Annotated in this window: 98 protein-coding genes and 3 pseudogenes; 53 read left to right on the top strand and 48 right to left on the bottom strand. The window is 72.7% G+C overall.

Annotated features, from left to right (window positions below; translation table 11 throughout):
* The 5 genes and pseudogenes from ACFYUS_RS14725 to ACFYUS_RS14705 all read left to right on the top strand — a co-directional run.
* A pseudogene (locus ACFYUS_RS14725) lies at positions 1-615 on the top strand (flavoprotein); the annotation flags it as partial.
* Between the two features lie 109 nt (positions 616-724).
* Positions 725-1,636, top strand: a complete 912-nt coding sequence (locus tag ACFYUS_RS14720; protein ID WP_388850560.1) for a potassium channel family protein — start codon at positions 725-727, stop codon at positions 1,634-1,636.
* A gap of 28 nt (positions 1,637-1,664) precedes the next feature.
* Complete coding sequence (locus tag ACFYUS_RS14715; RefSeq protein ID WP_388850557.1) at positions 1,665-2,231, top strand: YciI family protein; 567 nt, start codon at positions 1,665-1,667, stop codon at positions 2,229-2,231.
* 121 nt (positions 2,232-2,352) lie between these two features.
* On the top strand, positions 2,353-2,634 hold the full coding sequence (locus ACFYUS_RS14710) for a pyrimidine/purine nucleoside phosphorylase (RefSeq protein ID WP_388850554.1): 282 nt from the start codon (positions 2,353-2,355) through the stop codon (positions 2,632-2,634).
* Between the two features lie 125 nt (positions 2,635-2,759).
* Positions 2,760-3,692: an ADP-ribosylglycohydrolase family protein gene (locus tag ACFYUS_RS14705; RefSeq protein ID WP_388850551.1), complete on the top strand. Its 933-nt coding sequence runs from the start codon at positions 2,760-2,762 to the stop codon at positions 3,690-3,692.
* On the opposite strand, the gene ACFYUS_RS14700 is transcribed toward ACFYUS_RS14705, so the two are convergent.
* On the bottom strand, positions 3,668-4,303 hold the full coding sequence (locus ACFYUS_RS14700) for a TetR/AcrR family transcriptional regulator (protein WP_388850548.1): 636 nt from the start codon (positions 4,301-4,303) through the stop codon (positions 3,668-3,670). The genes ACFYUS_RS14705 and ACFYUS_RS14700 overlap by 25 nt on opposite strands.
* A 102-nt stretch (positions 4,304-4,405) precedes the next feature.
* Here ACFYUS_RS14700 and ACFYUS_RS14695 point away from each other — a divergent pair, with 102 nt between their 5' ends.
* From ACFYUS_RS14695 to ACFYUS_RS14685, 3 genes and pseudogenes are all read left to right on the top strand, one after another.
* Positions 4,406-5,272: an alpha/beta hydrolase fold domain-containing protein gene (locus ACFYUS_RS14695; protein WP_388850545.1), complete on the top strand. Its 867-nt coding sequence runs from the start codon at positions 4,406-4,408 to the stop codon at positions 5,270-5,272.
* Positions 5,269-6,894 (top strand): annotated as a pseudogene (mca, locus tag ACFYUS_RS14690) (mycothiol conjugate amidase Mca). Before ACFYUS_RS14695 ends, mca begins: the two are co-directional and overlap by 4 nt.
* Positions 6,895-6,951: 57 nt before the next feature.
* Positions 6,952-7,296 (top strand): FAD-dependent monooxygenase, encoded by a 345-nt coding sequence (locus ACFYUS_RS14685; RefSeq protein WP_388850542.1) that lies wholly within the window; start codon positions 6,952-6,954, stop codon positions 7,294-7,296.
* A gap of 515 nt (positions 7,297-7,811) precedes the next feature.
* Here the strand turns inward: ACFYUS_RS14685 and ACFYUS_RS14680 are convergent.
* From ACFYUS_RS14680 to ACFYUS_RS14665, 4 genes are all read right to left on the bottom strand, one after another.
* The gene (locus ACFYUS_RS14680) at positions 7,812-8,609 is read right to left on the bottom strand and encodes a hypothetical protein (protein ID WP_388850539.1); all 798 of its coding nucleotides are present in this window, start codon (positions 8,607-8,609) and stop codon (positions 7,812-7,814) included.
* The gene (locus ACFYUS_RS14675; protein WP_388850536.1) at positions 8,606-11,233 is read right to left on the bottom strand and encodes a hypothetical protein; all 2,628 of its coding nucleotides are present in this window, start codon (positions 11,231-11,233) and stop codon (positions 8,606-8,608) included. Before ACFYUS_RS14675 ends, ACFYUS_RS14680 begins: the two co-directional genes overlap by 4 nt.
* A 109-nt stretch (positions 11,234-11,342) precedes the next feature.
* Positions 11,343-12,077 carry a Crp/Fnr family transcriptional regulator gene (locus ACFYUS_RS14670; protein WP_388850533.1) on the bottom strand — a complete coding sequence of 245 codons (735 nt, stop codon included), beginning with the start codon at positions 12,075-12,077 and terminating at the stop codon, positions 11,343-11,345.
* The gene (locus ACFYUS_RS14665; RefSeq protein WP_388850530.1) at positions 12,074-12,568 is read right to left on the bottom strand and encodes a Pycsar system effector family protein; all 495 of its coding nucleotides are present in this window, start codon (positions 12,566-12,568) and stop codon (positions 12,074-12,076) included. Before ACFYUS_RS14665 ends, ACFYUS_RS14670 begins: the two co-directional genes overlap by 4 nt.
* Before the next feature lie 118 nt (positions 12,569-12,686).
* Between ACFYUS_RS14665 and ACFYUS_RS14660 the strand changes: the two genes are divergently transcribed.
* Positions 12,687-12,839: a hypothetical protein gene (locus tag ACFYUS_RS14660; RefSeq protein ID WP_388850527.1), complete on the top strand. Its 153-nt coding sequence runs from the start codon at positions 12,687-12,689 to the stop codon at positions 12,837-12,839.
* Between the two features lie 117 nt (positions 12,840-12,956).
* Here the strand turns inward: ACFYUS_RS14660 and ACFYUS_RS14655 are convergent, their stop codons facing one another.
* Positions 12,957-13,223: a hypothetical protein gene (locus ACFYUS_RS14655; RefSeq protein WP_388850524.1), complete on the bottom strand. Its 267-nt coding sequence runs from the start codon at positions 13,221-13,223 to the stop codon at positions 12,957-12,959.
* 667 nt (positions 13,224-13,890) lie between these two features.
* On the opposite strand from ACFYUS_RS14655, the gene ACFYUS_RS14650 reads away from it, so the two are divergent.
* Positions 13,891-14,220 (top strand): hypothetical protein, encoded by a 330-nt coding sequence (locus ACFYUS_RS14650; RefSeq protein ID WP_388850521.1) that lies wholly within the window; start codon positions 13,891-13,893, stop codon positions 14,218-14,220.
* 57 nt (positions 14,221-14,277) lie between these two features.
* Here the strand turns inward: ACFYUS_RS14650 and ACFYUS_RS14645 are convergent.
* From ACFYUS_RS14645 to ACFYUS_RS14635, 3 genes are all read right to left on the bottom strand, one after another.
* Positions 14,278-15,095 (bottom strand): IS5 family transposase gene (locus ACFYUS_RS14645; protein ID WP_388850518.1). Its coding sequence is split into 2 segments (ribosomal slippage): positions 14,278-14,753 and positions 14,753-15,095, totalling 819 coding nucleotides; the frame shifts between segments, so codons are not numbered across the junction.
* Between the two features lie 63 nt (positions 15,096-15,158).
* Positions 15,159-16,337, bottom strand: coding sequence for an acyl-CoA dehydrogenase family protein (locus ACFYUS_RS14640; RefSeq protein WP_388850515.1), 1,179 nt, complete (start codon positions 16,335-16,337; stop codon positions 15,159-15,161).
* A gap of 180 nt (positions 16,338-16,517) precedes the next feature.
* Complete coding sequence (locus ACFYUS_RS14635; protein ID WP_388850512.1) at positions 16,518-16,718, bottom strand: hypothetical protein; 201 nt, start codon at positions 16,716-16,718, stop codon at positions 16,518-16,520.
* Between the two features lie 165 nt (positions 16,719-16,883).
* Between ACFYUS_RS14635 and ACFYUS_RS14630 the strand changes: the two genes are divergently transcribed.
* Entirely contained in the window at positions 16,884-17,750 is an 867-nt protein-coding gene (locus ACFYUS_RS14630) for a siderophore-interacting protein (protein ID WP_388850509.1), read from the top strand.
* Here the strand turns inward: ACFYUS_RS14630 and ACFYUS_RS14625 are convergent.
* Positions 17,747-21,154 (bottom strand): ATP-binding protein, encoded by a 3,408-nt coding sequence (locus ACFYUS_RS14625; protein WP_388850506.1) that lies wholly within the window; start codon positions 21,152-21,154, stop codon positions 17,747-17,749. The genes ACFYUS_RS14630 and ACFYUS_RS14625 overlap by 4 nt on opposite strands.
* 127 nt (positions 21,155-21,281) lie before the next feature.
* Here ACFYUS_RS14625 and ACFYUS_RS14620 point away from each other — a divergent pair, with 127 nt between their 5' ends.
* Positions 21,282-23,357 carry a SpoIIE family protein phosphatase gene (locus ACFYUS_RS14620; RefSeq protein WP_388850503.1) on the top strand — a complete coding sequence of 692 codons (2,076 nt, stop codon included), beginning with the start codon at positions 21,282-21,284 and terminating at the stop codon, positions 23,355-23,357.
* A gap of 81 nt (positions 23,358-23,438) precedes the next feature.
* On the opposite strand, the gene ACFYUS_RS14615 is transcribed toward ACFYUS_RS14620, so the two are convergent.
* Both ACFYUS_RS14615 and ACFYUS_RS14610 read right to left on the bottom strand, forming a co-directional pair.
* Positions 23,439-24,836: an NADP-dependent succinic semialdehyde dehydrogenase gene (locus tag ACFYUS_RS14615; RefSeq protein ID WP_388850501.1), complete on the bottom strand. Its 1,398-nt coding sequence runs from the start codon at positions 24,834-24,836 to the stop codon at positions 23,439-23,441.
* Between the two features lie 99 nt (positions 24,837-24,935).
* Complete coding sequence (locus tag ACFYUS_RS14610; RefSeq protein WP_388850498.1) at positions 24,936-25,595, bottom strand: ThuA domain-containing protein; 660 nt, start codon at positions 25,593-25,595, stop codon at positions 24,936-24,938.
* A 232-nt stretch (positions 25,596-25,827) separates the two neighbouring features.
* Between ACFYUS_RS14610 and ACFYUS_RS14605 the strand changes: the two genes are divergently transcribed.
* Positions 25,828-26,649 (top strand): DUF3626 domain-containing protein, encoded by an 822-nt coding sequence (locus ACFYUS_RS14605; RefSeq protein ID WP_388850495.1) that lies wholly within the window; start codon positions 25,828-25,830, stop codon positions 26,647-26,649.
* On the opposite strand, the gene ACFYUS_RS14600 is transcribed toward ACFYUS_RS14605, so the two are convergent.
* Together ACFYUS_RS14600 and ACFYUS_RS14595 are read right to left on the bottom strand one after the other, a co-directional pair.
* Positions 26,646-27,002, bottom strand: a complete 357-nt coding sequence (locus tag ACFYUS_RS14600; RefSeq protein WP_388850492.1) for a winged helix-turn-helix domain-containing protein — start codon at positions 27,000-27,002, stop codon at positions 26,646-26,648. The genes ACFYUS_RS14605 and ACFYUS_RS14600 overlap by 4 nt on opposite strands.
* The gene (locus ACFYUS_RS14595) at positions 26,999-27,745 is read right to left on the bottom strand and encodes a hypothetical protein (protein ID WP_388850489.1); all 747 of its coding nucleotides are present in this window, start codon (positions 27,743-27,745) and stop codon (positions 26,999-27,001) included. The genes ACFYUS_RS14600 and ACFYUS_RS14595 overlap by 4 nt, the downstream gene beginning before the upstream one ends.
* Before the next feature lie 134 nt (positions 27,746-27,879).
* On the opposite strand from ACFYUS_RS14595, the gene ACFYUS_RS14590 reads away from it, so the two are divergent.
* The gene (locus ACFYUS_RS14590) at positions 27,880-28,686 is read left to right on the top strand and encodes a class II aldolase/adducin family protein (protein ID WP_388850486.1); all 807 of its coding nucleotides are present in this window, start codon (positions 27,880-27,882) and stop codon (positions 28,684-28,686) included.
* Here ACFYUS_RS14590 and ACFYUS_RS14585 read toward each other — a convergent pair.
* A complete protein-coding gene (locus ACFYUS_RS14585; protein ID WP_388850483.1) occupies positions 28,650-29,312 on the bottom strand; it encodes a TetR/AcrR family transcriptional regulator in 663 nt (220 codons plus the stop codon). The genes ACFYUS_RS14590 and ACFYUS_RS14585 overlap by 37 nt on opposite strands.
* Before the next feature lie 101 nt (positions 29,313-29,413).
* Between ACFYUS_RS14585 and ACFYUS_RS14580 the strand changes: the two genes are divergently transcribed.
* From ACFYUS_RS14580 to ACFYUS_RS14570, 3 genes are read left to right on the top strand one after another with little or no spacing between them, the layout of a single operon-like run.
* Positions 29,414-32,284 carry an FHA domain-containing protein gene (locus ACFYUS_RS14580; RefSeq protein WP_388850480.1) on the top strand — a complete coding sequence of 957 codons (2,871 nt, stop codon included), beginning with the start codon at positions 29,414-29,416 and terminating at the stop codon, positions 32,282-32,284.
* A gap of 3 nt (positions 32,285-32,287) precedes the next feature.
* Positions 32,288-32,944, top strand: a complete 657-nt coding sequence (locus ACFYUS_RS14575; RefSeq protein WP_388850477.1) for a hypothetical protein — start codon at positions 32,288-32,290, stop codon at positions 32,942-32,944.
* Entirely contained in the window at positions 32,941-33,933 is a 993-nt protein-coding gene (locus ACFYUS_RS14570; RefSeq protein WP_388850475.1) for a serine/threonine-protein kinase, read from the top strand. The genes ACFYUS_RS14575 and ACFYUS_RS14570 overlap by 4 nt, the downstream gene beginning before the upstream one ends.
* 86 nt (positions 33,934-34,019) lie before the next feature.
* Here the strand turns inward: ACFYUS_RS14570 and ACFYUS_RS14565 are convergent, their stop codons facing one another.
* Positions 34,020-35,327 (bottom strand): streptophobe family protein, encoded by a 1,308-nt coding sequence (locus ACFYUS_RS14565; protein ID WP_388850472.1) that lies wholly within the window; start codon positions 35,325-35,327, stop codon positions 34,020-34,022.
* 94 nt (positions 35,328-35,421) lie between these two features.
* On the opposite strand from ACFYUS_RS14565, the gene ACFYUS_RS14560 reads away from it, so the two are divergent.
* The 3 genes from ACFYUS_RS14560 (at position 35,422) to ACFYUS_RS14550 (ending at position 39,089) form a co-directional block, all read left to right on the top strand.
* Positions 35,422-36,852, top strand: coding sequence for a DUF6777 domain-containing protein (locus ACFYUS_RS14560; protein ID WP_388850469.1), 1,431 nt, complete (start codon positions 35,422-35,424; stop codon positions 36,850-36,852).
* A 202-nt stretch (positions 36,853-37,054) separates the two neighbouring features.
* The gene (locus ACFYUS_RS14555) at positions 37,055-38,524 is read left to right on the top strand and encodes a PLP-dependent aminotransferase family protein (RefSeq protein ID WP_388850466.1); all 1,470 of its coding nucleotides are present in this window, start codon (positions 37,055-37,057) and stop codon (positions 38,522-38,524) included.
* A gap of 61 nt (positions 38,525-38,585) precedes the next feature.
* Positions 38,586-39,089 carry an FBP domain-containing protein gene (locus tag ACFYUS_RS14550; RefSeq protein ID WP_388850463.1) on the top strand — a complete coding sequence of 168 codons (504 nt, stop codon included), beginning with the start codon at positions 38,586-38,588 and terminating at the stop codon, positions 39,087-39,089.
* A gap of 15 nt (positions 39,090-39,104) precedes the next feature.
* On the opposite strand, the gene ACFYUS_RS14545 is transcribed toward ACFYUS_RS14550, so the two are convergent.
* Positions 39,105-40,286, bottom strand: coding sequence for an acyl-CoA dehydrogenase family protein (locus tag ACFYUS_RS14545; protein WP_388850461.1), 1,182 nt, complete (start codon positions 40,284-40,286; stop codon positions 39,105-39,107).
* Positions 40,287-40,512: 226 nt separating this feature from the next.
* Here ACFYUS_RS14545 and ACFYUS_RS14540 point away from each other — a divergent pair, with 226 nt between their 5' ends.
* The 3 genes from ACFYUS_RS14540 (at position 40,513) to ACFYUS_RS14530 (ending at position 43,153) form a co-directional block, all read left to right on the top strand.
* Positions 40,513-41,721, top strand: coding sequence for a CaiB/BaiF CoA transferase family protein (locus ACFYUS_RS14540; protein WP_388850458.1), 1,209 nt, complete (start codon positions 40,513-40,515; stop codon positions 41,719-41,721).
* 66 nt (positions 41,722-41,787) lie between these two features.
* Positions 41,788-42,459, top strand: coding sequence for a GntR family transcriptional regulator (locus ACFYUS_RS14535; protein WP_388850455.1), 672 nt, complete (start codon positions 41,788-41,790; stop codon positions 42,457-42,459).
* 160 nt (positions 42,460-42,619) lie between these two features.
* Positions 42,620-43,153 carry an EF-hand domain-containing protein gene (locus ACFYUS_RS14530; RefSeq protein ID WP_388850452.1) on the top strand — a complete coding sequence of 178 codons (534 nt, stop codon included), beginning with the start codon at positions 42,620-42,622 and terminating at the stop codon, positions 43,151-43,153.
* 54 nt (positions 43,154-43,207) lie between these two features.
* Here ACFYUS_RS14530 and ACFYUS_RS14525 read toward each other — a convergent pair whose 3' ends face one another.
* The 4 genes from ACFYUS_RS14525 to ACFYUS_RS14510 form a co-directional block, all read right to left on the bottom strand.
* Entirely contained in the window at positions 43,208-44,113 is a 906-nt protein-coding gene (locus ACFYUS_RS14525) for a class I SAM-dependent methyltransferase (RefSeq protein WP_388850449.1), read from the bottom strand.
* A gap of 67 nt (positions 44,114-44,180) precedes the next feature.
* Positions 44,181-45,287 carry an NAD(P)-dependent alcohol dehydrogenase gene (locus tag ACFYUS_RS14520; protein ID WP_388850446.1) on the bottom strand — a complete coding sequence of 369 codons (1,107 nt, stop codon included), beginning with the start codon at positions 45,285-45,287 and terminating at the stop codon, positions 44,181-44,183.
* Between the two features lie 2 nt (positions 45,288-45,289).
* The gene (locus ACFYUS_RS14515) at positions 45,290-46,705 is read right to left on the bottom strand and encodes an aldehyde dehydrogenase family protein (RefSeq protein ID WP_388850443.1); all 1,416 of its coding nucleotides are present in this window, start codon (positions 46,703-46,705) and stop codon (positions 45,290-45,292) included.
* Positions 46,702-47,457, bottom strand: coding sequence for a (5-formylfuran-3-yl)methyl phosphate synthase (locus ACFYUS_RS14510; RefSeq protein ID WP_388850440.1), 756 nt, complete (start codon positions 47,455-47,457; stop codon positions 46,702-46,704). Before ACFYUS_RS14510 ends, ACFYUS_RS14515 begins: the two co-directional genes overlap by 4 nt.
* 348 nt (positions 47,458-47,805) lie before the next feature.
* On the opposite strand from ACFYUS_RS14510, the gene ACFYUS_RS14505 reads away from it, so the two are divergent.
* Complete coding sequence (locus ACFYUS_RS14505; RefSeq protein ID WP_388850437.1) at positions 47,806-48,399, top strand: TetR/AcrR family transcriptional regulator; 594 nt, start codon at positions 47,806-47,808, stop codon at positions 48,397-48,399.
* Between the two features lie 121 nt (positions 48,400-48,520).
* Positions 48,521-50,593 carry a discoidin domain-containing protein gene (locus ACFYUS_RS14500; protein WP_388850434.1) on the top strand — a complete coding sequence of 691 codons (2,073 nt, stop codon included), beginning with the start codon at positions 48,521-48,523 and terminating at the stop codon, positions 50,591-50,593.
* Positions 50,594-50,662: 69 nt separating this feature from the next.
* On the opposite strand, the gene ACFYUS_RS14495 is transcribed toward ACFYUS_RS14500, so the two are convergent.
* Entirely contained in the window at positions 50,663-51,934 is a 1,272-nt protein-coding gene (locus ACFYUS_RS14495) for a YncE family protein (protein ID WP_388850431.1), read from the bottom strand.
* 153 nt (positions 51,935-52,087) lie between these two features.
* On the opposite strand from ACFYUS_RS14495, the gene ACFYUS_RS14490 reads away from it, so the two are divergent.
* On the top strand, positions 52,088-52,705 hold the full coding sequence (locus ACFYUS_RS14490; RefSeq protein ID WP_388850428.1) for a CBS domain-containing protein: 618 nt from the start codon (positions 52,088-52,090) through the stop codon (positions 52,703-52,705).
* 366 nt (positions 52,706-53,071) lie between these two features.
* Here the strand turns inward: ACFYUS_RS14490 and ACFYUS_RS14485 are convergent, their stop codons facing one another.
* From ACFYUS_RS14485 to ACFYUS_RS14475, 3 genes are all read right to left on the bottom strand, one after another.
* Positions 53,072-53,371 (bottom strand): DUF1876 domain-containing protein, encoded by a 300-nt coding sequence (locus ACFYUS_RS14485; protein WP_388850425.1) that lies wholly within the window; start codon positions 53,369-53,371, stop codon positions 53,072-53,074.
* Between the two features lie 102 nt (positions 53,372-53,473).
* The gene (locus ACFYUS_RS14480) at positions 53,474-54,304 is read right to left on the bottom strand and encodes a maleylpyruvate isomerase family mycothiol-dependent enzyme (protein WP_388850422.1); all 831 of its coding nucleotides are present in this window, start codon (positions 54,302-54,304) and stop codon (positions 53,474-53,476) included.
* Positions 54,305-54,353: 49 nt separating this feature from the next.
* Positions 54,354-54,788, bottom strand: coding sequence for a MerR family transcriptional regulator (locus ACFYUS_RS14475; protein ID WP_388850419.1), 435 nt, complete (start codon positions 54,786-54,788; stop codon positions 54,354-54,356).
* Between the two features lie 82 nt (positions 54,789-54,870).
* On the opposite strand from ACFYUS_RS14475, the gene ACFYUS_RS14470 reads away from it, so the two are divergent.
* From ACFYUS_RS14470 to ACFYUS_RS14460, 3 genes are read left to right on the top strand one after another with little or no spacing between them, the layout of a single operon-like run.
* The gene (locus ACFYUS_RS14470; RefSeq protein ID WP_388850416.1) at positions 54,871-55,647 is read left to right on the top strand and encodes a methyltransferase domain-containing protein; all 777 of its coding nucleotides are present in this window, start codon (positions 54,871-54,873) and stop codon (positions 55,645-55,647) included.
* Positions 55,648-55,692: 45 nt separating this feature from the next.
* Positions 55,693-56,634, top strand: a complete 942-nt coding sequence (locus ACFYUS_RS14465; RefSeq protein WP_388850413.1) for a LysR family transcriptional regulator — start codon at positions 55,693-55,695, stop codon at positions 56,632-56,634.
* A 38-nt stretch (positions 56,635-56,672) separates the two neighbouring features.
* Entirely contained in the window at positions 56,673-57,035 is a 363-nt protein-coding gene (locus ACFYUS_RS14460; RefSeq protein WP_388850409.1) for a DUF952 domain-containing protein, read from the top strand.
* A 7-nt stretch (positions 57,036-57,042) separates the two neighbouring features.
* Here the strand turns inward: ACFYUS_RS14460 and ACFYUS_RS14455 are convergent, their stop codons facing one another.
* Positions 57,043-57,690 (bottom strand): response regulator, encoded by a 648-nt coding sequence (locus ACFYUS_RS14455; RefSeq protein ID WP_388850406.1) that lies wholly within the window; start codon positions 57,688-57,690, stop codon positions 57,043-57,045.
* A complete protein-coding gene (locus ACFYUS_RS14450; RefSeq protein ID WP_388850403.1) occupies positions 57,675-58,865 on the bottom strand; it encodes a sensor histidine kinase in 1,191 nt (396 codons plus the stop codon). Before ACFYUS_RS14450 ends, ACFYUS_RS14455 begins: the two co-directional genes overlap by 16 nt.
* A gap of 296 nt (positions 58,866-59,161) precedes the next feature.
* Here ACFYUS_RS14450 and ACFYUS_RS14445 point away from each other — a divergent pair, with 296 nt between their 5' ends.
* The 5 genes from ACFYUS_RS14445 to ACFYUS_RS14425 all read left to right on the top strand — a co-directional run bounded on the left by ACFYUS_RS14445 (position 59,162) and on the right by ACFYUS_RS14425 (position 64,187).
* Positions 59,162-59,596: a hypothetical protein gene (locus tag ACFYUS_RS14445; RefSeq protein WP_388850400.1), complete on the top strand. Its 435-nt coding sequence runs from the start codon at positions 59,162-59,164 to the stop codon at positions 59,594-59,596.
* A 120-nt stretch (positions 59,597-59,716) separates the two neighbouring features.
* Complete coding sequence (locus ACFYUS_RS14440; protein ID WP_388850397.1) at positions 59,717-61,186, top strand: multicopper oxidase family protein; 1,470 nt, start codon at positions 59,717-59,719, stop codon at positions 61,184-61,186.
* A 123-nt stretch (positions 61,187-61,309) separates the two neighbouring features.
* Positions 61,310-62,698, top strand: a complete 1,389-nt coding sequence (locus tag ACFYUS_RS14435; protein WP_388850394.1) for an FAD-binding oxidoreductase — start codon at positions 61,310-61,312, stop codon at positions 62,696-62,698.
* Between the two features lie 264 nt (positions 62,699-62,962).
* Positions 62,963-63,490 (top strand): hypothetical protein, encoded by a 528-nt coding sequence (locus ACFYUS_RS14430; protein WP_388850391.1) that lies wholly within the window; start codon positions 62,963-62,965, stop codon positions 63,488-63,490.
* Positions 63,491-63,596: 106 nt separating this feature from the next.
* Positions 63,597-64,187, top strand: coding sequence for a dihydrofolate reductase family protein (locus tag ACFYUS_RS14425; protein WP_388850388.1), 591 nt, complete (start codon positions 63,597-63,599; stop codon positions 64,185-64,187).
* Between the two features lie 185 nt (positions 64,188-64,372).
* Here ACFYUS_RS14425 and ACFYUS_RS14420 read toward each other — a convergent pair whose 3' ends face one another.
* Together ACFYUS_RS14420 and ACFYUS_RS14415 are read right to left on the bottom strand one after the other, a co-directional pair.
* Entirely contained in the window at positions 64,373-65,464 is a 1,092-nt protein-coding gene (locus tag ACFYUS_RS14420) for a chitinase (protein ID WP_388850385.1), read from the bottom strand.
* A 73-nt stretch (positions 65,465-65,537) separates the two neighbouring features.
* Positions 65,538-66,905: a M64 family metallopeptidase gene (locus tag ACFYUS_RS14415; RefSeq protein WP_388850383.1), complete on the bottom strand. Its 1,368-nt coding sequence runs from the start codon at positions 66,903-66,905 to the stop codon at positions 65,538-65,540.
* A gap of 133 nt (positions 66,906-67,038) precedes the next feature.
* On the opposite strand from ACFYUS_RS14415, the gene ACFYUS_RS14410 reads away from it, so the two are divergent.
* Positions 67,039-68,388 (top strand): helix-turn-helix domain-containing protein, encoded by a 1,350-nt coding sequence (locus ACFYUS_RS14410; protein WP_388850380.1) that lies wholly within the window; start codon positions 67,039-67,041, stop codon positions 68,386-68,388.
* Between the two features lie 205 nt (positions 68,389-68,593).
* On the opposite strand, the gene ACFYUS_RS14405 is transcribed toward ACFYUS_RS14410, so the two are convergent.
* The 5 genes from ACFYUS_RS14405 to ACFYUS_RS14385 form a co-directional block, all read right to left on the bottom strand.
* Positions 68,594-69,382 (bottom strand): SAM-dependent methyltransferase, encoded by a 789-nt coding sequence (locus tag ACFYUS_RS14405; RefSeq protein ID WP_388850377.1) that lies wholly within the window; start codon positions 69,380-69,382, stop codon positions 68,594-68,596.
* Positions 69,383-69,496: 114 nt separating this feature from the next.
* Positions 69,497-70,306, bottom strand: coding sequence for a sulfite exporter TauE/SafE family protein (locus ACFYUS_RS14400; RefSeq protein ID WP_388850374.1), 810 nt, complete (start codon positions 70,304-70,306; stop codon positions 69,497-69,499).
* Positions 70,307-70,970: 664 nt separating this feature from the next.
* Complete coding sequence (locus tag ACFYUS_RS14395; RefSeq protein ID WP_388850372.1) at positions 70,971-72,434, bottom strand: DUF1775 domain-containing protein; 1,464 nt, start codon at positions 72,432-72,434, stop codon at positions 70,971-70,973.
* Between the two features lie 109 nt (positions 72,435-72,543).
* Positions 72,544-73,893 carry an MFS transporter gene (locus tag ACFYUS_RS14390; RefSeq protein WP_388850370.1) on the bottom strand — a complete coding sequence of 450 codons (1,350 nt, stop codon included), beginning with the start codon at positions 73,891-73,893 and terminating at the stop codon, positions 72,544-72,546.
* Positions 73,894-73,980: 87 nt separating this feature from the next.
* Positions 73,981-74,340, bottom strand: a complete 360-nt coding sequence (locus ACFYUS_RS14385; RefSeq protein ID WP_388850368.1) for an ArsR/SmtB family transcription factor — start codon at positions 74,338-74,340, stop codon at positions 73,981-73,983.
* 190 nt (positions 74,341-74,530) lie between these two features.
* Between ACFYUS_RS14385 and ACFYUS_RS14380 the strand changes: the two are divergent.
* A pseudogene (locus ACFYUS_RS14380) lies at positions 74,531-75,436 on the top strand (sporulation protein); the annotation flags it as partial.
* A 124-nt stretch (positions 75,437-75,560) separates the two neighbouring features.
* Here ACFYUS_RS14380 and ACFYUS_RS14375 read toward each other — a convergent pair.
* On the bottom strand, positions 75,561-75,869 hold the full coding sequence (locus tag ACFYUS_RS14375; protein ID WP_388850365.1) for a thioredoxin family protein: 309 nt from the start codon (positions 75,867-75,869) through the stop codon (positions 75,561-75,563).
* 163 nt (positions 75,870-76,032) lie between these two features.
* Here ACFYUS_RS14375 and ACFYUS_RS14370 point away from each other — a divergent pair, with 163 nt between their 5' ends.
* On the top strand, positions 76,033-76,488 hold the full coding sequence (locus ACFYUS_RS14370; protein WP_015036953.1) for a tellurite resistance TerB family protein: 456 nt from the start codon (positions 76,033-76,035) through the stop codon (positions 76,486-76,488).
* Positions 76,489-76,505: 17 nt separating this feature from the next.
* Here the strand turns inward: ACFYUS_RS14370 and ACFYUS_RS14365 are convergent, their stop codons facing one another.
* Together ACFYUS_RS14365 and ACFYUS_RS14360 are read right to left on the bottom strand one after the other, a co-directional pair.
* A complete protein-coding gene (locus tag ACFYUS_RS14365) occupies positions 76,506-77,435 on the bottom strand; it encodes a M56 family metallopeptidase (RefSeq protein ID WP_388850362.1) in 930 nt (309 codons plus the stop codon).
* Between the two features lie 5 nt (positions 77,436-77,440).
* The gene (locus tag ACFYUS_RS14360) at positions 77,441-77,866 is read right to left on the bottom strand and encodes a BlaI/MecI/CopY family transcriptional regulator (protein ID WP_388850358.1); all 426 of its coding nucleotides are present in this window, start codon (positions 77,864-77,866) and stop codon (positions 77,441-77,443) included.
* 152 nt (positions 77,867-78,018) lie between these two features.
* Here ACFYUS_RS14360 and ACFYUS_RS14355 point away from each other — a divergent pair, with 152 nt between their 5' ends.
* The 6 genes from ACFYUS_RS14355 to ACFYUS_RS14330 all read left to right on the top strand — a co-directional run bounded on the left by ACFYUS_RS14355 (position 78,019) and on the right by ACFYUS_RS14330 (position 82,204).
* Entirely contained in the window at positions 78,019-78,594 is a 576-nt protein-coding gene (locus ACFYUS_RS14355; RefSeq protein ID WP_388850355.1) for a TerD family protein, read from the top strand.
* A 35-nt stretch (positions 78,595-78,629) separates the two neighbouring features.
* Entirely contained in the window at positions 78,630-78,833 is a 204-nt protein-coding gene (locus tag ACFYUS_RS14350) for a twin-arginine translocase TatA/TatE family subunit (RefSeq protein ID WP_388850352.1), read from the top strand.
* A gap of 272 nt (positions 78,834-79,105) precedes the next feature.
* Positions 79,106-79,726, top strand: coding sequence for a hypothetical protein (locus ACFYUS_RS14345; protein WP_388850349.1), 621 nt, complete (start codon positions 79,106-79,108; stop codon positions 79,724-79,726).
* Positions 79,727-80,008: 282 nt separating this feature from the next.
* Complete coding sequence (locus tag ACFYUS_RS14340) at positions 80,009-80,779, top strand: methyltransferase domain-containing protein (protein WP_388850346.1); 771 nt, start codon at positions 80,009-80,011, stop codon at positions 80,777-80,779.
* A 638-nt stretch (positions 80,780-81,417) separates the two neighbouring features.
* Complete coding sequence (locus tag ACFYUS_RS14335) at positions 81,418-81,876, top strand: DUF6325 family protein (protein WP_388850343.1); 459 nt, start codon at positions 81,418-81,420, stop codon at positions 81,874-81,876.
* A gap of 31 nt (positions 81,877-81,907) precedes the next feature.
* A complete protein-coding gene (locus ACFYUS_RS14330; RefSeq protein ID WP_388850340.1) occupies positions 81,908-82,204 on the top strand; it encodes an SHOCT domain-containing protein in 297 nt (98 codons plus the stop codon).
* 123 nt (positions 82,205-82,327) lie between these two features.
* Here ACFYUS_RS14330 and ACFYUS_RS14325 read toward each other — a convergent pair whose 3' ends face one another.
* The 3 genes from ACFYUS_RS14325 to ACFYUS_RS14315 form a co-directional block, all read right to left on the bottom strand.
* Positions 82,328-83,635, bottom strand: a complete 1,308-nt coding sequence (locus ACFYUS_RS14325; protein ID WP_388850612.1) for a chloride channel protein — start codon at positions 83,633-83,635, stop codon at positions 82,328-82,330.
* 251 nt (positions 83,636-83,886) lie between these two features.
* Complete coding sequence (locus ACFYUS_RS14320) at positions 83,887-84,225, bottom strand: P-II family nitrogen regulator (protein WP_388850337.1); 339 nt, start codon at positions 84,223-84,225, stop codon at positions 83,887-83,889.
* Positions 84,222-85,544: an ammonium transporter gene (locus ACFYUS_RS14315; protein WP_388850334.1), complete on the bottom strand. Its 1,323-nt coding sequence runs from the start codon at positions 85,542-85,544 to the stop codon at positions 84,222-84,224. Before ACFYUS_RS14315 ends, ACFYUS_RS14320 begins: the two co-directional genes overlap by 4 nt.
* A gap of 384 nt (positions 85,545-85,928) precedes the next feature.
* Between ACFYUS_RS14315 and ACFYUS_RS14310 the strand changes: the two genes are divergently transcribed.
* The 4 genes from ACFYUS_RS14310 to ACFYUS_RS14295 all read left to right on the top strand — a co-directional run bounded on the left by ACFYUS_RS14310 (position 85,929) and on the right by ACFYUS_RS14295 (position 87,791).
* A complete protein-coding gene (locus ACFYUS_RS14310) occupies positions 85,929-86,165 on the top strand; it encodes a hypothetical protein (protein ID WP_388850331.1) in 237 nt (78 codons plus the stop codon).
* A 240-nt stretch (positions 86,166-86,405) separates the two neighbouring features.
* On the top strand, positions 86,406-86,561 hold the full coding sequence (locus tag ACFYUS_RS14305; protein WP_388850328.1) for a DUF6131 family protein: 156 nt from the start codon (positions 86,406-86,408) through the stop codon (positions 86,559-86,561).
* A 339-nt stretch (positions 86,562-86,900) separates the two neighbouring features.
* Positions 86,901-87,266 (top strand): STAS domain-containing protein, encoded by a 366-nt coding sequence (locus tag ACFYUS_RS14300; protein ID WP_388850326.1) that lies wholly within the window; start codon positions 86,901-86,903, stop codon positions 87,264-87,266.
* Positions 87,267-87,293: 27 nt separating this feature from the next.
* On the top strand, positions 87,294-87,791 hold the full coding sequence (locus ACFYUS_RS14295; protein ID WP_388850323.1) for an ATP-binding protein: 498 nt from the start codon (positions 87,294-87,296) through the stop codon (positions 87,789-87,791).
* Here ACFYUS_RS14295 and ACFYUS_RS14290 read toward each other — a convergent pair.
* Positions 87,733-88,674 carry a SigB/SigF/SigG family RNA polymerase sigma factor gene (locus ACFYUS_RS14290; RefSeq protein WP_388850320.1) on the bottom strand — a complete coding sequence of 314 codons (942 nt, stop codon included), beginning with the start codon at positions 88,672-88,674 and terminating at the stop codon, positions 87,733-87,735. The genes ACFYUS_RS14295 and ACFYUS_RS14290 overlap by 59 nt on opposite strands.
* A gap of 136 nt (positions 88,675-88,810) precedes the next feature.
* Here ACFYUS_RS14290 and ACFYUS_RS14285 point away from each other — a divergent pair, with 136 nt between their 5' ends.
* The gene (locus ACFYUS_RS14285; RefSeq protein ID WP_388850317.1) at positions 88,811-91,756 is read left to right on the top strand and encodes a HAMP domain-containing protein; all 2,946 of its coding nucleotides are present in this window, start codon (positions 88,811-88,813) and stop codon (positions 91,754-91,756) included.
* A gap of 40 nt (positions 91,757-91,796) precedes the next feature.
* Here the strand turns inward: ACFYUS_RS14285 and ACFYUS_RS14280 are convergent, their stop codons facing one another.
* From ACFYUS_RS14280 to ACFYUS_RS14260, 5 genes are all read right to left on the bottom strand, one after another.
* Entirely contained in the window at positions 91,797-94,118 is a 2,322-nt protein-coding gene (locus tag ACFYUS_RS14280) for a GAF domain-containing SpoIIE family protein phosphatase (RefSeq protein WP_388850314.1), read from the bottom strand.
* Positions 94,119-94,325: 207 nt separating this feature from the next.
* Positions 94,326-94,679, bottom strand: a complete 354-nt coding sequence (locus ACFYUS_RS14275) for a PRC-barrel domain-containing protein (protein ID WP_388850311.1) — start codon at positions 94,677-94,679, stop codon at positions 94,326-94,328.
* A gap of 42 nt (positions 94,680-94,721) precedes the next feature.
* Complete coding sequence (locus tag ACFYUS_RS14270) at positions 94,722-95,081, bottom strand: DUF3040 domain-containing protein (protein ID WP_388850308.1); 360 nt, start codon at positions 95,079-95,081, stop codon at positions 94,722-94,724.
* 87 nt (positions 95,082-95,168) lie between these two features.
* Positions 95,169-96,083, bottom strand: coding sequence for a non-homologous end-joining DNA ligase (gene ligD / locus ACFYUS_RS14265; RefSeq protein WP_388850305.1), 915 nt, complete (start codon positions 96,081-96,083; stop codon positions 95,169-95,171).
* 29 nt (positions 96,084-96,112) lie between these two features.
* Positions 96,113-96,943 carry a VOC family protein gene (locus ACFYUS_RS14260; RefSeq protein WP_388850302.1) on the bottom strand — a complete coding sequence of 277 codons (831 nt, stop codon included), beginning with the start codon at positions 96,941-96,943 and terminating at the stop codon, positions 96,113-96,115.
* Positions 96,944-97,099: 156 nt separating this feature from the next.
* Here ACFYUS_RS14260 and ACFYUS_RS14255 point away from each other — a divergent pair, with 156 nt between their 5' ends.
* Complete coding sequence (locus ACFYUS_RS14255) at positions 97,100-98,032, top strand: aminoglycoside phosphotransferase family protein (RefSeq protein WP_388850299.1); 933 nt, start codon at positions 97,100-97,102, stop codon at positions 98,030-98,032.
* Positions 98,033-98,117: 85 nt separating this feature from the next.
* On the opposite strand, the gene ACFYUS_RS14250 is transcribed toward ACFYUS_RS14255, so the two are convergent.
* The gene (locus ACFYUS_RS14250) at positions 98,118-98,258 is read right to left on the bottom strand and encodes a hypothetical protein (RefSeq protein ID WP_388850297.1); all 141 of its coding nucleotides are present in this window, start codon (positions 98,256-98,258) and stop codon (positions 98,118-98,120) included.
* A gap of 705 nt (positions 98,259-98,963) precedes the next feature.
* Between ACFYUS_RS14250 and dhaK the strand changes: the two genes are divergently transcribed.
* The 3 genes from dhaK (at position 98,964) to ACFYUS_RS14235 (ending at position 101,150) form a co-directional block, all read left to right on the top strand.
* Positions 98,964-99,956, top strand: a complete 993-nt coding sequence (dhaK, locus tag ACFYUS_RS14245) for a dihydroxyacetone kinase subunit DhaK (RefSeq protein WP_388850294.1) — start codon at positions 98,964-98,966, stop codon at positions 99,954-99,956.
* A 31-nt stretch (positions 99,957-99,987) separates the two neighbouring features.
* The gene (gene dhaL / locus ACFYUS_RS14240; RefSeq protein WP_388850291.1) at positions 99,988-100,608 is read left to right on the top strand and encodes a dihydroxyacetone kinase subunit DhaL; all 621 of its coding nucleotides are present in this window, start codon (positions 99,988-99,990) and stop codon (positions 100,606-100,608) included.
* Between the two features lie 158 nt (positions 100,609-100,766).
* Positions 100,767-101,150, top strand: coding sequence for a PTS-dependent dihydroxyacetone kinase phosphotransferase subunit DhaM (locus ACFYUS_RS14235; RefSeq protein ID WP_388850288.1), 384 nt, complete (start codon positions 100,767-100,769; stop codon positions 101,148-101,150).
* A 64-nt stretch (positions 101,151-101,214) separates the two neighbouring features.
* Here ACFYUS_RS14235 and ACFYUS_RS14230 read toward each other — a convergent pair whose 3' ends face one another.
* Entirely contained in the window at positions 101,215-101,532 is a 318-nt protein-coding gene (locus ACFYUS_RS14230; RefSeq protein WP_388850285.1) for a hypothetical protein, read from the bottom strand.
* A 137-nt stretch (positions 101,533-101,669) separates the two neighbouring features.
* Here ACFYUS_RS14230 and ACFYUS_RS14225 point away from each other — a divergent pair, with 137 nt between their 5' ends.
* Positions 101,670-103,685 carry an FAD-dependent oxidoreductase gene (locus tag ACFYUS_RS14225; RefSeq protein WP_388850282.1) on the top strand — a complete coding sequence of 672 codons (2,016 nt, stop codon included), beginning with the start codon at positions 101,670-101,672 and terminating at the stop codon, positions 103,683-103,685.
* Positions 103,686-103,827 lie beyond the last annotated feature (142 nt).

The raw sequence follows: 103,827 nt of genomic DNA, 5'->3' as shown, positions 1-103,827 counted from the left end.
GGCGCGCTCGGCCTCGCCGCGAAGGCCGCGGTCGACGAGGGCCACGCCGACGCCGTCACCGGCTTCCGCACCGAGGCGATCGAACGCGACGGCGACCGGCTGGTCCTGGTGGCCGAGGACGGCCGGCGCCTCGACCCGGTCGACGAGGTCGTCGTCCTGACCGGCCTCCGCCCCGACCTGACCTTCCTCGACGAACTCCGCCTGGCCCTCGACGAGCGCCTCCAGGACCCCGCCGCCCTGGCCCCGCTCATCGACCCCAACCAGCACTCCTGCGGCACGGTCCAGCCGCACGGCGTGAAGGAGCTCTCCCACCCGGAACAGGGCCTCTACCTCGTCGGCATGAAGTCCTACGGCCGCGCCCCGACCTTCCTCGCCCCCACCGGCCACGAGCAGGTCCGCTCCGTCGCCGCCGCCATCGCCGGCGACCACGAGTCCGCCGAACGCGTCGAACTCGCCCTGCCCGAGACCGGCGCCTGCGGCGGCACCGGCCTCTACGACCAGCCGGGAGCCGAGCCGGGAGCCGACACCACGGCCGACAGCGACTGCTGCGCCCCCGCCCCCACGCTCATCCAGCTCGGCACCAGGGGCGGCCCGGCTCCCTCCTGCGGCGCCTGAGCGACCGCCGTCCCCGTGCGGGGTGCCGTCCGGCCGCGCATGCTCGAAGCATGTCCTGCAAGCGTGTCGATCGGCCCCCGCCGCCGGGCGCGGGACGGGCGGTGCCGGAATGAGGTGGCTGTCCGTCCTCGCGGGAGCGGCGCTGATCCTGTTCATCCTGCGGGACGTCTTCCACACCATCTGGCACCCCACCCGGCACGGCGGGCTGAGCAGGCTGGTGATGCGGAGCATGTGGCGCCTCTCGGCCCATCACGGGGCACGGTGGCGGCCCGTGGGTCTCGCGGGGCCGGTGGGCATGATGACGGTCGTCATCGTCTGGGCGTTCGGCGTCTCCGTCGGGTGGGCGCTCATCTACTGGCCCTACATGCCGGGCGACTTCTCGTACGCCACGGGGCTCGTCCCCTCCGAGCACGCGAGCCCGGTCGACGCGCTGTACGTCTCGCTGGTCACCCTGGCCACGCTCGGTCTCGGAGACATCGCGCCGGCCTCGGGGTGGCTGCGCATGCTCGCGCCGGTCGAGGCGCTGGTGGGCTTCGCCCTGCTGTCGGCGACCGTCGCCTGGATCCTCGGCGTCTATCCCGCCCTCGCCCGCCGCAGGGCACTCGCCCTGCACCTGTCCCACCTGCACCGCAGCCGCGTCACGGCCGCCGCCCTCGACTCCGCCGGGAGCGCCGCGCTGCTCGACGGGCTCGCCTCGGCGCTCTCGACCGTGACCGTCGACTTCCTCCAGTACGCCGAGTCGTACTACTTCCACGACGGGGACGAGAGCATCGCCCTGGCCGGCCAGCTCTTTCACGCCGTCGACCTGGCGGACCGGGCGGAGCGGGCCCGGCATCCGGACCTGCGGCTCTCCGCCACGGTCCTGCGCACGGCCCTCGACGACCTGGCCGTCGTGCTCGACGAACGCTTCCTGCGCGGGGGCGGGCCTCCGGAGAAGGTGTTCAGGGCGTACGCGGCGGACCACGGACGTCCCTGGAACGGTGCGGGCGGTGGAGGCGACGGCGATATCCCCTCGACATGATCGCTCCGGGCGCCACATCCTGGGCACCATGGAATTCCTCTGCTACCACCGTGACCGAACCGGATCCATGCCCCTGCGGCAGGCCCTCCTCGAAGCCCACTGGGCGTACATGGACGGCTTCGAGAAGCAGCTGATCGCGCGCGGACCGACCTTCGACACGGTGGGCGAGGTCTGCACCGGGAGCGTGCACATCGTCGACCTCCCCGACACCGCGGCCGCCCGGGCGTTCGCCTTCGACGAGCCCAACTACCAGGCCGGGGTGTACCGGGACGTCCTGCTGCGGCGGTGGCACAACACGCTGGGCCGGACGATGTGGGAGTTCCCCGGCGGCCGCGAGGGCGGCGACCGCTACCTGGTCCTGGGTCTCGGCGAGGGCGAGCCCGTCGACCTGACCCCGCCGGCCGGCCCGGAGGACCGGGGCGACCTGATCGCCTACGGCCCCCTCCTCGCCGACGACGGCACCACCTGGGTGGGCACGGCGGCCCTGGTCCGCGCCCCGGACGCGGCGACGGCCGCGGCCGTCCTGCGGACGCCCGACCGGTACGCCGACATCGAGGTCCACGACTGGGCCTTCGGCGGCCGCCCGACGACCTGACCGTCCAGCACGTGAGACCGGCCGAGGGGGCCGCACCCACGCCGTTAAGGTGCCCCTGTCCGTGGCCGGTACTCGATGACCGGGCCACCCCTTTTCCGCCCGAATCCCCCCGAGGACGCCCATGTTTACGGTCAACGAGTACTTCGACGGCACGGTCAAGTCGATCGCGTTCACCCAGGAGGAGGGCCCGGCGACCATCGGCGTCATGGCTCCCGGGGAGTACGAGTTCGGCACGGCCGCTCCGGAGGTCATGCACGTGGTCAGCGGCGCCCTGACGGTCCTGCTGCCGGGCGCCGCCGAGTGGGAGGCCTTCGCCGCCGGGGACCGCTTCGAGGTCCCCGGCGACAGCAGGTTCCAGCTCAAGGTGGCGGTGGAGACCGCCTACCTGTGCGAGTACCGCTGATCCCTCGGAACAACACGAGTACCGCTGACTCCTTGGATGACTCCTTGGATGACTCCTTGGAACAACGCGAGTACCGCTGCTCTCTTGGTGCGACGGGGGCGCCGACTCCCTGTGATACTGCTCCGATGATCGAACTGCCCGCCGCCGCGCTGGACTCGTTGTCCGGGCTCGCCTTCGGCGACGCCTTCGGTGACCGCTGGTTCGCCATCCTGCGCCGGGAAGGACCGGCGGCCCTGGAGGCGCGGATCCCGCCTCCGGAGCCGCTGTGGCAGTGGAGCGACGACACCGCCCAGGCGGTCGTGCTCGTCCGGGAACTCGCCGAGAGCGGCGGCGCCGTCGACCAGGACCGTCTCGCCCTGCGCCTCGCCGAGGCCTACGCCGAGGACACGCACCGCGGCTACGGCGCCTCGATGCACGACGTGCTCCGCCGGATCGGCGCGGGCGAGCCCTGGCGGGACGTGGTCGCCGGACAGTTCGGCGGCCAGGGCTCCTGGGGCAACGGCGCGGCCATGCGCGTGGCCCCGCTCGGCGCCTGGCTCGCCGACGACCTCGACGCCGTGGCCGAGCGGGCCGCCGCGCAGAGCGTGGTCTCGCACCACCACCCGGAGGCGGTCGCCGGGGCGGTGGCGGTGGCCCTCGCCGCGGCCCTTGCGACGCGCAGCCGGGGCGGGGACGCCCCGGCGCGGCCGGACTTCCTCCGGGCGGTCGCCGCACGGCTCCCCGACGGCGACGTCCGGTCCGGGGTGCGGACCGCGGCCCGGATGCCGGAGCACACCTCGGTGCGGCACGCCGCGGAGGTCCTGGGCTCCGGCTATCGGATGTCCGGACCCGACACCGTCCCCTACGCCCTGTGGTGCGCGGCCGGGCACCTCGACGACCTCCACGAGGGCCTCTGGACCACCGTCGCCGGACGCGGCGACATCGACACCACGTGCGCCATCGCGGGCGGGGTGATCGCCGCCCGCACGGGCGTCACCGCCCTCCCGCCCGCCTGGCACGCGGCCCGTGAACCGCTGCCGCCGGAGCACGGGCCCTACTCCGCCGTACGCACGGCGTAATCGGCGAGGGACGGCTCCAGGAGGGCGAAGACCTCGTCGGCCGCCTTCGTCAGGGCGTCGGCGATCTCCCCGTGCGTGCGGCCCGCGAGGGTGAGGTCCACGGCGTACTGGAAGAGGGTGCGGTGGGCCGCCGCGAGCAGCGCGGCGACGGCCCGGGGGGCGAGGGCGCCGGCGGGCACTCCGGTCTCGGCGGCGAGGGCCTCGGCGAGGGCGTCCTCACGCTGCTCGTGGAGCTCGCGCAGGCGGGCGGCGAGAGTGGGGCTGCTGATGATCATCCGCGCGAACGCCGGCCCGGAGAAGCCGGCGAGGGCGCCCTCCTGGGCGACGGCCTCGAGATAGGCGCGGCGCAGCCCGGCCAACGCGGACTCGCCCTCGCGGCGGGACTCCAGCGCGGCGGCGAGGCTGTCGCGGAAGGTCTCGTGGAAGTCGAGGGCGAGGTCCTCCTTGCGCGGGAAGTAGTTGGTGACGGTCATCTTCGCCACCTGCGCGGCGACGGCGATCTCGGCGATGGTCACCGCCTCGAAGCCGCGCTCCAGGAACAGCCGCGTCGCGGTGTCGGAGATGGCCTGGCGGGTCTGCCGCTTCTTCAGTTCGCGCAGTCCGGTGCTCATGGCATCCATCTTACCTGGGTCCGACCTAAAATAATGCTTGCCAAGCTTCTATGTTCGACCTAAGTTTATGTCCATCCGATCCACGCATGGGAAGGACGCCACGTGAACCCGCGCATCACCCCGGAACAGTCCGCCGCCGTCCACGAGCACCTCGCCCGACTCGCCGACGGCGTCCCCGCACCGCCCGCCGGCACCGACCTCACGCCCGCGCTCCCCTCCACCGGCACGGCGCCCGGCCGCTGGACCAACGCCTCCGGCCGGACGCCCGCCGAGGCCGGCGTCGTCCTCTACGTCCATGGCGGCGGCTTCTCCCACAGCCACCCGGCCGCGGAGCGGGCCCTCGCCCACCACCTCTCCCTGGCCACCCGTCGCCCCGTCCTCGGCGTCGACTACCGGCTCGCTCCCGAGCACCCCTATCCGGCGGCCCTGGACGACGTCCTCGCCGCCCACCGGGCGCTGATCGACCAGGGGGTGCCCGCCCGGCGCATCGTCCACTTCGGCGAGTCGGCCGGCGGCACCCTGGTGCTCTCCGCCCTGCTCTCCCTCAGAGAGGCCGGGGAGCCGCCGCCCGGCGCGGCCGTGGTGGCCTCCCCGCTCGCGGATCTCACCCTGTCCTCCTCTTCCCTGGCCGCCGACGCGGACCGGGACACCGTCACCAGGGCGGTGCTGGAGCGGGTCTGCGCCCAGTACCTCGCCGGGGCGCGGCCCGACGCGGCCCCCCAGTCCCCCCTGCACGGCGACCTGTCCGGTCTGCCCGCCCTCCTGGTCGTCGCGGGCGGCGCGGAAGTCCTGGCCGACGACGCCCGCCGGCTCGCCGCGGCCGCCGAAGCGGCCGGGACGGTCACCGAGCTCGACCTCTACGAAGGCCTGCCGCACGTCTTCCACCTGGCGCTGCTGGCCGAACCGACCGCCATCACCGACTTCTTCCTCCGCCGGCTGACGGAGTGGACCGAGAGGAACGCGGCATGAACCTGCGCGCCACCCGAGGAGAACCGCTCCGTCTGATGAGCGTCCACGCCCACCCCGACGACGAATCCAGCAAGGGCGCGGCGACGCTCGCCAAGTACGCCGCCGAGGGCGTCGACGTCCTGGTGGTCACCTGCACCGGCGGCGAGCGCGGCACCGTCCTCAACCCCGCCCTCGACCGCCCCGAGGTCCGGGCCGACCTGGCCCGGATCCGCCGCGAGGAGATGGCCGCCGCCCGCGACATCCTCGGGGTCCGCCAGCGGTTCCTGGGCTTCGTCGACTCCGGCCTGCCCGCCGACGGCGAGCCGCTGCCCGAGGACTGCTTCGCGGCGGCGCCGCTGGAGGAGGCGACGGCAGCACTGGTGGCACTGGTCCGCGACTTCCGTCCCCATGTGCTGATCACCTACGACGAGACCGGGGGCTATCCGCATCCCGACCACATCCGCACCCATCAGATCGCCGCGGCGGCCTTCGGTGCGGCAGGGGACGCCGACCGCTTCCCCGAGGCGGGGCCGGCCTGGCAGCCCCTCAAGCTCTACTACCACGGGGCGCTGTCCCGGGCCTGGTTCCGGACCCTGCACGAGGGCATGACCGCGCGCGGGATCCCGTCCGGAATGGCGGAGGTGCTCGCCGAGTTCGGCGACGAAGGCACAGGCGCGGCGCCGGAGTTCACCACCCGGGTGCCGTGCGCGGAGTACTTCCCCACCCGCGACCGGGCACTCCTCGCCCACGCCACCCAGATCGACCCGAACGCCGGCTTCATGCTCCACGACCGCGCGGTGGAGCGGGAGTTGTGGCCCACCGAGGACTACCACCTGGCAGACTCCCGCGTCCCGGTCACCCTCCCGGAGGACGACCTGTTCGCGGGGATCCGGCCCGAGCCGCCCAAGGTGCTGGTCTCCGGAGGCGGGGTGGCCGGCTCCGCGGTGGCGTACTGGCTCAGGCGGCACGGGTACGCGCCGACGGTCGTCGAGCGCTCCCCCGCGCTGCGGCAGGGCGGCCAGGCGGTCGACTTCCGCGGCCCGGCCCTGACCGTACTCGACCGCATGGGCGTCCTCGACCGGGTCCGGGAGCGGGACACCGGCATCGGCGACTGCACCGTCGTGGACGCCACCGGCGAGCCGTACGCCGTCATTCCGTCCGCGCTGTACGCGGGCGAACTCTAAGTTCTCATCGACGAGTTGATCGAGATCCTGCACGACCGGGCCGCCGCGACGGGCGTCGAGTACCGCTTCGGCGACTCGATCACCGCGCTGGCGCCGGACGACGACGGCGTCGACGTCCGCTTCGAGCACGCCCCGCCGGAGCGCTTCGACCTGGTGATCGGCGCCGACGGGGCGCACTCGGCGGTCCGCCGCCTGGCCTTCGGCCCCGAAGCCGACTTCGCGCACTACCTGGGCTGCTACTACGCCTACTGGGAGACCGACAACCATCTGGGGCTCGACCACGAGGGGATGGCGACCGGCGACGGCGAGACGGCGGCGCTGAGCGTGTTCTCCGTCAAACACAACCAGCGCGCACGGGTGGGCCTCCTCTTCAAGGAGGACCGGCCACTGCCCGTCGACCGGCACGACCGGCAGGCCCAGGCAGCGGTCCTCAAAGCCCGCTCCGCACACCTGGACTGACATGCCCCCGCCCTGCTGGAGAAGCTGGACGGCGCCGTCGACCTCTACTTCGACGCCATGACCCAGATCCGGATGGACACCTGGTCCGCCGGCCGCGTCGCCCTCGTGGGCGACGCCGCACACTGCGCCGCCCCCACCTCCGGACGCGGCACTTCCCAAGCCCTCATCGGCGCCTACGTCCTGGCCGCCGAACTCGCCGCGTCCGACGGCGACCACTCCGCCGCCTTCGCCGCCTACGACGAGGCACTGCGCCCCTTCGTCGAACACAACCAGGCCCTCGGCGTCCAAGGCAGCCAGTACGCCTTCGCCCGCCCGACCCAGGAGATGTTCGACGCCCTGGCGGCCCAGGCCCACGACCCCGAGGCCGACCCGGGCCCGGAACCGTCCCTGCGGGACTGCTGACGGAACCGCCGACAGCGACCGGGCGCGTGTGACCGGGCTCGCTAGTTGGCACCAGGCCACGTTCATGACCTGCACTGATGCCGAGTAGCTTCAGTAGTCGGAGCCGCAGAATCAGCGAAATAGCTGGCACTTTGGTACAGCGCAGGTCATGAGACGTGTGTCGCCATAGCGGGGCCAGAAATCTTCGACGGAGACAGCCTTGATAGGAACGCGGCAGCCACATCGCCGTGTTCCTACAAGGCGAGAAGTTGTGCTGACGGCAAGCCGCACCGCTCGCGCCAGTGGTCGGGTCGCCCGGGGGTGAGACTCCCTCGGGCGACCCGACCACTACCTTTCGTCGCCGGAGTCCTCGGCGAGATGTCCGTGGTGCCGGTACACCATTTCGTCGGGGTGGCGGGTCACCCGGGCCAGCCGCCAGGACGTGTCGTAGGACATACGGCCGCTTTCTTGAGCACGAAGCCGCAGGGCCAGAAGGCTGGTTGCCGGGTCGAACAGCCAGCGCAGGGCGGATAGCCTCATCGGGCCGTGCCCGCCTCGGCGACAGGGTGCGGCTCTGCGCCATCATCGCGGACGCTCTCGGTCGAATCAGCCGCTGACGGCTCGCCCAGTGCCGGCCAGGCAAGCGCGTCGTTCCATCCCATCTGGTCCAGGACGGTGCGGACGGTGGTGGTGAAGCGGGCGTGCTGTCCTGGGTCATTGCCCAGTTTCTCCCAGACGTACAGGAGGGTGTGGGCGATGCGTTCGGCATTGGACTGGATGTCGTCGGCCGCGCCAACGAGGGGGAGGATCTTCTCCTTGAAGAGGTCCCAGTCGAGGGATCCCAGAGCGTCCAGGTGACGGTCGAGCCACCAGATGCGCGTGGCGTCCGGGCTGTTGAACACCGCTTGCCTGAACCGTTCTCGGCGTTCGTGTTCCTGCGCGAGCTGGAGTGTCACCTCGCGTATGGCGTCTTGGTATCTCTGGGCCCGGTTGGCGTCTTGCTCGGTGAGCAGCAGGGTGATGTGTGCCTTCAGCCAGAGGCCTGGTGCGTCCTTGGAGGTGTGCCAGTGCGCCGCGGCGAGTGTGAGGCTTTCTTGTGCGGTGGTGAGCTGTTCGGGCATGTGGTTCTGGGTGATGCTGCGGCCGAGTTCGTCCAGGGCGAGTCGTGCGGCGGCTCGGGCGGTGGCTGTGCCGCCAGCCTTGATGTTGGCGTGTGCCTGGTAGGTGAGGGTGCCACGGGCGCAGAAGCGGATGCCGGGCAGGCGTGTGGGCCACTGGGCCCGGATCCGACTGCGCCGGCGGTTCCACCACGGGCGGGGTCCGTCGGTCGTCAAGGGGTCGATGCCTCCTTGGAGGCCTGGTAACGGTTGGCAGCCAGCACCAGGACCTCTCGCCAGAAGGGGAGGATGGCCGCTTCTTCCGTCACCATGAGCCGGTCGAGACCGGGGCGGAGACTGGGTGGGGCGAAGATGTCGGCGAGGACGTCCACCACGGCTTCCCGGCGGTCGGGGTTCTCTTGGAATCGCTCATGCCATCGCGACAGTTGCCTGACGACCGCGTCCACGGCGTCGTCAGTGCACAGCAGTTTCTGCCATGCGTGGATAATGCGCAGCCGGGCTTCGGTGTCGCGTGTGTTGTTCAGGATCAGGTCTGTTCCCTCGTCGCTGGAGACGAGGGCGAGGAAGGATCCGAGAGTCTGGCGGCGCAGGGGCTCGTCGGCGGGCCGGCTTTCAAGGTCGGTGAGCCATTGGTCGACGGCCTTGCGCACATCGTCTGGTCGTTGCAGCGCGAGTTGCTGGAAGGCATTGACGACGGTTGCGGAGCCGAACGTCTTGTGGCCTGCAGCTTTGCCCAGCCGTGTCAGGGCGAGGGTCGGCTGATGGATTCCCCAGGTGCCTGCGCAGATCTCGATGACGAGGTCGACTTTGTCGTCCGAAGGGTTCTTGGCGTCCATCCACTGGCGCAGACGGTCCCTGACGTAGCGGCCGAACTCGGCGTCCCCGGCTGCTTTGGTAAGGGCTTCGACGGCCAGGACCCTCCGGGGGCCCTTGAGGTCGCTCGCCAGTCCGTCGAGGATGGCCCGGTCGTGGCGGTGCGCCGCCAGTTTCCACAGCGCGGTGGTGATCAACCGGGCGTCCTCTTCCGGGACGGTCCGGTCTGCGGCGATGCCGATGGCCCACCTGCGCAGGAGTTCGTGCTGGGTGGGGAACTCGTCCCAAAGGTGCCGCAGGATGGCGGCGGGCAGACCTTCTTTCTGCGTGTCGTGGAAGGCCCGATCTCCGTCGCGAGTAATCTCCGCGGCGTCCAAGCGGCTCGATGTGGTGGCGTCGGCCAGAACGTTGACAGGGTGGCGTTCGAGCCCGAGCCGGGTCAGGAGGTCATCGGCTGCCTTGATGACGGACCTGCGCTGTCCTCCGTGCAGCAGGGCGCCGGCCCAGACCGTGACCCGGGTGGACAGCAGCTGCGCGTCGCCTCCCGTCGCCCGATTCCTGCTGAGGAGTTTCTCGACTTCCCTGTGCCAGTCGCCGAACTCATCGACGATCGTCTGGATCTGCTCCGGGCCGGACGCCCGGAGCAGACGGTCGGCCAGGCGCCACGCGGCGCGCGCGGACGGGTTGGCCTTCCAGATGCCAGCGAACTCCGTCCTGTCCAACCAGGTCACACGATCGCCGTGGTAGCTCGCCCGGAATTCCGCTGTGACGAGGGCGCGCGCGTCGGGAGACTCCAGCCGGGCGGTAAAGGGCAGCGTTGGTTCGGCCCAGTGGCCGTACCAGTCGGCGGGCGTGGCCAGGATGACGAGGAAGGAGTTGTTCTTGCGCAGCTCCGCCCCGTAGCTGACCAGGTCGGTGCCCAGCCGCTCGCCAGGTTGCTCCGCAAGGTCGGAGAGATCGAGGATGCATCCCATCCCCGCCTCTTTCGGCAGCGGGCGGACCGAGGGCTTGGACCATTCCGGGTCGAGGTCGAAGAGGGCCGGCGGAGGGCTGGTCACGGTACTCAGCAGGCGTATGGCAGCCGTGCGCCGGCCGTTGCCCTGGGCTGCGCAGAGCACGATGACTCCGTATTCGTCCAGCAGTTTGGAAGCGGCCTCCCACTGGTCTGTGTTGCGCGGCGGGACGAACCGGCCATCCTGGCTCGCCTTGTAGTCGGCGTCGCTCTCGGTGATGGGGACGGGGATCGCCTGATCACCGTTCAGGTGCAGGTTGTAGGCCTGGATGCCGTGCTCACCCGTGTGACTGAAGCTGACCGTGCCCGGGGCCGTGGAAGCCAGCTGAGGGGATGCTCCGGGCGCAGGTGCCGGCTGCTCAGTGGCCGCATCCGTGGTGTCGAGGGGTTCGAAGATGTCCGGGTCCGCGAGCCGCCAGTCGAAGCCGGGAATGTGGACATAGGCCGGCTGCTGGAACTTCTTCACCTTCACCAGGTGCCGCATGAACTGGTCGGGCAGAACGTCGCCGTTGACGCAGCCGCTTTCGAAAACGTCCTCGTAGACGCGTTGCGAGATGATCACCGCGGTGTTGGTGATCTCCGGGTTCGCGCGGTTCAGCAGGGTGCGCAGTGCGTCGTCGTCCAGGAGCCGGTGGGTGTGCACCATCGGTACGCCCAGCCCTGTGTGTGGCAGGGGGCCAACGTGGATGCTGACCCTGAGCTGCAGGGGCGTACTGGCGGGGCTATCCGCGCGTCGACGCCCCAGAGCCTGCCTCAGGGCACCGGGGAAGCAGCCCACCAGCGCGGGCAACACCTCTGGGTCCATGCCGGCGACGTAGCTGTCTCCGGCATACTGGCCGAACACCCGCAGCTGCCACTGAGCGCTCACGTTGCTGGCGCTGAGCGCCTCGGACAGCAACGGCAGGATGTCGGCGTTCACTTGCTGCATGCCCTTGCTGTCCAGCGCACTGAAATTGCGGGCGTCCACCGCCAGTACGGCCCGGTAGGGCCACAACGGCTCCCAAGACGGCAACATGTGCCGCTCCTCTCGTCGGGTGTCCGCCGCGAAATCGCGGCTGACACGACCTTCGTGGAGCAGCAGGGACGAGATGGTCCAGGACTGGACGGTACGGGCGTGCGCTGAGTCACATGCCAGGTGCGTCGCCCTGGCAGCCGATGCCGCCCGGAAGCTGCTTCTCGTCCCGGGCGGCTGCCCTGAGGTGGGCGACATCGTTGATGACCAGGTTCCGGCGGCCGAGTGTGAGGACACCGGCCGCCTGCAGCCGGCTGAGAGCGTCAAGTGCTGATGAGCGGCTCATGGCCGCCATGGTGGCCAGCTCTGTGCGGACCATGCCCAACTCGACGACCAGGCCGTCCTCGCCGTGCGGGTGGCCGATTTCGTCTGCGAGGTGACTGACGACTCGAGCCATGCGCGCCACGCGTGGCAGGTGCGCGAGGTCCGCTCGCAGGCGTTCGTGGCTGTTGAGCCGCTCTACGGTCAGCTGGTACACCACCGCCTCCAGGCGATGGCGCTCTATGTAGCCGCGGAAGGCGTGGGCCGGCAGAACATAGCCTGTACACGGACGGACTGCGGTGACGGTGGCCGAGCGTGGTCGCCCGAGTAAGGCGCCCATTTCCCCGAGCACTTCGCCTGGTCCTCGCAGCGTCAGCGTCAGTTCGTCCCCGCACTCATTGATCTGCGTCACCTTCACCAGGCCGTCGACCAGTGCGATCACGGAGTCCGGCGACTCCCCTTCTCGCAGCAGCACGGATCCACGCCGGAACGTTCGCCGGCGCCCGCGTTCCACAAGGTCGCGCCATACGTCGGCGGATACCAGGGAGCAGAAGTTCATCAGCGTCCTGCCTTCCTGGTGTGTCATCCGACCACGGTCGCGAGAGCGAAGGCGGTGCAGCCCGCGACTGCCAACGCGAGCGACCACTGCACGCGGCGGTGCTTGGTCCAGGCGATCTCGCTCATCACCACCAGTTGCCGGGACAGCGGTGGCAGCGGATCTTTGTTCCGGAGGACTTCTTCGAGCTCCGCCGGATCCAAGTGCCGAACATGCCCGAAGTACAGGAAGTCGTCGTCACGTTCCGGCCCCCGCTGCTCCTTTCGGAGGTTCGGCGAGATAGCCCAGGCAGCGCAGCTGGCTCCACCCACCATGAGTAAGACGCCGCACCACAGCAACAGCCGTGATGCGCCCGAGTCGAGGTCACCCGCCGCTCGTTGGGAACTCGCAAGCAGTCCTAAGACAGCCAAGGCCGTGGATTGCATGGTCAGCGCAAACGAGGCCTTCGAATCAGCCTTGGCTGTCAAATCCGCAACAGCCGCCTGAATCCGCCACGCAGTCTCCGTCGACTCGACCGCCACCAGCCGTCCCCCTTTGTGTCAGACAGGTCATCCACCTGCCAGCCCGGGCAGAAGCATGGACAGCGCAGGTGTCCCGAAAACCTCACTTGGGACAGTTTGGCCAAGAAAGGACTCCCCGGTGCTGCAGCAGGAAGCGACCCGCCTGACGACAGGGCTCCTCCCCACGTACTGGAAACACGCCATCGACGAAAGCGTCTGGATTCCGCAAGAGCCATCGCCAGAACCGAGCGTGAACGGGCTTGTCGAGGGATTGCGGAAGCTGCCGCAGTGAAAGCACCGGTGCTGCACGAACCAGAACTGGAGTTCCGTGCCGGAAACCTCCACATCGATCCCCATACGGCATCAACATGTTCGGCCCGGCCGACGCCCACTCCCCTACCGGACCCCGTCAGATCCCCATCGACCTGTTCAGCCCCCTCCCGTGCCGTACGGCGATGAAGGACAGCAGGATCGCGATCTCGCCCGGGCCAAACAGTGTCTGCGGCCCGGCGAGCAGCAGGGACCACAACGCCAGTACGGAGTGCACAATTGGGGGTTGAGCCAGGGCGGGGTGCCGCTCGACCAGCCACAGGACTGCGACGAGTCCGTCCAGGTGCAGTACAACCGTCGTCCGTGCGTTCTCGTCGGCGTTGGCCACGTACACGACGTCGGCCACCGCCACCTGACACAGATGGGCGGCGAGGGCGCCCGGGGGATCGGGCTGGCGCAGTTCAACATCCAGGACGCCGGCGACCTCAGTATCGGCCGCCGCCCCAGCCCCGTACGGCCCAGTTACGCTGGCCCTGAGGAATTAGCAGGTCAGCGGGCGCGGGACGCCAACAAGCCAAGCGCACCGCTCAGTGCCAACTATCCCGCTTTATGCCAACTAAGACCGTGTCCTATGTGGCGCGAAGGACATGGCTCGGATACGGGAAAGGTTCTGGCCAACCTTCGATGTTCCTGAACAAGGTTGGGTTCGCATGCCTCAGAATGCGGCACGCATCACACCTGCCTCTGGGGGGAGAGCCATGACCGCCACGCCCGAACCGCCTGCTGACTCGCCAGCGCCCCAGTCTGATCCAGCCAGCGAGGTACCCCGACGTGGGCGCTTCGCAGACGCGCCCGCATGGATCTCGGCTGTCACCGCCGTGGCAGGACTGCTCCTCGGGTTCCTTGGCCTCCCCGTGTTTCTACACTCGCCTACAGCCAGCGCTCCGGTGCCTCCGGCGACCACGCCCTCCCCGGCGACGGAATCGCCGACACCGAGTCCCACCGCGGAGACGTCAACGACGCCGCCTCCTGTGGCAACCGGACAGCCTTCCGACGTCTACAAAGTCCAGACCGTGGAGCTGACGCCGGACTACGGTTTCGCCCTCGACAACCTGCGCCCCGTCAGCCGCGATGATCAGAAGGAGATCTACTGGTACTCGGGCCATCTGCGCACCGACACGGCACAGTTTGTCTACCTGGACCGGAAGGAACCCGGCTCCTACGACACGTGCAGTACGGTCACTCGATTCACGAACGACATCGACGCCTACTCGATACCAGCCGGCGACCGCTTCTGCGTCCTCGCCCCGACCGGACTCATCGCACTTGCCCAGGTGACTGAGGGCGGGGGAAAGGCGGGATACATCGCCCTGAAGTTGACCATCTGGCGCGGTACCTACTGACCTCTCCATCTGCGCGCCTCTACCCTCGCCACATAGAACACGGTCTAAGACCGTGACCTATGTGGTGAGGCGGAGGAGTCGCTTGTAGCAGCAGACGGCTGCGGCCAGGCCGAGAAAGGCCAGGTAGTTCCGGGGGTGACGTTCGTAGCGGTGGTTGAGCCGGCGGTAGCCAGTCAGCCAGGACATCGTCCGCTCGATCACCCACCTGCGGCGCCCAAGTCGTTCACTGGACTCGATGCCCTTGCGGGCGATACGGACGCCGATGCGTTTCCCGCGGAGCCATTTCCGCAGCTCAGGGATATCGTAGGCCTTGTCCGCATGCAGCCGCTGGGGTTTGAAGTTCCGGCCGCGGTGAGGGTCGTGTCTCGTTTGGTGACCGAGCACCATGGGCTTCAGGGCCTGGCTGTCGTGGGTATTGGCGGCCGAGATGCCGACGAGGAGGGGCAGTCCGTTCGCGTCCGACAGGACGTGCATCTTGGAACCCGCTTTGCCCCGGTCCACGGGGCTCGGACCGGTGAGTTCGCCCCCTTTTTCGCCCTCACGTGGGCGGAGTCGAGAACCGCCCGGGACAGGTCGAGCAGGCCGGCGTCGTCGAGACGGTGCAGGATCTCCTCGTGCAGCCGACCCCAGACACCGGCTCTGGACCAGATCAGGAACCGGCGGTGGGCTGTCGACTTCGATATGCCGAAGCACGGCGGCAAGGCCCGCCAGGCGCAACCACTGACCAGGACGTAGATAATCGCGGCGAACAGCGTCTCATCAGGCGTGTCCTGCGTCCCGCCGCCCTGCGGTCGCACCCGAGAGGGCGGGATCAGCGGCTTCGCGATCTCCCACAGCCCGTCCGGAACAATCCAACTCCACGTACCCCGCCCCATGACGGCCTCAACGACCGCCTCACCACATAGGACACGGTCTAAAGAGCCTCGTCACAAACAGCCCTAACGGCGGACGCGGGGCATGCCCAGGCCGATCCAGGAGATGATCTCGCGCTGGATCTCGTTGTTGCCGCCGCCGAAGGTGAAGATGACGGCCGAGCGGTAGCCGCGTTCGAGTTCGCCGTGGAGGACGGCGCCCGCCGAGCCCTCCTTGAGGGCGCCGGCAGAGCCGACGACCTCCATGAGGGCGGCGTAGGCGTCGCGGCGGGCCTCGGAGCCGTAGACCTTGACGGCGGAGGCGTCCTGGGGGGTGAGGGTGCCGTGCTGGACGGCGTTCACCATCTGCCAGTTGAGGAGCTTCATCGCGTCGAGACGGGCGTGGGTGCGGGCCAGGGTGCGGCGGACCCAGGGGAGGTCGATGACGCGGCGGCCGTCGGAGAGCGGGGTGTCGGCGGCCCAGCGCTGGACGTCGTGGAGGGCGCGGATCGCCATCGTGCCGTGGGCGGCGAGGGTGACGCGCTCGTGGTTGAGCTGGTTGGTGATGAGCCGCCAGCCCTTGTTCTCCTCGCCGACGCGGCGGGAGACCGGGACGCGGACGTCGTCGTAGTAGCTCGCGGTGGTGTCGTGGGAGGCGAGGGTGTTGATGATCGTGCAGGAGTAGCCGGGGTCGCTCGTCGGCACGAGGAGCATGGTGATGCCCTTGTGCGGCGGGGCGTCGGGGTCGGTGCGGACGGCGAGCCACACCCAGTCGGCGGTGTCGCCGTTCGTCGTCCAGATCTTCTGGCCGTTGACGACGTACGTGTCCCCCTCGCGGACCGCGCGGGTCTTCAGGGCGGCCAGGTCGGTGCCCGCGTCGGGTTCGCTGTAGCCGATGGCGAAGTCGATCTCGCCGGAGAGGATCCGGGGCAGGAACCACGCCTTCTGCTCGTCCGTGCCGTACTGCATGATCGTCGGGCCGACGGTGTTCAGGGCCATGAGGGGCAGCGGTACGCCCGCCTGCGCGGCCTCGTCGAAGAAGATGAACTGCTCCATGGGGGTCAGTCCGCGCCCCCCGTACTCGGTGGGCCAGCCCACCCCGAGCCAGCCGTCGGCGCCGAGGCGCCGCACGGTCTCGCGGTAGAAGCGCTTCTGGGCGGCCGGGTCCGCGTAGCGGGTGTGGACGTCGTCCGGGACCAGCTCGGCGAAGTACGCCCGCAGCTCGGCGCGCAGGCTGTTCTGTGCGGGCGTGTATTCGAGGTGCATGGCGTCCCGTCCTCCCGTGGCGGCGTCCTGCGGCGTCGGCGACGCCCCTGGGCGCGACGCGCGACGGCGGACACGGTAGAACGTGTTCCATAAATGCGGAAGCCTCGGGACTCCGCCGGAATGCCCGCGACCCCGGTTCGGAGCGACCGATCCGGGGCCTGCGGGAGGGTGATGTGCGCCCTACGGCAGAAGCTCGTCCATGGAGGCGCGACCCTTCTCCGCCATGCGGCGTTCCGCCCAGGCGAGGTTCTTCGGATTCACGTCACGGCCGGAGGCGAGGACCAGGTCCTCCGGCGAGAAGTCGCCCTCCGACCCGGTGTGCAGCAGCCGGTCGGGCGTCGGGGTCTCCCCCGGGGACGTCTTGTCGGGCTCAGCGTTCATGCCGCCTCCTACGTGTTCGTCCGGCACTCGCCATTCTCGTGTCCGGCCCCCGGGAGCGCATCCGGGGCCGCGGCCGGCGCGTGTCGACGGGCTGTCGGCGGCGTGTCGACCGGCGCGGGGAGGGTGGGGTCCCAGCCCCGCCCCGCCGTCCCCGAGGAGTCCTCGATGCCCCAGCCCCAGCCCCAGCCCCTGCCCCTGTACCGCCTGCGGGTGACCGCCGTCCGCCCGGTGACCCCGCGCGTGCTCCGGGTCACCCTCGGCGGCCCGGGCCTCGACGGCTTCGTCCTGGCGGGCCCCGACCAGCAGGTGAAGCTGTTCTTCCCCCGGCCGGGTCAGGAGGAGCCGGTCCTGCCGGCGCCCGAGCCCGACGGCGACGTGATGCGCTGGTACGGGGCGTACGCGGCACTCCCCGAGAGGGAACGCCCGTGGATGCGGAGCTACACCCTCCGGGCGCACGACCCGGCGGCCGGGACCGTCGACATCGACTTCTTCCTCCACGGCGACGGCGGGGACGGCCGGGGCGAGGGCCCCGCGACGCGCTGGGCCCGGTCGGCGCGCCCCGGGGACGTGCTGGGCGTGTTCGGTCCTTCGGCGGCGTTCGCGGTCCCCGTCGATCCGGGCGCGGGCGACTGGACGCTCCTGTACGCCGACGCCTGCGCGCTCCCCGCGCTCACCACGGTCGTCGCCGCGCTGCCGCCGGGCCACCGGGCCCTCGCCTACGTCCAGGTCCCCGACGCGGCCGAGGAGCAGCCGCTGCCGACGTCCGGCGACCTGACCGTGCGTCTCCTGCGCGACGGCGACTCGCCAGCCGAGGCCGTACGGGCGGACGCCCTGCCCGCCGGCCGGCCGTACGTCTGGCTGGCGGGCGAGGCCTCCGCGGTGCGCGGGCTGCGGCGGCACCTCCTGGAGGAGCGGGGGGTCGACCGGCGCTCGGTGCACTTCACCGGGTACTGGCGCCGCCGCCTCGCCCAGGACGACGCGCCGACCCCGGAGGACCTGGCCGAGGCCCGCGAGCGCCTGTCGCTCGGCTAGGGCCTGTCTTTCGGATCAGGCCGCACCAGGGCGGCGGCCTCCCTGAGGGAGAGGCCGGCGCCCTCCTCGTACCGGCCGGTGTACGCCTCCGGGGGCAGGGCCGCGCGGAGCACCGCCTCCGCGCGGGAGCGGATCGCGGCCTCGGTCCGCGGGGTGAAGGGGCGGAAGCCGCCGCCGGTGTCGGAGCCCGCGTGGGCGTCGTACGCGCCGAGGAGCCGGGCCCCCGTCTCGGCGTCGCCCGGCGTGCCGCGTCCGCCACGGGCCCAGGCGGCGGTCCCGAACTGGGCGACGACGAGGTGCGGGGCGACGAGGTGGGCGAGGGTCTCCACGTCCACGACGGCCCGGGCGAGCCGCTCCAGGGCCCGGTCATGGGCGCCGTCGAGACAGTCGAGCCACGCCCACGTCCCGCCGACGAGACCCCAGAAGAGCGCGGGGGTGGCCTCCCCGAACTCCTTCTCCAGGAGGGCGAGCTGCGCGCGGGCGAGACCGGTGCGCCCGGTGTGGCCGTAGTGCTGGGCGAGCAGCAGCCGGCCGGCGCCGGCGGCCTCGGCGCCCCACTGCCCGGCCTCGTCGGCGGCCTCGGCCAGGAGCCGTTCGGCCGCCGCGTCCCCCTCCGGGCGGAGCAGGAGCCGTACGGCAGCGAGGCGGGCCGTGAAGACGGGCACCTGGGAGCGGGCGCCGACGCGGACGGCGGCCTCGGTCGCCCGCTCGAAGTCGGCGGCGGCCTCGGCGAGCCGGCCCTCGCGCTCGTACGCCTCGCCCCGGGCCGCGAGGGACTCCGCGATCCCCCAGGAGTCCCCGGCGGCCTCGAAGAGGGCGAGCGCCTCGGCGGCGTCGGCGCCGTGGCCGGCGAGCTTGCCCCGCATGAGGAGGGCGAAGCCCAGGTCCCAGCCGGTGGCGTGGGCGCGGCAGGCGTCGACGATCAGGCTCAGGGTCTCGTCGAGGCCGGTGAGCTCTCCGGTCATGAGCCGGGCGAAGTACCACATCGTGCCCGGCTGCCGGCAGGTCTGCGGGAGGCCGGGGCGGTACGCGGCGGCCAGGGCGCCGAGCCGGGCGCGGGTCTCGGGCCGTCCGATGGCGGTGTCGTCCTCGACGCCCTGGGTCGCGAGGGCGTACATCCGGCCGCCGCGCCGGGCCTCCCACAGGCGCTCGCCGGTCCACGGCGGCGGCACGTCCACGCACCGCCCGTCGAACGGCTCGGCGGGGCGGACGGGCGCCCGGAACGGGTCGGGGCCGAGGCGGCCCGCCTCGACGGCCCAGGTGCGGGCGTCGACCTGGTGGTTGCGGAGCTGCCAGAACCAGCTGAGCGTGTGGACCAGGCAGAGCACCTCCTGCTCGTCGCCGAGCGCCACGGCCGTCCGCAGGGCCCCGCGCAGGTTGTCGTGCTCCCGCTCGAAGCGGGCGATGGCGGCGACCTGGCCCGGACCGCGCAGCTCCGGGTCGGTCCGGCGGGCGAGCTCCCGGTAGTACGTGAGGTGCCGCCGCTCCGCCGCCGCCCGCTCCCCGGCCTCGTCGAGCCGCTCCCCCGCGTACTCGGCCACGGTCTCCAGGAGCCGGTAGCGCATCCCGGCACCGTCGGGCGCGGCCACCACCAGCGACTTGTCGACAAGCGCGCCCAGGACGTCGAGCACATCGGCACGCGGGACGCCGAACAGGTCCGGGGCACCCCTGCCGGGCGCGCCCGGCGCGGCACCACCAGGCGCGCTCCGCACACCCCGCGCGTCCGGCACGTCGGGACCGGGCGCCTCCAGGGCATCGGCACCCGCCCCGCCCCCGCACACCGCCTCCGCCGCCGTCAGGTCGCAGCCGCCCCTGAAGGTCGCGAGCCGCCGCAGGACCGCCCGCTCGGCCTCGTCGAGGAGCTCCCAGGACCAGTCGACCACCGCCCGCAGGGTCTGCTGGCGCGGAAGTACCGTGCGGGCGCCGGAGGTCAGCAGGCGGAAGCGGTCGTCGAGGCGGTCCGCGATCTGGCGTACCGACAGCATCCGCAGCCGCGCCGCGGCCAGTTCGACGGCCAGCGGCAGCCCGTCGAGCCGGCGGCAGATCTCCTCCGCCGCCTCCGGGTCCTCCGCCGTGTCGAACCCGGGGCGCGCGGCCGCGCCCCGCTCTCCGAGGAGCCGGAGCGCCATGTCCACGGGCAGCGGGCCCAGCGGCCGGACCTCCTCGCCCGGCACGCCCAGGGGCTCCCGGCTCGTGGCGAGGACGGTCACGCCCGGGCAGCGGGTGAGGAGCGTCTGCGCGAGCTCCGCCGCCTCGGCGACGACGTGCTCGCAGTTGTCGAGGACCAGCAGCATCCGGCGCCCGGCGCAGTGCTCGACGAGCGCCGCGAACCGGTCCTTCGGGTCGGCGGGGACGACGGCCGGGGTGTGCCAGAGCTGGGTCTCGCGGGCCCCGAGCGCGGTGAGGACGGCGGCTGCGACCGTGGACTCCTCGCGTACGGAGGCGAGTTCGGCGAGGTGGACGGGGCCCTCGTACGTGTCCGCCGCCTCCAGGGCGAGCCGCGTCTTGCCGACACCGCCAGGCCCGGTGAGGGTGACGAGCCGCCGTCCGTCCCAGGCGGCGGCGAGCGAGCCCAGTTCGTCGGCCCGGCCGATGAACGAGGTCAGGCGGGCGGGAAGCACGCCCGCCCGCGCGGCGGGAGCGGGCGGCACCGACCCGTCCTCCGTGAGGAGTTCGGCGTGCAGGGAGCGCAGTTCCGGCCCCGGGTCGGTGCCGAGCCGGTCCGCGAGGGCGGTGCGCACCTCCTCGTACGCCGCGAGGGCCTCGGCGTTCCGTCCGGCCGCGCGCAGGGCGCGGATCCGCAGGGCCTGGAGGGGTTCGTCGAGGGGCTGCCCGGCGGCGAGCGCGGCGAGCGGCGCGAGTACGGCGGTGGCCCGCCCGAGGGCCAGGTCGGCGGCGAGCCGGTCGCGCCGCGCCTGTGTGTGCCGCTGCTCGACCCGTACGACCAGGGGGTCGGCGTCCCGGCCGGGCAGGTCGGCGAGGGCGGGCCCGCGCCAGAGTCCGAGGGCCTCGTCGAGGAGCGCGGCCGCCCGCTCGGCGTGGCCGTCGGCGAGGGCGGCGGCGCCTTCGGCGGCGAGCCGTTCGAAGCGGTGCAGGTCGACGGCGTCCGGGCCGGCGGCGAGGCGGTAACCGCCGCCGGGCGCCGAGACGACGGCCTCGCGGCCCAGGGCCCGGCGCAGGCGGCCGACGAGGGCCTGGAGCGCCGCCGTACGGTCCTGGTCGCCGGCCGGGCCGCCGTCGGCCCAGACCTGGTCGATCAGCGCGCCGGGGCCCACCGCGCGCCCGCCGGCGGCGGCGAGCGCGGTGAGGAGGGCACGGAGCCTGGCACCGCTCAGGGAGGCCTCCGTCCCGTCGTCGGTACGGAAGGCCTGGCAGGGACCGAGGACTCGGTAGGGCGGCTGCACCGGCCCATTCTGCCCCGGCGGGGTGACCTCGTCCCGGACGGCCCCGGGCCCGTCCGGGACGGCGAACTCGCGCCACGCCGTGTCACCGCCATGGCGTCCGCGGGGTGCGGGTTCGACAATGGGGAGGATGACCGATGACGACCGGCGTACGCGCACTGGCGAGATCGGGCCCGCCGAGTGGCTCGCCATGAACCGGACCGGCAGCTTCGACTGGGACATCGACACGGACACCATCGATGTCGACGAGTCCGGGCTGCTGGTCTTCGGGGTGGCCCCGGACGCCTACGACGGCCGCCCGGCGTCCCTGGTGACGCGTCTGGCCCCCGAGGAGCGGACCAAGCTGGAGGACGTCGTACGGAAGGCGATCAAGGGCGGCGCCGTCTCGTACACGGCGCACTTCCCCATCCCGCAGGCCGACGGCTCACCCCACTGGACGCATGTGCAGGCGCGGATCCTGCGCTCCCCCGACGGCCGGGCCCGGCGGATCGTCGGCGTCGTGCGGGACACGACCGCCGAGGTCGCGCACTTCACGTTCGTCCAGGACCTGGAGAAGCGGCGCGAGGTCCAGACGAACATCGTCGAGCGGACGACGAACGCGCTGTCGCGCGCGGTGACCGTGGACGACGTGACGGCCGCCCTGACCGGTCCGGGCGGCCTCGCCCGGCTCGGCGCGGACGGTCTCGCGCTCGGTCTCGTCGAGAACGGCTCGCTCAACATCATCGCGCTCAGCGGCGAATCCCTCGACATCCTCAACGACTTCCGCAGCCGCCGCCTCGACCGGAAACTGCCGCTGGCCGAGACGGTGCTGAGCGGGCGGCCCCGGTTCGTCTCCTCGTTCCCCTCGCTGGGCCGGGACTTCCCCGAACTCGCCCCCTACGTCGCCCGGCTCGAATTCCGGGCCGCCTGCTACCTCCCGCTGGTGGCGCAGGCGCGTTCGCTCGGCGGCATGGCCCTCTTCTACCGGGGCCGCACCTCCTTCAACGCCGACGAGCGCAACCTCGCGCTCGGTCTCGCGGCGATCGTCGCCCAGTCGCTCCAGCGGGCGATCCTCTTCGACGAGGAACGGGAGCTGGCGACCGGGCTCCAGGCGACGATGCTGCCGCGCCGGATCCCGCAGTTCACCGGCGGCGAGATCGCCGTCCGCTACCACGCCGCGTGGAGCGGACGGCAGGTCGGCGGCGACTGGTACGACGTGATCCCGCTGCCCCGCGGCCGGGTGGGGATCGTCGTCGGCGACGTCCAGGGCCACGACACGCACGCCGCCGCCATCATGGGGCAGCTGCGGATCGCGCTGCGCGCGTACGCCGGCGAGGGGCACGCCCCGTCGACCGTCCTCGCCCGGGCCTCCCGCTTCCTCGCCGAGCTGGACACCAACCGCTTCGCCACCTGCACCTACGCCCAGGTGGACCTGGCGAGCGGCACCCTGCGCGCCGTACGGGCCGGGCATCTCGGTCCGCTGATCCGGCACACCGACGGCCGGGTCGGGCAGCCCAAGCTGCGGGGCGGGCTCCCCCTGGGTCTGGCGACCGTGTTCGGGGAGGAGGAGTTCCCCGAGACCCGGCTCGACCTCGTGCCCGGCGAGACGCTGGTGCTGTGCACGGACGGGCTCGTCGAGCAGCCCGGCTCGGACATCGAGTCCGGCCTCGCCGCGCTGTCGGGCGCGATCAGCAGCGGCCCGCCGCAGGCGGAGGCGCTCGCCGACCACCTCTCCGAGAGCCTCTGGGAGCGGTGGGGTTCGGGCGACGACGTGGCGCTCCTCGTGCTGCGGCGCAGCCCGGACCCGGGCACGCCCCGGGCGCCGCGCATCCACCAGTACATCCACCAGGCCGACCCGCAGGGCCTCTCGGACGCCCGCGCGGCCGTCGGGCAGGCGCTCCGCGACTGGGGCATGCCGGAACTCTCCGACGACGCCGAGCTGTTGACGGGCGAGCTCCTGGTGAACGTGCTGCTGCACACCGAGGGCGGAGCGGTGCTCACCCTGGAGGTGCTGCCCGAGCCGGTGCGGCGGGTGCGGCTCTCGGTGCAGGACCGGTCGAGCGCCTGGCCCCGGCGGCGCACCCCCGGCGAGGCCGCGACCTCGGGGCGTGGGCTGCTCCTGCTCGACGCGCTGGCCTCCCGGTGGGGCGTGGAACCGCGCGGCGAGGGCAAGGCGGTGTGGTGCGAGATCGGACCGACGCCGGTGGAGGCCGAGCCCACCCCCTAGGGGGTGGTCGTGGACCCGGTCGCCGCCCTGAACCGCCTCGCGTTCCTCCTGGAACGCGAGGCGCAGGCGCCCGGCTCCGGGTCAGGCCCGCTGCCAGACCGTGGTCGCGTTGCAGAACTCGCGGATGCCGTGGCCGGAGAGCTCGCGGCCGTACCCCGAACGCTTGATCCCGCCGAAGGGGAGCGCCGGGTGCGAGGCGGTCATGCCGTTGACGAAGACGCCGCCCGCCTCCAGGTCGCGGACGAAGAACGCCACGTCCTCCGCGGAGCGCGTCCAGACGTTGGAACTGAGGCCGAACGGGGAGTCGTTGGCGACGGCGACGGCCTCGTCGATGTCGCTGACCGGGTAGACCGTGGCGACCGGTCCGAAGGCCTCGTCGCGGTGGATCCGCATGTCCGGCGTGATGCCGGTGAGGACCGTGGGCCGGTAGTACCAGCCCGTCCGGAGCTCCGGCTCCTCCGGTCGGTGTCCGCCGCACAGGACGGTGGCGCCCCGCGCGACGGCGTCGTCGACGAGCGTCTCCAGGTCGATCCGGCCCTGCTCGGTGGCGAGGGGGCCGACGTCGGTGGACTCGTCGAGGGGGTCGCCGACGGTGAGGGCGTTCATGGCGGCGGTGAAGCGCTCGGAGAAGTCGTCGTACACGTCCTGGTGGACGATGAACCGCTTGGCGGCGATGCAGGACTGCCCGTTGTTCTGCACGCGCGCGGTGACGGCGGTCTTCACGGCCCCGACGATGTCGGCGGAGGGCATGACGATGAACGGGTCGCTGCCGCCGAGCTCCAGGACGGTCTTCTTCACCTCGTCGCCGGCGACGGCGGCGACGGACCGGCCGGCCGGCTCGCTGCCCGTGAGGGTGGCGGCCACGACCCGGGGGTCCCGGAGCACGCCCTCGACCTCGCGGGAGCCGATGAGGAGGGTCTGGAAGCAGCCGTCGGGATATCCGGCGCGGCGGAAGAGGTCGCCCAGGTAGAGGGCGGTCCTCGGCACGTTGGAGGCGTGTTTGAGGAGGCCGGTGTTGCCCGCCATGAGCGCGGGCGCGGCGAAGCGGATCACCTGCCAGAGCGGGAAGTTCCACGGCATGACCGCGAGGATCGGGCCGAGGGGCCGGTAGTGGACCCGGGCCACGTCCGCGCCGGAGTCCTGGACGTCGCTCTCGGCCGGATGCTCGTCGGCGAGCAGCTCCTCGGCGTGCTTGGCGTACCAGCGCATGGCCTTGGCGCACTTGGCGGCCTCCGCGCGGGCGGCCGCGATCGGCTTGCCCATCTCGGTGGTCATGGTGCGGGCGATGTCCTCGGTGTCCTCGTCGAGGAGGGTCGCGGCGGCGCGCATCAGCCGGGCGCGTTCGGCGAAGGAGGTGGTGCGGTACTGGCGGTACGCCTCGTGCGCGGCGGCGACGCGCCGCTCGACCTCCTCGGGCCCGTGGGCCTCGTACGTACGCAGCGTCTCGCCGGTCGCGGGGTTCACGGTGGCGATGCCCATGACGTGCCTCCTCCTGCCATCGGCCCCCATCTGAAACCTTCCGCTCCCTGGGCTCCGGCGCAACAGGGGCGGGGCGGTGGGGTGACCGCCGCGCGCGGCTCAGGCGGTGAGCCAGGCCAGGGCGCCGGAGAGATGGGCGCGGAAGACCGGGTCGCCGTACGCCTCCGGGGCGTGCCCGAGCGCGGTGAAGAGGACGCGCCCCCGGTCGATCTCCCGGCACCAGACGAGCGGGTGGTCGTCGCCGTGGGTGCCGCCCCGGTACGCGGACTCGTCGGCCCGGGCCAGGATCCGGACACCGGTGGCCCGCGGGTGGGACGTGAAGTCGTACCACTCGTCGGTCCAGGCCCAGCGCTCCGGGAGCGGGGCGGTCGCCGGGTGGTCGGGGGCGTCGACGAGGACGCGGCCCGGCTGGAGCTCGGGGTGGCCGTTGAAGCGGGTGCCGAGCAGTTCGCCGTAGAAGGGCCAGTCGGGTTCGGCGTTGGCGGCGGCGTGCACGGCGAGGAGCGCACCGCCGCCCCGGAGGTAGGCGGCGAAGGCCGTGCGCCCCTCGGGCGTCAGGACGTTCCCGGTCGTGGACAGCAGGACCACGACGGCGCACCGGCCGAGCCGCTCGGGGGTGAAGGCGCCCGGCTCCTCGGTGATCTCGGCGGCGAGCCCGAGCTCCCCCGCCAGCTCGGCGAGGGCGGTGGCGCCGGCGGGGATCGAGTCGTGGCGGTATCCCGCCGTGCGGGTGTAGATCAGGGCGTCGGCGGTGGGCACGCGGTGGACTCCAGGGGCGGTACGGGCGGGGCCGGGCAGGTGGGTGAGGGGCGGCGGTCGGCAAGCGCGAGTGACGGGCTCCGGACGCCGGGCTCCGGACGCCGGACGCCGGGTGGCGGGTGGCGGGTGGCGTGCGAAGAGGTGACAGAAAGCGCTTTCCCCCATCGCCCCGACGACCGTAGCCACCGAAAACCCCGGGCCGCAACCCCCGCCGCTCCGGCACACTGCCCCGATGACGCCTCTCCATGATCACGCCCGGCGGGCCCTCGCCCATGTCGCCGACCGGTCCACCGGCACTCCGCTCGACCCGGCCCTGCGGGTCACCCTCAACTTCCATCCGCACTTCCTCCACCGGCTCGCGGACGAGGGTGTCTATCGCTCCCAGTTCGTCACCGGCACCAGCAACGGCGGCCTCACCGCCCGTCCCGGCGGTGACCGCTGGCGCTGGGAGAGCCGCATCTTCGGCGGGGCGTACGACGAGGCCCCGTCCGACACGCGCCCGGTGTACGGCGCCCTCGACTTCCGCCGCCGCTCCTTCGGCGCGGCTCCCCGCTTCGGCTCCGCTCATCTCCGGCTCTCGGCGGCCGCCGTGGACCGGGCGACCTTCTGCTATCCCGACAGCTTCCTGGAGCCCGACGACTTCGGCGTCGCGTCCCGGATGCGCCTGATCGCCCTCGCCGAGGCCGACGAGCAGGATCCGCTCGACGACTACATCGAGGCACAGGTCCACGGCCCCGTCGTGATCGCGCGCGACGTGGAGGCGCTGGTCCTGGACCCGAGCCACCGGGGCACGGAGGTGGAGGAGGCGGCCCGGCGGCTGCCGTGCCCGGTGGAGTGGCACGGGGGCTTCCGCGTCTCCGTCGACGAGCTGCGGCGGCATCCCGCGTTCCGGGGGGCCGAGTACGTGGAGCTCGCGGCCCGGATCGCGGTCGACGGCCTGCTGGACGCCCGGATCGTGCAGGAGGCGGCCGCGTCGGGGCGGTACGACCAGCAGGACGTCAAGAAGGTCTGGCACTACCTGGCCCGCTTCGGCGCCCCCGCCGCCCGCGCTTAGGCCTCCCGGTCCGGGCCGCCTTGTTCGATCTGCTGGATGAGCCGCTTGAGCTGGGTGACCTCGTCCTTGAGGGCGCGGTCGCCGGAGGGCGTGAGGGAGAGCCAGGTGCGGGGCCGTTTTCCCTCGTACCCCTTCTCGATCTCGACGAGGCCGGCCTTCTCCAGGACGGTCAGGTGCTGGCTGAGGTTTCCGGCGGTGAGGCCGAGGGCCGTGCGCAGGAAGCCGAACTCGACGCGGCGGGCCTGGTGGGCGACGGTGAGGATGCCGAGGCGCACGCGCTGGTGGACGACGTCGTCCAGGCCGAGGGCGGGGTGGGGGGCGGCCTGTTCGCCCTGTTCGCTCCGCCCGCTCATGAGCGGGTGCGCCTGTCGGACAGCTCGGCCAGGGCGAATCCGAGGGCGCCGAGCAGAAGGAGCACGCCGGGGACGGCGAAGTGGGGCACGGTGGACCAGGGAGAGGTGGCCGAGATCCCCCACCCGCCGGGCCTGAGCGGCACCAGCTCGATGGCCAGGTACACGGCGGCGAGCAGCAGCAGGGCGCGGCTGCGTTCCACCCGGGCCAGCACCAGCAGGGGCAGTCCGACGGCCGTGGCGTTCCCGGTGAGCCGTTCGAGGAACAGCGTCGTCGCGGAGTTCGCGTCGAGGCGCAGGCCCCAGAAGTCGAGCGGTTCGCCGGGCCCGGGCATCCCGTGGCGGAGGCTCCAGAGCTGGGTGGCGGCCACCAGGCCGACCAGGGCGATCCCGGCGAGGACGTACGGCCGGACGGGGGTGCCGACGCCTCGGTCGCGGGAGCGGCGGATGTAGAAGAACGCCGTCGCGGTATAGGCGAGGGCGAGTCCGAGCGTCCAGTAGACGGGCGAGCCCTGGCTGATCAGGGTGCAGCCGGTGCCCCCGGCGGGGTCGCCCGGCGGGCAGGGAACGGTCTCGACCTCGTACGTGAGGCGGCCGACCAGGATTCCGCCCAGCGTGAGCGCGCCGAGGAGCAGGAGGGGGAACCAGGCGCCGCGCTGAGCGGCCCGGACCCGGCGGGTGAGTTCGCCGAGGCCTGCGAGGACTTCTTGGGGAGTGCCCGGTGAGGGCACCGATGCGTCTGCCATGCACATCAGCTTTGCATCACAAACCAGTTAGGACAAGAGACTCCGCGGAACACTTCGGATCCGTTGTCGCATCGGATGCATCTCTGTATCTTTTGGCGCGCCGAGCCCCACCGCCCCCTCACCGAGGAGCCGTCATGAGCACCGTGCCGCCCGCTCTCGCCGCCGCCGTCGGGCCGCTGCCCGAAGGGGCGATCGTGCCGCTGCCGCCCACCTTCGGGTCCGTCGAGGAGGAGCGCGCGTACCGCAAGGAGCAGCTCGCCGCCGGTTTCCGGATCTTCGGGAGGTTCGGCTTCTCCGAGGGCGTCGCCGGACACATCACCGTCCGCGACCCCGGCGACCCGAACGCCTTCTGGGTCAACCCCTTCGGCATGAGCTTCACCCAGATCAAGGCCTCGGACCTGATCCTGGTGGACCACGAGGGGAACGTCCTCGAAGGGCGCCGGCCCGTGAACCGGGCCGCGTTCGTCATCCACTCGCGGGTCCACGCCGCCCGCCCCGACGCGGTCGCCGCCGCGCACTCGCACTCCCTGCACGGCAAGGCCTTCTCCAGCCTCGGCATCCCGCTCGATCCGATCACCCAGGACGCCTGCGCGTTCTTCGAGGACCACGGGATCTACGACGACTACCGGGGCGTCGTGAACGAGACCGAGGAGGGCGAGCGGGTCGCCAAGGCCCTCGGCGACTTCAAGGCCGTCATCCTCAAGAACCACGGGCTGCTCACGGTCGGCCGCTCCGTCGCCGAGGCCGTGTGGTGGTTCGTCACCATGGAGCGCTCCTGCCAGGCGCAGCTCCTGGCGATGGCGGCGGGCACCCCGCAGCTCATCGACCGCGAGACGGCCCTCCTCACCCGGGGACAGATCGGCGGGCACCTGGCCGGCTGGTTCCAGGCGCGCCCGCTGTGGGATCAGATCACCGCGTCCGACCCTGACCTCTTCGACTGATCCGCGGGCCCCGGGCCGGGGATCGCGCGCGTCGTCGCCTCCAGGAGCGGGGCGAGGAACTGCCGTTCCAGGGTGCCGGGCGGCAGCTCGGCCGGTTCCACGTAGCTCTGCGCGAGACCGCCCTCGCGCAGGGCGATGAGGAGGCGGGCGAACCGGTCGGCCTCCACGGTCAGTTCGCGTCCGGCCCGGCGCAGGACGAGGGTGAGGCCGCGGGCGATCTCGGCCCGCAGCCGCGCGTCGTGGCGCGCGAGCACCCAGGCGGCCTGCCGGTCGCGGATCGCGTGCAGGGTGAACTCGGTGGTGACGAGGTACCAGTCCCGCTCGTCCGGCTCGACGCGGGCGGCGAGCTCCGCGAGCCGGGTCAGGGTGTACTCGTCGGGGGTCAGCGCGTCGATGGACTCGGCGAGGCGCCGTACGGTCCGCTCGCTGTGCTCGTCGAAGAGGGCGAGGAAGAGCTCTTCCTTGCTCGCGAAGTTCGAGTAGTACGCACCCCGCGTGTAGCCGGCGCGCTCGCAGATCTGCTCGATGGTCGTCGCGTGGAAGCCGTGCTCGGCGAAGGTCTCCAGGGCCGCCTTCAGGAGCGCCGCGCGGGTACGGGGCCGCCGCCTGGTGACACCTTTCGGCACGGGTGCGTCCTCCTCGGTCGGGCCGCTCGCGCGGCGGACGCCCACCTTACCGGCGGCTCCTTCCCGGGCGGCGATCAGCAGCGGCGGATAAAATTCGACGCATGGCAGAGCGGCCCGTCGTGCCCGCGGCGCCCGATCTTGTCCTCGAGATCGACGGGGACGCGACACGCATGGACCCGCGTCGCGTCTATCGCATCGGGCGCGACCCCACCAGCGACATCGTGCTCGCGGACGCCCGGGCGTCCTGGCACCACGCGGTGCTCAGCGCCACGGACGGCCACTGGACCCTGGCGGACGAGGGCAGCACGAACGGCACGTTCGCGGACGGCCTGCGCATCGCCCACGCGCGGCCCGTCGGCCCCGGCACGGTCGTACGCTTCGGCCATCCGGCCGACGGTCCCCGCGCGGTCCTCACGACCGGCCCCCCGGCCCGCCCGGCGGAACCGCCGTCGAACGCGGGAGCCGTTCCCGCCGGGCCACCGGTGGACGCGGGGGGCGTCCCCGCCGGACCCCAGCCCGAAGCCCAGGCCGTCCCGACCGCACCACCGCCCGAAGCGCAGGCCGCCCCCGCCTCCGTACACCTGCCGAAGGCGCCCCTGCCCGAGGAGCCCTGGCCCGAGGCACCGGCGCCCGAGACCCCTGCGCCCGAGAGCCCCCAGCCCGAGGAGCCCGCCCCGGAGACTCCGTACCCCGAGGAACCCGCTCCGGGGACCTCGCACCCCGAAGAACCCGTGCCAGGGACCTCGTACCCCGAAGAGCCCACCCCGAGAATCCCGTACTCCGAAGAGCCCACCCCGGGAACCCCGCACCCCGAGGGCCCCTTCCCGGGAACCCCGTACCCCGAGCCCCCTCGCCCCGGGACCCCGGCACCCCAGCCGCTCCGGCCCGAGGTCCCGCCGTCCGAAGCGCCTCGGCCGGAGACGCCCCCGCCTCCGCCCCCCGAACTCCTCCGGCCCCCCTCCGTCTCGCATCCCGGCGCGACCGGCACCTTCCGGCGGCCGACGTCCGTGCGGCCGTTGCCGGCGCACAGCGTCCGGATCGGCCGGGCGCCCGACAACGACGTGGTCGTCTCCGATCTGGTCGTCTCCCGGCGGCATGCCGAGCTCCGGGCCCATCCGGACGGGACCTACTGGATCCATGACCTGGGCAGTCACAACGGCACCTTCCTCAACGGCGCTCCCGTCGTCGACGCGCGGGTGACGGCGGAGGACATCGTCGGCATCGGCCGGGCCGCGTTCTGCCTGATCGGCGGGCAGCTCGTCGAGTTCACCGACACCGGCGAGGTCTCCCTCGACGTCCGGTCGCTCGCGGTGACCGTCGACCACGGGCGCAAGACCCTCCTCGACGAGGTGTCGTTCCCGGTGGGCCAGAAGTGCCTGCTCGCGGTCGTCGGCCCGTCCGGTGCCGGGAAGTCGACGCTCCTGGGCGCGCTCACCGGCCAGCGCCCGGCCGACCGGGGCACGGTGCTCTACGACGGCCGCGACCTCTACCGGGACTACGCCGAGCTGCGCCAGCGCATCGGGCTCGTCCCGCAGGACGACATCCTGCACCTCCAGCTCACCGTCCGCAGGGCCCTCGGGTACGCCGCCGAACTCCGCTTCCCGGAGGACACCGTGGCGGCCGAACGGCGGGCCCGGGTCGACGAGGTGATCCGCGAGCTCGGGCTCGTGGAGCGCGCCGAGCAGCCGATCCACAGCCTCTCCGGCGGTCAGCGCAAGCGCGTGAGCGTGGCGCTCGAACTGCTCACCAAGCCGTCCCTGCTCTTCCTGGACGAACCGACCTCCGGTCTCGACCCGGGCATGGACCGCTCCGTGATGCACATGCTGCGCGGGCTCGCGGACGACGGCCGGACGGTCGTCGTGGTCACGCACAGCGTGCTCAGCCTCGACGTGTGCGACCGGCTGCTCGTGCTCGCGCCGGGCGGCCGGGTCGCGTACTACGGGCCGCCCGCCGACACCCTCGGTTTCTTCGGCTTCGAGCAGTGGCCGGAGGCCTTCGAGGCCTTCGAGAACGACCGGGACCGCGACTGGGCCGGGCAGTACCGTTCCTCCCGCTTCCACCGCCGCTACATCGCGGACGCGACGGCCCGCCCCGACGTCCCCGTGCCCGCACCCGCCGGCGGCCGGGCGGCCGCGGAGCCCGCTCCGCCGCCGAAGGCGCAGAGCTGGGGCTCACAGCTGCGGACGCTCGTACGCCGGTACGCGGCGGCGCTCTCCGCCGACCGGACCTTCCTCGCCATCATGATCGCGCTGCCGTTCGTGATGGGCGCGATGGCCCGGGCCCTGTCCGAGGGCAGCCTCAACCCCGAGTCGACGCTGAACGTGCTGCTCATCCTCTGCGTGGGCGGGGTCCTCACGGGCGCGGCGAACGCCGTGCGCGAGCTGGTCAAGGAGCGGACGATCTACCGGCGGGAGAGAGCCGTCGGCCTGTCCCGCTCCGCCTATCTCGCCTCCAAGGTGGTGGTCCTCGGTCTGATCACGGTCGTGCAGGCGGTGGTGCTGACCCTGGTGGCCCTGATCGGCGTGCCGCTGAACGTGCCCGGCGGCAAGGGCGTCCTGATGCCGCCGCTGGTGGAGATCACGCTCGCGGTCGCGCTCCTCGCCTTCACGGCGATGATGCTCGGTCTGCTGGTGTCGGCGCTCGTCCGCAAGGAGGAGGTGACGATGCCGCTGCTCGTCCTCCTCGCGATCGTGCAGGTGGTGTTCTGCGGGGCGCTGCTGAAGGTGCGGGGCACGCCCGTCCTGGAGCAGCTGGCCTGGCTGGTGCCCTCGCGGTGGGCGTTCGCGGCGATGGGCGCGACGATCGACATCGGGAAGATCGCGCCGAGCGAGAAGACCGCCGATCCGCTGATGCGGCACACGGCGGAGGCCTGGCTGTTCGACATGGGCATGATGGTGGTGCTGTGTCTCGTCCTCGCTCTGGCCGTGTCCCGGCTGCTGCGCCGCCACGAGCCGGTCGTCATGCGGAGGTAGGCCGTGAGCGTCCCCGTACCCGAGTACGTGCCGGACTTCCGGCCCACGCACGTGGTGCCGCGCTCCGGTCTCTCCGCCTGGGAGGCGCCCGATCCGGAGCTGCCCACGACGCCCCTCGACGCCTTCCTGCCGGTGCGGCTCGAAGAGCGGGCGGGTGACTGGGGGCGGGTGCTGTGCTCGAACGGCTGGACCGCGTGGGTCGACGCGCGTCTGCTCGTGAGCGTGCCGGAGGATCCTCCGGCGGCGGGCGGGCCCCTCACCAGGACCGCCGATCCCCGGCCGCTGATCGCCCGCGCCGAGGACGCGCTCGGCCGTTACCGGCGGGCGGCGGAGGAGCTGGGCGCGGGCCGGCTCGACGGCGAGGGCTTCCGGCTGCGGACCCGCGGCCTGCGGGTGGGCATGGTCGTCGACGGGGAGTCGGTGTGGCTGTACGACGCGGAGCACGAGCGCTGGGTGTACTGCGACGGCGTCGGGCTCGGTACGTACGCGGCGTCGGCGGCTCCTTCGGCCGCGGCGCCCTCGCCCGGACCCGTACCGGAGTCCGCGGAGGCGGGACACGAGCCGACGCAGGTGGTGCCCCAGACGGATCCGGCGGCGGTCGCCGGCCCGCCGCCGACGCAGGTCGTGGGGCCTGAGGGACCGGCGGGTGACGGCCGATGACGGGCGGTGTGACGCACGGGGACGCGGAGCTCCCGGCGGGCCGGGCGTCGGGGCTGCTGGGCAAGGAGATCGCGGGCTACCGCGTGGAGGGCGAGATCGGGCGCGGCGGCATGGCGGTCGTGTACCGGGCGCTGGACCTGCGCCTCGACCGTACGGTGGCGCTGAAACTGCTGGCCCCCGAGCTGGCCCGCAACGACACCTTCCGCAGGCGCTTCGCGCACGAGTCGCGGGTCGCCGCCTCGATCGACCACCCGCACATCGTGCCGGTCTTCGAGGCGGGCGAGACGGAGGGCGTGCTGTACATCGCGATGCGGTACGTGGCGGGGCAGGACCTGGCGGCCCTGCTCGACCGCGAGGGGCCCCTGCCGCCGGTGAAGGCGGGCCGGATCGCGGCGCAGGTGGCCTCGGCCCTGGACGCGGCGCACGCGCACGACCTGGTGCACCGGGACGTGAAACCCGGCAACATCCTGGTCGCCGAGGGCACCGACGGCGACCACCCGGAGCACGTCTACCTGACCGACTTCGGCCTGACGAAGAAGTCCCTCTCGCTGACCGGCTTCACGACGGTGGGCGAGTTCGTCGGAACGCTCGACTACGTGGCGCCGGAGCAGATCTCCGGCAAGCCGGTGGACGGCCGGTGCGACGTCTACAGCCTGGCGTGCGTGGTCTTCGAGACCCTGGTGGGGATGCCGCCGTTCCGCCGCGACAGCGACTGGGCGGTGCTGTGGGCCCAGCAGTACGATCCCCCGCCCCCGCTCTCGGAGGTGCGGCCGGGCCTGCCTGCGGCGGCGGACGCGGTCTTCGCCAAGGCCTTGGCGAAGACGCCCGAGGAGCGGTACGGCACGTGCCTGGAGTTCGTCGCCGCACTGCGCACCGCACTGGCCGGCGCGGGCGGAGGCGGCCCGACGACGCCCAGGGAACCGCGTCGGCCCGGCGCCCCGCCGGCCCCGCCCGCGTGGGCGCGACCGGTCTTCCGGGAGCTGGACTAGCTCTTCCGGGAGTCGGGCCGGAGCCCGTCCTCACGCATCCGTACGGTCGCGCCACCGCATGGGTGCACGGGCGGGGGCGTGACGTCCTACTCGACCTCGCCCTTGCGGTGGACTCGGGAGGCGAGGAGGCCGCCGAGGAATCCGAGGGCGAGGCCCCAGAGGAGGGCGAAGCCGACCGTCTTCCAGATGTCCGGGCGGAGCACCACCTCGCCGCCGAGCGAGGCGAGGTCGCCGATGCCGAGGACCGAGAGGCCGAAGCGGGCCTCGACGAGGGTGACCGGTGCGGCGACCAGCATGGCGAGCGCGAAGGCGACGCCCAGGTGGAGGGAGTGCTGCCAGAGCGAGATCCGGGCCGGGGAGCGGACGGCCGCGAGGAAGGCGGCGGCGAGCACCAGGACGGCGGCGACGGGCAGCAGCCACCACGCGCGTGCGTCCTGCGCGGCGAGCGAGGACAGGTCGACGGTCGAGAGGTCCGGGCTGTCGCCCTTGCTCCGCAGGACGGCGTCGAGGATCTGCGGCATGGGCAGGCCGAAGGGCCCTTCCGCCTTGCCCTGCCAGGAGCCGCCGATGCCCACGCCGAGGGCGATCCAGGTGATGTTGGGAAGGCCCAGGAGGAGGACGGCGAGGGTGTCCGCGGCGTGGCCCTTGGTCGCCGCGACGACGATCCCGATGACCAGGCCCACGGCGACGTACGCGAGGAGCAGCAGGAGCATCGCGAAGGCCGCGGGGCGGACGGGTTCGTGGTAGCGGACGAGCCGGGGCGGCAGCGGGGTCCTGCGGGAGACGAGCAGGGCGATGGCGAGCACGCCGAGGATCCACAGGAGGCCGTAGAAGAGCGTGGGTCCGAGGTCGGTGCGGAAGCCGACGGTGGGGTTCGTGGCGTCGAGGAGTTCGCCGAAGAGGTCCATGAGGGACCCCGTGGAGTCTCCCCCGCCGAGGGTGAGGGGGAAGTCGTGCCGGGCGAGGGCCGAGAGGCCCGCGAGGGCGACCAGCCAGAGCACGACGACGCTCGCCGCGCGGAGCAGGAGTGCGCCGGCTCCGGTCACGGCGTGGTGGCGCAGGGGTCGCAGGAAGCAGAAGCCGGTGACCAGTGCGCCCACCAGGGTGACGGTGAGCGGCATGGCGGTCAGTTCGGCCTGGGTGCCGGCGAGGGCGCCGGCGTCTCCGGAGAGTTCGACCTTGCCGCCGGAGGCCATGACGACGACCGCGGCGAGGACCGCGGTGAAGCCGCCGGGCAGGTCGGCGGCGCCCGCGGCCCAGAGGCCGAGCCCGGCGACGACGCCCATCGCGGCGAACCCGGCGACCACGGCGGCCAGGGCCTGGAGGGCGACGCGGCCGGAGAACCCGGTCGGGGGCGCGGCGGGCCGCGCGGAGGTGGGGAGCCGCTTGCTCACCCTGCCCACGCTAGTACCGGCGCCGGGGCTCCGCTTGCGGACGGATGCCATTCGGCGCACACAATGGGCGCGGAACGGAAGAAAGGGAAACAACGTGACTTCCCACCCGCCGTCCGGCCCTCCGTCGGTTCCCCCCACAGGTCCCCCCTCGGGCCCCCTCTCGGGCCCGGGCGCACGCCCGGGAAGCGGCGGCCCCCCACCACCGCCCGGGCCGCCCCACGGCGGTTCGGGGGGCGGTGGTCCGTCCGGCGGCTCCGGCCGCTCCGGTGGCTCAGGTGACGGAGGCTCCGGTGGCGGTTCCAGCGGCGGCGGCTCCGGTCCTGGTGGCGGCGGCAAGGGCGGCGGCGGCCCCTGGTGGCGTTCCGTCCCGAAGGTCGCCTCGCTCACCGCCGTGCTCGTGGCGGCCGCGGCGCTCGCCGTCGTCCTCACCAACCGCCCCGACGGCAAGAGCGACACGGCGGGTTCCGGCGGCGGCGAGGTCTTCCTGCAGAACGCCGCCGCGTCCGGCCCGGACCCCTTCACCCGCTCGACGGCGCGCACCGACGGCGGTTCCGTCCCGCCCCCCTCGCTGCCGCCCCGCACCGCCTCGGCCGTACCCGAGGTGTCGGGGTCGATGCCCGGTCTCTACGGCGGGACGCAGTCGGTCTCCAGCTGCGACGTCGAGCAGCAGGTGCGCTATCTCTCCGGGGAGCCCGCGAAGAACACGGCCTTCGCCTCCGTCGTCGGCATCTCCCCGAACGACGTGCCGGGCTACCTCCGCTCCCTGACCCCGCTTCAGCTCCGGGTCGACACCCGGGTGACGAACCACGGCTTCCGGAACGGCGCGGCCACCACCTACCAGGCGGTGCTCCAGGCCGGCACGGCGGTCATGGTCGACGGCCACGGGGTGCCCCGGGTGCGCTGCGCCTGTGGCAATCCGCTGACCGGCCCGGTGGCGCAGAAGGCGCCGCACACGACGGGCACGCCCTGGCAGGGGTACAGCTCCCAGCAGGTCGTCGTGGTGGCGCCCTCGGTGACGGTCGTGAACGTCTTCGTGGTGTACGACCCCCAGGACGGCGACTGGTTCGCGCGGAAGCACGGCGACACCGGCGAGCACGACAGGCCCGCCCCGCCGCCCACGGTCTCCCCGTCCCCCCTGGTGTCGCCGCCCACGTCCAGCTCGTCCCCGTCGGTCTCCCCGTCGTCGCCGGTGCCGTGCGTGACCGTGACGGGCACGGAGACCCCGACGCCGAACAACGGGATCACCCCGTCGCCGTGCCCCTCGACGCTCTCCCCCTCGACGCCCTCGTCCTCGTCCTCGTCCCCGTCTTCGTCCTCGTCCTCACCGGAGTCGCCGCCCGAATCCTCCGGCCCGACCGACTCGTCGCCGTCGACGGAGTCGTCGGCCCCGGGTTCGGGGCCCGCCTCGGACGGTTCGACGGATCTCACGAGCCAGTCGCCGGACCAGCAGGCTGCCCAGCGGGCGGACGACACGACCTCTCCCCTGGCCCCCGCGCCCGGCCCCGGTCCCACGCCCGTCGCCTGACGGCCTTCCGGAACCAGGCCCCGATCGGCAGGGGGCGGGCCGTCCGCTCCTCCGCGCGCAGCTGCCACATCCGCTCGTCACGGTCGGTGAAGCGTCCGGACATGGGTCCTCCCCTTTCCTCCTGAATACGGCCACCAGGCCACTGAAAGGGAGTCTGTAACCTTATTGGCCCGGGCAGCAGAGCCAATGAGGAGTGATTGGCATGGCAGTGGCACGCGTGGTCCACACCGCGGACCGGACCCTGACCGGTCGCCAGCTCGCGTCGCTCCTCACCCCTCCCGCGGAGGGCCGGTTCGGGTACCGGGAGCTCGCCCGGGCCGTCCGGGAGGCGCTGCTCGACGGCCGGGTGGCACTGCGCCTGCGGCTGCCGGCCGAGCGGGAGCTCGCCTCGGTGCTCATGGTGAGCCGGACCACCGTGACCGGGGCGTACGACCTGCTGCGGGAGAGCGGTTACGCGCACAGCCGGCGCGGCGCCGGCACGTGGACCGCGCTCCCGGACGGGCAGGCGCCCACCGCCCTCGGCGGCTTCCAGGACGACGCCGGCACGACCATCGACCTGGCCCTCGCCGCTCCGCAGGCACCGGAGGCCGAGCTGTCCGCCGCGCTCGCGGCGGCCGCCACCGAGCTGCCCCGGTACACCGGCGCGCAGGGCTACCACCCGTACGGGCTGCCCGCGCTGCGCACCGCGATCGCCGAACGCTACACGGCCCGCGGCCTGCCGACCCTCCCGGACCAGATCCTCGTCACGACCGGCGCGCAGCAGGCCGTCTCTCTGGTGCTGACGCTGCTGGGCCGGCCCGGCGACCGGGTGCTCGCCGAGAACCCCTCGTACACCAACGCCCTCGACGCGATGCGGGGGCGCATGCTCCGCATCACGCCGGTGCCGGTCACCGAGGCCGGCTGGGACACCGGGCTGGTCGACGCGGCGCTCCGGCAGACCGCGCCGCGCCTGGCCTATCTGATCCCGGACTTCCACAACCCGACCGGGCGGCTCATGCCGGCGGAGCAGCGCAAGGAGCTCGCGCGGTCCGCGCGGGCCACCGGAACCTGGCTGGTGGTCGACGAGACGCTGACGGACACGGCCCTGGACGTGCCCGCGCCGCTGCCCTTCGCGGCGGCGGCCGGCGGGGGCGACAGCGGGCAGATCGTCTCCGTCGGCTCGCTGAGCAAGAGCTGCTGGGGCGGGCTGCGGGTCGGCTGGGTGCGGGCCGCGTCGCGTGTCGTGACCGAGCTGGCCCGGGTCCGGATCACCGCCGACCTGTCCGGTTCCGTGCTCGACCAGCTGGTGGCCGTCGCCCTGATGGGCCGCCTCGACGTGATCGTGCCGCGGCGCCAGGAGGAGCTGCGGCTGCGCCGGTCCGCGCTGGCCGACGCCCTCGCCCGCCATGTGCCGGAATGGCGGTGGGCGGTGCCGCCGGGCGGGCTGTGCCTCTGGATCGACCTGGGCCGGCCGGTCGCCTCCTCCCTCGCGGCCCGGGCCCTGCGCCACGGGGTACGGGTGGAGGGCGGCGCCCGGTTCGGGGTGGACCCGGGCACGCACGAGCACCGGCTGCGGATCCCGTTCACCCTGCCCGTGGACGTGTACGAACCGGCGGCGGAGCGGCTCGCGGCGGCCCTGGACGGCGACCCCGGGCACTTCGCCGACCCGGCCCTGCCGGACTGGGTGGCCTGAAGGAGCCGGTGGGACCCATATTCGGATGCCCGGCCCCGGGGGGCCGTGTACGGTCCACCGGGTGGAACCGCTGACCGACAAACAGATCCGCTCGTCCTTCGTGAACTGCACCAAGGGCGAGGCGGCGCGACTCAAGCTGCCCCTCGACTTCGCCGAACTCCCCTGGGAGGACCTGGACTTCCTCGGCTGGGTCGACCCGGGCGCGCCCCTGCGGGCGCACCTGGTCGTGCCGCGCGCGGACGGGCCGCTCGGCCTGTCCCTGCGGGTCCCGGCAGCCGGCCGGACCAGCGCCGTGAAGTCGAGCATGTGCCAGGTCTGTCTGACCTCGCACGCGTCCTCGGGCGTCACGCTCCTGGTGGCGCCGCTGGCCGGCAGTCGCGGTCGCGAGGGGAACACGGTCGGGATCTATCTCTGCGCCGACCTCGCCTGCTCCCTCTACGTCCGGGGCCTGCGGCAGCCGAAGCTGCGCCACCGGCGCCACGAGGAGTCCCTCACCCTCGACGAGCAGGTCGCCCGTCTGACGGGCAACCTGGACGCGTTCGTCGAACGGGTGGCGGCGGGTTAGGGTCCGCGCCCCCGCTCAGCGGAAGGCCTGCTCGCCGGTGAGCGCCTTGCCGATGACCAGGGAGTGGACCTCGCTCGTGCCCTCGTAGGTGAGCACCGACTCCAGGTTGTTGGCGTGGCGCAGCACCGGGTACTCCAGGGTGATGCCGTTGGCGCCCAGGATCGTGCGGCACTCGCGGGCGATCGCGATGGCCTCGCGGACGTTGTTCAGCTTGCCCACGCTGACCTGCTCGGGCGTGAGCGCGCCCGCGTCCTTGAGGCGGCCGAGGTGGAGGGCGAGGAGCATGCCCTTGCCGAGCTCGACGGACATGTCGGCGAGCTTCTGCTGCGTGAGCTGGTACGAGGCGAGGGAACGGGCGAAGACGACCCGGTCCTTGGCGTAGGAGATCGCCGTCTCCAGGCAGTCGCGGGCGGCGCCGAGCGCGCCGAAGACGATGCCGAAGCGGGCCTCGTTGAGGCAGCCGAGCGGGCCGGAGAGGCCGCGGGCCTCCGGCAGCATCGCGTCGGCGGGGAGCCGCACGTCCTCGAAGACCAGCTCGCTGGTGACGCTCGCCCGCAGCGACAGCTTCATCTTGATCTCGGGGGCGCTGAAACCGGGGGTTCCGGCCGGCACCAGGAAGCCGCGGACACCGTCCTCGGTGCGCGCCCAGACGACGGCGACGTCGGCCACCGAACCGTTGGTGATCCACATCTTGGTGCCGTTGAGCACCCAGTCCGAGCCGTCCCGCTTGGCGTTGGTCCGCATGGCGCCCGGGTCCGAACCCGCGTCCGGCTCGGTGAGGCCGAAGCAGCCGATGTACTCGCCGGCCGCCATCTTCGGCAGCCAGCGCTGCTTCTGCTCCTCGGAGCCGTACTTCCAGATCGCGTACATGGCGAGCGAGCCCTGCACGGAGACCAGGGAGCGCAGTCCGGAGTCGACGGCCTCCAGTTCCAGACAGGCGAGGCCGTACGCGACGGAGTTGGTGCCCGCGCAGCCGTAGCCCTCCAGGTGCATGCCGAGCACACCGACCCCGCCGAGGGTGCGGGCGAGCTCGCGAGCGGGGATCTCGCCCTTCTCGAACCAGCCGGCCACGTGCGGCCGCAGCTCGCGGTCGGCGACGGCGCGGACGGTGTTCCGGATCTCCCGCTCCTCGTCGGTGAGCAGTCCGTCGAGGGCGAGCAGGTCGAAGGGGTGGACGGGGGTGGACGGCGACTTCACGGACGGCCTCCTGGCGACTGTGGCAACTCGGCGAACCGCAGCGTAGCCCCAGATCGGATATTGGATCCAGTATTGATAATCCAGGATCCAGGCCATACGGTCCGATTGGATCCAATCTCCAATCACGTGGATCCAGTCTCCAGAATCCGGATCCGATCACCAGTCGTCCGGATCCGATCTCCGACCTCCGGTCTCCGGTATCTCCAGCGGGAGCAAGGGAAGCTGAATGCGCGCAGATCAGCCGGACACACCAGAAACGTCACCGACGGGAGGCGCCCTCTCCGGCATCGTCGTCGCCGACTTCGGCCGGGTCCTCGCCGGGCCGTACATGACGATGCTCCTCGCCGACCTGGGCGCGGACGTGATCAAGATCGAACGGCCGGGCTCCGGTGACGACACGCGCGCGTGGGGCCCGCCGTTCGCCGGTGGGGAGGCCACGTACTTCCTCGGCGTGAACCGGAACAAGCGCTCCGTGACGCTCGACCTCACGGACCCCGAGGACCTGGCCACGGCGCGCGCGATCGTGAACCGCGCGGACGTCCTCGTCGAGAACTTCCGCCCCGGCACGATGGAGAAGCTCGGCCTGGGATACGAGGACGTGCGGGTGGACAACCCCGGGCTCGTCTACTGCTCGGTGACCGGCTTCGGCACCGCGGAGGGCGCCCGGCTGCCGGGCTACGACCTGCTCGTCCAGGCCATGGGCGGCCTCATGAGCGTGACCGGCGAACCCGACGGGCAGGGCACGAAGGCGGGGGTCGCCCTGGTCGACGTCATCACCGGCCTCCACGCCGGCCTCGGCGTGCTCGCCGCCCTGCGGCACCGGGAGCGCACCGGCGAGGGCCAGCGGGTCGAGGTCTCCCTGCTCACCTCCCTCCTCTCGGCGCTCACCAACCAGGCCGCCGCCCACCTCGGCGCCGGAGTCGTGCCGCGCGCGATGGGCAACAGACACCCGAGCATCGCCCCGTACGAGGTGTTCGAGGCGCAGGACCGGCCGCTGGTCCTCGCCGTGGGCAACGACCGGCAGTTCGGGGCCCTGTGCGAGCGGCTCGGCCGGCCGGAGCTCGCCGGGGACCCCCGCTTCGCGACGAACACGGCCCGGGTCGCCCACCGGGAGGAGCTGGTCGAGGCCCTCGGCGGGCCGCTGGGCGCCCGTACCGCCGACAGTTGGTTCGAGGAGCTCACCGCCGCCGGCGTGCCCTGCGGGCCGATCAACGACCTGGCGGCCGCGTTCGACCTCGCCGACCGGCTGGGGCTCGCCCCGCGCGTCCCGGAGTCCGAGGCAGGTCCCGGTCAGGTCGCCCACCCGATCCGGCTCGACGCCACCCCGCCCTCCTACCGCACCGCTCCCCCACGTCTCGGCGAGCACACCGACGGCGTGCTGGCGGAGCTGGGACGAGTTGTCCACAGGGCGTCGGCGGCGAACGGCGGCGCGTAGGAAGATGGTCGGCACCGGTCGGCGGATCGACCGGTGGGGGCACGAGGGAACGGAAGGTCACAGGCGATGAGCAGCCCGGTGCAGAAGCGGCGGCCGCAGACCGCCCAGCAGTTCGTCCTGGAGGAGCTGCGGCGCGCCATCACCAGCGGGGAGCTCAGGCCCGGCGGGCCGATCCGCCAGGAGGCCCTGGCGGCGCGGTTCGAGGTCAGCCGGGTGCCGCTCCGGGAGGCCCTGAAGTCCCTGGAGGCCGAGGGCCTGGTGGTCCATCACGTCCACCGGGGCTACTTCGTCGCGGAGCTCTCCCTGAACGACCTGGAGGAGATCTACCGGATCCGGGAGCTCCTGGAGACCGAGGCGGTCCGGATGGCGGTCCGGTGGCTGCCGGACGGCACGATCGCCGCGCTCGAACGGATCCAGCGGGAGGTGGAACGGGCCGCCGACGAAGGGGACGTGGCCGCGATGGCGGCGGCGAACCGGCTCTTCCACTTCACCCTCATCGAGGCGTCCGGGATGCCGCGCCTCGTCCGCCTCATCGCGTCCCTGTGGGACGCCACCGACGCGTACCGCTCGCTCTACTACACCGAGTCCCCGCACCGGAAGCAGGCCATACGGGAGCACCGCGCCGTGATCTCCGCGCTCCGCCACGGCGACGAGGACGCCGCCGTCCGCTGGCTCGACGAGCACCGGGCCCACGCGGTGGCGGCGCTGCGCGAGGTCCTGGAGCTGGAACGGGACTGAGCCCCGGACCGCCGGCGGCGGCGGACTGTTGTTCAGCACGCTCACTCGTTCCGGTCACAGGGCCCGCCTCGCCGTCACGCCTCTCCCGCAGCGCGGTTACCGATACGCACTCATTGAGGCAGGCCCGGGATCGACGGGCCGCGGATGACAGGTGATGGAAATGCGCACTGAGGCCGCCAAGCGGGTCGAGCTGGTCTTCACCCTCTTCGACGCCAACGGCAACGGGGTCATCGACTCCGACGACTTCGACCTCATGACGGACCGTGTCCTGGAGGCGGCGATCGCGTCGGACGCCGGCGCCAAGGCCGCCATCCGGGCCGCGTTCCGCCGTTACTGGACGACGCTGGCCACGGAGCTGGACGCCAACGGCGACGGTGTGATCACCGTCGAGGAGTTCCGTCCGTTCGTGCTCGACCCCGAGCGCTTCGGCCCCACGATCAGCGAGTTCGCCGACGCGCTCTCCGCGCTCGGCGACCCCGACGGGGACGGTCTGATCGAGCGCCCGCTCTTCCTGTCGCTGATGACGGCGATCGGCTTCGAGAAGACGAACATCCACGCGCTCTTCGACGCCTTCGAGCCGGACGCCACGGACCGCATCACCGTCGCCGCGTGGTCCACCGGCATCGTGGACTACTACGCGCCGGACAAGGCCGGGATCCCTGGCGACGAGCTGGTGGGTGCCCAGGCCGGCTGACCCGCCCGCAGGCGGGGCCCGTCACGGGGCCCCGCCCTCGCCCCCGTGCGGGCGTCACGGCCGGGGCTTGTGCGCGAACACCCAGCGGTTCCCCTCCAGCGCGTCGTTCGGCTCGGGGCGGGGGCCGCGTCCGTGCCGGCGGGTGAACTCGAAGGGCGTGTGCATCGAGGTGGACCAGCCCCTGGCCGCCAGGGCACCCGCGGAGTCGGGTCGTGGTCCCAGGTCGAAGAGGTCGAGCAGGTCGATGCCGATCTGCTCCCGCGTCGCCGTGTAGGTCCGGCTGTCGCGGTACACCAGCAGGTCCTTCTCCAGCTTGGCCTCGAAGGCCAGGGCGCTGCCTCCGATGGTGAGCCCGTCCACCGTGTCGAGGAGCCGGGTCTCGACGGGGCCCGGCAGGTAGAAGAGGAGTCCCTCGGCCAGCCAGGCGCTCGGCGCGGCCGGGTCGAAGCCGGCGGTGGTCAGCGCGGTGACCCAGTCCTCGCGCAGGTCGACCGGTACGGGAATGCGTTTCACCCTGGGGGCGGCCGCCAGGTCCGTGAGCACCTGCTGCTTGAAGGCCAGTACGCCCGCCCTGTCGATCTCGAAGACCGCCAGGTCGGACGGCCAGTCCAGCCGGTAGGCGCGCGTGTCCAGGCCCGCGCCGAGCAGGACCACTTGGCGGACGCTCGTGCGGACCGCTCCGAGGAGGAAGTCGTCGAGCACCCTGGTCCGCAGGCCGAAGTAGCGGGCGAACCGCCCCCACAGCGGGTCGTCGTCCCCGTCCGGGACCTGCTCGATGCGCACCGGCCAGTCCGTGCACGCCGGGGCGGCGCGCACGAAGTGCTCCGCGTAGACGTCCTGGGCCAGGCTGTCGTGGCGGTGGGTCTCGATCGCCCGGGCCGCGGCGACCAGGAGGGCGGTCAGGCCCACGCCTCCGTCCACGCCTTCCACGTCTGTCTGCTGCGGCGCCATGCCGGTCATGTCTCCTCCGTCGGCGGGGGGGTGCGGGGTGTCTGCTGGTCGGACCCGGTGGGGCCGCGGGCCGCGCTCATCGGCTTCCGGCCTCCGGGAGCAGGACGGGTTTGACCACGCGGCCCGCGTCGCAGTCGCGTTCGGCCTCGTTGATGTCGGCCAGCGGGTAGGTGCGGATCAGTTGGTCGAAGGGGAAGCGTCCTGCCTGCCACAGCGCGGTCAGCCGGGGTATCAGCAGTCCTGGTACGGCGTCCCCTTCGCAGATGTGGCGGAGGCTGCGGCCCCGGTCGAGCGTGCCCGGTTCGAGCGGCAGCGCGGTGTGGAGGCGTGCCACGAGGCCGAGGCTTCCGGTGGGGCGCAGGGCCCGGAGCGCGTCGTTGATGAGCGGGGCCGAGGCCGTGGTGTCCACGGCGTACTGCGCGCCGCCGTCGGTCAGCCGCCGGATCCGTTCGGGCAGTCCGGCCGTGTCGGCGTGCAGGGGGATCGCGCCGAACCGTTCCGCCAGGGCGAGCCGTTCGGGATGCCGGTCGACGGCCACGGTCGGTACGCCGGCGGCGGTGGCCGCCATCACCGCGGCCAGGCCGACGGATCCGGCGCCGAGGACCGTCAGCGGGTCGCCGGGGCCCGCGCCGAAGGTGTTCAGCACGGCTCCGGCGCCGGTGAGGAAGCCGCAGCCGAGGGGCCCGAGCAGTTCGAGCGGCAGCGCGGGGTCGACCCGGACGGCGTTGCGGGCCGGGACGAGCGCGTACGCGGCGAACGAGGACTGGCCGAACCAGCGGGGGGCCAGCGCCTTCCCCGTCGCGTCGGTGAGCCGCGGCGGTTCCTCCTCGCGTCCCCCGAAGAGATTGAGGGAGGCGAAGGAGTCGCAGTAGGCGGGGGCCGCGCCGAGGCAGTTCCGGCAGTGTCCGCAGGAGTCGAAGCTCAGTACGACGTGGTCGCCCACGCCGATCGTGGTGTCGGGGCCGCCGCCCGCCCGCACCACGACACCGGCGCCCTCGTGGCCGAGGACGGCCGGCAGCGGACTGCGGCCGGCGGAGCGCCGGACGGCGAGATCGGTCCGGCACATCCCGGTGCCCGCGATCTCGACCAGGAGCTCGCCGGCGGCGGGTTCCGTCCGCAGGGCCACCTCCTCGACCGTGAACGGGTCCTCGTACGCGCGCAGTACCGCCGCCTGGAACCTCATCGTCACGCCTCCCGCGGGCGGTGCACGACGAACGGCCGGAGGTTGCCGTAGAGCCCCCACGGTCCGCCCGCGACGCCGACTCCGCTGTCCTTGATGCCCGCGAAGGGCTGGGCGAGGGACAGTTCGGCATGGTGGTTGATCCAGGCCGTGCCGCATTCGAGCCGGTCGGCCACTGCCTCGGCCCGGTCGAGGTCGGTGCCCCATACGGAGCCGCCGAGGCCGAAGCCGGTGCTGTTGGCCGCGTCGACGGCTTCGTCGAGGTTCCGGTACGGCAGTACCGGCAGCACCGGTCCGAACTGTTCCTCGGTCACCACCGCGCTGTCGGGCGGGACGTCGGTGAGGATGGTGGGGGCGAAGAAGTGTCCCGGCCCGTCCAGCCGGTGGCCGCCGGACGCCGCCCGGGCGCCGTCCGCCAGGGCCTGTTCCGTGATCCGTTCGACCCGGGCCAGCTGCGGGGCGTTGTTGACCGGTCCCAGCCGGGTCCCGGGGTCGAGGCCGGGCCCGACGGCGACGCTCTTCGCCCGCTGGGCGAGGGCTTCGACGACCTCGGAGTGGAGCCGGGCCGGCGCGTAGACGCGTTTGACCGCCATGCAGACCTGCCCGCAGTTGCGGAACGCCGCCCAGAACAGCCGGTCCGCGATCCGGTCCACGTCGACGTCGTCCAGCAGGACGGCGGCGTCGTTGCCGCCCAGTTCCAGGGTGACCCGGGCGAGCGAGTCCGCCGCCGCCCCGGCGACGGCCCGCCCGGTGGGCACCGAGCCGGTGAAGGTGACGTGGCGGATGCCCGGGTGGGACGCGAGGCGGGCGCCGAGGGGCTCGCGGCCGGTGACGACGGTCAGGACGTCCTCGGGCAGGACGGCGGCGAGGACGGAGCCGAGCAGCCGGGTGGCGAGGGGCGTGAACGGCGACGGTTTGAGGACCATGGTGTTGCCCGCCGCGAGCGCGGGCGCGAACTTCGCCGCCGCGAGCTGGAGCGGGAAGTTCCACGGCACGATCGCCGCGACGGGTCCGAGGGAGCGCCAGCGGACCTCGCTGTCCACGGGCCGGCCGTCGTCGATCCGGCGGGTCCGGGGGGCCAGGTCGGCGAAGTAGCGCAGGCGGGCCGCCGTACGGGCGACCTCCGCGTACGACTCGGCCAGGGGCTTGCCCTGTTCCCTGGTGAGCAGCCGGGCGAGGTCGTCGCCGGCCGTCTCCACGGCGTCGGCCGCGCCGCGCAGCGCGGCGGTGCGGGCCTCGGGGTCGGCGCGCCACGCGCGCCAGGCCCGCCCGGCGCGCGCGACCGCCTCGTCCAGTTCGCCCGGCTGCTGGTCGGGGGCCTCGTCGAAGGTCTCCCCGGTGGCCGGGTCGACGACGGGGAGACCTGCGGTCCGGTGTCCGGGAGCGCCGCCGGCCCCGGGCGTCGGCGTGCCGGAGGTCAACGCGCCGCCGGGACGCCGACGGCGTGCTCCCTGGCCTGCCGGTCCATCTCCGCCCGGAAGGCGGCCACCAGGTGCGGCTGGATCCGCCCGGCGTTGCGGTCGCCGCCCTCGCAGACGGCTCCCCGTACGCCCACGATGTCCGTGCCCATGCGGGTCAGGGGACCGAGGTCGGCCTGGGTGACGCTGCCCGCGAGGGCCGCGAGCAGACCGGAGGCGTGGGACAGTCGTACGAACTCGGCGCAGACCTCCGGAGGGACGTGGTCGAACAGGCGCGTCCCGTCCTTGACGGCGGTGTCGAGCATGGCCGCGTCGGCGCCGGAGCGGGCGGCGATGTCGGGTACGGCGAGCGGGTTGATACAGCCGACGCGGTGGGCGTCGGCGTAGCCGGAGGCGACGACGAGCGCGTCGGGGCGGTGGTCCTTCACCGCCCGGACGACCGCGCGCATGACCTCGATGCCCTGGTCGGGCGTCGTGCATCCGTAGAGGCCGACCTTGATGTACGTGGCGCCGGAGACGACCGCGCCGAGCGCGGCCTGTGCCACCGTGCCGGGCTTGTACGGGACGTCGCCCACGGTGGCGGACACCGGCTTGTCCGCCGGGACCGCTTCGCGGATCTCCCTGATGACCCAGGGGAAGTTGGCGCCGAGCGAGCCCTCGTCGGGCTTCTTGACGTCGACGATGTCGAGGTGCTCCGCCGCCTTCGCACAGTCGAGGGCTTCCTCGACGCTGTCCGGGGAGATGAGAAGCAGCACCCTGGGTTCCTTCCGTAGCGGGACCACCGTGTGCTCATCCTTTCCGGCGCCCACGGGCACCGGTAGAGCGCGCGGAGTTCCCCCGGCGCTCGCGCCCCGATACGACGCGCCGTGCGTACCGGGGTGAACGAGGCTCCTCGGGCATACCGGGTGATTACGGGTCGGAAGTTCGTCCCGAACGGCGATACGACTCCGTCCGTGTCGCGGACGCGACGCGGAGGAGCCGCCGGCGCCGACCGCGGCGGCGCGGAACCCGGCGGCGGTCCGACGGCCCCGGCCCGCGCCCGGTGGGGCTCGCGCGCCGCGCGGGGGCTGCGGTTACCCTTGCGCCGGACGCGAGGAGGAACCATGGCGCGGATGCCGTCGGCCGAACGACGCAGGCAGCTGGTCGAGGCGGCGATCAGGGCGATGACCAGGGATGGAGTCGCCCGGACCACCACCCGGTCGATCTGCGCCGAGGCGGGGGTCTCGCTGAGCGTCTTCCACTACTGCTTCGACTCCAAGCAGGCGCTCCTCGAGGCGGCGATCGAGACGATCACCGGCAACTACGTGGCGCGTGTGAAGTCGGCGGTCGCGCCGGGCGCGACGCTGCGCGAGACCGTCCGGGGTGCCCTGCAGACGTACTGGGACCACGTCACGGCCCACCCGGGCGAGCACATGCTGACGTACGACCTCACCCAGTACGCCCTGCGGGAGCCCGGGTTCGAGCATCTGGCGCGCGCCCAGTACGACCAGTACGTGGTGTCGGCGGCAGCCCTGATCGAGCAGGTGCGCGGGGAGCGGGGGCTCGAGCCGCGGGTGCCGGTGGAGGTGCTCGCGCGGTATCTGGCGGCGGCGATCGACGGGCTCACCCTCCAGTACCTCGTCCTCGGCGACGGAGCCGCGGCCGCCGAGAACCTCGATCTGACGGCCGATCAACTCGTTTCCCTGATCAAGAGTTGAGACGGGGTCGAGTCTGGAGTCCCGTCAACAGGTCATTTGACCCGGACTATTGACTCACTGTCTCAGGACCGCGATCCTCGGGGCGCCCGGTACTCCCCCACCGCCCGGAGGCATCGCACACATGACCCGATTCTTCTCGCGCAGGAGGGGCGGCAGATCCGCCCTCCTGGCCCTGTTCATAGCCCTCGCCGCGGTGCTGTTCGGCTCCGCTCCGGTCCCCGCCGCCGCGGCCGGCGGCGCGTGGTGGGAACCCACGTCCCGGCCCGCGACCGACTCGCAGATCAACGTCACGGGCGAGCCGTTCAAGGGAACGGACGCGCAGGGGAAGGTGCGCGGGTTCGTCGACGCGCACAACCACCTCATGTCCAACGAGGGCTTCGGCGGCCGGATGATCTGCGGGGCCACGTTCTCGCAGGCCGGTGCCGCCGACGCCCTGAAGGACTGTCCCGAGCACTACCCGGACGGCTCGGGGGCGCTCTTCGAGCACCTCACGGGCGGTGACAACGGGAAGCACGACCCGGTCGGCTGGCCCACCTTCAAGGACTGGCCCGCCCCCGACTCGATGAGCCACCAGCAGAACTACTACGCGTGGGTCGAGCGGGCCTGGCGCGGCGGCCAGCGGGTCCTGGTCAACGACCTGGTGACCAACGGCCTGATCTGCTCGCTGCTGCCGCGCGACCGCGGCTGCGACGAGATGGACGCCATCCGGCTCGAAGCCCGCAAGAGCTACGAGCTGCAGGACTACATCGACCAGATGTACGGCGGCCCGGGCAAGGGCTGGTTCCGCATCGTGACCGACGCCGCGCAGGCCCGCTCGGTGATCCAGCAGGGCAAGCTCGCCGTCGTCCTCGGCGTGGAGACCTCGGAGCCCTTCGGCTGCAAGATGATCCTGGACGTCGCCCAGTGCAGCCAGGCGGACATCGACAAGGGTCTCGACGAGCTGTACGGGCTCGGCGTGCGCAGCATGTTCCTCTGCCACAAGTTCGACAACGCGCTGTGCGGCGTCCGCTTCGACAGCGGGACGACGGGCGTGGCGGTCAACATCGGCCAGTTCCTCTCGACCGGCACCTTCTGGGCCACCGAGAAGTGCGCGGGCCCGCAGCACGACAACCCGATCGGCCTCGCCGCCGCGCCGCCCGCGATGGCCGAGAAGCTGCCGGCCGGGGTGAGCGTCCCCTCGTACGCCTCCGACGCCCAGTGCAACACCCGGGGTCTCACGCGGCTCGGGGAGTACGCCCTGAAGGGCATGATCCAGCGCGGCATGATGCTGGAGCTCGACCACATGAGCGTCAAGGCCGCCGGGCGGGCGCTCGACATGCTGGAGGCCGAGGAGTACCCGGGCGTCATCTCCAGCCACAGCTGGATGGACATGGACTGGACGGACCGGGTCTACCGGCTCGGCGGATTCGTCGCCCAGTACATGGGCAGCGCCCAGGGCTTCGTCGGCGAGGCCGGCCAGAAGGCCGAGCTGCGCAAGAAGTACGGGGTCGGCCTCGGCTACGGCACCGACATGAACGGCGTCGGCGCCCATCCGGGCCCGGTCGGCGCGGACGCTCCGAACGCGGTGAAGTACCCGTTCCGCAGCTTCGACGGCGGCTCGGTCCTCGACCGCCAGGTCACCGGTGAGCGCACTTGGGACCTCAACACGGACGGCGCCGCGCACAACGGCCTCGTGCCGGACTGGGTCGAGCAGATCCGGCTCTCCCCCGGCGGTCAGAGCGTCGTGGACGACCTGTCGCGGGGAGCGGAGTCGTACCTGACGACGTGGAAGAAGACCGAGGACCACGAGCCGGGCGTGAACCTGGCGGCCGGGCGGCCGGCGTGGGCCAGCTCCACGGAGTGGTGGAACCCGTTCGTGAACTTCTCGGCGGGTCTCACCGTCGACGGCGACACGGGGACCCGCTGGGCCAGCGAGTGGTCCGACGACCAGTGGCTCCAGGTGGACCTGGGCTCGGTGCGCCGGGTCGGGCGGGTCACGCTCGACTGGGAGCGGGCCTACGCGCGCGCGTACAGGATCGAGCTGTCCGAGGACGGCACGACCTGGAAGGACGTGTGGTCCACGGACGCGGGTGACGGCGGCTACGACACGGCGACGTTCGACTCGCAGTCGGCCCGTTACGTCCGCGTCCACGGCGTGAAGCGGGCCACGGACTGGGGCTACTCGCTCTACGAGGTGGCCGTCAACAGGTCCTGACCCGCATGCGGGAAGCGCACGAAGAGAGGGGCTGCCGGAGATCCGGCAGCCCCTTGTGCGTACGGCGGGTCAGCCGGCCGCGGGGCCCGTCCAGTCGGCGGGGACGCGGGCGAGCCGGACGCGCTGGGGGTGGTCGCCGACGTCCACGCTCGTCACCCGCTGCCCGGTGGCGAAGTCGATCGCGGTGACCCGGTCGGCGCCGCTCTCGGAGATGACGCAGGACCGGCCGTCGCCACTGACGGTCGCCCAGTACGGCTTGGAGGCCGGGACGAGCGGGCCCTCCTTGAAGGTGTCCCGGTCGACGACGGTCGCGTAGTCGTCCATGGTCCCGGCGACGCAGAGCTTGTCGCCGTCGGGGCTGATCGAAAGCCCGTGGTGGCGCGAGTCGTTGACCCAGGTCGTGCGGTCGGGGTTGGTCGCCGGGTTGCCGGGGAGGTTCTTGAGGCGGGTGATGCGGTCGGAGTCGACGTCGTACTCCAGGAAGCCGTTGAAGAAGGAGACCTGGAAGTAGATCTTCTTCTCGTCCGGGGTGAAGACGAGCGGGCGGACGGCGTCGGAGAGGTCGCCGCGCCCGAAGGCGTCGAGGCGGTCGCGCATGTCGATGACGCGGACGGTCTCGAAGGTGCGGGCGTCGACGACGGTGATCTTCCGGTCGCCCTTGGTCCAGTCGAGCCAGGGGGCGTCGAGCGCGGTGGTGACCTCGCCGATGGACATGTTCCAGAGCAGGCCGTCGGAGGTGAAGACGTTCTCGTGGGGCTTGTCGCCGGTCTTGAAGGAGCCGACCTGCCGTCCCGTGGCGATGTCCAGGACGTGCACGGTGTTCGCGGTGGACGCGGAGACCGCGACGCGGGTGCCGTCGGGCGAGACGGCCATGTGGTCGGCGCGGTAACCGGCCACCGGGAAACGCCAGTTGATCCGTCCGGTCCGCAGGTCGAGGGAGACGACGTCGGCGAAGCTGGGACGGGAGACGACCATGGCGGAGCCGTCGGGGGTCGCGTACATGTCGTCGACGAACTGGTCGTGGCCTTCGCCCGGACCGGTGCGGACGCCGAGGAAGAAGGCCAGCTTGACGGGGTTCAGGTAGATCTCGCGGAGGCGCTCCTCCTTGTCGGGGACCACGTTCACGCGGGCGATGCGGTGGAAGTCTCCGCGGGAGGCGATGACGTCGGCGGTGCCGTCCCAGTTGTTGCCGACGAACATCACCTCACGGAGCCCGGCGGCGGCCGTCGCCCCCGGGGCGGCGGCCGCCGATCCGACGCCCGCGGACGCGGCGGTGAGGGCGAGGGAGGCCGCGACGGCTCCGAGGAGGCGACGGGTCCCGGATGTGCGGGGAGAGGGCATGGGGGGTCCTTCTTCCGTGGCGCGACGATGAGTTACCGGAGGTAACCATGGTCACGTCGAGCCCACAAGCCCCTGGGACGCACCCCGCCGCACCTGTCGTCCCGGTCGGTGCGGGATCATGGGAGGAGGAACGCAGAAGGGACGGAACGGACGATGAGGCACCGCAGTGTCGCGGACCTGATGACGCCCACCGCGGTCGCGGTGCAGCGCGGGACGTCGTTCAAGGAGATCGCGCGGCTCCTCGACGAGTACGGCATCACCGCCGTCCCGGTGGTCGACGAGGAGAACCGGCCGGTGGGCGTCGTCTCCGAGGCGGACCTGCTGCGGCGGCACACGGCGAAGGACGGACCGAGCTCGGCGGAGGCCATGATGTCGAGCCCGGCCGTCACGGCCCGGCCCTCCTGGACGGCGGTCGAGGCGGCCCGCCTGATGGAACGGCACCGGGTGAAGCGGCTCCCGGTCGTGGACGCGGAGGGGCGGCTGATCGGAGTGCTCAGCCGCAGCGATCTGCTCCAGCTGTTCCTGCGGCGGGACCGCTCGATCCAGGAGGAGATCCGCGAGGACGTGGTCGTCCGCATCCTCCGCCTCTCCCCCTCGGCCGTGCACATCGACGTCGACGAGGGCCGGGTGACCCTGAGCGGCACCCTGGAACGCCCGGGCCTCGGCCCGATCCTGGTCCGCCTCTGCGAGACGGTGGACGGGGTCGTGGAGGTCGCGGACCGGCTGGTGCACGAGGAGCCGGCGCACGAGGAGGGGGAGGCGGCGCCGTAGGCCCTGCCCGGGCGGAGTCTGGGGGCCTTGCGGGAGCCGGCCGGTGTCCGGGGGCCTTACGGGAGCCGGCTGGAACCGAGGCCTTGCGGAAGCCGGTCAGAGCCCGGGGGCCTTGCGGAAGCCGGTCGGAACCCCGGGTCTTGCGGAAGCCGGGCGGTGTCCGGGGGCCTTGCGGGAGCCGGTCGGAACCCGGGGCCTTGCGGGAGTCGGGAGCCGGGTGGTGTCCGGAAGCCTTGCGGCAGCCGGTCGGTGTCCGGGAGTCGGCCGGGCGCCCGGGAGCCTTGCGGCACCCGTGAGTCGGCCGGTATCCGGGAGCCCGGCGGGCGTCACCGGCCCGCCGGGCTCCCGGCGCGGGAGGCGGCTCCGTCAGGTGACCGCCTCCGGCCAGCCGTATCCGGGGCCGGTGTGCTGGGGAACGGTCCCCGCGCCCACCGCCTCCATCTCCCGGTTGGCCTCCCGCATGAGCTTGCCGGCCAGGTCCTTCATCGCCCGGCTCGCGGCGAGTTCGTCGCCGATCGTCGGCACGTCCACGTCCGCCGGGTTGCACCGCGCGGAGCCGTGGCCCGTGAGGGTCGAGGTGCCGGTCTTCAGCCGGGCCTCGGCCTTCGTCCTGCCGCTGTCCTCGGTCAGTTCCACACCGACCGTCCATTCCAGCGTGCGGCTCATGGTCCGCCTCCTCGCATCGCCGGGTCGCGCGCAACCGGGGCACGGCCCCTTCCGATACCTCCAGGATCCATCGGCGGAGGCGGGAACGCACAGGGGGACGGGTCAGGGCGCGCGGAAGAGCCGGGGGAAGCGGGGGGCGAGCCAGGGCTTGCGGCCCCAGCCGAGCGCCTTGCCGCGGGCGATCACCGGCCAGGGGTCGACCCGTCCGAGGGCGAGCAGGAGGAAGGCGACCGGCTCGGTGAGGATCGTGCAGTCGGGCCGGGCGGGCGGCCGGCGGTCGGTGCGGACCGCGCCGTCCGTGAGGGTGACGCCGAAGCTCGGTCCGGTCCGGAGCCGTACGGCGAAGCTCGCGGTCAGTCCGGCGACGGCGGCCGGGTCCGCGACCCGCGGCATCGCCTCGATCAGGAACGGCAGGGTGAACTCGACCCGTCGCGCGTCGAGCATGTGGGGGCGGTCCAGGGCGAGGGCGAGGTCGTAGCCGTGGCCGAGCATGTGGGTCAGCAGGTACGAGCCGAGGACGGCGGGGCTCATGCGGCCGAGCGGCGTGGCGAGCCGCTCCTCCGGGTCGCGCTCCCCGACGCCCGCGAGGAACGCGGCGGCCTGGGCCGTGATCATCTCGGCGAGCGGGCCGGGCGCCCGCTCGGCGAACCCGGCGAGGGCGCGTTCGTTGGCCCCGGCCAGGCTGCCGGGGGTGCCGTCGCCGTAGGGGCGCTCGCGGCCGGCGGCCAGGTCGGCCATGAGCTCGTTGGCCTGCGCCAGGTGGGCGGCGGCCTCCCCGACCGTCCAGGTGGAGCGGGGCACGGGCAGCCGGCCGGTGTCCGCCGCCCGTCCGTCCGGCGCCGTCGTGCGCAGGACCGCCGCGATGTCGCCGGCGGTCCCCCGTATCGCCTCGGCAAGCCCTTCGGGAAGCACCCCGCCCGTTCGCCGCGTCATGGTTCCGCCCCTCCCCTCGTCCGGCGGCTCCCCGTGGAGCACCGGTAGGTCAGGGACCGTACCAGCGAGTAGGTCCGCTTGTACCGGTCGCGTCGGGGAGGTCTTCGCCGGCGGCCGTGGCGGCGACGGCCTCGCGGAACCGGGGGCAGTCGGCGAGGTCGTCGTGGGCGCAGCCCAGCGCGCGTTCGACCAGGTCGAGGCAGGCCTGCGCCTCCGCCACCCGACGCCGCAGCTCCTCGCGGTGCGCGGCGAGCCGCCGGCGGCGGGCCTCCGGGTCACCGGCCCGCAGCAGCTCGCGGATGTCGTCGAGGGCGAGGCCCGCCCGCTTGGCCCGGAGGACGACCGCGACGCGCGTGAGGTGGGTGTCGTCGTAGCGGCGGCGGCCGTGGGGGGCGCGGGCGGGCTCCAGGAGGCCGGCGGACTCCCAGTGCCGCAGGACGTGGGTGGCCAGACCGAACCGGCCCGCGAGTTCCCCGATGCTCATCGTCGGCGGCATCGAAGGCGCCGAACGCGTCGGAGGCGTACCGCTTGACTTCATGTCGGCATTAACCACGAGCGTGGTCGCCATGTCCATCACTGCTGCGGACCCTTCGGGCCGCGACCACCGCCCTGCCCTGCTCGCCGTCCTCGACGCCGTCGACCGCGCCCCGGGTGCCGCCGCGTCGCGCGCCCGCTCGTACGGACTCCTGGGGGTGGCGGAAGGCACCCGTCTGCTCGACGTGGGCTGCGGCGGGGGTCTCGCCGTCGCGGAGGCCGGGGCGCTGGGGGCCTTCGCCGCCGGTGTCGACCGGGACGAGGGGATGATCGCCGCGGCCCGCCGCCGCCACCCGGGGCACGCGTTCGCCGTCGCCGAGGCGACGGCGCTCCCCTACGCGGACGGCGCGTGGGACGCGTACCGCGCGGACAAGGTGCTGCACGAGCTGCCCGATCCGGGGGCGGCGCTCGCGGAGGCGCGCCGGGTCCTCGCGCCGGGCGGGCGGGCCGTGCTCACCGGACAGGACTGGGACACGTGCGTCCTCGACGCCGAGGACGGCCGCCTGACCCGGACGATCGTGCACGCGCGCGCGGACCGGGTCACCGGGCCGCGCGTGGCGCGCCGCTTCCGCGGTCTCCTCCTGGACCACGGGTTCGGCGAGGTGGGGGTGGAGGTCACCACGGCCGTCCTCACCGACGCCCACTGGCTTCCCCTGGCGACGGGCCTCGCGGAGGCGGCGGTACGGGCCGGGGCCGTCACCTCCGAACAGGCGGCGGCCTGGACGGCGGACCAGGTGGCACGCGCCGCCACGGACCGCTTCTTCCTGGCGATCCCCGTCTTCACGGCGTCCGGCACCCGGGGCCGCTGAACCGCCGGACACACCTCCCCATAGCGGCCTCGATAGGATGTACGGATGAGGCATAGGGATTCCGATGGCGGGGAGGGCGGGGCGGCGCAGCCGGTGGGTGATCTGAATCTGCTGCGGACCTTCCTGGCGGTCCATCGCTCCGGCTCGTTCACCGCCGCTGCCGGGCTGCTCGGTCTGTCCCAGCCGACGGTGACCACTCAGATCCGGGCCCTGGAGCGGCAGACGGGCCGTGAGCTCTTCGAGCGGTTGCCACGCGGGGTCGCCCCGACGCCCGTGGCGCACGAACTCGCGGCGCGGGTCGCGGGGCCGCTCGACGCGCTGGCCGCCGTCGCCGGGCACGGGGCCGCGCTCCGGGAGCGGACCGCGCCGGTCCATCTGGCGGGCCCCGCCGAGCTGCTCTGCGCGCGGGCGCTGCCCGCGCTCGCCCCGCTGGTGGCCGAGGGCGTACGGCTCAGAGTGGGCACCGGTCTGACCGAGCCGCTCCTCGACGGGCTGCGCGCGGGACGGCACGACCTGGTGATCGCCACCTACCGGCCGCGCGGGCGGGCCCTGGCCGCCGTGCCGCTCGCCGACGAGGAGTTCGTCCTGGTCGCCGCCCCCGTATGGGCCGAACGCGTCGGGGAACGCCTTGCCTTGGAGGGACCCGCGGCGCTGCACCCCGTCCCCCTCGTGACGTACGCGGAGGACCTGCCCATCGCCCGCCGCTACTGGCGGCACGTGTTCGGGGCGCGGCTGTCCCGCCCCGCCGCCGTGACCGTCCCCGATCTGCGCGGGGTCCTCGCCGCGGTCGTCGCCGGAGCGGGGTTCAGCGTCCTGCCGCGCTACCTCTGCCAGGCCGAACTGGTCTCCGGCGCCCTCGTGCCCCTGCACGAGCCGGAGGACCCGCCCATCAACACCGGTTACCTCGTCCAGCGCCCCGGGCGCCCCGACAACCCCGATGTCACCCGCGTCCGGGACCTGCTGATCGAGGCCGGGCGCACCTGGTGACCCCGGGGAGCGCCGGCGGCTCCTGCTATAACCGGAGCATGATCTACCACGTGGTGACGCCCGCTGATTGGTCCGCCCGGCCGGAGGAGCCGTACGCCCCCGCCTCCCTCGCGGAGGAAGGTTTCGTCCACTGCTCCCCCGACGAGCCGACCACGCTCGCCGTCGTCAACGCCTTCTACCGCGACGCCGCCGGGCCGCTCCTCGTGCTCCTCCTCGACGAGAGCCGGCTCACGGCCAGGACCGAGTGGGAGGCCGCCGCGCCGACCCCGCCGCCCGGCGTCTCCGAGGAGGTCCTCTTCCCGCACGTGTTCGGGCCGATCGACCGCGCGGCCGTCGACGAGATCCTGGAGGTCACCTGGGACGGGGACGGCCGGGCCACGGGGCTGGCGAAGTCCGCCTGACCGGGCGTCAGTCCTTGTTCAGATAGGCCAGGACGGCGAGGACGCGGCGGTTGTTGGTGCCGTCGTCGACGATGCCGAGCTTGCCGAACAGCGAGGTCGTGTACTTCCCGATGGCGCTCTCGCTGAGGAAGAGGCGCTGGGCGATGACCTGGTTGGACAGTCCTTCGGCCATGAGGCCGAGCACCGAGTGCTCGCGTTCGGTGAGCTTCTCCAGGCGTCGGTTCGAGGGCCCTCCGGCCAGCAGCTTGGCGATGACGGCCGGGTCCATCGCGGTCCCGCCGGCCGCGACGCGTTCCAGGGCGTCGATGAACTGGTCGGCGTCGAACACGCTGTCCTTGAGGAAGTAGCCGATGCCGCCCGAGCCGTCGGCCAGGAGCTCGCGGGCGTAGAGCTGCTCGACGTACTGGGAGAGGATCAGGACCGGCAGTCCGGGCAGTTCGGCGCGGGCGGCGATGGCCGCCCGCAGGCCCTCGTCCGTGTGGGTCGGCGGCATGCGGACGTCGACGACGGCGACGTCGGGCCGCCAGGCGCGCAGCGCCTCCAGCGTCTCGGGGCCGGTGGCCGCCGTGGCGACCACCTCGTGGCCGTAGGCCTCGATGAGCCGGACCATCCCGTCGCGCAACAGGTACAGGTCCTCGGCTACGACGATGCGCATGGCACCTCCAGGGTCACGTGGGTCGGGCCGCCCGCCGGGCTGGTGATCTCCAGGGTGCCGTCGAAGGCGGCGAGCCGGCGGCGCAGCCCGGCGAGGCCGCCGCCGTCCCCGACGCGTGCTCCGCCGCGACCGTCGTCCAGGACCTCGATGACGATGCCCGTGTCGCCCTGGGTGAGGTCGACGCGGACCCGGGTCGCCCCGGCGTGCTTGACCGCGTTGCTCAGCAGTTCGGCGACGGCGAAGTACAGGGCCGATTCGACCGGCGGATCCGGGCGGTGCGGGAGGTCCGCGGCGACCGTCACGTCGAGCGGGCTGTCCAGGGCGAGGGCGCGGACGGCGTCGACGAGCCCCCGGTCGCTCAGGACGGGCGGGTTGATGCCCCGGACGAGTTCCCGGAGTTCGGTCAGGGAGGCGGTGGCGCCCGCGCGCGCCTCCCGCATCAGTGCCTTGGCCCCCTCCGGGTCGGTCTCCATGAGCTTCTCCGCCGTCGCGAGGGACAGCCCGAGGCCGACCAGGCGTGCCTGTGCCCCGTCGTGCAGGTCCCGCTCGATCCGGCGGATCTCGGCGGCCTGGGCGATCGTCGCGTCGGCGCGCTGGGCGGTCAGTTCCTCGACCCGTTCCGCCAGCGCCATCGCGGGCGAGGGGCGCAGGAAGCGCACGGCGACCGGTCCGATTGCCCGCCAGGCGTACGGGGCGACGGCGACGGCCGCCACGAGGCCGAGGAGTCCGGCGAGGCGGCCCGGGGTCCCCCAGCGGCCGAGGCCGAGTCCGAGGACGGCCGTGACCGCGCCGGCCGGCGGGAGGCAGGCGACGAGGCCCGCGGTGAGCGGCACGATCGCCGTGAACCGCAGGTCGCGCCAGTTCGCGGGGTCGTTCCACCGGATGCGCCACTTCTGGTCCATGAGGGCGTCGCGGCGCGTGCGTTCGTACCCGAAGCCGTTCCACCAGTACCCGGTGGACATCCGCGTGACCGGCGGGGCCTCCCGGTAGCCGGCGGGGAGGACGGTGCCCGTCCACCGGGCGACGAGCAGGCGGACGCTCCGGCAGACCGGCCGGGACAGGGCGAGCGTGCCCACGCCCACCAGCACGACCGGCGCGAGCCACGACCACGGGTTGCCCGGTCCCCACCGGACCGCAAGGGCCACGGCGGCGGCCCACACGGCAGGGATCGGCATGCTGACGGCCGCCACGGCGCATGCCCGCAGAAACCCCACAGCGCATGCCCGCGCGAAGCCCGCGGCGTAGGTCCGCAGGAACCCCACGGCGCCGCGCGCCGACCACGTACCCGGCTGTCCCATGCATCCCCGCCTTCGCCTTCGACTTCGTCTTCCGTCCCGGTTCCCGGTGCCTCCACTCTGCACCGGACGCGGCCCCTGGCCGCCCCGGTCGGCCGAGGAGTGTGGCCGGCCCCACCCCCTCGTGCGCCCAGACGGATACCGGCCCCGCCGAGCGCCCGGCAGGCTCGGTGAGCATGGAAACCAACCTGAACTCCCCGTCCACGGCCGCCCCGCTCGACCGCGCCGCCACCCGGCGAGCCTTCGCCACGGCGACGGCGAGCGTCAAGATCTACGGCGCGCTCGGCGTCCTCTCCCTCCTCGCGGTCGCCGGGGTGGCGGCCGGCGGCCACCAGGTGAACACGTTCATGTGGGTACGGGCCGTCCTGCTGCCCCTGGTCGCCGTCCTGGTCCACCGGCTGACCGTGTCCGCCGCCCGGGGATCCCTGCGGGCCTTCGAGCGCGTGCGGGGCGTCGCCGTCGTCCTGCCGGTCGCGATCATCGGCGTCGACCTGATCCCGGGCGTCTGCCCGCTGTGGTACGCCGCGATGCAGACCGTCTGCGTGCTGCCCGTGATCCGCCTCGCGTTCCTCACCCGCGGACCGGCCCTGCGGACCGCCTTCCCCCGGTAAGGCCATCGCCGTGTGCGGTTCGCCCCGCTCTCGGTTAGACCTGGATCACAGGGTGTCGACCGGCCCGCCGGAAGCCACTCGGCCGGCGTCACTCGCCGCCCACCTCACGGGAGGAAGTCGTTGATCAACCGTCGCAGTGTGCTCGGCGGGGCTCTCGCCGCCGCAGGCCTGCCGTTCCTCGCCCCCGGCACCCTCGCCGGGGGCGAGGCACACGCCGCGGAGGCCCTGCCCCCGGCCGGCCCGCACCGTGCGCAAGACCCCGTGCCGCCCGCGTTCACCACGGCCATGCCCGTCCCGCCCGTACTGCGCCCGCTGTCCTCGACCGGCGGCGTGGACTGCTACAAGCTGACCATCCGCAGGGCCACCGCCGAGATCCTCCCCGGCACCGCCACCGATGTCCTCGCCTACGACGGGAACTTCACCGGTCCCGTCATCCACGCCCGCTCCGGGCGCCGGGTCCTGATCCGCCACCACAACGGCCTCGACATGCCCGTCGCCGTCCATCTGCACGGCGCGAGCGTCCCGTCCGCCTACGACGGCAATCCCATGGACGTCTTCGCCCCCGGCACCTCGCGGACCTACGTGTACACCAACCTGCAGCCCCACGCCTCGCTGTGGTTCCACGACCACGCCCACCACATGGAGGCCGAGCACGTCTACCGCGGGCTGAGCGGCCGGTACCTGCTCACCGACGACCTCGAACAGCGCCTTCCGCTGCCCAAGGGGCAGTACGACGTGCCCCTCACCATCCGCGACGCCCGCTTCGACGAGAGCGGGCAGCTGGCGTACACGATGAGCGACCGCAACCGCACCACCATCCTCGCCAACGGCAGGCCCACCCCCTACTTCCAGGTCGCCGCCCGCAAGTACCGCTTCCGTCTGCTCAACGGCTCCAACCTGCGCATCTTCGCGCTGGGCCTGTCCGACGGCACTCCGCTCACCCAGATCGCCTCGGACGGCGGCCTGCTCGAACGCCCCGTCGCCGTGCCCGTCCTCACGCTCTCGCCCGGCGAGCGCGCCGACGTGGTCGTCGACTTCTCCCGCCACCCCGTCGGCACCCGGCTGGTGCTCACGAACAGCGGCCCCGGCCGGCCCGAGCAGATCGGCAAGGTGCTCCGCTTCGACGTCGTCCGCACCGCCGACGACCCCAGCAGCGTCCCCGAGGTCCTGCGCACCCTGCCGCCGGCCGCCGCCCTGCCCAAGGCCGCCGTCACCCGCCACATCGAACTCAGCATGGACGAGGACGGGCGGCCCGACCCCCGGGGATTCATCAACGGGCAGATGTACGACCCCGATCGCATCGACACCACCGTGGCCTTCGGGTCGTCCGAGGTCTGGAACGTCACCAACACCAACAAGCGCGTCGCGCACAACTTCCATCTGCACCTGGTCCAGTTCCGGGTCCTCGAACGCGGCGGGCTGCCCGCGGGCCCGACGGAGGCGGGCCTGAAGGACACGGTCCGGGTGATGCCGGGCGAGACGGTGAAACTGCACGTCACGTTCGACGGCTTCCGGGGCGACTACGTGTACCACTGCCACATGCTCGACCACTCGGCCATGGGCATGATGGCCACCTTCCGGGTCCGGTGAGGGTCCGCTGGGGCCGGTGAGGGCCCGGCGGGGGCCCCCCGCCGGGCTCGCGGGGCCCGTGTGACGGAGGGAGACTGAAGGGGTAGCGCGGCCGATAGACAGGGGTGCCCTGAAGGAGTGGCCATGGGCGGCACGGCGGTGGAGACCCTGCGCGAGCTGCTGCACGGCGAGGTGATCGGCCCGCAGGACCCGGGGTACGACGAGTCCCGGAAGATCTACAACGCGATGATCGACCGCCGGCCGGCCGTCATCGCGCGGTGCGCGGACACCACGGACGTACGGGCGGCGGTGCGGTACGCCCGCGAGAACGGCATGGACCTGGCCGTGCGCGGCGGCGGGCACAGCGGCGGCGGCCTCTGCCTCGTCGACGGCTCGCTGATGATCGACCTGTCGGGCCAGCGGTGGGTGCGGGTGGACCCGGTGGCACGGACCGCCCTCGTGGGCGGCGGCAGTCAGCTCGGCGACCTCGACCACGAGGCGCACGGCTTCGGGCTCGCGACACCCGCCGGCATCATGTCCACGACCGGGGTCGGCGGGCTGACCCTGGGCGGCGGCCACGGCCACCTCACCCGCGCGTACGGCCTGACCATCGACAACCTCCTCGCGGCGGACGTCGTCCTCGCGGACGGCTCGCTCGTCACCGCCTCGGCGGACGAACACCCCGACCTCTTCTGGGCGTTGCGCGGCGGCGGCGGAAACTTCGGCGTGGCGACCTCCTTCACGTACGCCCTGCATCCGGTGGAGAACGTCGGACTCGGCGTCACCCTGTGGGATCCGGAGCACATCGGAGCGGTGCTGCGCTGGTACCGGGAGTTCCTCCCGGCGGCTCCGGACGACCTCAACGGCTTCTTCGCCACGCTGACGGTCGCCCCCGGGCCGCCCTTCCCCGAGGAGATCCACCACAAGAAGATGTGCGGCGTCGTGTGGTGCAGCACGGGCCCGACGGACGAGGAGAGCCTCGCGAAGACGTTCGCCCCCGTCTCCGATCCGGCCCCGCCGGCCTTCCACTTCGCGACGCCGATCCCGTACCCGGCCCTCCAGTCGCTGTTCGACGAGCTGATCCCGAAGGGCCTCCAGTGGTACTGGCGCGGCGACTTCTTCGACCGCATCACGGAGGACGCGATCGACGTCCACCGCACCTTCCTGGAGAACATCCCCACCGAGCTGTCGACGATGCACCTCTACCCCGTCGACGCCGCGGCCCACCGCGTGGGCCCCATGGACACGGCCTGGGCCTATCGCGACGCCATCTGGTCCGGCGTCATCGGCGCCATCAGCACCGAACCGTCCGAGGCGGAGGCGCTCCGCACCTGGGCGGTGGACTACTGGGAGGCCCTCCACCCGCAGTCGATGGGCGCCGGATACGTCAACTTCATCGGCGCCGACGAGGGCGGGGACCGGGTCCGGGCCACGTACCGCGGGCACTACGACCGACTGGCCGATGTGAAGCGGACGTACGACCCGGACAACGTCTTCCACCACAACCAGAACATCACCCCGGCGAAGAGCTAGCGGCGCGACGCCGAGGACGGAGACGCAGAAGCCGATCGCCGCCGCGCGGCGCCCCGGCACCGAGCGCCCCGAAGGGGCCATGCCCCGCTGCCGCCACGAATGGCACCCTCCATAGGGTCGCATTGGCGCCACAGATGCGCCACAATGGCACCATCGACGGCGCACCCTCGACCTCACCGGCCTCGGGTGCGCTTCGTGGCGCGGGCAAGTGGCGCGGGCAAGTGGGCCGGGCAAGCAGAGCGGGCAATCAGCGGGGGGCTGATCATGGACACAGCACAGGGCCGGGGGTGGGCGGCGGGTGGCGCCGTCACCGCCTTCGTCCGTTTCGCGATCTGCGGCGGAGGCGTGGGGCTCGCCTCAGGCTTCGCGGTGGCGGCCCTCGACCGCCGACTCCCCTGGGTTCTGGCCAACGCCCTCGTCACCGTGGTCTCCACGCTCCTCGCCACCGAGCTGCACGCGCGGTTCACCTTCGGCGCGGGCGGACGCGCGACCCGGCGACAGCATGCTCAGTCGGCCGGATCCGCTGCGGCCGGGTACGCGGTGACCTGTCTGGCGGTGCTCGCGCTCCGGTCGCTGGTGGCGGCCCCCGGTGCGGCGCTCGAGCAGGTCGTCTACCTCTCGGCCTCCGCCCTCACCGGTACCGCGCGGTTCGCGGTGCTGCGCCTCGTCGTCTTCGCACGCGGCCGCTCGCGGGCCACGACCACCACCCGCCCCCTTCCCCCGACCGCGACGGCGACGGCGACCCGCACCTCGGCCCCCACCGATCCGGCCGCCCTCTGCCGCGCCGCCTGACGGGGCCTCGGGGGGCGGAGACTCGCCCCGGGGGATCCCCGCGAGCCGCGAGTCCCGCGGCGGCCGGCGGCCGTACCGTCGTCCCCGTGACCGAGGAGGACTTCTGATGCGCAGCGTGACCTACTCCATGGGCGTCTCACTGGACGGCTACATCGTCGGGCCGGACGGCGGCTTCGACTGGACGGCCCCCGACGAGGAGGTCTTCCGGTTCTGGATCGACGAGATCCGGGAGGTCGGCGTCCACCTGCTGGGACGGCGGCTCTACGAGACGATGCTGTACTGGGAGACCGCCGACCAGGACCCCTCGCTCGACGACGCCTCGCGCGAGTGGACGGCGCTCTGGAAGCCGCTCCCCAAGGTCGTCTTCTCCACCACCCTGTCGGCGGTGCAGGGCCACGCCCGCCTGGCCTCCGGCGGCCCGGCGGAGGAGATCGAGCGGCTGCGGGCCGAGCCGGGCGACGGCGACATCGCGATCGGCGGCGCGACGCTCGCCGCCGAGGCCGCCGCGTCGGATCTGATCGACGAGTACCGCACCATGGTCCACCCGGTCCTCGTCGGCGGCGGCATCCCGTTCTTCCCCCGGGCCGAACGCCGGGTCGACCTCGAACTCGTCGAGACCCGCACCTTCGGCTCGGGAGTCGTCTACCTCCGCCACCGCGTGGCGCGCCGGGCAGCACCTTCGAATGATCTTGGGTGATGGTTCACGGCGTCGTGATACGTCGCCGTGAACTGCCCGATGCCGGGTGGGAGTCCGTCCGGCTGTCGCGTGGAGGTTCCGGACCGGGACGGCCCGGCGGGACGTGCCCGGGCCCGACGAGACGGCCGAAGCAGCCGTCACCCTCGCATCACTCCTGATGTGAGGGTGACGTCCGACGACAGAACCTAGCGGCCCTGAAGGGCCTTGACGTTGCCGCCGAAGGTCCAGCCCTTCGAGCCGTCCCAGTTGGCCGACCAGGTCATCAGGCCCTTGAGCGAGCCGCCGTAGTGGTTCCAGGCCTGGGCCACCGCCGACGGCGCCATGTACCCGCCGCCGGCTCCCGGCTGGGCCGGGAGACCGGGGACCTGCTTGTCGTACGGGACCTTGACGGTGGTGCCCTGGACGACCAGTCCGCGGTTCAGGCAGTCGGTCTGGGCGACGAAGCCGGTGACCGTGCCGGCGGAGTAGGAGTCACCGGAGCAGCCGTACATGCTGCCGTTGTAGTACTGCATGTTCAGCCACCACAGCCGCCCGTTGTCCGCGTACTTCTTGACGATCGGCAGGTACGCGCCCCAGATCGACCCGTAGGCCACGCTGCCGCCGGTGACGTAGGCGGTCTCCGGCGCCATCGTCAGTCCGAACCCCGCGGGCATGCGGGCCAGGACTCCGTCGATGATGCGCACCAGGTTGGCCTGCGAGTCCGACAGGGTGCCGATGCTGCCGCTGCCGACGAGGCCGGTCTCGATGTCGATGTCGATCCCGTCGAAGTTGTACGTCTTCAGGATCGGCACGATGGTCTCGACGAACCGGTCGGCGACGGCGCGGGAGCTCAGGTCGATCCCGGCGGCGGCGCCCCCGATCGACATCAGGATCGTCGCCCCGGACGCCTTCGCGCGGCACATCTCCGCCGGGGTGGCGACGCGGACGGTGCTGTCCATGCCGTCCTCCCACAGCACGGTCCCGTCCGAACGGATCACGGGGAAGGCGGCGTTGAGGACGTTGTAGCCGTTGGCCGCGAAACGCGGGTCGTCGATGGGCGCCCAGCCGAACGGCGGGTGGACGCCGTTGGCGGAACCGTCCCAGTTCTCCCAGTACCCCTGGAGCACCTTCCCGGCGGGCTTCGGCTTGAGGGCGCAGGTGTCCGCGGCGGCGGACGAGAGGGACCTGGAAGGGGTGGGCTTCGCGCCTTCGGCGGCGGCGGGGCCCGCGAGGAAGGCTGCGGCGAGCAGGGGGACGAGCCCCGCTCCGAGGACACGGGGGATCCGAAGGTCTGGCATGCGTGTGCTCCTGGGACGTGGGGGATCCTGGGCGTGGAGCGCGCTCCAGCAGACCGTAAGTTGGTCCAGACCTTTAGTCAACCACCCTCGCGCGCACGGGAGTCGCCACGCCAGAGGCGAAGGCTCCGAACGGGCCGCGTGCGACGGCGCCCGGAGCGATTCGCCCGGCCGCACATGTGAGTGCGACCGGTCCGGGGCCCGGCCGCACTCCGCCTCGGGTGGCGCCGAGTTCGGCGGGGATCACGGAGGGGTCGCCCGTGGCCCAGGTGACCCGCTTGCCGTCCACGTGCCAGGCCAGCTCCAGGCCGGACAGGCCGGTCACAGGGGCGAGCCGCACGCCGACCTTCCGGCCCGGGCGGACCGGGGTGCCGGTCGGCACGGTCGAGGTCATGCCGTCCGCGTACGCGCAGAAGCCCTTGATCATCGCCTCGCGTCCGACGTGGTTGAACTCCGTGGAGGACAGGGTGCGCATGAGGGAGGTGCTGCTGGGACGGTAGACGCCGGTCTCGTAGTGGTCGCCGCCCTCGTAGGCGCCGATCACCGAGCCGGTCGGGCCCTGTTCGCCGAGCCAGCGGTACCACTTGCTCGTGCCGAGGTCCGGGGTGACCGAGACGGTGGCGCTGCCGGACGAGGGGCACGGGTAGGCGCCGTAACCCGCGTACGGGTACTCGTCGGCCAGGTTGCCTATGGAGTGGCCGAGTTCATGAGCGCCTGTCAGGTACGACTTCGGGTTGTCGGAGGACATGGTCGCGACGCCGTGGTACGACGCCCCGTCCGGCGGGGTGGGGAAGCCGTGGCCCGCGCCCCCGTACTTGGCGGAGTCGGCGACGACGAAGACGATGTCGGAGGCCGGTGCCTGGTTGGCGTACGCGGTGACCTTCGACGTGTCGAGGCAGAGCAGCCGCTCCGTCTGCTCGCAGAAGAAGTACGAGCTGGGCGCGGTGTCCCTGACGACACCGGCGGTCGGGGCACCGGGGACACCGGACTCGGCCGAGGCGGTGTCCACCAGCCAGATGTCGAACAGGCCGCGGTAGTCGGCGTACGGCTCGATCGCGAAGACGGAGTCGATCGCGGCCTGCGCGTCCGTGCGGGAGTCGGCCTGCTGTGCGGCGGTGCAGCCGTCACCCATGATCACGAGGTCGAGCCGTCCCGAGACCGGTCCGGTCTCCTGGACGGGAGTGACCGCCGCGGCCGGGGTCGCGGCGGCAGACGTCCGGTGGCGGGTGATCTCGGCGGGCGCCTCGGCGGGGACGACCTCGTGGCGGGGCTTGCCACCGGGCCCGTCGAAGCACTCGACCTCGGGCGTCTCCACCGGGCCCGAGACGGTGACGGGAACCGGTGCCGCTCCTGCCGTGTGCGCGCCGGCGAGCAGGGCCGCGGTGGTGACGACGGTTCCGACGACGGTGATCCAGCGTGTGCGGGCTGACCGGTTTCCGGGCACGACGACCTCTATCAAGCAGGAGATTAACTGTGCTTAATCATCCGCTTAAGCCAGGGGTCGAGAGGATCGGGCACAAGCCCTCGGCGGGTGGGGAGACCGAGTGGGCGAGGGAGGCGCTGGCATGATGGGGCGCATGGCACAGAGGGACGACCCGGAGACCATCGGCCGCAGGATCCACCGTCTGCGGCTCCAGCGCGGACTGACCCAGCGCCAGCTCGCCGAGCCCTCGTACACTCCCGCCTACGTCTCCACCCTGGAGGCCGGACGTGTACGCCCTTCCGACGAGGCGCTGCGTCATCTCGCCGACCGGCTCGGCGTCACCTTCGACGAGCTGGCCACCGGACGGCCCGCCCGTCTCGCCACCGATCTACGGCTCCGGCTCACCGGGGCGCAGCGAACCCTCGCCGACGGCGCGGCGGAGGAGGCCGCCGCCCAGTACGCCGGTCTGCTCGACGAGGCCGTGACCCACGGGCTCGTCGAGGAACAGGCCACCGCCCTGCTCGGACTCGGCGAGTGCCGGCTCGACACCGGCGACCTCACGGCCGCCCGCGAGCACTTCGAACACGCCGAGCGGGTCCTCGCCGAGGCCTCTCTGCCCGCCCGCGTCCCGGCCCGGCGGGGCCGCGCCGTCGCCCACTACCTGGCGGGCGAACTCCGTTACGCCGTCTACCTCCTGGAGTCCACGCTCGACGAGCTCAATCTGACCGGTCTGCACGACCCCGACGCGCTGCTCCTCCTCTACACCGCCGTGATCGGCCCCTACATGGACATGGGCGCCCAGGCCCGTGCCGCCCAGGCCGCCGAGCTGGCGCTCGGGCTCGCCTCTCGGGCCGGGGACCCCGCGCTGATCGCCCGGATGCACCGCTCGGTCGCCCGCACCCTCCTCGCCGAGGGCCGGATCGCCGAGGCCGACGCCTCCCTCAGCAGGGCCGCCGAGATGTACCGCCAGCTGGAGATCCGTACGGAACTGGCCAACTGCCACTGGATGCGCGGCTACGTGTACGCGCAGAACGGCGAACTCGCCCGTGCCGAGGACGAGCTGCGCGCCGCCCGTGCCATGCTCACCTCGCACCGGGCCGCCCTCTACAGCAGTCAGGTCGCCGTCGAACTCGCCGACGTGCTGCACCGGCGCGGCAAGTCCGAGGAGGCCGCCGAGCTGCTGCACGGGGTGCTCGGGGGGCTCGGGGGGCTGTCGCCGGAACGCGGCGCCGTCCACGCCGCCGCCGCGCATCGGCTGCTCGGCATCATCGCCGAGGACGCCGGCGACACCGAGGCGGCCGAGGAGCACTACGTCCGTGCCCTGGGCCTCCTGGAGCGGGCGAGCGCGGCGGGCGACCTCGCCGACCTGTGCCGCCTCCTCGGCGACCTGCTGCGCCGCACGGGCCGAGTGGAGGCGGCCCTCGACGCGTACCGCACGGGCCTCGGCCACCGCACGGCCGGCACCACCACGCTCGGCCCCCCGCCCGCGCAGCCTCCCCTCTGAACGGAGCTTCCGTCAGGCCGCGGCCGGTCCGTCGAGGGCGATGCCGCCCGCCGCGTCCGCTTCCGCCCGCTCGGCCCGCGGCATCCGGTCGAACGCCCCGTCCGCCGCCCACCCGTGGACGGTGAAGGTGAACCCCTTGCCCGCGTGCGCGAGGACGACGTCGTATCGGAGGGCGGTGGGCCGACCAGCCGGAGGGCGCCCCGGCTCACCCCTCCTTGCGGCCGACGCCCGCGTACATCGCGACGTCCGGCGCCTGCGTCTCCGGACGCCACGCGGAGCACGACACCACGCCGGGTTCGAGCAGCTCCAGGCCGTCGAAGTAACGCGCGACGGCGGCGGGGGTCCGCTGGGTGAGCTTCGGCGTGCCGTGCTCGTTCCAGAAGGCCACGGCGGCGTCGACGTCCGGCATGTCGGGGTGGGTGACGGTGTGGGACAGGACGAGGTGGCTGCCGGGCGCGAGCGCGTCCATGAGCCGGCGGACGATCCCGTACGACTCCTCGTCGTCCTCGATGAAGATGACGACCCCGAGCAGCATCAGCGCGACCGGCCGCGAGAGGTCCAGCGTCTTCGCCGCGGCGGCCAGGATCGCGTCGACGTCCCGCAGATCGGCGTCCAGGTAGTCCGTCCGTCCCTCCGGCGTCCCGACCAGCAGGGCACGGGCGTGCGCGAGGACGAGCGGGTCGTTGTCCACGTACACGACACGCGTCTCGGGGGCGACGCGCTGGGCGACCTCGTGCGTGTTGTCGGCACTCGGCAGCCCCGTCCCGATGTCCAGGAACTGCCGGATCCCCTCCCGCTCGGCCAGGTACCGCACCGCCCGCCCCAGGAACAGCCGATCCGCCTTCGCGTACTCCCCGATCCCGGGGTGCAACTCCCGGATCTGGTCCCCGGCCGCCCGGTCGACCGGGTAGTTGTCCTTGCCGCCGGTCCAGTAGTTCCATATCCGGGCGGTGTGCGGCCGGGACGTGTCGATACGCGATTCGATGTCGGTCACACCGTCAACGTATCGCAGCACCTCGGCAACTCCCCTATCCAGAAGGCACTTTGACCCCCGTTGTTCACGTCGCCCTCGTGCGGTCGCCACCGCCTGCGGCCGGCGGCCGAAGGCTCACTCGTAGCCGATGGGAGAAGCCTGTTCACGGCCGGAGCGCGCATGAGCGGCCTGGTCGGGGTGGCCCGGCCAGGCCGCCGGACGGAAGTCCGTACCGAAGGAGGCCCAGCCGCCCGCCTGCACGGCGGAGGCGATCGTCCAGACCGCCACGGCCAGGACGACCACGCCCGTGAGGCTCCGCAGATGGGCCGAGACCGATCCGGCGGTACGGCGGAAGAGGTAGCCGAGGGCCGTGAACAGCGGCACGGTGCCGAGTACGAACCCGGCCATCACCACGCCCCCGGTCAGCGGCGATCCGGAGGTGATCGCGAGCAGCTCCATCGACAGCGTCACCCCGCAGGGGACGAGGACGGTGACGAAACCCACGAGCGCGGGAGTGGGCACGGAGGACGTCCTGGCACTGCGCCGCACCCCCCGTCCGAAGGAGGCCGGCGGTCGGGGCACCAGGCGCCCCACCGCCTTCACCCCGAACAGGTCGAGCGCGAACAGCACCATCAGCAGCCCGGCGAGGATCAGCAGGACGGCCTGGGTGCCCGGACTCGGCTGGAGCGCCTTGCCGAAGATTCCGAGAAGGGCGCCGAGGACGGTGTGGGAGGCGAGCTTCCCGGCGAGGAACGCCCCGACCGGGGCGAGGTCACCGGGGGGCGCGGCCTGGAACACTCCCCCGGCGGAGGGCCCGGGGGCCGCGCCGGCGCGCCGGGTGACGGCCCCGGCCAGCAGACCCCCCTGAACGGCGACGCACGAGGCGCCGCCGGCGAGAAGACCGGTACCCGCACCGGTCATGAACAGAGCGATGGACGACGGCATGCGTCGTGACTCCTGATTCTGCGACGGCACGCGGACGTGCCGAAGTGGACGTGAAGGGACCGGCGTCCCGCGAGGCGGGGAACCTCACGGGCCGGGCGGCATCACGTCCGCGACACACACAGGCCGTGCAGATCAGGCGGGGGCACGGGCTTGGGCGGCGCGTGGGGCCGGACCGACCGCACGACGTGCGCACAGGACGCGGTCGTCGACGGGCCGATCGGGGCCGTTGCCGGTGGGACGGCGTCCTGGCCGGGTGTGCTCCGGGGCGTCATGCATGGGGATCCGGCCGTCGGGCACGTCGTATCGGAGGCGCCGGGCTCGGCCTTCGACACCGCTACCGCAGCCACGTCGTTGGCCGTCGGCTCGGTGGCTTCCGTGGATGCCGTGGATGCCGTGGATGCCGTGGATGCCGTGGAAACCATGCGTGCCGTAGGCGCCATGGCCATGCCCTGCACCGCCGGCCGGGTCGGCCCACCCAGACAGAACAGCAGCGCGCACACCGACAGCACTCCGGACCACGTCCGGAGCAGCCTCGGCAGACGGCGTGCCATGGCCGCCATGCTAGGACACCGCCCAGCCTCCTGCGTCGGCTGTCGCTGGGCCCTGATGCTCGTCCTGGTGCCGTCCCCCCGCCTCGCAGGGAGACGGCACCAGGAGCGACGGCTCAGGACTCCCGGGATCCCCGCCGGCGGTTCCACAGCCACGCGCCGGCCACCGCGAGCAGCAGGACCACGGCGCCGCCGATCAGCACGGGGGTGTTCGCCGACGACTTCTTCGACTCGTCCGAGCTCTTGGCGCCGTTCGCCGGCTCCTGGCCCGCCGTGCCGGACGGGGCCGTCGTCGCGGCCGACGCGGTCGTGGTCGGGGCGGTCGTGGTCGGCGCGGCTGTCGTCGGTGCCGTCGTCGGGCTCGGCTTCACCGGGGTGGCGCCGGGAGCTGCGGCCTGAAGTTCCAGGACGGGTGCGGGATTGCCGCTGTGGCCGCCTTCGTGGGACTTGTCCAGCTCGATCCAGCGGTCGACCCGACCGTCGCTGTACGTCTGGAGGGTCTTGAAGGCGAGCGACTCGGCGTCGGGCAGCTGGCGCACGACGACGGAGTACTCGGCGTTCTCGCCGGCGGCCACGGCGGGCCCGGAGACGGTGTAGCCGGGCGCCGTGGCGGCGAGGGTCCAGCCCTTCGGCCCCTCCTTGTAGGTGACGTCCGCCGGAGTGATCCCGGCCGGGAGGACCACCTCCAGCTTGGTGATGCCCTCCGTCGGCGACTCGGACTCGGCGCTGAAGGAGAGCGTGACGTTCTCGGCCAGGGCGCGGGCGCCCTCCGCCTCGACCTCCACGTGGGCGAAGGCGGGGCCGGCGAGGGCCACGGAGGCCGCGACGGCGGCGGCGAGGGCGAGCGGGGCGCGGCGCAGGGCGCCGCGCCTGTCGGTGCGGAACACGGGAACTCCCATGGTGAGAAGGCGTGCGGGCGAGCGTCGGCGCGCCCGAGGTCGGTGGACGGATGCGGGCTCGTCCGGGGGACCTCTGCGCACGACGGCGTGGGCCAGCGCGAGGGAGCTGCGAGGGAGTGGTGGTGTCCCCGGCGGGGCGGGGTGCACGCGTACGACGAGTGGCAGCACCGGGCGGCCGGGCCGGGCCCGTGCGACCAGACGCACGACCGCGGCGCCGACGCCGTCCGCCGCGGCGCGTACGGCGGTGTCCGCGCCGTGCATGAGCCAGGCGACCAGGAGGGCGGCGATCAGGTGAGCGATCGTCATCGAGGTGCCGTGGTGCCCCATGTGGCGGCCGGCATCGCCGCCGGCGGACATGGAGTGCGGTGCGGGGTGGCTGTGCCCACCCGCGAGCCCGAGCCAGAAGTGCAGGAGCCCCTGCACCGCCGTGGTGACCAGGACGACCGTCGGCAACGAGCGGGGTCCCCGTACGAGAGGCAGCGCGAGGACGAAGAGCAGGACCCCGGCCGTCGCCGACATCCGCCACGGCACCGGATGCCCCGAGGCCACGTGGTGCCCCGTCACCGCGAGCACCGTGCTCACACCGCTGAACAGCGCGGCGCGGAGAGCGCAGGAGAGCGCGCCGCTCTCCGGCTCCGAGCCGGGGCGGCGCGCAGGGCGAGGGAGGTCAGTCGACGCCATGGCTGCCTCATCATGAGGCACGGCCCCGGCGTGCCGGTAATGCTTGCCGGTAACGCTTGTTGGTAACGCTTGTCGGTGATGATCCGTCGACCGCGGCGGTCGAACGACGTCAGGCGGCGACCGACGTCCGGGGTGCCGTCGGCCAGTGCCGGTGCAGTTCGTCGATGTGGAAGTCGTGCGAGTGGTGTCCGCCGGTCCCGGTCAGATGGGGGTGGTCGGCGGGCAGTTCGGGGTGGGTGTGCTCCAGCTCGGTCGGGTCCGTACGGGGCCACAGGCGGGCCGCCGCGAGGGCCGCGAGCAGGGCGAGGCCCGTCAGGACGGCCGCCGAGGCCTCGAGGCCGGCCTGGGCGGCGAGCCAGCCGGACAGCGGATAGGTGATCAGCCAGCATCCGTGCGACAGGGAGAACTGGGCGGCGAAAGCCGCCGGCAGGTCGGCGCTCCCGGCCGAGCGGCGCAGCAGCCGGCCGCCCGGGGTGAGGACGGCCGAGGTGGCCGCGCCGATGACCAGCCAGGCGGCGAGCAGCGCGGGCCACGACCAGGCGCCGGGAGCGACCGCGAGGCCGATCGTCAGCAGGCCGAGCACGCCCGGCAGGACGAAGGCGGCGGGCAGCATCAGCCTCCGGTCGTCGACCCGGTCGAGTACGCGGGGCAGGGCCAGCGCCACGATCATCGAGCCGGCGCCGTACGCGCCGAGGGCGACCGACACGGCACCGGTGGAGCGGCCGAGGGTGTCCCGTACGAGGACGACGGTGTTGACGATGACCATCGCGCCGGCGGCGGCCACCACCAGGTCCAGGGCGAGCAGGGCACGCAGGCGCGGGGTCGCCAGGAAGAGCCGGGTGCCGAAGGCGGCCTTCGCGTACACGCCGCCGCCGCGCTCGACGGGCCGCGGCCTGGGCAGGACCACCGAGAGCACCAGCAGGCCGGAGGCCAGGAATCCGGCGGCCGTGCCGGTGAAGAGCCAGTTGTACGAGACGACGGACAGCAGGAGCGCGGCGAGTGCCGGGCTGGCCAGGCTCTCCAGGTCGTACGCGAGGCGCGAGAGCGACAGCGCCTCCGTGTAGTCCCGCTCGTCGGGCAGGACCTCGGGGATCGTCGCCTGGAAGGTCGGTGTGAAGGCGGCGGACGCGGCCTGGAGCAGGAAGACCAGTGCGTAGACCTGCCAGACCTGGGTGACGAACGGCAGGACGAGCGCGACGCCCACGCGGACCAGGTCCATGGTGACGAGCAGCGCCCGTCGGGGTACGCGGTCGGCGACGGCGCTGATCACCGGGGCCATGCCGACGTACGCGACCATCTTGACGGCGAGCGCGGTGCCCAGGACCGCCGAGGCGTTCGCGCCGGCGAGGTCGTACGCGAGGAGGCTCAGTGCCACGGTCGCGAGGCCGGTGCCCGCCAGGGCGACGACCTGGGCCGTGAACAGGTGCCGGTAGGTGCGGTTGCGCAACGCGGACAGCATGAGGCACGTCCTCGGTCGGCTACGGGGATGTTCTTACGGTAACCGACACGTGCACGATTGCGCACATGTTCACGCCATGAAGCGCGATCAGTCGTGCCAGGGCTCCCCGGTCACCTCGTGGTCGGCACGGCTGACCGCCTCGACGACCAGGCGCTTCAGATGTCCGTCCGGCATCGCGTACACGACCCGGCGGCCGTCCTTGCGGGAGGTGACGAGCCCACCGAGGCGCAGCTTGGCGAGGTGCTGACTGACGGCGGGGCGCGCCGCCCCGCACGCCTCGGTGAGCGCGCCGACATCCGCCTCGCCCTTCGTGAGCAGCCAGACCAGATGCAGGCGCGTCGGGTCCGAGAGCAGGGCGAAGACCGTCGCCGCGGCGGAGAGTTCACGGGCTCCGGGAGTACGCACATGCGCACTGCTGGCAACTGAGAATGCTTCGCGTACCGGCATGCGGTCATCGTAGACAGCCCCGGGACGGGCGGCTCCGGGCCGCGACCGACGTTCTCGGCCATCCCGCGCCGATCATGATCCAATCCGCCGCCGAGCCCGTATCCTCTACAGCTGTGTAGAGGAAGTAGGACTCCACCTCCTCGACCGCACCCGAACCACACGTACACGGCATGAAGGAGTGAACGCCACGATGGTGTTCAAGCGACTGCTCGGTTCCCTCGGCATCGGCGGCCCCTCGGTGGACACCGTGCTCGATCCGGGCGCGGTGGCGCCCGGCGGCACCCTCAGCGGGCAGGTCCATCTGAAGGGCGGTGACGCCGACTTCACCATCGAGCACATCACCCTGGAGCTCGTGGCCCGCGTCGAGGCGGAGCACGAGGACGGCGAGTCCGAGGGCGTGGTGGTCTTCCACCAGCACGTCGTCGGCGGGAACTTCCGTCTCGCCGAGGGCGAGCAGCACAGCGTGCCGTTCGCCTTCCCGCTGCCGTGGGAGACGCCGATCACCGAGCTGTACGGCCAGGGGCTCGGCATCACCCTCGGCGTACGGACCGAGCTCGGCGTCGCCGGCGCGAAGGACAAGGGCGACCTCGACCCCCTCGCCGTCCGTCCGCTGCCCGCCCAGGAGGCGATCCTCGAAGCCCTGGGGCAGCTCGGCTTCGGCTTCGAGTCCGCCGACCTGGAGTACGGCCGCATCGGCGGCACCGGCCAGCAGTTGCCCTTCTACCAGGAGATCGAGGTCACCCCGGCGCCTCAGTACGCCCACCGGGTCAACGAGATCGAGGTGACCTTCCTCGCCGGCCCGGCCGGACTCGAAGTCGTCCTGGAGGCGGACAAGCGCGGCGGCTTCCTCTCCGACGGCCACGACGCCCTCACCCGCTTCACCGTCACGCACCACCAGGTCGGACACACCGACTGGAACGCCGAGGTCGACTCCTGGATCAGGCAGCTCGTCGAGAGCCGCGGGAGCCACAGCGAGCACTACGGCCACGACCGTGACCACGACCACGGCCACCGTTCGGGTCCGGGCGCGGGTACGGCGATCGCGGCCGGCGCGGCCGGTCTCGCCGTGGGCGTGGTCGGCGGCATGGTGGCCGCCTAAGTCGTGGACGAGATCGGGGACTTCTTCGAGGGAGACGACGAGGAGGAGGACGAGGGCGACGAGGACTGAGCCGCCGTCCGCCCGCGGGTACGGGCCCATCGGCCCCGTACCCGTCACGGCCTCAGGCGCCGCCCTCCAGGACCCGGACGAGCTGTGCCACCGTGGGTGCGCCCGCGAGGCCGTCCGGAGTGGCGTAGACGCGGCAGGTCAGGCCGTCGGTCCGGGTGGCCGAGGGGAAGGGGTCGTAGCCGTCGAGGAGGATCGTGGGCGAACCGGGGAAGCCGAGCGCGCGGGCTTCCTCGTCGGTCTCGACCACGCGGAGTCTCACGACCGAGTCGCTCCGGCCCACGGCCGCGAGGGCTTCGTCGAGCCGCTTCCGGGCGAGCGCCCAACCGGGGCAGTCGGCGATGTAGAGCAGTTCGATGACCACGCCGTCATGATGCCCCGTACCGGACCGGAACACGAACGCCCGAACACCGGACCGGCACACGGATGCCGAGGAATGCGGACGCCGGGAAATCAGCGGGAACCATCGGCCACGCTGCTACGTTCTACAGGGTCGTAGAAACAATCGACGTCTGGAGTACTCAGTCATGGCCCTGTGGGACCGCATCAAGGAGTCCGCATCGACGATGCAGACCCAGCTGGTGGCGAAGAAGAACGACCTGAAGAGCGGCGCGTTCCGCGACGCGAGCATGGCCATGTGCGCGCTGGTCGCCGCCGCCGACGGCACGATCGACCCTGCCGAGCGCCGCCGGGTCGCCCAGCTCATCTCCACGAACGAGGTGCTGCAGAACTTCGACGCGCTCGACCTCCAGCGCCGCTTCGACGCGAACCTGGACAAGCTCACCGCCGACTTCGACTTCGGCAAGGTGAGCGTGCTCCAGGAGATCGCCAAGGCGAAGAAGAAGCCGGCCGAGGCCCGCGCCGTCATCCAGATCGGCATCGTCATCGGCGGCGCCGACGGCGACTTCGACAAGACCGAGCAGGCCGTGGTCCGCGAGGCGTGCTTCACCCTCGACCTGCCGCCCCACGAGTTCGACCTCTAGTACACGGACCGCACGGGCTACACGGGGGTGGCCGCGTGCAGGATGAGGAAGAGCGTGACGGCGGAGTTCGCGGAGGACAGCGCCGACACGGTCGCCCCCGCCGCGGCACCCCAGGCCGCCATGCCGACGGCCGTGAAGACCGGCGGCCAGGCACGGCCCGCCGGGGCCGGCCGCAGGAGTGCCGCCACCCGGCGGGGCACCGGGCCGGCCGCGGCGAGGGCGGGAAGGGTGACCGCGAGCGGCCCGCGCGACATCAGGGCCGCCTTGCCGATCGCCCGGGCGACCGTACGGCGGCTGCCGACCGCGGCGGCCGCCTCCTCGTCCGCCCACCGCTCGGCGGTGTACGTCACGGTGGTCCGCAGCGGGCGCAGGAACGGGTTGGCCCGGGCGGCGAGGTGCACCGCCAGGAGGTGACGGTGGTGACGGGCGTTCAGATGGGCGCGCTCATGAGCGAAGAGCGCCCTGCGTTCGGCCGGGCTCAGCCCCGCCAGCATCCCCGCGCTGGCGACCACCCGACCGCGGCGGCCGTGCAGTGCGTACGCGTACGGATCGGCGTCGGGGAGCACCGCGACGGACCTCTTCGGCAGTCCGGCGAGCGCCGCCTCCGCGCGCCGGCGCACCCGTACATGGCGCCAGGCCGCCGACCCGCACGAGACGAGCACCGCGAGCAGCGCGGGAATGGCCGCCTTGCCCGCGACCTCGTCGTACGGGACGGCCGCGCGGACCTCGGGGTCGGACCAGCCGTCCGGCAGCGGATTGCCCGGCAGCTGCGCCGTCCCCACGATCATGAGCAGCCCGAGGCACAGCGTGCTGCACAGCGCGAGGATCCCGGCGACGGCGGCGAGCAGCCGGGTCGCGGTGCGCGGATGCAGACGCTGCTCGGCGAGGCGGGCGACCGGCCAGGCGGTGAGCGGAAGGACCAGCGGAAGGAAGACGAAAACCCCCATGACGGTCAGCCTTCCCCCTCCTCGGGGCCTTCCGCGCCTTCCTCCGGGACATCGGCCAGGAGTTCACGCAGCAGTCGCTCGTCGTTCGGCGAGAGCGCGGTGACGAAGCTCGTGAGGACCGCCTGCCGGTCCGACTCCGCGTCGAGGACCTTCCGCATCCGCAGCGCGGCGAGGCCGGCCTCGTCCGCGACGGCCGTCCACACGAAGGACCGCCCGACGCGTTCCCTGGAGACCGCGCCCTTCGCGTGCAGGCGGGTCAGGATCGTGATCACGGTGGTGTAGGCGAGGCCGCCGCCGAGGCGCTCCTGCACCCAGGCCACGGGCACCGGCTCCCCCGCGCCACGCAGCACACCGAGCACCTGGGCCTCCAGGACGCCCTGCCCTCGCCTGCGCGGAGCCGGCTCCACCCCGCCGCCGTGTCGGTCCACCACGCCACTGTCCTCCCGTACGCCCCGTGCGCCGCTCCTGCTCGCCTGCCGCGAGGCGGCGGCTCATCGTACTGACCAGCCCCGGACCTGCCCTACCAGTGCCTTCTACATCACTGTAGATTGGCGGCTCCGGGTACGCGAAGAGGGGAATCGGCATGGGTGTGAGTCTGTCCAAGGGCGGCAACGTCTCCCTGAGCAAGGAGGCCCCGGGCCTCACCGCGGTCCTCGTCGGCCTCGGCTGGGACGTCCGCACGACCACCGGCGCCGACTACGACCTCGACGCCAGCGCCCTGCTCCTCTCCGACACGGGCAAGGTCGCCTCCGACCGGCACTTCGTCTTCTACAACAACCTCTCCAGCCCCGACGGCTCCGTGGAGCACACGGGCGACAACCTCACCGGCGAGGGCGACGGAGACGACGAAAGCCTCAAGGTGAACCTCTCCGCCGTCCCGGCCGAGATCACCCGCATCGTCTTCCCCGTCTCGATCCACGACGCCGACAACCGCGACCAGAGCTTCGGCCAGGTCCGCAACGCCTTCATCCGCGTGGTCAACCAGGCGAACGGCGTCGAACTCGCCCGCTACGACCTGTCCGAGGACGCCGCCACCGAGACCGCGATGATCTTCGGCGAGCTCTACCGGCACGGCACGGACTGGAAGTTCCGCGCCGTCGGCCAGGGCTACGCCTCCGGTCTCGCCGGCATAGCCGCCGACTTCGGCGTCAACGTCTGACGAACGGTCACCACGAACCCCAAGGAGCACAGCCCGTGTTCGGCATCAGCGAGATCGCGATCGTCCTGATCGTCCTCATCCTGGTCCTCGGCGCCAAGAAACTTCCCGAACTCGCCCGCAGCGCGGGCAAGTCGGCCCGCATCCTCAAGAGCGAGGCGAAGGCGATGAAGGCCGACGACACCCCTCACCCCCAAGCCACCTACCAGGTGAAGGAGACACCGGGCACAGAGCGCGGCTGACGCACGAACGGCGCGGTCGGCCGCGGCGCGGTCCCTCGCGCGCGGCCGACGGGCGTCTCCGACGACCACCGACGCCGAACACCGCCGACAAGCACCGCCGACACGAGCCCGCCCGGACGCGACCGCCCGGACAAGCAGCCGTTCGTGAAGCCGGACGTGGGGTCGGCCATGGGGTCGGCCATGGGGGCTGACCGCCCAACTCCCCCACCCGCACTCCAGAATGTGGCATTCACGCTGAGATCCGGGTGCGCTTCGGCCATGATGGTCGAGTCATGCCGACCTTCCGCGCCCTCGATCACCCTCTCCCGGCCGAGCACCCTCCCGCGAGTGGCGCTGCCGTCCGGGCGGTCGTCCTCGCGCTGGCCGGCACCGCACTCGCCGCGGGACTGCGCCATGCGACGACGGGCTCCGCCGCCTCCTGGCCCGCCCTGCTCGTCGCGGCAGCGGTCCTCACCGCGTGCGCCCACCCGGCCATACGCCCCGAAGCATCCCGCGCGAGCACCCTCGCCCTCACCGCCGCACAAGCACTCCTGCCCGGCTGGCTGGAGCCGGCCGGGACGGACACTCCCGCAGCCCGGCTGGACGGCCACCTGCGACTCCCGCCGGCCTGGCACCACCAGCCCGTCGCCATGGCCGCGTTGAACCTCCTCGTCGGGCTCGCCCTGATCCTCCTCCTCCGCGGCACGGCCGATCTGCCCGCCCGCCTGGCGCACGCGGCGGCCGGCACCGCACGCTGCTGCTGGACACGACTGCCGTACGTCATCGGCCTCGTCCGGCGCCGTACGGCCGAGCCCCTGCCGGCTCCCGTACGGACGCCCCGTCCGGCCGTCGCACTGCCGCGACCGCATGCGCTCATGGTCCTGCTGCATCGCGCGCAACCCTGCGCCCCGTAAGCCCCGGCAGCACTCCACGCCATGTCCTGCCACGCCATGCCCTCACGCACGCCCATGACTTCGGCGTGCCCTCACCGACACCGGAGCGTCCGCCGTGACCGCCGTACCAGCCATGCCCGCATCGCAGAAGCACGTGGAACCGAGTCCGGCCCCACCGCCGCGCGATGCGCGCACCCGACCCGCCGATGACGACCGACTCGGCGGCCCTCTCCACACCGCCCGACTCGCCCTCCACCCGCGGCCGGACACCGGAAGCGGAAACAACCTGGGAGGTCACGCCGAATGAGCGCGACAGGAAAAGGAACGGCCGCATTGAAGGCAGGGATCAAGCGGCTCTTGGGGCGTACGGGCTTCGACATCGTGCGCAGCACCAACAACCGTGGCGGAGTGGACGATTTCATCCCGTTCGAGGCGACCATGCGGGCGGCGCGGGCCTCTGGCCTTTCAGCCGGCGACTACATCGACGAGGTCATGAACGGGACGCCTGGCGCCACCCGGTCCACCATCGACGAACTACGCGCCCTCGGTGTCTTCGCCGCCGCCCCGGAGACGGTGCTGGAGATCGGACCCGGCTCCGGCCGGTATCTGGAGAAGACCCTGAAGGAGTGCTCGCCGAGCCGCTACGAGATCTACGAGACGGCAGAGCCCTGGGCCCGCTACCTGGTGGACACGTTCAAGGTGATCGCCCAGCCGACCTCGGAAAGCAGCCTCTCCCCGACCCCTGACGAAAGCATCGACCTCGTCCAGGCCCACAAGGTCTTCAACACGGTGACCTTCCTCTGCGCCTCCCGCTACTTCTTCGAGATGGCACGCGTCACCCGACCCGGCGGCCGGATCGTCTTCGACCTCATGACGGAGACCTGCCTGGACCCCGCCACGATGCGCGCCTGGGCGACCAGAGGCGGCGTGGGCCACGACTCCTACCCGGCCGCGATGCCCCGCCAGGCCTGCGTGGACCTCTTCGCAACCCTCGGCTGCACCCTGGAAGCCAGCTTCCTGGCCCCCATGGGCTTCGCCACCACCGAAGTGCTCGTCTTCGGAAAGGAGGCCTGACGCTCGACGACGCCGACGGGCGGTGGAGCGCTGAACGCCCCGCCCGGCCACGGCCCGGTGCGGCTTGAGCCACACGGCACCTCGCCCTGATGCCGTACGGTTCGGTCCCTTTCGGAGCAGGAGCAGGAGCAGGAGCAGGAGCAGGGGCGGGGGCGGGGGCGGGGCCCGGCTCCACCGGGTCGTCCCGGACGAACCCGGCGCCCGGGGCGAGCCGGACTGGCCCCGCTTCGCCTTCTGCCCGCCATGACCACCGGCCTCAAGCCCGGCGGGCGGTCGGTGGTCGACGCGCTGCACACCGGCTGCCGCGACGGCGGGAGGACCTCCTCGTCGACCACGGCCCCGTCATGGAGACGGTCGGGACGATCGACTCCCCGCAGGCCGACCAGCCGCTGTCGTAGCGGCTGTGGACGGCCACGCCGGGCCGCAGCGCGGGCCCCCTGGCCTGCGCGTGGGCCGCAGTCGACGCCTCCCGACCACCTGCGGGCCGGGCTCGTCGTCTCCACGGGCTCCGCGTGAACGTGCGGGGCGCACCGGCCGATGCTGCAATGGGGACAGGACTGCGTCCGGCTCGTCCGTCGAGACGCGGCACGGACGGGGTGGGGTCGGTCAAGTCCTTCCCAACTGCGTGTGGAGTGGTCATGAGCGATGAATTCGAGGACATGGGGCCGGTGGACTACCTGGTCATCGAGTTTCCCGGCAACCGTATGACGGGCAAGGGACTGCCCCTTCTCCTCGATCTGGTCGACAGAGGCATCATCCGCATTCTCGACCTCTCGTTCGTCCGGAAGGACGTCGACGGCAGTGTCGTCGGCGTGGAGCTACGGGACATCGACGCCGACGGCGAACTGGACCTGACCGTGTTCGAGGGCTCCGCGTCAGGACTCCTCGGTCAGGACGACCTCGACGAGGCGGGGACGGCCCTGGAGGCGGGCAACTCGGCCGGCATCATCGTCTACGAGAACCTCTGGGCCGCGCCCCTCGCGCGGGAACTGCGGCGCGGCGGTGCGCAGCTCGTGGCCGGCGGGCGCATCCCCATGCAGGCCCTGCTGGCCTCGCTGGACGCCATGGAGGAATCGGGCGGCAGCGCCGCCGCCTGACGCCGACGGACGACAGTCAAGGAGGATCGACATGCCAGGACTTCTTCGCGGTGTGGCGCGCACCGCAGTAGTGGCCGGGACGGCGACCGCCGTCTCCAACAGGGTCTCGCGACGCCAGGCGGGCCGCTGGGCCCAGCAGGAACCGGCGCCGGCGCAACAGTACGCACCGCCGCCCCCGCCGCCCCCGCCGCCGGCCGCGGCCCCCGCCCCGGCCGACGACATGAGCAGCAAGATCGCTCAGCTCAAGGAACTCGGCGAGCTGAAGGAACAGGGCGTGCTGACCGAGGCGGAGTTCGCGGCCCAGAAGAGCAAGCTCCTCGGTTCCTGACGCCCGGAGACGAGCTGCCCGCGTGCCTGCGGCTTCCAGCCGCAGGAAGGAGCGCGCCCGCTCTCGTCCCCTACGGCTCCTGAGCCCGCCGGAGCCGGCGCGCCGCCCCTCGTTCCGAACGGCTCATGGCCGCCGGGGCGAGGGACGGCGCGTTCGGCCGCTCGGACGCTCGGCGAAGGCGGGGATGCGCGGGCCCTGGGGCAGAAGCTCGGTGACGACGAAGGACAGGACCGCGGCCAGTACCACGAGGGCCACCGTCTCGACGTTGCCCAGCAGGAGCACGACCAGGATCACGCTGCTCACGGGCAGCCGCAGGGCCGCGGTCACCGAGGCGGCCATGCCGATCGCCATCGCCGGCACGAGACCGAGGCCCGGCAGAGGGGCGAGCAGGACGCCGGTCGCTCCGCCCAGGAACAGGGCGGGAAAGACGGGGCCACCGCGAAGACTTCCCAGACTCAGCGCGTACGCGAGGCCCTTGAAGACGAGGACCGCGACGAGGGCTCCCACCGGCCAGCCGTGGGGGTTCTGCGCCAGGTCGGAAAGCGTGGCCTCGCCGGACAGGGCCGCCTCGGCGGGCGAGCGACCGGTGGTGACGGCGTAGAGCGTGACGCAGACCGCCGCGCCCGTCGCGCAGAGAATGGTGTTCCGTACGATCCGGCTCACCACGAAACGGGCCGCGAACCGGCCGCCCACGAGGGTCCAGTGGACGAGGAACGCGACGGCGGGCGCCACCACGAGCACCCACAGCACGTCCGCGCCGTCGAGCGGCGGCGGCTCGGGCAGTCCGATGTCCAGGCTGCCCGTCTCAAGACCCGTCCAGTGGACGAACCCGGTGAAGATCAACGCTCCGACGCCGCTGGACAGCAGGGCCGGCAGCATCACGGCGAACAGCTGTGGCCCGCCCACCCCGGCCACCTCCATCAGCAGCACGGCGCCGACCACCGGGTTCCCGAAGAGCGCGGAGATGGCCGCCGCCGCCCCGGCAGCGCCGAGCAGCGCCGTGCTCGCTTCGGTCTGCGGGGCGCGGACCAGGCCCGCGAAGAACAGCGCGAGGCCTCCGCCCAGGGCGATCAGCGGCGCCTCGGGGCCCAGTACGGCGCCGAGCGGAAGACCGGCCACCGCGGCGAGGACGACACCGGGCAGGGCCTGCTTCGTGACCCCGCCCGCGTGCAGCCCGCCCGCCGGGATGTGTCCGCCCCGGCCGGGCAGGCGTGCGACCACCAGACCGACGACGAGCCCGGCCACCGGCAGCAGCATGAGCCCCCACCACCAGGGAGCCTGCTTCCAGCCCAGGTCCTTCGGCCAGTCCGTCCAGATGAGGCCCTCCAGCTCGTGGAGCGCCACGAGGAACCAGAAGGCGACGAGCGCCACCGGAACGCCGATCAGCCCGGAGAACACCAGAGCCTTGCGGTACTCGGGCCGCCGCAGCATCGTCCGCAGCAGGTCGGCTTCCTGGGGCTGGCCGCCCTGCGCGTCGGCCGAGAGGCTCTGAGGTGGGGTTCCGGTGATGGGGTCCTCCACGGCTCGACACCACGCCAGGCGCCCGGGTCTCCGGGACACAGGATGGCGCTATGGGTATATATCGGGGCGTATATACCGTGAGAGCAGTGCGGTTATGCGTGTGCGCCGCGGTTCAGCCGTTGAGCGGAGCCGACGAAGGCGACCCGGTGCCGCCCCGTACGTCAGAGCGCGTCCGGGCCGCGCTGCCCCGTGCGGACGCGCACCACCGTCTCCACCGGCACCGCCCACACCTTGCCGTCGCCGATCTTGCCCGTGTGGGCGGCGCGGACGATGGCGTCGATGGCGGGCTCCGTGTCGGCGTCCTCGACGACGACCTCGATCCGGGCCTTGGGGACGAGGTCCACGCGGTACTCGGCGCCCCGGTACACCTCGGTGTGGCCTCGCTGGCGCCCGTAGCCGCTGGCCTCGGTGACCGTCAGCCCGTTGATGCCGAGTTCCTGGAGCGCGTTCTTCACCTCGTCGAGGCGGAACGGCTTGACGATCGCGGTGATCAGCTTCATGCGGAGGGCTTCCTGTCCTTGACGGGCGAGGTGACGGGGGACGCGGCGTGCAGCGGCGCGCCGCCGTGGCCGAGCACGCCGTGATCGTAAGCGGTCTCCGCGTGCACCGTCTGATCGAGTCCCGTCAACTCCTCCTCGGTGGAGGCCCGCAGCCCCACCGCCCGGTCGAGGGCCTTGCCGATCCCGTACGTGACGAGGAAGGTGTACGCCGCCACGATCGCCACGGCGAGGGCCTGCCGGCCCAGCTGGCCGAGCCCGCCGCCGTACAGCAGCCCCTCCTGGCCACCGGTCATCACCGAGGTCGCGAACAGGCCGATCAGCAGCGTGCCGACGACACCGCCGGCGAAGTGCACGCCCACGACGTCCAGCGAGTCGTCGTAGTCGAAGCGGAACTTCCAGGCGACCGCGTACGAGCAGACGACACCCGCGGCGAGACCGACCGCCGCCGCGCCCGGCATGCCGACGACCCCGCACGCCGGAGTGATCGCCACGAGCCCGGCGACCGCGCCGGACGCCGCGCCGAACGTGGTCGGGTGGCCGTCGCGCCGCTGCTCGACGAAGAGCCAGCCGAGGAGACCGGTGCACCCGGCGACGAGGGTGTTGAGGAGGGACGCGGCGGCCAGACCGTTCGCGCCGAGCGCCGAGCCGCCGTTGAAGCCGAGCCAGCCGAACCACAGCAGACCCGCGCCGAGCAGGACCATCGGCAGATTGTGCGGCCGCATCGCGTCCTTCTTGAAGCCGATGCGCGGACCGAGCACCAGGCACATCGCGAGGCCGGACGCGCCCGACGCGATCTCGACGACGAGTCCGCCCGCGAAGTCGAGGGCGCCCAGCGAGTGCGTGATCCAGCCGCCGGGGCCCCACACCCAGTGCGCCACGGGAACGTATACGAGAAGCGTCCATACCGGTACGAAGACGAGCCAGCCCGCGAACTTGGTGCGGTCCGCGACCGCACCGCTGATCAGCGCCGCCGTGATGATCGCGAAGGTCAGCTGGAAGGTGCTGAAGAGGAAGGTGGGAACCGTGCCGGTGAGGGTGTCGGGACCGATGCCGGCCAGGCCGAGGTGTCCGAGGCCGCCGATCAGGCCCGCGAAGGCGTCGTCGTCGAACGCGAGCGAGTAGCCGGCGACCAGCCAGACCACCGTGACCAGGGCGATCGACACGAAGCTCATCATCAGCATGTTGAGGACGCTCTTCGTGCGGACCATGCCGCCGTAGAACAGAGCCAGGCCCGGGGTCATCAGCAGAACCAGCGCGGTGGCGGCGAGCATCCAGGCGGTGTCGCCGGTGTCGAGCCGGGGTGCGGCGGCGAGGGGCATCAGCGGTCTCCTCCTACGGGGTAGGGGGAGAGCCTCGTGGCGGCGCGTTTCGCCATGCGTACACAGGGGTTTCCGCTGTGTTTCGTATGACGCGGGGATTGCCGGAAGCTCACGCCGCACCCGCTCGTGCCGAAGGATCCGCTCTCGGCATCGTCATGCGCGACCGGCCCCGGCGCGACCGACCGGACCACCGAAGGAAACGACGGCTCGGGGGGCGGACCGGCCGGGCGCGAAGCCGAAGGGCGCCCTGGTGGCCCTCGGGGAAGAACCCCGCTCGTATGTTTAGCGGGCGCAGGAAGGGACAGCCGCCGGTTACCGGGAAAGACGCCCGGCGGCGTTGAGCGCCGTGTGACGACTCCGATGACGTGAGGAGCGTGGACCGACATGGGCGGCGACAGGCGGGATGGCGACGGCGCCGTGCGAGGCGAGCGTCAGACGCCGGACAAGGACCGCGCGAAGCGGATCCGCGGGCGTTCGCCGGAGCCCGATCAACTGAGGGCGGGCGGTCAGCCGCTCAGTCCCGATGAGGTTCTGCGTGAGCATGGCCGGGACGCGACGATGTACGACGTGATGCACGACTTGCGCGGCGAGGAGCCGGAGGACAAGCACGAAGATCGCTGAGTCGGCCGACCTCCAGGTCGCCGCGCCGCTGCGGCGCCGGGGTCGCGCCCGTCGGCGGTGGCGGGGGCGTCGGACAGGAGGGATCTCGGCGTGCGCGGCTTGCCCGTGTCCATGACGGCCAGGAGCCCTGTCCCGGGCATCGCGCCGCTCCGTTCTCCGGATCCTTTCAGGCAGGGCCTCCTCATTGCACATTCCGGCGCCGAAATGGGGCAGAAGAGGCTTGCAGGATCGGAGAACATCATGATCATACTCGGAGTCATCCTCTTGGTCGTCGGCTACCTGCTCGGAATTCCCGTCCTGTGGACCCTCGGAATCATCCTGGCCGTCGTCGGCGTCCTCCTGCTCATTCTCGGATCCGCCGGACACACGGTCGGATGGCGGCGCCACTATTGGTAGGCACACCCGATTCGAGCCGACGCGATACCACTGCCCGATGACCGGGCCGTCCGGAACCCGTTCCGGAAAGGCCGTCATTCACGGCCGCGCGCGGCGACCTGTGAGGAGTGCCGGGCGGGGACCCCGCTCGGCACCGGCCCATTCGCCACGCCTGGAAGCCAGTTGAAACGTGCAGAGTTGTTCACCCGGTCCCCCTTTTCGCCCGAAGAAGCGGGGCGGAGAAGGACCGGCTCCGGGGATCCGCCGATCTGCCCCTAGCGCGCCCGCGCCCCCTAAAACACGACCCAGGGGGTAGGTGCAAGACATCCGGACGGAAACCTTGCATGAAGGGGGTGCTTGATGCCGACGGCAGACGACGAACGCTTCACGGTCGATGTACGGCCCGTCGAGGGCGCCACCGTCCTGGCGCTGGCCGGGGAGCTCGACCACGACACCGCCGATTCCTTGAGGGCGGCTCTTGAAGTCGTTCGGGTACGCGGCGGGCAGCGGGTGCTCGTCGATTTCAGCGGGCTCGAGTTCTGCGATTCGACGGGACTGAACGTGTTGCTGCACAACCGGCTGGCGGTCCGGGAATCGGGTGGCAGCCTTGAACTGGTCGGCCTTCACCAGCCGATAGAGCGCATGCTCCACGTCACTGGTGCGGCCGGACTCTTTCCGCTCCACGCTGATGTGGAGGCGGCACTGGCGAGTCACCGGCGCCCGTAGCGAAGCGCGCCTGGCGAAGGAGGATCGATGAGTGAGCGCCGGTCACCGGAATGGACCCGGCGCTTGGTGCTGCACGGCACCACGGATGTCGTCAGCAAGTGCCGTGACTTCACCCGCCTCGCCCTGACCGAGTGGCAGTGGCCGTCGGCGTCGGCGGCCGGGAGCGGGAGTGACCGCGCGGACGAGACGACTGACGACGTTCTGCTGCTGGTGTCCGAGGTGGTGGCCAACGCCTGCATGCACGCGGGCGGCCCGAAATCGCTGCTGCTGCGTTGCACCGCCGAGCGGCTGCGCATCGAGGTCACCGACGGAAGCCCGGTCCCGCCGGTCGTCAGGTCCCCGTCCGACCCGGCCGTGCCCGGTGGCCACGGGTTGCTCATCGTGGAGCGGCTGGCCCGGGAGTGGGGCTCGGAGCAGGTGGACGGCGGAAAGTGCGTGTGGGTGGAGGTCGACGCGCCGTCGGCCCTCAGGCGCGGTGGCGGGACGTTCCCCCGGTGGAGGGGCAGGTCTCCCGGCCTGACCTGACCTCGTCGTCCGTCAGCATTCCGGTCCGCAACGCGGCCATGATCCGGCTCAGCAGTCGTGATACGTGCATCTGGGAGAGGCCGAGCCGTTCGCCTATCTCCGTCTGGGTCAGCTCCTCGCCGAAGCGCAGCGAGAGGATCAACCGGTCACGGTCACTGAGCGTGGCGAGCAGCGGTTTCAGCGTCTCCAGGCATTCGATGCGCTCGTACGCCCCGTCCTCCGTCCCCAGCGTCGGACCCTGGGAGCCGGCCTCCTCCTCCTGTACGGGGGTGTCCAGGGAGCCGGCGGTGTAGCCGTTGGCCGCCCGGCGGCCTTCGGCCAGCGCGGCGGTGCTGATGCCGAGGCCCTGTGCGAGTTCGCCGTCGGTCGGCCGCCGTCCCAGCCGCTGTTCCAGTGCGTCGTGGGTCTTCGCCATGTCGAGCCGGAGCTCCTGGAGGCGGCGCGGAACCTTCACGGACCAGCTGGTGTCCCGGAAGAACCGCTTCATCTCGCCGGTGATCGTGGGAATGGCGAACGTGGTGAACTCGACGCCGCGCTCGACGTCGTACCGGTTGATGGCCTTGATCAGGCCGACCGTGCCGACCTGGACGATGTCCTCCAGCGGCTCGGAGCGGTTGCGGAACCGGCGCGCCACGTACTTCACCAGGCTGAGGTTCAGTTCGACGAGCGTGTTGCGCACGTAGGAGTACTCGGGCGTGCCCTCGCACAGCCCGTTCAGGCGCCGGAAGAGGGCGACGGACAGGGTCCGCGCCTCGGCCGTGCTGACGGCGAGCGGGGCCTCCGGCATTTCGGGGGTGTCGGCGTACGAGCCGGTGGCGTACGGATCTGCGGCGTACGGATCGGCAGGGGGCGGATCCGCGGTGTAGCGGGCAACGGGTGACATGAGTTCCTCCGACGGGTGGCACGAACCGGCCGACCCGCGAGGCGGTGGAAACCGTGCGGTCTCCTCCAAGGGGTATACCCGCGCACAAGGCCGTCAGACCCTTCCTGTGCGACAGTGGATCGCAGCGAGGTCAGACATGAATGGTTCCGACCGGATTCTGAAAAAGCTGCTGGCCGGGCTCACCGCGGTACGGGACGGGGATCTCGGTACCCGGCTCCCCGACGACGCGGTCGGCCTGCCCGGTGAGATCGCGGCTGTCTACAACGGGATGGTCGACCAGCTGTCCCTGGTCACGGCCGAAGTGACCCGGGTGGCCCAGGAGGTCGGGGGCCAGGGCCTGCTCGGCGGCCACGCCCGGGTGCCGCGCACCGGCGGCGTCTGGCGGGATCTGACCACGGGCGTCAACAGCATGGCCGACAACCTCACCTCACAGGTGCGCAACATCGCGCAGGTCGCCACGGCCGTAGCCCGGGGCGACCTCACGCAGAAGATCCGGGTGAACGCGAGCGGTGAGATCCTGGAGCTCAAGGAGACCATCAACACCATGGTCGACCGGCTCTCCTCCTTCGCGGAGGAGGTCAGCCGGGTCGCGTTCGAGGTGGGGACCGAGGGGAATCTCGGCGGTCAGGCGACCGTCCGCGGCGTCTCGGGCACATGGAAGGACCTCACCGACAACGTCAACTCCATGGCCGGCAACCTCACCAACCAGGTGCGCAACATCGCGCAGGTCACCACGGCCGTCGCCCGGGGCGACCTCACGCGCAAGATCGACGTGGACGCCCGCGGCGAGATCCTGGAACTCAAGACGACCATCAACACCATGGTCGACCAGCTCTCGTCCTTCGCCGCCGAGGTCACCCGGGTGGCCCGGGAGGTCGGCAGCGAGGGCCGGCTCGGCGGCCAGGCCGAGGTGGCCGGTGTCTCCGGCACGTGGAGACGCCTCACGGAGAACGTCAACGAACTGGCCGGCAACCTCACTCGGCAGGTACGCGCCATCGCCGAGGTGACCAGCGCGGTCGCCGAGGGCGACCTGACCCGCTCGATCACCGAGGAGGCCCCCGGCGAGGTCGGGGACCTCAGGGACAACATCAACGCCATGGTCGAGTCGCTGCGCGCCACCATCCGGGCCAACCGGGACCAGGAGTGGCTGGCGTCCAGTCTCGCGGGGGTCTCCCGGCGGATCCAGGGAATCCGCGAGCTTCCCGCCGTCGCCCGCCTGTTGATGCGGGAGGTGCCGCCGCTGGTCGACGCCCAGTACGGCAGTTTCTTCCTCGCCCAGGAGCGGCCCGACGGCACCGAACTGGTGGCGATCGCCACGTACGGACTGCCCGACGACCCGGACACGGGCCCCCGCCGGTTCCGGATCGGCCAGTCCCTGGTCGGCGAAGCCGCCGCCGGCCGGCGCACGATCGTGGTGGACGACCTTCCGCCCGGCTACGCGGTCATCGCCTCCGGCACCGGATCCGTCGACGCGACCACCCTGGTCGTCCTGCCCATCGTCGCCGAGGACCAGGTGCTGGGCGCCGTGGAGCTGGCCTCCGTACACCCGCTGAGCCCCCTGCACCGGGACTTCCTGGAGCAGTTCACCGAGATGCTCGGGGTCAACGTCCGATCCCTGATCGCGAACGCCCGCACCGACGAACTACTGGAACGCTCCCAGCAGTTGACCACCGAACTCCGCTCCCGCTCACGAGAACTCCAGGCCGGCCAGCAGGAACTGCAGCATTCCAACGCCGAACTGAAGGAACAGGCGGCCCTGCTGGCGGACCGCAACAGGGACATCGAGCGCAAGAACCTGGAGATCGAGCAGGCGAGCCAGGAACTGGAGGCACGGGCCCAGCAGTTGTCGCGCACCTCGATGTACAAGTCGGAGTTCCTGGCCAACATGAGCCACGAACTGCGCACCCCGCTGAACAGCCTGCTGATCCTCGCCCAGCTGCTCGCGCAGAACCCGGAGGGCAACCTGACGGAGAAGCAGGTCGACTACGCGACCGTCATCCACTCGGCGGGATCCGACCTGCTCCAACTGATCAACGACATCCTCGACCTCTCCAAGGTCGAGGCGGGGAAGATGGACGTGCACCCCGAGCCGGTGTCGCTGCGCCGGCTGCTCGACTACGTCGACGCCGCCTTCCGGCCGGTCGCCGACGAACGCGAGCTGGAATTCACGGTGACCGCCGCCCCGGAGGTGCCCGACGAGCTGACCACCGACGAGGCCCGCCTGCGCCAGGTGCTGCGCAACCTGCTCTCGAACGCCCTGAAGTTCACCGAGACCGGCCAGGTCTCCCTGCGCGTGACGATGGCGGGCGCCGGTGACCTGCCCGCCGCACTGCGGGGAGGCGGCCCCGTGATCGCCTTCCATGTCGTCGACACCGGCATAGGCATCCCCGCCGACCGGCTGGAATCCGTGTTCGGGGCCTTCCGGCAGGGTGACGCCACGACCTCGCGCGCCTACGGCGGCACCGGCCTCGGGCTGTCCATCAGCCGCGAGGTCGCCCGGCTGCTGGGCGGGGTGATCCTCGCGCAGAGCGCGGAAGGCCGGGGCAGCCGGTTCACGCTGTACCTGCCCGTGCAGGGCGTCCGGGCCCCGGCCGGCTCCGCCACCACGGACCGGCCGCGGCCGGGATCGCGCGAGCCGAACGACCCGCTGCCCGATCTGGGCGGGCGGACCGTACTGGTGATCGACGACGACTCCCGCAACGTCTTCGCCCTCACCGCCATGCTCCAGAGCGCGGGCCTGCGCGTCCTGGCCGCCGACAACGGCGAGGCCGGGATCGCGCTGCTGGCCGACCACGGGGACGTGGACCTCGTGATGATGGACCTGATGATGGCCGGGCTCGACGGGTACGCGGCCACCCGCGCCATCCGCCGGATGCCCGGGTACAGCGACCTGCCCGTCATCGTGGTCACGGCGAAGGCCATGCCGGACGACCGGGCCGAGGCCCTGGCCGCGGGAGCGACGGACTACGTGACCAAACCGGTGAACGCGCAGGACCTGATCGCCGCCGTCCGCACCTGCCTGGCCGAGCGCGACGACGCCCCCCTCCCCGGCCGGGAACGCGACGAGGACCGCGACCGCTGAGCGGCGGGCCCGGGCCGGGGGCCGCCCGCGCCACCGGGCCTCACGCCGCTTGTGCGGCGACCCGTACGACCACCAGGCTCGTGTCGTCGTCGGTGTCCCCGCTCACCTCCGCCATCAGCCGGTCGGCCTGCTCCTCCGGCCCGGCGGCCGCCAGCCGCCGCGCGGTCCCCCGCAGCACCGCCAGGCTCTCGTCCAGCCCCGAGTGCCGTCGCTCGATCAGCCCGTCCGTGTAGAGGAGCAGCGTGTCGCCCGGGCGGAGCCGGGTGACGGTCTCGTCGTACGAGGCTCCCGGCAGGGCCCCCAGCAGGATGCCGTGCGCGCCCTCCAGGAACAGGGCCCGCCCCTCCCGCAGGAGCAGCAGCGGCAGGTGCCCGGCACTGGTCCAGCACAGCGTGTGGTCGGCCGGGTCGTACAGGCCGCACAGGGCGGTGGCGGTGGGCTGGCCGGACGTGCTCAGGGCCACCTCGTTGAGCCACTCCATCAGGCGGCCCGGGGTGCACCCCGTGAAGACCAGGCCGCGCAGCGCGCCCCGCAGCGCCACCATGCTGGTCGCGGCGTCGATGCCGTGCCCGGCGATGTCCCCGACGCCCACCAGGACCCGCCCGCTGGGCAGTGGCAGTACGTCGTACCAGTCCCCGCCGACCCGGTACTCCTGGGCCGCCGGCCGGTAGCGGGCCGCGATCTCCAGCCCGGGCGTGACCTCCAGCGCGGGTGCCTCCGGCACGATCGCCCGCTGCAGCTGCCGGACGACCCAGTCGCGCAGCTCCGCCTCCGCGTGCGCCGCGTTGAGCCGGTCGAAGCTGGCGGTCAGCGCCACTTCGGTGCGGTACTGGGCGGAGACGTCCTGGTACACGCCGGCCAGCCCCGTCAGCGCACCGGCCGTGAGGACCGGCTCGGCCGCGATGCGCACATGCCGTACGCCGCCGTCCGCGCGGATGATCCGCACCCGTGCGGACGCCCCCTCGTGCCGCTCCGTCAGGGCGGACATCAGCCCGCGCAGCGCGTCGGCGTCCTCCGGGACAAGCCGTGCGGCGAGCAGGCTCAGGGGGACGGGCTCCTGCGTGCGGTCCATTCCGAAGAGGGAGTAGGCCTGATCGCTCCACAGGGAACGGCCCGTCAGCAGATCGTCGTCGAAGCACGCCAACTGCTCCAGCCGGCCCAGTACGCGGGCCAGGACAGGGCTGTCGTCGGCGCTGTCCCACAGGACGGCGCCGCGGCGACGGCCCAGCGCCAGGACCCGGACGTGGGCCATGGAACCGGGGGCCCACCGCGGCGAGTCCGCTCCGCGCACGGGCAGGCTCTGCGCGTACTGCGGCCCCGCTCCGGTCGCCGCGCGCGCGAGCATGCGGACGAGGTCCTCGTGGGCGTGCGGGAACACCTGCGCCAGCGGGCGCCCGACCGGATCGCGCACCGCGCCGAGAGCCTTGCGGGCCGCGCTGTTCACGTACTCGACGGCCTCCAGCCCCCCGGCCGGCTCCCGCTCCGCGCCCAGGAGGACCGCGGCGGGCTGCTGGAGCAGGTCCAGCAACCCCGCCACGATGCGCGGGGAGCCCGGATCGTCCGCGTCCCAGTCCAGGACGCGGGCCACGGGCTCGCACAGTTCGGTCAGGGCCCCGCGCAGCGGCTCCTCCAGCGGGTCGGGCCCGTCCCAGGAGGCCAGCAGCAGCCCGGCGACCTGCCCCTGCGCCAGTACGGGAATCAGCGCACGGGCGCCGTCCGCGGCGGCCCCGGGGATCGGCGCCCGGTCGGCCGGGGTGCCCGCCGGCAGCCAGACGGGCTCACCGCCGGCCATCGCCTCGTGCAGCGCACCACCGTCCTCCTGCGGGACCCACTGCCAGTGCACGGCCTCCTGCCGGCTGGCCCCCGCCTGCCCGACGAGGGCCAGGCAGTCGCTCTCCGTGCGTCGCCAGAGGAACACCGAGCGCACACCGAGCGGCCGCAGTCCCCCTTCCAGCAGCGTGTCGAGGGCCTCGCCGGCGCTCTCGGCCGTCCGGACGGCCTCGGTGCTACGGCGTGCCCGCCGGGCCTGAGAGCCCTTCGGGGCCTGCCTCTCAGGGGTGTCGACGGCGCTGTCGACGACAACGGCTCCGACGGCGCCGTTGACGATGTCGGCGGCCACATCCGCCGTGTCCAGCCCCGTCGATTCGGCCAGCCTCAGCAGATGGTCCGCCGCTTCGGCGGGCGCGGCGCCCAGCTGGACGGTCAGGACCCCCGTGGCGAGATCGACCAGCCGCCGACGGGCCCGGTCGTCCCGCATGGCGCCGATCTCCGAGGTGAGCGCGGCGACGGCGTCGGCCAGAGTCGTCTCGCCCGGCTCGTGGCCCTGATCGGGTCCGGGTGCACGGCCAGGTGGGAACGTCACGACGATCCCCGTCGGGCAGGGCGGGCGCATATACCCATACAACGGATTCTACGGTTCCCCGCGGCCCGGCGGACGGCAGCGGATCCCGTGCCGGTGAGGGCCCGTGCCCGTGGTGGGGTGCGGGTGCCGATCATGGGGACGGCCTCGGATCAGGCTGCGAACGGGACGGTGGGCATGCGATGTTGGCTCGCCCTCCGGCGGAGAGGGTCACATGTGCGGCATGCCGTAGTGCTGGGCGAACTGCTCGAGGTAGGAGGGGTCGCGGGGCTGCTTCCCCCGCTCGAACTCGGGCGCGTCCTTGATCTGTTCCTTCGTGCGGTCGACATGGACCGTTTCGCCGGCGCGGTCGATGCGCCGGATGGTGCCGGCGGGAAGCAGGACGTGCTTGCCGAAGATCCACGCGCCGGTGTCGACGACGAGGTAGCCCACTCCGGCCTCGTCGGTGTGCTCATCGACCTTTCCGATGCTTCCGTCGGTCGCCTCCACCTTGTAACCGACCAGATCGGTCCCCGTCTCGTGGCCGGAGTCGGAGCGGTAACCCCAGATGTCTTCGTTCGTCATTCGCTCTTCGCTCTCCTTCACACGCCGCCGCCCGGTCGCACGTCATGCGACGTGGTCAGCCCTTCCTGCGGCCCGCCGAACCGCCGCTTTGCGGCACCACCGGATCGCGAGCAGGAGGAGGCGGACCAGGGTGAGGACCCACACGGTGGCGAAGGCCCAGATCAGTACCAGGGACGAGGTGGCCACGGCCCGTACGAAGAGAACCGCGCAGGCGATGCCGAGCAGCACGGTGCGCAGGCCGAGCCCGCGGAGCCGGTGCCGGTCCCCGCGTCGGGACGTCCAGGGGCGGATACCGCGGTGCAGGGTCCGCAGCCTGCGGTCCAGGAGCTGGTCGGCTCGCAGGTCCTGCTCGATGTCGTCGAGTATCTGCCGTTCCCGCTGCGAGAGTTCAGGACCGTCCATCGCGAGGCCTCCTCTCCTGGTGGGGCGCCTTCACGTTCTGCTGTGCGCATACCCGCGCCGTGGCGTCGCAAGCACCGCGGCACCTGGTCAGCGATCGAGGTCGTCGCGGAGGAGGCGGTTCGCCGCCGCCCCGAGGGAGCGGGGGCGTCCGGCGGGGCTCCAGGGGGCGTCCTCGAGGAGCCGGTCGGCGTCGGCGAGGGTCCAGCGCCGCGCGTCGAGGTCCGGATCCTGGAGGTCGTGCCAGGAGATCGGGGCCGCGACGGGTGCGCCCGGCCGGGGTCGTACCGCGTACGGTGCGACAGCGGTCTGGGCGTACGCGTTGCGCTGGATGTCGAGGTACAGCCGCCCGTGGCGCGCCTTCTTGCGGACTTCGGTGGTGAGCCGGTCCGGGTGACGGCCGGCGAGGACGGCGGCGACATCGGCGGCGAAGGCACGTACGTCGTCGAAGGGCGCGCGCCGGTCCAGCGGGACGAGGACGTGCAGGCCCTGTGAGCCGGTGGTCATCAGCAGCGAGGGCAGTTCGAGCTCGTCCAGCAGCTCGTGCAGCCACCCCGCGGCCTCCCGTACGGGCCGGAAGTCGTCGCCCGGGGGGTCGAGGTCGAAGACCAGCCGGTCCGGGTGGTCGGGCCGGTCGGCGCGGGAGAGCCACCGGTGCGGGGTGACGCACCCCTGGTCGGCGAGGAGGACCAGCGTGGCGGCCTCCTCGCACAGGACGTGGGTGACGGTGCCGTCCTCCTTGGGCAGTTCGGCCCGGTGGACCCAGTCCGGGAAGTGTTCGGGTATCTCCTTCTGCTGGAAACCCGGCTCGCCGATGCCGTCCGGGTACCGCTCCAGCATCAGCGGGCGGCCGCGCAGATGCGGCAGCATCCGGCGGGCGACGGTGCGGTAGTACGCGGCGAGGTCGGCCTTGGTGATGCCGTCCTCGGGGAAGAGGACCTTCTCCGGCCGGCTGACCTCGATGACGCGCCGGCCCGCCCGGACCCTCTTCTTCGTCGTACTCATCGGGTCACGTCCTTCCGGCGGCCACGGCCTCAGGGGATCTCCGTGCCGTCGCGGCGGGACGACGGGGCCGTCCGCCGTGGCACGGACGGTGACCGGTCGAGGGTGAACAGGGCCCCGTCCGGGTCGCGCACCGTGACCTGCTGCCCGCTGCTCGGCCAGAGGCCGTCGGTGATCACGGTGCCGCCGTGCTCGACCGCCGCGGCCTCGGCGGCCTCCAGGTCGGGGACTTCGAAGTGGACCAGCCACCGGGGCCGCAGCTGCGGCTTCTCGGTCGCCCGCTCGACGGGTCCGCTGTTCAGACGGGCCACCGCTCGTCCGTCGTGCCGCAGGACGACCCGGTCCTCCTCGTACGCGACCTCACAGCGGCCGGCATCGTCCTCGTTCACCCACTCCAGGACCTCGCCGTAGAAGACGGCCGCGTCGAACGCGTTCCTGGTGTGCAGTTCCAGCCAGGCGGGGGCCGCACCGTCCCCCACCCGCCACCCGTCGAGCACACGCCCCTCCCAGATGCCGAAGACCGCCCCTTCGAGGTCTGCGGCCAGGGCCCCGCGGCCGCGGGGCGGGTACGAGAGGGGTCCGAGGCCGACGGTCCCGCCGCGTTCACGGATCCGGGCAGCGGCCGCGTCCGCGTCGTCCACGGCGAAGTACACGGTCCACGCGGCCGGCGCACCGGGCAGGGAACCGATGCCTGCCACGGGTACGCCCTCCAGTTCGGCCACGGAGATCGTGTTGCCGGGGCCGTCCGGGCGGAAGGTCCATCCGAGGACCGCGCTGTAGAAGCGCCCGGCCGCGAGCAGGTCGCGCGCCGTCAGGCTCAGCCAGCACGGTGCGCCCACGGCACCGGCCGTCACCCGAACCATGACCGGCTCCTCCTTCCGGGAAGTCCATGACGCTCTCCGCTTCCCTCGTCGCACTCGGTGCACGGACCCGTTCGCGGACGCATGACGCGTCCTTCCGCACCCTGGCTCCTGCCCGTCCCCCGTTCCGCCATGCATGCCGGCGCGTAGGGTGCCGGCATGATCGCGCCACCGGAGGAGTTCGCACGGAGCACCGTCGACCGCGAAGGGGCGGCCGGGGCGGCATGGCTCGCCGAACTGCCCGTGATCGTGGAGGAGTTGCTGGAGCACTGGGGGTGCGTGCCGGACGGCGAGGTCATGCACGGGGGCGTCGGCGTCATCGTTCCGGTACGGCGGGCCGGGGAGAGCGCCGTGCTGAAGGTGTCGTTTCCGCACCCCGGAAACGTCCATGAGCCGGATGCGTTCGTCGCGTGGGGCGGCCGCGGCGCCGTCCTGCTGCACGAGCGCGACGACGAGCGGTTCGCGCTGCTGCTGGAGCGGGTTCAGCCGTCGACCCTGGCGGAGGTCCGCGACGGCGACGAGCTGGTGACGGTCGCCGGGCGGCTCAGCCGCCGCCTGGCCGTCCCCGCGCCGCCCGGCCTGCCCCGGCTGCGCGAGCAGGCCGACGCCTGGGCGGAGCAGCTGCGCGAGGACGCCCGGGAACTGCCGCACGCGCTGCCGCGCCGGGTGCTGGACGCCGCCGTGGCGACCGTTCGGGAGCTGGGTCCGGTCCAGCCGGACACCCTCGTCCATGGCGACTTCCACGCCCGGAACATCCTGCGTGCCGACCGAGAGCCGTGGCTGGCCGTCGACCCCAAGGGGTACGCGGGAGATCCCGCCTACGACGGCGGCACACTGCTGAAGTCCCGCGCGCAGGCGCTCCTCGAAGCGGATGACCTGCGCAGGGCCGTCCACCGCGTCCTGGACGTCTTCGCCGAGGCCGCGGAACTCGACCGTGCGCACGTCGTCCGGCGGTGGGCCCAGTTCCATGCCGTCCAGGCCGCGTTCTGGGGCCGCCGCCACGGCTTCCGCATCGCCCGCAGCGGATCCCGGCTGGACCGGCTCACCGAATTCGCCGACCGCCTGGCGGAGTTGCTCACCGAACGGCCGTAGAGCGTGACGGCGCCGACCGGACCCGGTGGACGGACGGGTGCCGCCGCCGTCGGTCGTCGCGGGCCGGGGAAGCCGGCCCGCGGGGTCACGCCCGCTCCTGTGCGGGGGCGGCGGGGAGGACGATTCCCGCGATGACGTCGGGAGGCACCGGGGCGGGCAGGACGCATCGCCGCATGCCGGAGATCCGGCAGGGCAGATCGGTCCGGCCGGTGGAGAGCCGGGACATGATCCGGGTACCGGCGCAGGCTGCCACCAGCAGGGAGGCGAAGGCGGTCCCGCCGGCCAGGAACAGTCCGCGCGCGTCGGCCTCCCGTACCGCCCGGGCCAGGACGTCCGCGGTGCGCCCCAGGTCGTCCGTGCCGTCGACGGCACTGCGGCGGAAGCCCGGAACGAACGCCAGGGCGCGCCCAAGGCCCGGTCCGTGTCCAGAGCCCGGTCCGTTTCCAGGACGCGCCGGGCGCGCAGCGCGTCCCGGCTGCCGGCCGGCGCCGTGGGCACGATGTCGTCGAGGGTGTCGCCCGCGCCCCCGAGCAGCTCCACCCCGTGCGCGGCGCAGTCGTCGCGGAGCCGGTCCACGCACCAGAAGACGCCGTGGTGCTCCGCGCCACTCCGCTCCGGCTTCACGGTCCAGGGGCCGCACCCGCTCGACAACGGGTACGGCCCCCGTGCGTGTGCCCGTCCGGGACTCGGTACGTGAGGACCCCCGGGGCCGACACGTCGGGGGCGCCCTGTGATCGAGATCGTCCGGATCCGATCGGTGGCGCATCGGTGCGCACGCGCACCCATGCGTCGATAATCGCTCCGGGATGCGCATGCGCACAGCCCGCTCTCGTGACTCACATCTGACATCGCGTCGGGAAATCCGGCAGTGGTACCGCACGGACCGCCAAGATCGACACACCAGCACACCTGATCTGACCTGGAGATGTCCATGAGGATGCTGATCAACGTTCCGGAGACCGTCGTCGCCGACGCGCTGCGCGGGATGGCCGCGGCGCATCCCGAGTTGACCGTGGACGTGGAGCGGCGGGTGGTCGTGCGGCGGGACGCGCCCGTGGCGGGGAAGGTGGCGCTGGTGTCCGGCGGCGGATCCGGGCACGAGCCGTTGCACGGGGGGTTCGTGGGGCCGGGGATGCTGGCGGCGGCTTGCCCGGGAGAGGTTTTCACGTCGCCGGTGCCCGATCAGATGGTGCGGGCCGCGGCCGCGGTCGACAGCGGGGCCGGCGTGCTGTTCGTCATCAAGAACTACACCGGTGACGTGCTGAACTTCGAGATGGCGGCGGAGCTCGCGGAGGACGAGGGCGTCCAGGTCGCCAAGGTCCTCGTCGACGACGACGTGGCCGTGACGGACAGTCTGTACACGGCGGGCCGACGCGGCACCGGGGGCACGCTGTTCGTGGAGAAGATCGCGGGCGCGGCCGCCGAGGAGGGCGCCCCGCTGGAGAGGGTGGAGTCGATCGCCCGCCGGGTCGCCGAACGGTCCCGGTCCTTCGGGGTGGCCCTGAGCGCCTGCACCACCCCCGCCAAGGGCAGCCCGACCTTCGATCTCCCGGAGGGAGAGCTGGAGTTGGGGATCGGCATTCACGGCGAGCCGGGCCGGGAGCGGCGGGCCATGATGACCTCGCGGGAGATCGCGGACTTCGCCGTCGACGCCGTCCTGGAGGACCTGCGCCCGTCGGGTCCGGTCATCGCCCTCGTGAACGGGATGGGCGGGACCCCGCTCCTGGAGCTGTACGGCTTCAACGCGGAGGTGCAGCGGGTGCTCACCGAGCGGGGTGTGCCGGTGGCCCGGACACTGGTCGGGAACTATGTGACCTCGCTCGACATGGCGGGCTGCTCCGTGACCCTGTGCGAGGTCGACGAGGAGCTGCTGCGCCTGTGGGACGCTCCGGTGCAGACGCCGGCGCTGCGCTGGGGCCGGTGAGACGGTGACGGGACGGGACATGGAGAGCGACATGACGGAGACCATCGACGCCGGATTCCTCGTGCGCTGGCTCGCCGCGGTGGCCGAGGACGTCGACCGGGAGGCCGACCGGCTCACCGAGCTGGACTCGGCGATCGGCGACGCCGACCACGGCGCGAACCTGAAGCGGGGCTTCGCCGCCGTGACGGAGACCCTCGCCAAGGAGCCGCCGACGAGCCCCGGCGCCGTGCTCATCGACGCCGGACGCCGTCTCATCTCCACCGTGGGCGGTGCTTCGGGACCGCTGTACGGGACGCTGCTGCGGCGCGCCGGGAAGTCCCTGGGCGAGGACGGCGAGGTCACCCGGGAGCGGCTCGCGGAGGCGCTCGGCGCCGGTGTGGCCGCCGTGTCGCAGCTGGGCGGTGCCCAGGTGGGCGACAAGACGATGCTCGACGCGCTCGTACCGGCCGTGGAGGGGCTGCGGAGCTCGTACGAGGCGGCCCGCGCCGCCGCCGAGGAGGGCGCCCTCGCGACCGTACCCCTCCAGGCCCGCAAGGGCAGGGCCAGCTATCTCGGGGAGCGGTCGATCGGCCACCAGGATCCGGGGGCGACGTCGTCGGCACTGCTGTTCGCGGCACTCGCCGCCACCGCGGGCGTGGAGGGGACGCGATGAGCCCCGCGAGCGGTGGGGATGCGGGGGCTTCGGCTCCGGCGGGCTCGCTCCCGGACCCGGCTTCGGCCCCGGACCCGGCTTCGGCTCCGGACCCGGCTTCGGCTCCGGGAGGCTCGGGTCCGGCGGCCCCGGGCCCCGGCGCGGCACCCGTCGGGATCGTGCTCGTCTCGCACAGCGCGGCGGTCGCGGCGGCGGTGGCCGATCTGGCCCGTGGCCTGGCCGGCGGCGGCGGCCTGGCGCCGGTCCTGCCCGCGGGCGGGACGCCGGACGGCGGGCTCGGGACGAGTTCCGAGCTGATCTGCGAGGCCGCGAAGGCGGTGGACCGGGGTGCCGGGGTGGCGCTCCTCGTCGACCTGGGCAGCGCGGTCCTCACCGTGAAGGCGCTGCTCGCCGAGGGCGACGAACTCCCCGAGGGCTCGCGCCTGGTCGACGCGCCGTTCGTCGAGGGCGCGGTCGCCGCGCTGGTGACGGCGAGCGCCGGCGGGGATCTCGACGCGGTGGCGGCCGCGGCCTCGGAGGCGTACGTCTACCGCAAGGAGTAGGCGGGGAGACCGGGCCGGTGGCGGTCCCGGCCCGGAGGTCCGGCCGGAGCCCGTCGGGCGCGGTTCAGGACCGGTGGGCCGGGTGGCCCTTGGTCAGCAGGTCGCCGTATCCGAGGGCCAGGACGGGGAAGCCCAGCCCGGTCAGGGCCAGGCGGGCGGTCTCGGCCGTCGACGGGCGGGCGCCGGTGGCCTCGTCCAGGAGGTCGACGACGTAGTGGAGGCCGGTTCCGACGAGGGCGAACCACACGTGGTGCCTGCTGAACGCCTCGCTGTGGGCGGGGATCATGCGGGAGGCGGCCGCCTGTACCCGCGCGCGGTCGACCGGGACCCTGACGCCGTCCGAGACGTAGGTGACGGTCTCGCCGTCCTCGCTGTCCACCACGGGTGCTCCTCTCGTGCGGAGCCCCCATGCTACCGAGTAGTAGACATCACTCCCGCATTCTTCTGCAACTAGTTGCAGAAGAAGCTCGGGGTCGCCTAGAACTGGGGGCGACGACCCCTGCGCGAGGAGGCGCCCCCATGACCCCGTACCCGCATCTGCTCAGCCCGCTCGACCTCGGGTTCACCACCCTCCCCAACCGGGTGATCATGGGATCGATGCACGTCGGCCTGGAGGAGACCGAGCACGGTTTCGAGCGCATGGCCGCCTTCTACGCGGAGCGTGCCCGGGGCGGCGTCGGCCTCATCGTCACCGGCGGCATCGCGCCCAACGAGGCCGGCCGCCCCTGGGACGGCGGAGCCAAGCTGACCACGGCCGAGGAGGTCGCCGAGCACCGGCTGATCACCGACGCCGTGCACGCCGAGGGCGGCCGGATCGCGATGCAGATCCTGCACTTCGGCCGGTACGCCTATCACCCGGGGCTCGTCGGCCCCAGCCCGCTCAAGGCGCCCATCAGCCCCTTCGTGCCGAACGAGCTGTCCGACGCCGAGGTCGAGCAGACCGTCGAGGACTACGCGCGCTGCGCCGAGCTCGCCAAGGAGGCCGGATACGACGGCGTCGAGGTGATGGGCTCCGAGGGCTACCTCATCAACGAGTTCATCGCCGCCGCCACCAACCAGCGCACCGACCGCTGGGGCGGCTCGTACGAGAACCGGGTCCGCTTCCCGCTGGAGATCGTCCGCCGGATCCGCGAGCGCGTCGGCGAGGACTTCATCCTCGTGTACCGCCTCTCCATGCTCGACCTGGTTCCGGGCGGCTCCACTCTCGACGAGGTCGTCGCGCTCGCCAAGGAGATCGAGGCCGCCGGCGCGACCATCATCAACACCGGCATCGGCTGGCACGAGGCGCGCATCCCCACCATCGCCACCTCCGTGCCGCGCGGCGCCTACACCTGGGTGACGAAGAAGCTGATGGGCGCGGTGTCCGTGCCGCTCGTCACCTCCAACCGCATCAACACCCCCGAGGTCGCCGAGGAGATCCTCGCCGACGGCCGCGCCGACCTGGTGTCGCTGGCCCGCCCGTTCCTCGCCGACCCGGACTTCGTCGCCAAGGCCTCCGCCGACCGCGCCGACACCATCAACACCTGCATCGGCTGCAACCAGGCCTGCCTCGACCACACCTTCAGCCTGAAGATCACGTCCTGCCTGGTCAACCCGCGCGCCTGCCACGAGACCGAGCTGGTCCTCTCCCCCACCCGGCTCGCCAAGCGCGTCGCGGTCGTCGGCGCGGGCCCGGCCGGCCTGGCGTGCGCGGTGTCGGCGGCCGGACGCGGCCACTCCGTCACCCTCTTCGACGCCGCCGCCGAGATCGGCGGCCAGCTGAACATCGCCAAGCGCGTGCCGGGCAAGGAGGAGTTCGACGAGACGCTGCGCTACTTCCGCGTCCAGCTCGCCGAGCGCGGCATCGACGTCCGCCTGAACACGTACGTGTCCGCCGCCGATCTCGCGGAGTACGACGAGGTCGTCGTCGCGACCGGCGTCACCCCCCGCACCCCCGGGATCGCCGGCGAGGACCACCCGAGCGTCCTCAGCTACCTCGACGTGCTCCGGGACGGCGCGCCGGTCGGCGAGCGGGTCGCGATCATCGGCGCGGGCGGGATCGGCTTCGACGTCGCCGAGTTCCTCACGGACGGCGGCGAGGGCGCGAGCCAGGACCCCGAGACGTACTTCCGCCAGTGGGGCGTCGACACCTCGTACGAGAACCGGGGCGGACTGCGCGCGCCCGAGCGGAACGCGCCGCCGCGCCAGGTGCACCTGCTCCAGCGCAAGACCTCCAAGGTCGGCGCGGGCCTCGGCAAGACGACCGGCTGGATCCACCGCACCGAGCTCAAGCACCGGGGCGTCACCATGGTGGCCGGCGTGTCGTACGAGCGGATCGACGACGCGGGCCTGCACGTCACGATCGACGGCGAGCCACAGCTGCTGCCCGTCGACACGGTCGTGCTCTGCGCGGGGCAGGAGCCGCGCCGCGACCTGTACGAGGAGCTGATCGCCGCCGGCCGCTCGGCGCACCTCATCGGCGGGGCCGACGTCGCCGCCGAGCTGGACGCGAAGCGCGCCATCGACCAGGGGACGCGGCTCGCCGCCACGCTGTGACGACCGCGGCGCCCTGACGGTCGCGGGGCCCCCCCGCCCGCGGGCCCGCCCCCCCCCCCCCGGCCCCGCCCCCCCCCCCCCCCCCAAGGGGGCGGGCACGTGCCACCCCCCCCCCCACCACACCCCCCGGCTCGAAAAGACG

The organism is Streptomyces sp. NPDC004284, assembly GCF_042874035.1.
GTDB lineage: Bacteria > Actinomycetota > Actinomycetes > Streptomycetales > Streptomycetaceae > Streptomyces.
The sequence above is the reverse complement of the archived record's forward strand: the minus strand, read 5'-3'. Positions and strand labels throughout refer to the sequence as shown.

What these genes read in the sequence shown, in the direction of transcription:
- ACFYUS_RS14720 (WP_388850560.1), top strand. Translation starts at nt 725, where the DNA reads ATGAGGTGGCTGTCCGTCCTCGCGGGAGCGGCGCTGATCCTGTTCATC.
- ACFYUS_RS14715 (WP_388850557.1), top strand. Translation starts at nt 1,665, where the DNA reads ATGGAATTCCTCTGCTACCACCGTGACCGAACCGGATCCATGCCCCTG.
- ACFYUS_RS14710 (WP_388850554.1), top strand. Translation starts at nt 2,353, where the DNA reads ATGTTTACGGTCAACGAGTACTTCGACGGCACGGTCAAGTCGATCGCG.
- ACFYUS_RS14705 (WP_388850551.1), top strand. Translation starts at nt 2,760, where the DNA reads ATGATCGAACTGCCCGCCGCCGCGCTGGACTCGTTGTCCGGGCTCGCC.
- ACFYUS_RS14700 (WP_388850548.1), bottom strand. Translation starts at nt 4,303, where the DNA reads ATGAGCACCGGACTGCGCGAACTGAAGAAGCGGCAGACCCGCCAGGCC.
- ACFYUS_RS14685 (WP_388850542.1), top strand. Translation starts at nt 6,952, where the DNA reads ATGACCCAGATCCGGATGGACACCTGGTCCGCCGGCCGCGTCGCCCTC.
- ACFYUS_RS14675 (WP_388850536.1), bottom strand. Translation starts at nt 11,233, where the DNA reads ATGTTGCCGTCTTGGGAGCCGTTGTGGCCCTACCGGGCCGTACTGGCG.
- ACFYUS_RS14670 (WP_388850533.1), bottom strand. Translation starts at nt 12,077, where the DNA reads ATGACACACCAGGAAGGCAGGACGCTGATGAACTTCTGCTCCCTGGTA.
- ACFYUS_RS14640 (WP_388850515.1), bottom strand. Translation starts at nt 16,337, where the DNA reads ATGCACCTCGAATACACGCCCGCACAGAACAGCCTGCGCGCCGAGCTG.
- ACFYUS_RS14635 (WP_388850512.1), bottom strand. Translation starts at nt 16,718, where the DNA reads ATGAACGCTGAGCCCGACAAGACGTCCCCGGGGGAGACCCCGACGCCC.
- ACFYUS_RS14630 (WP_388850509.1), top strand. Translation starts at nt 16,884, where the DNA reads ATGCCCCAGCCCCAGCCCCAGCCCCTGCCCCTGTACCGCCTGCGGGTG.
- ACFYUS_RS14620 (WP_388850503.1), top strand. Translation starts at nt 21,282, where the DNA reads ATGACCGATGACGACCGGCGTACGCGCACTGGCGAGATCGGGCCCGCC.
- ACFYUS_RS14615 (WP_388850501.1), bottom strand. Translation starts at nt 24,836, where the DNA reads ATGGGCATCGCCACCGTGAACCCCGCGACCGGCGAGACGCTGCGTACG.
- ACFYUS_RS14605 (WP_388850495.1), top strand. Translation starts at nt 25,828, where the DNA reads ATGACGCCTCTCCATGATCACGCCCGGCGGGCCCTCGCCCATGTCGCC.
- ACFYUS_RS14600 (WP_388850492.1), bottom strand. Translation starts at nt 27,002, where the DNA reads ATGAGCGGGCGGAGCGAACAGGGCGAACAGGCCGCCCCCCACCCCGCC.
- ACFYUS_RS14595 (WP_388850489.1), bottom strand. Translation starts at nt 27,745, where the DNA reads ATGGCAGACGCATCGGTGCCCTCACCGGGCACTCCCCAAGAAGTCCTC.
- ACFYUS_RS14590 (WP_388850486.1), top strand. Translation starts at nt 27,880, where the DNA reads ATGAGCACCGTGCCGCCCGCTCTCGCCGCCGCCGTCGGGCCGCTGCCC.
- ACFYUS_RS14580 (WP_388850480.1), top strand. Translation starts at nt 29,414, where the DNA reads ATGGCAGAGCGGCCCGTCGTGCCCGCGGCGCCCGATCTTGTCCTCGAG.
- ACFYUS_RS14570 (WP_388850475.1), top strand. Translation starts at nt 32,941, where the DNA reads ATGACGGGCGGTGTGACGCACGGGGACGCGGAGCTCCCGGCGGGCCGG.
- ACFYUS_RS14555 (WP_388850466.1), top strand. Translation starts at nt 37,055, where the DNA reads ATGGCAGTGGCACGCGTGGTCCACACCGCGGACCGGACCCTGACCGGT.
- ACFYUS_RS14540 (WP_388850458.1), top strand. Translation starts at nt 40,513, where the DNA reads ATGCGCGCAGATCAGCCGGACACACCAGAAACGTCACCGACGGGAGGC.
- ACFYUS_RS14535 (WP_388850455.1), top strand. Translation starts at nt 41,788, where the DNA reads ATGAGCAGCCCGGTGCAGAAGCGGCGGCCGCAGACCGCCCAGCAGTTC.
- ACFYUS_RS14530 (WP_388850452.1), top strand. Translation starts at nt 42,620, where the DNA reads ATGCGCACTGAGGCCGCCAAGCGGGTCGAGCTGGTCTTCACCCTCTTC.
- ACFYUS_RS14525 (WP_388850449.1), bottom strand. Translation starts at nt 44,113, where the DNA reads ATGACCGGCATGGCGCCGCAGCAGACAGACGTGGAAGGCGTGGACGGA.
- ACFYUS_RS14520 (WP_388850446.1), bottom strand. Translation starts at nt 45,287, where the DNA reads ATGAGGTTCCAGGCGGCGGTACTGCGCGCGTACGAGGACCCGTTCACG.
- ACFYUS_RS14505 (WP_388850437.1), top strand. Translation starts at nt 47,806, where the DNA reads ATGGCGCGGATGCCGTCGGCCGAACGACGCAGGCAGCTGGTCGAGGCG.
- ACFYUS_RS14500 (WP_388850434.1), top strand. Translation starts at nt 48,521, where the DNA reads ATGACCCGATTCTTCTCGCGCAGGAGGGGCGGCAGATCCGCCCTCCTG.
- ACFYUS_RS14495 (WP_388850431.1), bottom strand. Translation starts at nt 51,934, where the DNA reads ATGCCCTCTCCCCGCACATCCGGGACCCGTCGCCTCCTCGGAGCCGTC.
- ACFYUS_RS14490 (WP_388850428.1), top strand. Translation starts at nt 52,088, where the DNA reads ATGAGGCACCGCAGTGTCGCGGACCTGATGACGCCCACCGCGGTCGCG.
- ACFYUS_RS14485 (WP_388850425.1), bottom strand. Translation starts at nt 53,371, where the DNA reads ATGAGCCGCACGCTGGAATGGACGGTCGGTGTGGAACTGACCGAGGAC.
- ACFYUS_RS14480 (WP_388850422.1), bottom strand. Translation starts at nt 54,304, where the DNA reads ATGACGCGGCGAACGGGCGGGGTGCTTCCCGAAGGGCTTGCCGAGGCG.
- ACFYUS_RS14475 (WP_388850419.1), bottom strand. Translation starts at nt 54,788, where the DNA reads ATGAGCATCGGGGAACTCGCGGGCCGGTTCGGTCTGGCCACCCACGTC.
- ACFYUS_RS14470 (WP_388850416.1), top strand. Translation starts at nt 54,871, where the DNA reads ATGTCCATCACTGCTGCGGACCCTTCGGGCCGCGACCACCGCCCTGCC.
- ACFYUS_RS14465 (WP_388850413.1), top strand. Translation starts at nt 55,693, where the DNA reads ATGAGGCATAGGGATTCCGATGGCGGGGAGGGCGGGGCGGCGCAGCCG.
- ACFYUS_RS14460 (WP_388850409.1), top strand. Translation starts at nt 56,673, where the DNA reads ATGATCTACCACGTGGTGACGCCCGCTGATTGGTCCGCCCGGCCGGAG.
- ACFYUS_RS14455 (WP_388850406.1), bottom strand. Translation starts at nt 57,690, where the DNA reads ATGCGCATCGTCGTAGCCGAGGACCTGTACCTGTTGCGCGACGGGATG.
- ACFYUS_RS14450 (WP_388850403.1), bottom strand. Translation starts at nt 58,865, where the DNA reads ATGCCGATCCCTGCCGTGTGGGCCGCCGCCGTGGCCCTTGCGGTCCGG.
- ACFYUS_RS14445 (WP_388850400.1), top strand. Translation starts at nt 59,162, where the DNA reads ATGGAAACCAACCTGAACTCCCCGTCCACGGCCGCCCCGCTCGACCGC.
- ACFYUS_RS14435 (WP_388850394.1), top strand. Translation starts at nt 61,310, where the DNA reads ATGGGCGGCACGGCGGTGGAGACCCTGCGCGAGCTGCTGCACGGCGAG.
- ACFYUS_RS14430 (WP_388850391.1), top strand. Translation starts at nt 62,963, where the DNA reads ATGGACACAGCACAGGGCCGGGGGTGGGCGGCGGGTGGCGCCGTCACC.
- ACFYUS_RS14425 (WP_388850388.1), top strand. Translation starts at nt 63,597, where the DNA reads ATGCGCAGCGTGACCTACTCCATGGGCGTCTCACTGGACGGCTACATC.
- ACFYUS_RS14420 (WP_388850385.1), bottom strand. Translation starts at nt 65,464, where the DNA reads ATGCCAGACCTTCGGATCCCCCGTGTCCTCGGAGCGGGGCTCGTCCCC.
- ACFYUS_RS14410 (WP_388850380.1), top strand. Translation starts at nt 67,039, where the DNA reads ATGGCACAGAGGGACGACCCGGAGACCATCGGCCGCAGGATCCACCGT.
- ACFYUS_RS14400 (WP_388850374.1), bottom strand. Translation starts at nt 70,306, where the DNA reads ATGCCGTCGTCCATCGCTCTGTTCATGACCGGTGCGGGTACCGGTCTT.
- ACFYUS_RS14395 (WP_388850372.1), bottom strand. Translation starts at nt 72,434, where the DNA reads ATGGCGTCGACTGACCTCCCTCGCCCTGCGCGCCGCCCCGGCTCGGAG.
- ACFYUS_RS14390 (WP_388850370.1), bottom strand. Translation starts at nt 73,893, where the DNA reads ATGCTGTCCGCGTTGCGCAACCGCACCTACCGGCACCTGTTCACGGCC.
- ACFYUS_RS14385 (WP_388850368.1), bottom strand. Translation starts at nt 74,340, where the DNA reads ATGCCGGTACGCGAAGCATTCTCAGTTGCCAGCAGTGCGCATGTGCGT.
- ACFYUS_RS14370 (WP_015036953.1), top strand. Translation starts at nt 76,033, where the DNA reads ATGGCCCTGTGGGACCGCATCAAGGAGTCCGCATCGACGATGCAGACC.
- ACFYUS_RS14365 (WP_388850362.1), bottom strand. Translation starts at nt 77,435, where the DNA reads ATGGGGGTTTTCGTCTTCCTTCCGCTGGTCCTTCCGCTCACCGCCTGG.
- ACFYUS_RS14355 (WP_388850355.1), top strand. Translation starts at nt 78,019, where the DNA reads ATGGGTGTGAGTCTGTCCAAGGGCGGCAACGTCTCCCTGAGCAAGGAG.
- ACFYUS_RS14345 (WP_388850349.1), top strand. Translation starts at nt 79,106, where the DNA reads ATGCCGACCTTCCGCGCCCTCGATCACCCTCTCCCGGCCGAGCACCCT.
- ACFYUS_RS14340 (WP_388850346.1), top strand. Translation starts at nt 80,009, where the DNA reads ATGAGCGCGACAGGAAAAGGAACGGCCGCATTGAAGGCAGGGATCAAG.
- ACFYUS_RS14335 (WP_388850343.1), top strand. Translation starts at nt 81,418, where the DNA reads ATGAGCGATGAATTCGAGGACATGGGGCCGGTGGACTACCTGGTCATC.
- ACFYUS_RS14330 (WP_388850340.1), top strand. Translation starts at nt 81,908, where the DNA reads ATGCCAGGACTTCTTCGCGGTGTGGCGCGCACCGCAGTAGTGGCCGGG.
- ACFYUS_RS14325 (WP_388850612.1), bottom strand. Translation starts at nt 83,635, where the DNA reads ATGCTGCGGCGGCCCGAGTACCGCAAGGCTCTGGTGTTCTCCGGGCTG.
- ACFYUS_RS14320 (WP_388850337.1), bottom strand. Translation starts at nt 84,225, where the DNA reads ATGAAGCTGATCACCGCGATCGTCAAGCCGTTCCGCCTCGACGAGGTG.
- ACFYUS_RS14315 (WP_388850334.1), bottom strand. Translation starts at nt 85,544, where the DNA reads ATGCCCCTCGCCGCCGCACCCCGGCTCGACACCGGCGACACCGCCTGG.
- ACFYUS_RS14310 (WP_388850331.1), top strand. Translation starts at nt 85,929, where the DNA reads ATGGGCGGCGACAGGCGGGATGGCGACGGCGCCGTGCGAGGCGAGCGT.
- ACFYUS_RS14305 (WP_388850328.1), top strand. Translation starts at nt 86,406, where the DNA reads ATGATCATACTCGGAGTCATCCTCTTGGTCGTCGGCTACCTGCTCGGA.
- ACFYUS_RS14300 (WP_388850326.1), top strand. Translation starts at nt 86,901, where the DNA reads ATGCCGACGGCAGACGACGAACGCTTCACGGTCGATGTACGGCCCGTC.
- ACFYUS_RS14295 (WP_388850323.1), top strand. Translation starts at nt 87,294, where the DNA reads ATGAGTGAGCGCCGGTCACCGGAATGGACCCGGCGCTTGGTGCTGCAC.
- ACFYUS_RS14290 (WP_388850320.1), bottom strand. Translation starts at nt 88,674, where the DNA reads ATGTCACCCGTTGCCCGCTACACCGCGGATCCGCCCCCTGCCGATCCG.
- ACFYUS_RS14285 (WP_388850317.1), top strand. Translation starts at nt 88,811, where the DNA reads ATGAATGGTTCCGACCGGATTCTGAAAAAGCTGCTGGCCGGGCTCACC.
- ACFYUS_RS14275 (WP_388850311.1), bottom strand. Translation starts at nt 94,679, where the DNA reads ATGACGAACGAAGACATCTGGGGTTACCGCTCCGACTCCGGCCACGAG.
- ACFYUS_RS14270 (WP_388850308.1), bottom strand. Translation starts at nt 95,081, where the DNA reads ATGGACGGTCCTGAACTCTCGCAGCGGGAACGGCAGATACTCGACGAC.
- ligD (WP_388850305.1), bottom strand. Translation starts at nt 96,083, where the DNA reads ATGAGTACGACGAAGAAGAGGGTCCGGGCGGGCCGGCGCGTCATCGAG.
- ACFYUS_RS14260 (WP_388850302.1), bottom strand. Translation starts at nt 96,943, where the DNA reads ATGGTTCGGGTGACGGCCGGTGCCGTGGGCGCACCGTGCTGGCTGAGC.
- ACFYUS_RS14255 (WP_388850299.1), top strand. Translation starts at nt 97,100, where the DNA reads ATGATCGCGCCACCGGAGGAGTTCGCACGGAGCACCGTCGACCGCGAA.
- ACFYUS_RS14250 (WP_388850297.1), bottom strand. Translation starts at nt 98,258, where the DNA reads ATGTCCCGGCTCTCCACCGGCCGGACCGATCTGCCCTGCCGGATCTCC.
- dhaK (WP_388850294.1), top strand. Translation starts at nt 98,964, where the DNA reads ATGAGGATGCTGATCAACGTTCCGGAGACCGTCGTCGCCGACGCGCTG.
- dhaL (WP_388850291.1), top strand. Translation starts at nt 99,988, where the DNA reads ATGACGGAGACCATCGACGCCGGATTCCTCGTGCGCTGGCTCGCCGCG.
- ACFYUS_RS14225 (WP_388850282.1), top strand. Translation starts at nt 101,670, where the DNA reads ATGACCCCGTACCCGCATCTGCTCAGCCCGCTCGACCTCGGGTTCACC.